95 protein-coding genes and 2 pseudogenes (1 of these 97 running past the window's edge) are annotated in these 115,343 nt (G+C 66.4%); 35 read left to right on the top strand and 62 right to left on the bottom strand.

From position 1 onward, the window contains the following. Window positions 1-673: the 3' portion of an acyltransferase gene (locus DFS13_RS30745; RefSeq protein ID WP_053525374.1), read on the top strand. It extends 503 nt beyond the left edge of the window; the window shows 673 of its 1,176 coding nt (coding positions 504-1,176); the start codon falls outside the window, past its left edge; it ends in the stop codon at window positions 671-673. Window positions 674-1,053: 380 nt separating this feature from the next. Here DFS13_RS30745 and DFS13_RS30740 read toward each other — a convergent pair whose 3' ends face one another. The 3 genes from DFS13_RS30740 to DFS13_RS30730 are packed head-to-tail and all read right to left on the bottom strand — an operon-like array spanning window position 1,054 to window position 7,218. Continuing rightward, the gene (locus DFS13_RS30740) at window positions 1,054-3,522 is read right to left on the bottom strand and encodes a glycosyltransferase family 4 protein (protein WP_069352832.1); all 2,469 of its coding nucleotides are present in this window, start codon (window positions 3,520-3,522) and stop codon (window positions 1,054-1,056) included. Beyond that, complete coding sequence (locus DFS13_RS30735) at window positions 3,519-4,985, bottom strand: flippase (protein ID WP_006491256.1); 1,467 nt, start codon at window positions 4,983-4,985, stop codon at window positions 3,519-3,521. Before DFS13_RS30735 ends, DFS13_RS30740 begins: the two co-directional genes overlap by 4 nt. A 40-nt stretch (window positions 4,986-5,025) precedes the next feature. Continuing rightward, complete coding sequence (locus DFS13_RS30730) at window positions 5,026-7,218, bottom strand: hypothetical protein (RefSeq protein WP_069352833.1); 2,193 nt, start codon at window positions 7,216-7,218, stop codon at window positions 5,026-5,028. A gap of 468 nt (window positions 7,219-7,686) precedes the next feature. On the opposite strand from DFS13_RS30730, the gene DFS13_RS30725 reads away from it, so the two are divergent. The 3 genes from DFS13_RS30725 to DFS13_RS30715 are packed head-to-tail and all read left to right on the top strand — an operon-like array spanning window position 7,687 to window position 10,785. Further along, window positions 7,687-8,751 carry an acyltransferase gene (locus tag DFS13_RS30725; RefSeq protein ID WP_069352834.1) on the top strand — a complete coding sequence of 355 codons (1,065 nt, stop codon included), beginning with the start codon at window positions 7,687-7,689 and terminating at the stop codon, window positions 8,749-8,751. Window positions 8,752-8,786: 35 nt separating this feature from the next. Further along, entirely contained in the window at window positions 8,787-9,833 is a 1,047-nt protein-coding gene (gmd, locus tag DFS13_RS30720; protein WP_006491261.1) for a GDP-mannose 4,6-dehydratase, read from the top strand. Continuing rightward, complete coding sequence (locus tag DFS13_RS30715; protein WP_006491265.1) at window positions 9,820-10,785, top strand: NAD-dependent epimerase/dehydratase family protein; 966 nt, start codon at window positions 9,820-9,822, stop codon at window positions 10,783-10,785. The genes gmd and DFS13_RS30715 overlap by 14 nt, the downstream gene beginning before the upstream one ends. 101 nt (window positions 10,786-10,886) lie before the next feature. Here DFS13_RS30715 and DFS13_RS30710 read toward each other — a convergent pair whose 3' ends face one another. From DFS13_RS30710 to DFS13_RS30650, 12 genes are all read right to left on the bottom strand, one after another. After that, a complete protein-coding gene (locus DFS13_RS30710; RefSeq protein WP_006491257.1) occupies window positions 10,887-12,077 on the bottom strand; it encodes an O-succinylhomoserine sulfhydrylase in 1,191 nt (396 codons plus the stop codon). Between the two features lie 259 nt (window positions 12,078-12,336). Continuing rightward, complete coding sequence (purF, locus tag DFS13_RS30700; RefSeq protein WP_006495945.1) at window positions 12,337-13,869, bottom strand: amidophosphoribosyltransferase; 1,533 nt, start codon at window positions 13,867-13,869, stop codon at window positions 12,337-12,339. Window positions 13,870-13,920: 51 nt separating this feature from the next. Further along, window positions 13,921-14,415: a CvpA family protein gene (locus DFS13_RS30695; protein ID WP_006491262.1), complete on the bottom strand. Its 495-nt coding sequence runs from the start codon at window positions 14,413-14,415 to the stop codon at window positions 13,921-13,923. A gap of 7 nt (window positions 14,416-14,422) precedes the next feature. Continuing rightward, window positions 14,423-15,259: an SPOR domain-containing protein gene (locus DFS13_RS30690; RefSeq protein WP_034178306.1), complete on the bottom strand. Its 837-nt coding sequence runs from the start codon at window positions 15,257-15,259 to the stop codon at window positions 14,423-14,425. A gap of 29 nt (window positions 15,260-15,288) precedes the next feature. Next, window positions 15,289-16,599: a bifunctional tetrahydrofolate synthase/dihydrofolate synthase gene (folC, locus tag DFS13_RS30685; RefSeq protein ID WP_034202596.1), complete on the bottom strand. Its 1,311-nt coding sequence runs from the start codon at window positions 16,597-16,599 to the stop codon at window positions 15,289-15,291. A gap of 99 nt (window positions 16,600-16,698) precedes the next feature. Continuing rightward, a complete protein-coding gene (accD, locus tag DFS13_RS30680; protein ID WP_006484412.1) occupies window positions 16,699-17,571 on the bottom strand; it encodes an acetyl-CoA carboxylase, carboxyltransferase subunit beta in 873 nt (290 codons plus the stop codon). 62 nt (window positions 17,572-17,633) lie between these two features. Next, entirely contained in the window at window positions 17,634-18,449 is an 816-nt protein-coding gene (gene trpA, locus DFS13_RS30675) for a tryptophan synthase subunit alpha (RefSeq protein WP_006484407.1), read from the bottom strand. 95 nt (window positions 18,450-18,544) lie between these two features. Beyond that, the gene (locus DFS13_RS30670; RefSeq protein WP_006484405.1) at window positions 18,545-19,396 is read right to left on the bottom strand and encodes a site-specific DNA-methyltransferase; all 852 of its coding nucleotides are present in this window, start codon (window positions 19,394-19,396) and stop codon (window positions 18,545-18,547) included. 9 nt (window positions 19,397-19,405) lie between these two features. Next, window positions 19,406-20,599, bottom strand: a complete 1,194-nt coding sequence (gene trpB, locus DFS13_RS30665) for a tryptophan synthase subunit beta (RefSeq protein WP_006484413.1) — start codon at window positions 20,597-20,599, stop codon at window positions 19,406-19,408. A gap of 54 nt (window positions 20,600-20,653) precedes the next feature. Continuing rightward, a complete protein-coding gene (locus DFS13_RS30660; RefSeq protein WP_034202598.1) occupies window positions 20,654-21,355 on the bottom strand; it encodes a phosphoribosylanthranilate isomerase in 702 nt (233 codons plus the stop codon). Then, entirely contained in the window at window positions 21,352-22,164 is an 813-nt protein-coding gene (truA, locus tag DFS13_RS30655; RefSeq protein ID WP_006495949.1) for a tRNA pseudouridine(38-40) synthase TruA, read from the bottom strand. The genes DFS13_RS30660 and truA overlap by 4 nt, the downstream gene beginning before the upstream one ends. Beyond that, on the bottom strand, window positions 22,164-24,278 hold the full coding sequence (locus DFS13_RS30650) for a FimV/HubP family polar landmark protein (RefSeq protein ID WP_111442496.1): 2,115 nt from the start codon (window positions 24,276-24,278) through the stop codon (window positions 22,164-22,166). The genes truA and DFS13_RS30650 overlap by 1 nt, the downstream gene beginning before the upstream one ends. 814 nt (window positions 24,279-25,092) lie before the next feature. Here DFS13_RS30650 and flgE point away from each other — a divergent pair. Continuing rightward, window positions 25,093-26,337 carry a flagellar hook protein FlgE gene (gene flgE / locus DFS13_RS30645; protein ID WP_006495951.1) on the top strand — a complete coding sequence of 415 codons (1,245 nt, stop codon included), beginning with the start codon at window positions 25,093-25,095 and terminating at the stop codon, window positions 26,335-26,337. 96 nt (window positions 26,338-26,433) lie between these two features. Here the strand turns inward: flgE and asd are convergent, their stop codons facing one another. The 8 genes from asd to DFS13_RS30605 form a co-directional block, all read right to left on the bottom strand. Continuing rightward, window positions 26,434-27,555 (bottom strand): aspartate-semialdehyde dehydrogenase, encoded by a 1,122-nt coding sequence (gene asd, locus DFS13_RS30640; RefSeq protein ID WP_012493211.1) that lies wholly within the window; start codon window positions 27,553-27,555, stop codon window positions 26,434-26,436. Between the two features lie 84 nt (window positions 27,556-27,639). Continuing rightward, a complete protein-coding gene (locus DFS13_RS30635; protein ID WP_006756675.1) occupies window positions 27,640-27,759 on the bottom strand; it encodes a hypothetical protein in 120 nt (39 codons plus the stop codon). A gap of 118 nt (window positions 27,760-27,877) precedes the next feature. Then, entirely contained in the window at window positions 27,878-28,945 is a 1,068-nt protein-coding gene (gene leuB, locus DFS13_RS30630) for a 3-isopropylmalate dehydrogenase (protein WP_111442495.1), read from the bottom strand. Window positions 28,946-29,020: 75 nt separating this feature from the next. Beyond that, window positions 29,021-29,671, bottom strand: coding sequence for a 3-isopropylmalate dehydratase small subunit (leuD, locus tag DFS13_RS30625; protein ID WP_012493210.1), 651 nt, complete (start codon window positions 29,669-29,671; stop codon window positions 29,021-29,023). 67 nt (window positions 29,672-29,738) lie between these two features. Further along, window positions 29,739-29,885, bottom strand: coding sequence for an entericidin A/B family lipoprotein (locus DFS13_RS30620; RefSeq protein ID WP_006487745.1), 147 nt, complete (start codon window positions 29,883-29,885; stop codon window positions 29,739-29,741). Window positions 29,886-29,888: 3 nt separating this feature from the next. Then, entirely contained in the window at window positions 29,889-31,298 is a 1,410-nt protein-coding gene (leuC, locus tag DFS13_RS30615; RefSeq protein WP_006487761.1) for a 3-isopropylmalate dehydratase large subunit, read from the bottom strand. 207 nt (window positions 31,299-31,505) lie between these two features. Further along, window positions 31,506-32,264, bottom strand: a complete 759-nt coding sequence (locus tag DFS13_RS30610; protein ID WP_111442531.1) for a Tat pathway signal protein — start codon at window positions 32,262-32,264, stop codon at window positions 31,506-31,508. 35 nt (window positions 32,265-32,299) lie between these two features. Further along, a complete protein-coding gene (locus tag DFS13_RS30605; RefSeq protein ID WP_111442494.1) occupies window positions 32,300-33,121 on the bottom strand; it encodes a hypothetical protein in 822 nt (273 codons plus the stop codon). A 347-nt stretch (window positions 33,122-33,468) separates the two neighbouring features. Here DFS13_RS30605 and DFS13_RS30600 point away from each other — a divergent pair, with 347 nt between their 5' ends. The 3 genes and pseudogenes from DFS13_RS30600 to DFS13_RS40955 form a co-directional block, all read left to right on the top strand. Further along, complete coding sequence (locus tag DFS13_RS30600) at window positions 33,469-33,792, top strand: cupin domain-containing protein (protein WP_006487734.1); 324 nt, start codon at window positions 33,469-33,471, stop codon at window positions 33,790-33,792. Window positions 33,793-33,913: 121 nt separating this feature from the next. After that, window positions 33,914-34,639: a glutathione S-transferase gene (locus DFS13_RS30595; RefSeq protein WP_006487776.1), complete on the top strand. Its 726-nt coding sequence runs from the start codon at window positions 33,914-33,916 to the stop codon at window positions 34,637-34,639. Between the two features lie 87 nt (window positions 34,640-34,726). Next, window positions 34,727-34,885 (top strand): annotated as a pseudogene (locus tag DFS13_RS40955) (LysR family transcriptional regulator); the annotation flags it as partial. A gap of 87 nt (window positions 34,886-34,972) precedes the next feature. Here the strand turns inward: DFS13_RS40955 and DFS13_RS30580 are convergent. From DFS13_RS30580 to DFS13_RS30560, 5 genes are all read right to left on the bottom strand, one after another. Further along, window positions 34,973-36,505, bottom strand: a complete 1,533-nt coding sequence (locus DFS13_RS30580) for an amino acid permease (protein ID WP_059722614.1) — start codon at window positions 36,503-36,505, stop codon at window positions 34,973-34,975. Between the two features lie 103 nt (window positions 36,506-36,608). Further along, entirely contained in the window at window positions 36,609-37,073 is a 465-nt protein-coding gene (locus DFS13_RS30575) for an Lrp/AsnC family transcriptional regulator (protein WP_006487769.1), read from the bottom strand. 98 nt (window positions 37,074-37,171) lie between these two features. Continuing rightward, window positions 37,172-37,930 (bottom strand): dimethylarginine dimethylaminohydrolase family protein, encoded by a 759-nt coding sequence (locus tag DFS13_RS30570; RefSeq protein WP_043205168.1) that lies wholly within the window; start codon window positions 37,928-37,930, stop codon window positions 37,172-37,174. 210 nt (window positions 37,931-38,140) lie between these two features. Then, entirely contained in the window at window positions 38,141-39,391 is a 1,251-nt protein-coding gene (locus DFS13_RS30565; protein WP_111442493.1) for a DUF1479 domain-containing protein, read from the bottom strand. Window positions 39,392-39,501: 110 nt separating this feature from the next. Continuing rightward, on the bottom strand, window positions 39,502-39,891 hold the full coding sequence (locus tag DFS13_RS30560; RefSeq protein ID WP_006493458.1) for a VOC family protein: 390 nt from the start codon (window positions 39,889-39,891) through the stop codon (window positions 39,502-39,504). A gap of 72 nt (window positions 39,892-39,963) precedes the next feature. On the opposite strand from DFS13_RS30560, the gene DFS13_RS30555 reads away from it, so the two are divergent. Continuing rightward, entirely contained in the window at window positions 39,964-40,941 is a 978-nt protein-coding gene (locus DFS13_RS30555) for an AraC family transcriptional regulator (RefSeq protein ID WP_006487740.1), read from the top strand. A 90-nt stretch (window positions 40,942-41,031) separates the two neighbouring features. Here the strand turns inward: DFS13_RS30555 and gltA are convergent, their stop codons facing one another. The 7 genes from gltA to DFS13_RS30520 form a co-directional block, all read right to left on the bottom strand. Beyond that, window positions 41,032-42,333, bottom strand: a complete 1,302-nt coding sequence (gene gltA / locus DFS13_RS30550; RefSeq protein ID WP_006487713.1) for a citrate synthase — start codon at window positions 42,331-42,333, stop codon at window positions 41,032-41,034. A gap of 66 nt (window positions 42,334-42,399) precedes the next feature. Further along, window positions 42,400-42,669: a succinate dehydrogenase assembly factor 2 gene (locus DFS13_RS30545; RefSeq protein ID WP_006495963.1), complete on the bottom strand. Its 270-nt coding sequence runs from the start codon at window positions 42,667-42,669 to the stop codon at window positions 42,400-42,402. 7 nt (window positions 42,670-42,676) lie between these two features. Further along, the gene (locus tag DFS13_RS30540; protein ID WP_006479352.1) at window positions 42,677-43,378 is read right to left on the bottom strand and encodes a succinate dehydrogenase iron-sulfur subunit; all 702 of its coding nucleotides are present in this window, start codon (window positions 43,376-43,378) and stop codon (window positions 42,677-42,679) included. A gap of 21 nt (window positions 43,379-43,399) precedes the next feature. Continuing rightward, the gene (gene sdhA, locus DFS13_RS30535) at window positions 43,400-45,175 is read right to left on the bottom strand and encodes a succinate dehydrogenase flavoprotein subunit (RefSeq protein ID WP_006487772.1); all 1,776 of its coding nucleotides are present in this window, start codon (window positions 45,173-45,175) and stop codon (window positions 43,400-43,402) included. A gap of 3 nt (window positions 45,176-45,178) precedes the next feature. Further along, window positions 45,179-45,547: a succinate dehydrogenase, hydrophobic membrane anchor protein gene (sdhD, locus tag DFS13_RS30530; RefSeq protein ID WP_006487767.1), complete on the bottom strand. Its 369-nt coding sequence runs from the start codon at window positions 45,545-45,547 to the stop codon at window positions 45,179-45,181. 4 nt (window positions 45,548-45,551) lie between these two features. Beyond that, entirely contained in the window at window positions 45,552-45,968 is a 417-nt protein-coding gene (gene sdhC, locus DFS13_RS30525) for a succinate dehydrogenase, cytochrome b556 subunit (protein WP_012493208.1), read from the bottom strand. A gap of 169 nt (window positions 45,969-46,137) precedes the next feature. After that, window positions 46,138-46,962 (bottom strand): GntR family transcriptional regulator, encoded by an 825-nt coding sequence (locus DFS13_RS30520; protein ID WP_012493207.1) that lies wholly within the window; start codon window positions 46,960-46,962, stop codon window positions 46,138-46,140. 288 nt (window positions 46,963-47,250) lie between these two features. Between DFS13_RS30520 and DFS13_RS30515 the strand changes: the two genes are divergently transcribed. From DFS13_RS30515 to acnA, 5 genes are all read left to right on the top strand, one after another. Further along, the gene (locus DFS13_RS30515; RefSeq protein ID WP_006487742.1) at window positions 47,251-48,237 is read left to right on the top strand and encodes a malate dehydrogenase; all 987 of its coding nucleotides are present in this window, start codon (window positions 47,251-47,253) and stop codon (window positions 48,235-48,237) included. 185 nt (window positions 48,238-48,422) lie between these two features. Then, window positions 48,423-49,430, top strand: coding sequence for a CoA ester lyase (locus DFS13_RS30510; RefSeq protein ID WP_006495965.1), 1,008 nt, complete (start codon window positions 48,423-48,425; stop codon window positions 49,428-49,430). Between the two features lie 230 nt (window positions 49,431-49,660). Then, window positions 49,661-50,173, top strand: coding sequence for a hypothetical protein (locus DFS13_RS30505; RefSeq protein WP_006487782.1), 513 nt, complete (start codon window positions 49,661-49,663; stop codon window positions 50,171-50,173). Window positions 50,174-50,200: 27 nt separating this feature from the next. After that, entirely contained in the window at window positions 50,201-51,652 is a 1,452-nt protein-coding gene (locus tag DFS13_RS30500; protein WP_111442492.1) for a bifunctional 2-methylcitrate dehydratase/aconitate hydratase, read from the top strand. 52 nt (window positions 51,653-51,704) lie between these two features. Beyond that, window positions 51,705-54,422, top strand: a complete 2,718-nt coding sequence (gene acnA, locus DFS13_RS30495) for an aconitate hydratase AcnA (protein ID WP_006495966.1) — start codon at window positions 51,705-51,707, stop codon at window positions 54,420-54,422. Between the two features lie 176 nt (window positions 54,423-54,598). Here acnA and DFS13_RS30490 read toward each other — a convergent pair whose 3' ends face one another. The 3 genes from DFS13_RS30490 to DFS13_RS30480 are packed head-to-tail and all read right to left on the bottom strand — an operon-like array spanning window position 54,599 to window position 55,796. Continuing rightward, the gene (locus DFS13_RS30490) at window positions 54,599-55,039 is read right to left on the bottom strand and encodes a DUF1801 domain-containing protein (RefSeq protein ID WP_048985262.1); all 441 of its coding nucleotides are present in this window, start codon (window positions 55,037-55,039) and stop codon (window positions 54,599-54,601) included. Then, window positions 55,036-55,473, bottom strand: a complete 438-nt coding sequence (locus tag DFS13_RS30485) for an SRPBCC domain-containing protein (protein ID WP_034202609.1) — start codon at window positions 55,471-55,473, stop codon at window positions 55,036-55,038. Before DFS13_RS30485 ends, DFS13_RS30490 begins: the two co-directional genes overlap by 4 nt. Continuing rightward, the gene (locus DFS13_RS30480) at window positions 55,473-55,796 is read right to left on the bottom strand and encodes a helix-turn-helix transcriptional regulator (RefSeq protein WP_058902898.1); all 324 of its coding nucleotides are present in this window, start codon (window positions 55,794-55,796) and stop codon (window positions 55,473-55,475) included. The genes DFS13_RS30485 and DFS13_RS30480 overlap by 1 nt, the downstream gene beginning before the upstream one ends. A gap of 647 nt (window positions 55,797-56,443) precedes the next feature. Here DFS13_RS30480 and DFS13_RS30470 point away from each other — a divergent pair. Beyond that, window positions 56,444-58,177, top strand: a complete 1,734-nt coding sequence (locus DFS13_RS30470; protein WP_060212541.1) for a protease pro-enzyme activation domain-containing protein — start codon at window positions 56,444-56,446, stop codon at window positions 58,175-58,177. A 63-nt stretch (window positions 58,178-58,240) separates the two neighbouring features. Here DFS13_RS30470 and DFS13_RS30465 read toward each other — a convergent pair whose 3' ends face one another. From DFS13_RS30465 to DFS13_RS30445, 5 genes are all read right to left on the bottom strand, one after another. Beyond that, window positions 58,241-59,659, bottom strand: a complete 1,419-nt coding sequence (locus DFS13_RS30465; protein WP_006487759.1) for an MFS transporter — start codon at window positions 59,657-59,659, stop codon at window positions 58,241-58,243. A gap of 256 nt (window positions 59,660-59,915) precedes the next feature. After that, window positions 59,916-60,752, bottom strand: a complete 837-nt coding sequence (locus tag DFS13_RS30460) for an ABC transporter permease (protein WP_111442530.1) — start codon at window positions 60,750-60,752, stop codon at window positions 59,916-59,918. 37 nt (window positions 60,753-60,789) lie between these two features. Beyond that, window positions 60,790-62,046 carry an ABC transporter permease gene (locus DFS13_RS30455; protein ID WP_060212545.1) on the bottom strand — a complete coding sequence of 419 codons (1,257 nt, stop codon included), beginning with the start codon at window positions 62,044-62,046 and terminating at the stop codon, window positions 60,790-60,792. A gap of 111 nt (window positions 62,047-62,157) precedes the next feature. Next, the gene (locus tag DFS13_RS30450; RefSeq protein WP_058902895.1) at window positions 62,158-63,204 is read right to left on the bottom strand and encodes an ABC transporter substrate-binding protein; all 1,047 of its coding nucleotides are present in this window, start codon (window positions 63,202-63,204) and stop codon (window positions 62,158-62,160) included. Window positions 63,205-63,280: 76 nt separating this feature from the next. Continuing rightward, window positions 63,281-64,384 carry an ABC transporter ATP-binding protein gene (locus DFS13_RS30445; protein ID WP_012493203.1) on the bottom strand — a complete coding sequence of 368 codons (1,104 nt, stop codon included), beginning with the start codon at window positions 64,382-64,384 and terminating at the stop codon, window positions 63,281-63,283. A 107-nt stretch (window positions 64,385-64,491) separates the two neighbouring features. Here DFS13_RS30445 and DFS13_RS30440 point away from each other — a divergent pair, with 107 nt between their 5' ends. After that, the gene (locus DFS13_RS30440; RefSeq protein WP_034202613.1) at window positions 64,492-66,015 is read left to right on the top strand and encodes a PLP-dependent aminotransferase family protein; all 1,524 of its coding nucleotides are present in this window, start codon (window positions 64,492-64,494) and stop codon (window positions 66,013-66,015) included. 27 nt (window positions 66,016-66,042) lie between these two features. Here the strand turns inward: DFS13_RS30440 and DFS13_RS30435 are convergent, their stop codons facing one another. The 5 genes from DFS13_RS30435 to DFS13_RS30410 form a co-directional block, all read right to left on the bottom strand. After that, window positions 66,043-67,077: a lipase secretion chaperone gene (locus DFS13_RS30435; RefSeq protein ID WP_006493459.1), complete on the bottom strand. Its 1,035-nt coding sequence runs from the start codon at window positions 67,075-67,077 to the stop codon at window positions 66,043-66,045. A gap of 3 nt (window positions 67,078-67,080) precedes the next feature. Next, window positions 67,081-68,175: a triacylglycerol lipase gene (locus DFS13_RS30430; RefSeq protein ID WP_006495972.1), complete on the bottom strand. Its 1,095-nt coding sequence runs from the start codon at window positions 68,173-68,175 to the stop codon at window positions 67,081-67,083. 220 nt (window positions 68,176-68,395) lie between these two features. Beyond that, on the bottom strand, window positions 68,396-70,528 hold the full coding sequence (locus DFS13_RS30425) for a TonB-dependent copper receptor (RefSeq protein ID WP_111442490.1): 2,133 nt from the start codon (window positions 70,526-70,528) through the stop codon (window positions 68,396-68,398). Window positions 70,529-70,611: 83 nt separating this feature from the next. Then, a complete protein-coding gene (locus DFS13_RS30415) occupies window positions 70,612-70,980 on the bottom strand; it encodes a DUF2946 domain-containing protein (protein ID WP_006483774.1) in 369 nt (122 codons plus the stop codon). A gap of 155 nt (window positions 70,981-71,135) precedes the next feature. After that, a complete protein-coding gene (locus tag DFS13_RS30410) occupies window positions 71,136-71,672 on the bottom strand; it encodes a cytochrome b (RefSeq protein WP_006483770.1) in 537 nt (178 codons plus the stop codon). 226 nt (window positions 71,673-71,898) lie between these two features. On the opposite strand from DFS13_RS30410, the gene DFS13_RS30405 reads away from it, so the two are divergent. Next, on the top strand, window positions 71,899-72,537 hold the full coding sequence (locus tag DFS13_RS30405) for a Pr6Pr family membrane protein (RefSeq protein WP_012493201.1): 639 nt from the start codon (window positions 71,899-71,901) through the stop codon (window positions 72,535-72,537). Window positions 72,538-72,594: 57 nt separating this feature from the next. Here the strand turns inward: DFS13_RS30405 and DFS13_RS30400 are convergent, their stop codons facing one another. Next, a complete protein-coding gene (locus tag DFS13_RS30400) occupies window positions 72,595-73,329 on the bottom strand; it encodes a peptidoglycan DD-metalloendopeptidase family protein (protein ID WP_111442489.1) in 735 nt (244 codons plus the stop codon). A gap of 424 nt (window positions 73,330-73,753) precedes the next feature. On the opposite strand from DFS13_RS30400, the gene DFS13_RS30395 reads away from it, so the two are divergent. Beyond that, window positions 73,754-74,074 (top strand): hypothetical protein, encoded by a 321-nt coding sequence (locus tag DFS13_RS30395; RefSeq protein ID WP_006485139.1) that lies wholly within the window; start codon window positions 73,754-73,756, stop codon window positions 74,072-74,074. A 115-nt stretch (window positions 74,075-74,189) separates the two neighbouring features. Here the strand turns inward: DFS13_RS30395 and DFS13_RS30390 are convergent, their stop codons facing one another. The 4 genes from DFS13_RS30390 to DFS13_RS30375 form a co-directional block, all read right to left on the bottom strand. After that, the gene (locus DFS13_RS30390) at window positions 74,190-74,534 is read right to left on the bottom strand and encodes a DUF4148 domain-containing protein (protein WP_006485136.1); all 345 of its coding nucleotides are present in this window, start codon (window positions 74,532-74,534) and stop codon (window positions 74,190-74,192) included. Window positions 74,535-74,734: 200 nt separating this feature from the next. Then, window positions 74,735-76,147, bottom strand: coding sequence for an NADP-dependent phosphogluconate dehydrogenase (gndA, locus tag DFS13_RS30385; RefSeq protein ID WP_006479382.1), 1,413 nt, complete (start codon window positions 76,145-76,147; stop codon window positions 74,735-74,737). A gap of 97 nt (window positions 76,148-76,244) precedes the next feature. Then, on the bottom strand, window positions 76,245-76,886 hold the full coding sequence (locus tag DFS13_RS30380) for a DUF938 domain-containing protein (RefSeq protein WP_111442488.1): 642 nt from the start codon (window positions 76,884-76,886) through the stop codon (window positions 76,245-76,247). Beyond that, window positions 76,883-77,806, bottom strand: a complete 924-nt coding sequence (locus DFS13_RS30375) for an NAD-dependent protein deacetylase (RefSeq protein WP_034178459.1) — start codon at window positions 77,804-77,806, stop codon at window positions 76,883-76,885. Before DFS13_RS30375 ends, DFS13_RS30380 begins: the two co-directional genes overlap by 4 nt. A gap of 990 nt (window positions 77,807-78,796) precedes the next feature. Between DFS13_RS30375 and DFS13_RS30365 the strand changes: the two genes are divergently transcribed. The 3 genes from DFS13_RS30365 (at window position 78,797) to DFS13_RS30355 (ending at window position 83,389) form a co-directional block, all read left to right on the top strand. Continuing rightward, entirely contained in the window at window positions 78,797-79,528 is a 732-nt protein-coding gene (locus DFS13_RS30365) for a GNAT family N-acetyltransferase (RefSeq protein WP_111442487.1), read from the top strand. A 106-nt stretch (window positions 79,529-79,634) separates the two neighbouring features. Next, complete coding sequence (locus DFS13_RS30360; protein ID WP_111442486.1) at window positions 79,635-80,594, top strand: LLM class oxidoreductase; 960 nt, start codon at window positions 79,635-79,637, stop codon at window positions 80,592-80,594. 335 nt (window positions 80,595-80,929) lie between these two features. Then, entirely contained in the window at window positions 80,930-83,389 is a 2,460-nt protein-coding gene (locus tag DFS13_RS30355; protein ID WP_034202620.1) for a mechanosensitive ion channel family protein, read from the top strand. 33 nt (window positions 83,390-83,422) lie between these two features. Here DFS13_RS30355 and DFS13_RS30350 read toward each other — a convergent pair whose 3' ends face one another. Next, the gene (locus DFS13_RS30350) at window positions 83,423-84,256 is read right to left on the bottom strand and encodes a CerR family C-terminal domain-containing protein (protein ID WP_060212563.1); all 834 of its coding nucleotides are present in this window, start codon (window positions 84,254-84,256) and stop codon (window positions 83,423-83,425) included. A gap of 91 nt (window positions 84,257-84,347) precedes the next feature. Between DFS13_RS30350 and DFS13_RS30345 the strand changes: the two genes are divergently transcribed. The 6 genes from DFS13_RS30345 (at window position 84,348) to DFS13_RS30320 (ending at window position 91,565) form a co-directional block, all read left to right on the top strand. Next, window positions 84,348-85,472, top strand: a complete 1,125-nt coding sequence (locus tag DFS13_RS30345) for an HlyD family secretion protein (RefSeq protein WP_034202622.1) — start codon at window positions 84,348-84,350, stop codon at window positions 85,470-85,472. Beyond that, the gene (locus DFS13_RS30340; RefSeq protein ID WP_034202623.1) at window positions 85,465-87,051 is read left to right on the top strand and encodes an MDR family MFS transporter; all 1,587 of its coding nucleotides are present in this window, start codon (window positions 85,465-85,467) and stop codon (window positions 87,049-87,051) included. The genes DFS13_RS30345 and DFS13_RS30340 overlap by 8 nt, the downstream gene beginning before the upstream one ends. A 13-nt stretch (window positions 87,052-87,064) precedes the next feature. Further along, the gene (locus DFS13_RS30335; RefSeq protein ID WP_111442485.1) at window positions 87,065-88,552 is read left to right on the top strand and encodes an efflux transporter outer membrane subunit; all 1,488 of its coding nucleotides are present in this window, start codon (window positions 87,065-87,067) and stop codon (window positions 88,550-88,552) included. A 235-nt stretch (window positions 88,553-88,787) separates the two neighbouring features. Next, complete coding sequence (locus tag DFS13_RS30330) at window positions 88,788-90,323, top strand: catalase (RefSeq protein WP_111442484.1); 1,536 nt, start codon at window positions 88,788-88,790, stop codon at window positions 90,321-90,323. 78 nt (window positions 90,324-90,401) lie between these two features. After that, window positions 90,402-91,013 (top strand): ankyrin repeat domain-containing protein, encoded by a 612-nt coding sequence (locus DFS13_RS30325; RefSeq protein ID WP_060268315.1) that lies wholly within the window; start codon window positions 90,402-90,404, stop codon window positions 91,011-91,013. Window positions 91,014-91,094: 81 nt separating this feature from the next. Beyond that, on the top strand, window positions 91,095-91,565 hold the full coding sequence (locus DFS13_RS30320) for a VirK family protein (protein WP_048985241.1): 471 nt from the start codon (window positions 91,095-91,097) through the stop codon (window positions 91,563-91,565). Between the two features lie 118 nt (window positions 91,566-91,683). On the opposite strand, the gene DFS13_RS30315 is transcribed toward DFS13_RS30320, so the two are convergent. Continuing rightward, window positions 91,684-92,478, bottom strand: coding sequence for an APH(3')-II family aminoglycoside O-phosphotransferase (locus tag DFS13_RS30315; RefSeq protein WP_181159040.1), 795 nt, complete (start codon window positions 92,476-92,478; stop codon window positions 91,684-91,686). A gap of 236 nt (window positions 92,479-92,714) precedes the next feature. Between DFS13_RS30315 and DFS13_RS30310 the strand changes: the two genes are divergently transcribed. The 6 genes from DFS13_RS30310 (at window position 92,715) to DFS13_RS30280 (ending at window position 102,349) form a co-directional block, all read left to right on the top strand. After that, on the top strand, window positions 92,715-93,875 hold the full coding sequence (locus tag DFS13_RS30310) for an efflux RND transporter periplasmic adaptor subunit (RefSeq protein WP_111442482.1): 1,161 nt from the start codon (window positions 92,715-92,717) through the stop codon (window positions 93,873-93,875). 20 nt (window positions 93,876-93,895) lie between these two features. Continuing rightward, window positions 93,896-97,039 (top strand): multidrug efflux RND transporter permease subunit, encoded by a 3,144-nt coding sequence (locus DFS13_RS30305; protein ID WP_111442481.1) that lies wholly within the window; start codon window positions 93,896-93,898, stop codon window positions 97,037-97,039. A gap of 4 nt (window positions 97,040-97,043) precedes the next feature. Beyond that, the gene (locus DFS13_RS30300; RefSeq protein ID WP_006489053.1) at window positions 97,044-98,474 is read left to right on the top strand and encodes an efflux transporter outer membrane subunit; all 1,431 of its coding nucleotides are present in this window, start codon (window positions 97,044-97,046) and stop codon (window positions 98,472-98,474) included. Between the two features lie 101 nt (window positions 98,475-98,575). Continuing rightward, window positions 98,576-99,268, top strand: coding sequence for a response regulator (locus DFS13_RS30295; RefSeq protein ID WP_006489056.1), 693 nt, complete (start codon window positions 98,576-98,578; stop codon window positions 99,266-99,268). After that, entirely contained in the window at window positions 99,265-99,888 is a 624-nt protein-coding gene (locus DFS13_RS30290; protein ID WP_111442480.1) for a histidine kinase, read from the top strand. The genes DFS13_RS30295 and DFS13_RS30290 overlap by 4 nt, the downstream gene beginning before the upstream one ends. A gap of 628 nt (window positions 99,889-100,516) precedes the next feature. Then, on the top strand, window positions 100,517-102,349 hold the full coding sequence (locus DFS13_RS30280; protein WP_006495995.1) for a protease pro-enzyme activation domain-containing protein: 1,833 nt from the start codon (window positions 100,517-100,519) through the stop codon (window positions 102,347-102,349). A gap of 153 nt (window positions 102,350-102,502) precedes the next feature. Here the strand turns inward: DFS13_RS30280 and DFS13_RS30275 are convergent, their stop codons facing one another. Then, complete coding sequence (locus tag DFS13_RS30275; protein ID WP_034202631.1) at window positions 102,503-103,153, bottom strand: pyridoxamine 5'-phosphate oxidase family protein; 651 nt, start codon at window positions 103,151-103,153, stop codon at window positions 102,503-102,505. A 233-nt stretch (window positions 103,154-103,386) separates the two neighbouring features. Here DFS13_RS30275 and DFS13_RS30265 point away from each other — a divergent pair, with 233 nt between their 5' ends. Continuing rightward, the gene (locus DFS13_RS30265) at window positions 103,387-104,853 is read left to right on the top strand and encodes a PLP-dependent aminotransferase family protein (RefSeq protein ID WP_111442479.1); all 1,467 of its coding nucleotides are present in this window, start codon (window positions 103,387-103,389) and stop codon (window positions 104,851-104,853) included. Window positions 104,854-104,860: 7 nt separating this feature from the next. On the opposite strand, the gene DFS13_RS30260 is transcribed toward DFS13_RS30265, so the two are convergent. The 6 genes and pseudogenes from DFS13_RS30260 to DFS13_RS30225 all read right to left on the bottom strand — a co-directional run bounded on the left by DFS13_RS30260 (window position 104,861) and on the right by DFS13_RS30225 (window position 113,058). Further along, window positions 104,861-106,408, bottom strand: a complete 1,548-nt coding sequence (locus DFS13_RS30260) for a phospholipase D family protein (RefSeq protein ID WP_006489062.1) — start codon at window positions 106,406-106,408, stop codon at window positions 104,861-104,863. Between the two features lie 590 nt (window positions 106,409-106,998). Further along, window positions 106,999-110,013 carry a DEAD/DEAH box helicase gene (locus DFS13_RS30250; RefSeq protein WP_012217364.1) on the bottom strand — a complete coding sequence of 1,005 codons (3,015 nt, stop codon included), beginning with the start codon at window positions 110,011-110,013 and terminating at the stop codon, window positions 106,999-107,001. Window positions 110,014-110,262: 249 nt separating this feature from the next. Beyond that, on the bottom strand, window positions 110,263-110,931 hold the full coding sequence (locus DFS13_RS30245) for a hypothetical protein (protein WP_011881677.1): 669 nt from the start codon (window positions 110,929-110,931) through the stop codon (window positions 110,263-110,265). A gap of 461 nt (window positions 110,932-111,392) precedes the next feature. Then, a pseudogene (locus DFS13_RS40950) lies at window positions 111,393-111,841 on the bottom strand (isocitrate lyase); the annotation flags it as partial. 41 nt (window positions 111,842-111,882) lie between these two features. After that, entirely contained in the window at window positions 111,883-112,365 is a 483-nt protein-coding gene (locus tag DFS13_RS30230; RefSeq protein ID WP_011881675.1) for a hypothetical protein, read from the bottom strand. A gap of 213 nt (window positions 112,366-112,578) precedes the next feature. After that, complete coding sequence (locus tag DFS13_RS30225) at window positions 112,579-113,058, bottom strand: hypothetical protein (RefSeq protein ID WP_011881674.1); 480 nt, start codon at window positions 113,056-113,058, stop codon at window positions 112,579-112,581. 1,447 nt (window positions 113,059-114,505) lie between these two features. Here DFS13_RS30225 and DFS13_RS30220 point away from each other — a divergent pair. After that, window positions 114,506-115,264 carry an HAD domain-containing protein gene (locus DFS13_RS30220; protein WP_258399110.1) on the top strand — a complete coding sequence of 253 codons (759 nt, stop codon included), beginning with the start codon at window positions 114,506-114,508 and terminating at the stop codon, window positions 115,262-115,264. Window positions 115,265-115,343 lie beyond the last annotated feature (79 nt).

Genomic DNA, 115,343 nt, shown 5'->3' with positions numbered 1-115,343 from the left:
CGGGTCGAACGGCGCGCTGTGGACGCTGTCGCTCGAAGTGCAGTTCTACGCGGTCTACCCGCTGCTGTTCGCGCTGCGCCGGCGCATCGGGATGCCGGCCGTCGTGGCCGCGGTCGCGCTCGTCAACGTCGCGTCGGCGTGGCTGCTCGAACGGCACGACCTGCAGTTCTTCACGTCGTACTGGCTGTCCTGGACGATCGGCGCATGGATCGCCGACGTGCGCGCGCAGCAATCGCGCGGCACGGCCGTCGTGCCGTCGCGCGCGTGGTACGTCGCGGCCGCCGTGCTGCTGGCCGCCGGCTGCGGCGCGTTCCATGTCGGCCAGTACGGTGCGTTCCAGCTGTGGTCGGCCGGCTTCGCGTGCTTCCTGTACCGCGCGCTTGCCCGCCCGCCGCGCCCGACGCCGCCGCTGCGCGTGCTGAGCTGGTTCGGCGACTTCAGCTACTCGCTGTACCTGGTCCACCTGCCGCTGTTCGTCTGCCTCGGCTCGGTGCTGTTCCATTCCGAACTGCAACTGTCGATCTGGCCGTCGTTCGCGTTCATGGCCGTCGCGATCCCGGTGGCGTACCTGTTCTACCGGATGTTCGAACGGCCGGCGATGATGTGGTCGGCCAGCTTCAAGCCGACCCGCGCCGCCCGCGTCGTTGCGTCGACGCCCGAACAGGCCGTCTGACCCAAGCCGGCCGGCCCGTCCGGTTTCGCAGCCCTCGCACGGCGTCTCGCTGCGCGGGGGCTTTTTCATGGCAGGCACGCGGTCGCGGGCCACTTCGACAAAGGAAGGGCAGCCTACCGCTCTCCGACCGCGCCACGACCCGCGTAAGCCGTCTCTGCGGGGTGCCGCGGCACGACTGCACGGTGTCGCCTGCCCGCTTCACGTTGCCGATGGCCCGCTCCCGGTTTCAGATGACGATCGGCCATGCTCGCGCCTCATGTGGAGTCGGCGTGCATGCCCGCCCGTCCGCCACCACCAGACATCTCGCCCGCTGAAAAGCAAAGCCCCCGCGCAGCGCAACGCCGCATGGGGGCCCGTTTGCCGCCGGCTCGCGCCGGCTGCTACTTCTTCGCGTTCGCGGCCTTGGCGGCCTTCGCCGTATCCGCGAGGATCTTCTCGACCCGCTCCACGTAGGTTTCGGTCCCGAACCGGCGCACCGCGGTCGCGCGCCCGCTCGCGACGAGCCGCTCGCGCAGCGCGCGGTCGCGCTTGAGCATCGCCAGCGCATCGGCCAGCGCGGCCGCGTTGCCCGGCTCGCAGAGCAGCCCGTTGTCGCCATCCTCGATGATCTCGACGACGCCGCCCGCCCGCGCCGCGACGACCGGCCGGCGCGCGAGCATCCCCTCGACGATCACGCGCCCGAACGGCTCCGGCGTGATCGACGTGTGCGCGACGACGTCGACCGCCGTCATGCACGCGGCCACGTCGCGCTGGAAGCCGAGGAAATGCACGCGCGCGTCCATCCCGTGCTGCGCGACGTATTCGTGCAGTTGCGCCGCATAGTCGTCCTCGCCGAACAGCGGCGCGCCGACCAGCACCACGTGCATGTCCGGATGCCGCGCGGCGGCCTCCAGCAGCACGTGCTGCCCCTTCCAGCGCGCGAGACGGCTGAACGAGCCGACCAGCCAGGCGTCCGCGGGCAGCCCCAGGCGCGCGCGCAGCGCGGCCTGGCTCACGCCTTCCAGCGCGTCGAACGGTTCGGCCGAAATGCCGTTGAACACGACGTCGACGTGCTGCGGCGTGAAGCCCGTCAGCGCGCGGAACGCTTGCGCGGATGCATCGGAGTTCGCGATCACGCGCGTGACGCCGAGCCGCGCGCAATACTTGATCGCCTTCAACTGCTTGCCGCCGAAATGGTCGGTGCTGACGATGTCGCGCAGGTGCCAGACCACCGGCTTGCGCGCGAGCCGCCCGGCGAGCGCGGCGACCACCATCGCGCGTTGGGTGTTCGCGTAGATCACCTCGGCGCGGCGCGCGCGCCGCGCGACGTCGCGCACCAGCCGCACGAGCTGCTTCACCGCGCCGAACGACACGCCGCCCTGCTTGCGCACGCCCGCGAGCGCACCCTGCTCGACCACGTCGACGCGCGCGCCGATCTCGTCGAGCGCCGCGCGGAACGGACCGTCGGCGAACAGCAGCACGTCGGCGTTCGCGCGCATGTGCTTCATGATCTCGAGCAGCGACAGCTCGGCGCCGCCGAGCACGCCGCTCTGGTCGAGCACGAGCGTCGCCGGGCCGCGCGCGGCCGGCAGAGGCGCGGCCGTGCCGCGCTGCGCGGTCGAGCCGGGCAGCGCCTGCTCCACGTAATCGAGGAAGCGCCGCCGGAACGTGTCGGCGGAAAACCGCTCCGCGTTCGCTCGGCACGCGTCCGGCGTGAAGCGCTGCGGCGCGCGCTCGAAATCGTCGACGGCCGCGACGATCGCCTGCGGCGTCTGTTCGTCGAAGAAGAGACCGGTCGGGTGCAGGTTCGATTGCGGGTCGAGCACGGTTTCGAGCGCACCGCCCTTGCCGTACGCGATGACCGGCGTGCCGCACGCCTGCGCCTCGACGACCGAGATGCCGAAATCCTCCTCGGCCGCGAACACGAACGCCTTCGCGCGCCGCATCCGGTCGTGCAGCACCGCGAACGGCTGGTAGCCCATGATCTCGACGTTCGGGCCGGCCTTGGCGCGGATCTTCTGCATCTCGGGGCCGTCGCCGATCACGACCAGCTTGCGCTCGGGCGTGCGCGAAAAGGCTTCGACGATCAGGTCGATCTTCTTGTACGGCACCATCCGCGACGCGGTCAGGTAGAACTCCTCTTTCACCGCATTCAGCGAGAACGCGTCGACGTCGACCGGCGGAAAGATCACCGCCGCGTCGCGGTGATAGACCTTCCTGATGCGCCGTGCGATGAACGCGGAATTCGCGACGAAGCCGTCCACCGCGTTCGCGGTGCGCGTGTCCCAGTTGCGGATGTAGTGCAGGATCATCCGCGCGAGCAGCGATTTCGGCCCATGCGTGAGGTTCGACTGCTCCAGATACTGATGCTGCAGGTCCCACGCATAGCGGATCGGCGAATGCACGTAGCTGATGTGTACCTGGTCCGGCCCGGTCAGCACGCCCTTCGCGACCGCGTGGCTGCTCGAGATCACGAGGTCGTACTCGGACACGTCGAGCTGCTCGATCGCGAGCGGCATCAGCGGCAGGTAGCTACGGTACTTGGTGCGGGCGAACGGCAGCTTCTGGATGAAGGACGTCGTCACCGGCTTGCCGCGCACGAACGCGCGGTCGTCGAGAAAATCGACGAGGCTGAACAGATCCGCGTCGGGAAAGCACGCGACGATCTGTTCGAGCACGCGCTCGGCGCCCGCATAGGTGACGAGCCAGTCGTGGACGATCGCCACGCGCAGCGCACGCGCCGGCTGCCGCGCGCCGGCGCGCTCGGCCGACACCGCGCGGTGCAGCGCGGCGGCGTCGCCCGGGTGGGCCACGGCGGCATCGGCCGTGGCGAGATTCAGGACGGCGTGTTCCGCCAGATCGCGATTCATATGGTTTTCCTCGCATTGAGACGGACAAACAGGTCGCGCACGAGCGCGCGCAACCCCGGCGTCATCGTGAGCGACCACGCGACGTTCAGCACCAGCACGACCGCGCACATGCCGATCGACTCGCCGAGCCCCGGCCACGCCTGCGCCAGGAACAGGCTCGCCAGCAGGAACGCGAGATGCGCGAGCATGTCGAGCACGATTGCGCGCATCCGGATCGCCGACAGGTACAGCAGCACGCCGTAGTCGACGAGCGCGCGCGCCGCGACGACCACCGCCGCGCCGATCAGCCCGAAGTGATGAATGCCGAACCACAGGCCGCCGACGAAGAACGGCATCTCGACGAGCCCGGCGAATGCCGCGCGGGCCGGGTTGACCTGCGACTGGATCAGGATGCGCGTGACGCTCGCCTGGCCGACGAGCCACACGCTGATCACCAGCACGCGGCCGACCGGCGCCGAATGCGCGGCGAGATCGGCGCCGACCCACAGCGTGAGGAACGGCGCGAGCGCGAAGATCGCGACGATGCCGACCGGCGTGAACACGCCGTTCAGGAACTCGAGCGACTGGCGCGCGAGCGTATCCGCATGATCGCGGCCGACCGCCGACAGCCGCGGGAACAGCGTGCGCACCAGCGCGTTCGGCAGCATGTTCAACCGGGTGACGAGGTTCTGCGGCACCGTGTAGTAAGTGACGAATTTCGCGCCCATGCCGGCGCCGAGCATCACGCGGTCGAGCGTGTCGGCGATCATGCTGGTCGTGCTCGCGATCAGCATCCAGCCGCCGAAGTTGAACAGCCCTTTCGCGGTGCCCCACTGCGGCGGATCGATGCGGCGGATGCCGAGCACCTTGATGCTGGCCTGCCCGAGCATTACCGCCGCGATCAGCCGCGCGACGACGGCCGCGGCGAGCACCGTCTGCAGGTTCGGCGCGATCCACCACGCGGCGGCGAGCGGCAGCAGCTGGAACAGGAACGTGCCGATCGTCTGGTTCGTGTTGAACACGCCGAACCGTTCGGCGCCGTTGATCGCGCCGGCGAACACCCACGACACGTTCGCGAGCGGAATCGCGAGCGCGAGCCACGGCAGCGCGAGATACACCTCGTGCTGCATCGCGGCCGACACCTTCGTGAAATACGCGGTGTAGACGAACGCGCCGAAATAGATCAGCAGCCCGCCCGCGATGCCGGTGCCAAGGTTCAGCCAGAACGCGCTCCAGAACACGCGCGCGCTTTCGTCCGCGTCGCCGCTCGCGAGCGCCTTCGAGATGTGGTTCTGCGCGGCCATGCTCATCCCGAGATCGAGGATCCCGAAATAGCCGATCAGCGTCCATACGAGGCTGACGACGCCGTAGCGTTCGACGCCGAGCGCGTGGATGTACGCGGGCACCGTCACCAGCGACACGAAGGTCGGCAGGATCAGCCCGATGAAATTGATCGAAACGTTCTTGAGTATGCCTTTGTCCATGCTTGAGCCTTGAGTGACGTCGACGACGGCGCGCCGCCCGTCACGGTTTCCAGCGATACATCAGCACCTTGCCGCGCGCGTCTTCCTCGACGAACACCAGGTACTCGCCGTTCTCGCGCCGGAACGCGCTGATGCCGAACGGCACGTCGACCCAGCCGGACGCCTTGCCGACCTCGGCGCCCGGGCTCATCACGCCGACTTCCTTGCCGGTTTCCTTGTCGTACACGTGGATCTTGCCGACCGGCTCCACCGTGAAGAGGTAGCGCCCCTCGACCGTGATCCCGATCAGGTCGAAGATCGGCTTCGCGTCGAGCTTCCACGGCAGCGCCACCTGGTAGCGCGCGAGTGGCGAGCCCGTCGACCACTTGTCGAAGCGGATCAGCACGCGCCCGACTTCCTTGTTGATGCCCGGCTGCGGCGGCGCGTCGGCGGTGTAGCCGGTCACGTACAGCGTGTCGGTCTGCGGCTCGTAGATCGCGCGGCGCAGCTGCGTGAACGGCTGCGGCATCGGGTAGGTCGTCACCTTGTCGTACGAATAGATCGGGTTGCCGGCCTTGTCGACGCCGCCGTACTGGAAACGGTGGATGCCGCGCACGTCGCTCGTGCGCCAGATGTCGCCCTTCGTGTCGACCCACCAGCCCCAGCCGCCGGCCTTCGCCTTGCCCGTCGTGTTGAGCTCGGACTCGTCGGCCTCGATTCGGCCGTTGCCGTTCGCGTCGCGCCACAGCCAGTCGCCGCCCGGCGGCTTGTTCGGCACCTTGTCGACCGGTCGCGCACGGCCCGCGATCAGGCCGGACGGAATCGCGACTTCGCCGTCGCGCTTCGCGTCGAAGCGGTAGATCTTCAGGTGATCCGCGTACATGTCGGTCAGGTACAGGAACGTGCGACCGTCCACGCGCCGCGCGATCGGCATGCCCGGATACTGGTCCGTGTGGAACACCGGGTCGTCCGGATACTTGAAGCGGTTCGACAGGAAGCCGACGTATTTCCAGTCCTGGCCCGGCGGCTTCGACAGGTCGAGCTCGAAACGCTTGTTGCCCGTGTATACGCTGTTCGGCCGTGCGGGGTCGAGCCACGCGCCGTCGACGAACAGCAGCCCCTGCACCTGCCAGCGCAGCTTGCCGTCCGGCGCGTAGCTTTCCAGCACCGCGCCGAGCCCCGCGCCGATCGTGTCGTGGCGCGGCCCGATCCCGTTCATCGACACGTAGATGTTGCCGGCGCGGTCGACACCGACGCCCGTCAGCCCGTTGAAACGCTGCGGCCCCGGCCGGCCCGGCACCGGGCCCGCGAAGATGCCGCCGCGTTCGCCGAGCGTGCCGGACGGCGCATAGCCGTTGCCGCCTTTCGAGAAGATCAGGATCTGCTGGCGCGGCCCGTTGTCCGCGATCAGCACGCGCCCTTTCGCGTCGACCGCCACGTCCACCGCGTCGGTGCCTTCCGGCAGCGCCGGCGCGTCGTCGAGCTTGCGGCCGTCGGCCCGCACGTGCACGAGATGCGCGGGCCCGCCCAGCGTATCGGTCAGCAGCCACAGCGTGCCGTCGCCCGCGAGCGCGATGCGGCCCGGCTCGTGCGCGCTCCACGTGCCCTTTTGCTGCATCGTCTCCGCGTCATAGACAACCACCACGTCGCGCGACGGGTTGGTCGCGAACAGCGTCTTGTCGTCGGCCGCGAGGCCGCCCACTTCGGCCTTCGCCTCGCCGACTTCCGAGCGCGCGGGCGCCGGCACCTCGTTCATCATCATGAAGCTGGCGGCCATCCGTGCACGGCCGGCGTCGGCCCGGCCGCCCGGCGCGACCTGCGGCGCCGCGCGAAACGGCGCGGGCTGCTTCATGTCGCCGATCGTGCGTCGCGAGATGCCGAACCATTGCTTGCCCTTGTCCGGCCAGATGCCGGGCGCCTGCAAGTGGCCGCGCTCGTTGCCGACGCCGATCGCGACATACGCGTACTTGCTGTTCACCGCGATCGCGTTGCCGCCGAGATTGCCCCAGCCGTGCGTGCCGCCGGCGAAGCCGAGCATCTTCCCGTCCTGGTAGACGCTCGCCTCGGCGCCGCTCTCGTCCCACGGCGCATTCGTATACACCTTGCCCTCGGGCGTCACCGCGATCGCGCGGATGTCGATCTGCGTCCATGAGCCGTCGCCATAGCCGAACGTGTTGCCGATCCACGACGTCGTCGCGGGCAACACCGTTTCGGCCGGCACGGCGCTCGTCAGCAGCGCCGCGCATACCGTCATGCCAACCAGAATCAGACGTCGCAATGCGCTTCTCCAGACTTGATGCAACAGCGACCGGCGCCGCCACGGAGTGCCGCGAATGCGCGCTGTCGCTAAATGGGTTTCAAACGTCGCGATGCAGGTTACAAGCAAAAATAATCACAAGAAATTTGGAAATATTTGGGGATGTTTCCGCGTGAAATATCGAACCGGAACAGCGAGTAAATGGCGCGCGGAAACGGCAATAACGACCGCCTTTCCCGCGCCACCACGTAGAAAATTCCGCCTCGCACCGCCCATCGGGCCCGCCCGGGCGCCAATCTTTCATCTCGCGATCGCAATAATCGGCATTTGAATATTTGTCGCCAGATAAATGACGCGCGTTTTTTTACCGATTTCTTTTCCCTAGAATCGATTTCGATTCCATATTCCATTAAAAGGCATGCAATACGTACACGCATTGGATGCGGGTCGTGAAGGAGCCCCGCGATGACGGCCCTGGCACGCCCCGCCGACCTCGCCCCGCCGCAACACAGCCGCATCGTGCAGCTCGACGGGCTGCGCGCGATCGCGGTGGGCGCCGTGTTCCTGCAGCACGCGCTGAAGGCGCCGCTGTGGATGGGTGTCGATCTGTTCTTCGTGCTGAGCGGCCTGCTGATCACCGGCATCCTGCTCGATCGCAAGGCGCGCGGGCAGTCGTACTTCAGCCACTTCTATGCGCGCCGCGTGCGTCGCATCCTGCCGCCGTACGTGCTGCTGCTGGTGGTGTCGACGCTGCTGTTCGGCGCGAGCTGGCTGCCGCACTGGCCGTGGTTCGCGTTTTTCTCGACCAATATCGGGCTGTCGCTCGGCAGCATCGGCCATGACAGCCTGAACGTGCTGTGGTCGCTCGCGGTCGAGGAGCAGTTCTACATCTTCTGGCCGTTCGTCGTGCTGTGGTGCTCGGAGCGCGCGCTGCTGTGGGTCGCCGCCGCGCTGATCGTCGCGGCGCCGGTGCTGCGCGCGATCGCGACGCCGTGGTTCGATTCGTTCTGGCCGATCTACTACCTGACGCCGTTCCGGATGGACCTGCTCGCGGCCGGCGCATTGATCGCGATCGTGCTGCGCCGCGACCGGCGCGCGCTCGAGCCGTTCTACCCGCTCGCGATCGTCGGCGCGCTCGTGTCGCTCGCGATCCTCGGCTGGCTGCACCTGTCGTTCCCGCGCTTTCGCGCCGCGAACACGCCGATGTCGAATGCGGCGCTCTACAGCATCTCGCTGCTGCTGTGCACGTCGATCGTCGTGATCGCGCTGCGCGGCCGCGGCCTCGTGCAGCGTGTGCTGACGAACCCGATGCTCGTCTACGTCGGCACCGTCAGCTACACCGTCTACCTGATCCACCTGAGCGTGCTGTATGCGCTGTGGCCGCTGCATCTGAACCGCTTCGTCACGGCCGCGCTCGCGCTGGCGATCACGCTCGCGTACGCGACCCTGAGCTGGTACGGCTTCGAACGGCGCCTGACGCGCGGGCCCGCGCGCCGCGCGGTGCCGGCCGCCGCCGGCACGACCGCCTGAATTTCATCATCCATTGCTTCTACCAGGACAACGCCATGAGCCAAACTCGTAAAAAGGCCATCATCACCGGAATTTCGGGGCAAGACGGTGCGTACCTGACCAAACTGCTGCTCGACAAGGGCTACGAGGTCACCGGCACCTATCGCCGCACCAGCTCGGTGAACTTCTGGCGTATCGCCGAACTGGGCGTCGACACGCATCCGAACCTGACGCTCGTCGAGCACGACCTCACCGACGCGGGCTCGAGCCTGCGCCTGCTCGAACGCACGCAGCCGGACGAACTCTACAACCTGGCCGCGCAGAGCTTCGTCGGCGTGTCGTTCGACCAGCCGGCGACGACCGCCGAAGTGACCGGCATCGGTCCGCTGAACCTGCTCGAGGCGATTCGCGTCGTGAGCCCGAAGACGCGCTTCTACCAGGCGTCGACGTCCGAGATGTTCGGCAAGGTGCAGGCCATTCCGCAAACGGAAACCACCGCGTTCTACCCGCGCAGCCCGTACGGGGTCGCGAAGCTGTACGCGCACTGGATGACCGTGAACTACCGTGAATCGTATGGCCTGTTCGGCAGCAGCGGGATCCTGTTCAACCACGAATCGCCGCTACGCGGCCGCGAATTCGTCACGCGCAAGATCACGGACACCGTTGCGAAGATCCGGCTCGGCAAGGCGACCAAGCTCGAGCTCGGCAATCTCGACGCGAAACGCGACTGGGGCTTCGCGCTCGAATACGTCGAAGGCATGTGGCGCATGCTGCAGGCCGACGAGCCCGACACCTACGTACTCGCGACCAATCGCACCGAAACCGTGCGCGACTTCGTGCGGATGGCGTTCGCGGCGGCCGGCTACCAGATCGAATGGACCGGCAAGGGCGAGCAGGAGCGCGGCCTCGACGCATCGACCGGCAACGTGCTCGTCGAAGTGAACCCGAAGTTCTACCGCCCGGCCGAAGTCGACCTGCTGATCGGCTGCGCGGACAAGGCGAAAAGCAAACTGGGCTGGGCACCCAAGACGACGCTCGAACAACTTTGCCAGATGATGGTCGAAGCGGATTTGACGCGGAACCAACACCATGACACGTTCTGAAACCGGGCGTCCGTCGCGCCGTGCATTCGTCACGGGCCTGACGGGCTTCACCGGTCGCTACATGGCCGAACGCCTGCAGGCGGCCGGCTATGACGTCTGGGGCACGGTCGCGCCCGGCACGCCCCGCCCCGCCGATCCGGCGTTCGCGCAGTGCACGCTGCTGCCCGTCGACCTGCTCGACGCCGAGGCCATGCGCGCGGCTGCGGCCGATGCACGGCCCGACGCAGTCGTGCATCTCGCCGCGCGTGCGCATGTCGCACAGGACGAGCCGTCGCAGACCTACGCGGTCAACATCGTCGGCACGCGCAACCTGCTGGCTGCCCTCTCCGGCCTCGACCGCCGTCCGTCGGCCGTGTTGCTGGCCAGCAGCGCGAACATCTACGGCAACTCGACGGCCGGCGTGCTCGACGAAACCGTCGCGCCTGCGCCGGCGAACGACTACGCGGTCAGCAAACTCGCGATGGAATATGCGGCGAAGCTATGGGCCGACCGGCTGCCGATCGTGATCGCCCGGCCGTTCAACTACACGGGCGTCGGCCAGAGCGATGCCTATCTGCTGCCGAAGCTCGTCGCGCACTATGCGCGCAACGCACCGCGGATCTCGCTCGGCAATCTCGACGTGAGCCGCGATTTCTCCGACGTGCGCGACGTGACGGCCGCCTATCTGAAGCTCATCGAAGCCGCACCGGCAGGCGAGACGTTCAACGTCTGCTCGGAGCGCGCGTATTCACTGAAGGAAGTGCTGGCGATGCTGTCGCGCATCGCCGGTTACGTGATCGACGTGACGATCGATCCACGCTTCGTGCGACACAACGAAGTGAAAAGCCTGAGCGGGTCGCGCGACAAGCTGCGGCGTGCGGTCGGCGAATTGCCGGTCACGCCGCTCGACGAAACACTGCGATGGATGGTGGACGCGATGCGTGCTGCACCGCCCGGTCACGCCGCTGGCTGAACGGGACGACACGCACGCCACGGCATGCGCCGAAACGACGACGGGCCGCTCTCACGAGCGGCCCGTTTTCATTGATGCCGGTCCGAAAACCGCTGCGTCACTCAGCCGTCCAGGCCGCGCGCCAAATCGTTGCGAATGTCGCCCGCATGCTCGAGGCCGACCGCCAGGCGGATCAGCCCCTCGGTGATCCCCGCCGCGGCGCGCGCTTCCGGCGTGATGCGGCCGTGCGTCGTGGTCGCCGGATGCGTGATCGTCGTGCGCGTATCGCCGAGGTTGCCGGTGATCGACACCAGCTTCGTGCCGTCGATCACGCGCCACGCGTTCGCGCGCTGCTGCTCGGGCGTGTCGCCCTTCAGTTCGAACGACACGATCGCGCCGCCCGCCTTCTGCTGGCGCTTCGCGAGTTCATGCTGCGGATGCGATTCGAGCCCCGGATAGAACACGCGCGCGACGGCCGGATGCGCGTCGAGCCAGCGCGCGATCTCCAGCGCGTTCGCCGATTGCTTCTCGACGCGCAGCGACAGCGTCTCCATTCCCTTCAGCAGCACCCACGCGTTGAATGCCGACAGCGTCGGGCCCGCGCTGCGCACGAACGGGAACACCTTGCCCATGATGAATTCCTTCGAGCCGACCAGCGCGCCGCCGAGCACGCGGCCCTGACCGTCGAGGAATTTCGTCGCCGAATGCATCACGACATCCGCGCCGAGCTTCAGCGGCTGCTGCAGCACCGGGCTGCAGAAACAGTTGTCGACGACGAACAGCGCGTTCGCGGCCTTCGCGATCTTGCCGATCGCCTCGATGTCGGCGAGTTCGGTCAACGGGTTCGACGGCGTCTCGAGGAAGAACATCTTCGTTTCCGGCCGCACGGCTTCCTGCCATGCGTTCAAGTCCGTCGGGTCGACGAAGGTCGTCGTGATCCCGAACTTGCTGAAGATCTGCGAGAACATCCCGAGCGTCGAGCCGAACAGGCTGCGCGAGCTGACGAGATGGTCGCCCGCCTGCAGCGCGGACATCACGACCGACATGATCGCGGCCATGCCCGACGCCGTCGCGATGCACGCCTCGCCGCCCTCGAGCGCCGCGAGACGCTCCTGGAACATGGTGACGGTCGGATTCGTGAAGCGCGAGTAGGTGAAATAGTCTTCCGAATTCGCGAAGCGCTCGGCCGCGTCGGCCGCGCTCGAGAAGCAGAAGCTCGACGTGAGGAACAGCGCTTCCGAATGCTCGTTGAAGTCGCTGCGCTGCGTGCCCGCGCGCACGGCAAGCGTGTCGAAGTTGAGGGAGTCGTCCATGTTCCGTTTTCCGTATTCGATGGCCGCGCCGACGGTCGTTCATGAGGCGCGGACCCGGTCAAAACCCAGGCCAAAAACAAAAAGCCCGCTATGCGTCGGCATCAGCGGGCTTCGGTGCGGTACGACAGCGATCGACTCGGGCCGGCTGCCGCCGGCCTTCGCTTTAGCTGTTTTGGGAAGTTGCCCCGCGTCCGCAAGCTGATATCAAATCGACGCAAGGCCACATCCTATCACGCCTCGATCGAAGCGTGCGCCGGCATTACTCGACCGACAGCTGCAGGTTCATCTGCGAACGCTCGGTATCGCCGGCCGTATCGCGATCGGCCTGCGACGCCGGCGTGAGGCGCGCGCGCTCGATCGCATCGAGATACTCGGGCGTCACGTCGCCGGTGATGTAGTTGCCGTCGAAACACGACGCCTCGAAGCGCTCGAGCTTCGGGTTGATGTCGCGCACCGCGCGGCGCAGATCGTCGACGTCCTGATAGATCAGGTGGTCGGCGCCGATGATCTTCGCGACTTCCTCGTCGGTGCGGCCGTGCGCGACGAGCTCGCCACGCGTCGGCATGTCGATGCCGTACACGTTCGGGAACTTCACGGGCGGCGCCGCCGACGCGAAGATCACCGACTTCGCGCCCGCATCGCGCGCCATCTGCACGATTTCATGCGAGGTCGTGCCGCGCACGATCGAATCGTCGACGATCAGCACGTGCTTGTCCTTGAACTCGATGCTCATCGCGTTGAGCTTCTGGCGCACCGACTTCTTGCGCACGGCCTGCCCCGGCATGATGAAGGTCCGGCCGACGTAGCGGTTCTTGAAGAAGCCTTCGCGATACTCGACGCCGAGCTTCGCGGCGACCTGCATCGCGGCCGGGCGCGACGAATCGGGAATCGGCATCACGACGTCGATCGGCACGTTCGGCAGCTCGCGCTTGATCTTCTCGGCGAGATAGTCGCCCATGCGCAGGCGCACGTTGTAGACCGGCACGCCGTCGAGACACGAATCCGGACGGGCCAGATACACGTATTCGAACATGCACGGATTCAGCGTCGGGTTCTCCGCGCACTGCTGGCTGTGGAAGTTGCCGGCCTTGTCGATGAAGATCGCTTCGCCCGGCTCCAGGTCGCGCACGAATTCGAAACCGATGCCTTCGACCGCCACCGACTCCGACGCGACCATCCATTCGGTGCCGTGCTCGGTTTCGAGCTTGCCGATGCAGAGCGGACGGATGCCGAACGGGTCGCGGAACGCGAGCAGGCCGTAGCCGGCGATCAGCGACACGATCGCGTACGAACCCTGCAGGCGGCGATGCACGCCCGACACCGCCTTGAACACCGACGCCGGATCGAGCTCGAGGCCCGTGGTCGACAGTTGCAGCTCGTGCGCGAACACGTTGAGCAGCACTTCGCTGTCGGAATTGGTGTTGATGTGCCGGCGGTCGATCCGGAACATCTCGTCCTTCAGTTGCTGCCAGTTCGTCAGGTTGCCGTTGTGCGCGAGGATGATCCCGAACGGCGCGTTCACGTAGAACGGCTGCGCCTCGGCCTCGCTCGACGCCGAGCCGGCCGTCGGGTAGCGCACCTGGCCGATGCCGTAGGTGCCGGGCAGGCTGCGCATGTTGCGCGTGCGGAACACGTCGCGCACCATGCCGTTCGCCTTGTACATGTGGAAATTGCTGCCGTCCGCCGTCGCAATGCCCGCCGCGTCCTGACCGCGATGCTGCAGCAGCAGCAGGCTGTCATAGATCAGCTGATTGACCGGGGATTGGGAGATAACACCTACGATGCCGCACATGGCATGTCCTTCAGAATGACAAAATCGGTTCCGTCCTGCCCGGCCGCGTCGTCACACGCGTACGTACTGGGCCATGCCGTCGGGCAGGAGCTGCTTCAGCTCGTGCACGCCCTGTTCGGCAAAAGGACGCAATAGCGCATTGCGCCAGAAATCCTGTTTGGGCAGTTCGGTCAGCCCGGCCGCCGCGACCAGCAGCACCACCAGCACGCAGCCGCGGACGAGCCCGAACATCATGCCCAGCGAGCGGTCGACGCCGCCCAGGCCACTCGCCTGCGCGATCCGCGACAGCAGCGCGTTCGCCACTCCGGCGACCAGCACGACGCCGATCACGACTAACGCGAAGGCGATCACCCACTGCGTCAGCGCGCCGCCCGGCCAGTTCGCCGGGATGTACGGCACGACCAGCCCGACGTAGCGGCCCGCGATCACGATCGCCGCGATCCAGCCGATCAGCCCGAAAATCTCGGACACGAAGCCGCGCCACGCGCCGCGCAGCGCCGACAACACGATCACCGCCAATACAGCGTAGTCGAAAGCCGTCAGCATCGTGGCATTACTGCGTCAGACCGGCTTCACGCACCTTCGCGATCGCGGCGGAAGCCGCCGATCGATCCGCGAACGGGCCGGCACGCAACAGTGTAGCCGTGCTGCCGTCCGCCTGCTTGCGATGCTCGACATATGCGGGCACACCCGCCGATTTCAATTTGGTCGCCCACGAACGGGCCGTCGCGTCGTCCTTGAACGAGCCGAGCTGCACCGCGAAGCGCGCACCGGCCGGCGATGCCGGCGACGATGCGTCGCCGCTGTCCGGGCTCGCGGCGCCGGCATTCGCGACGGTTGCGGGCGCAGGCTTCGGCGCGGCCGGTTTCGCCGCGGGGGCGGCCGGCTTCGGCGCGGGCTTCGGCGGCGTCACGCTCGCCGTGGTGGTCGTATCGGGTTTCGCGGCCGGCTTGGCGGCATCCTTCGGCGCAGGGGCCGGTGCGGCCGCAACGGTCGTGTCGGATGCCGGCGGTTCGTCGTGGGCGACGCCCGCCTGCACGTCGGACACATCGTCGTCGCGCGGCGCGACCGCCTGGTGCGCGGGCCGGTTCGGGATGTCGATCGCGATGTCGTCCGTGACCGGCTTCGGGTGCGAGTCGAGCACCATCGGCAGCACGATCACCGCGGCCACGACGAGCGCGATCGCGCCGACGAGGCGCCGGCGTGCGCGTTGCTTTTCTGGAAGGGTCGGATCGAGGAGCAGTGCGTCCGATTCCGGACGCTCGGTGCGGCGCGGGCGCCGCTCGACGCGTTCAGTGCGCTCCGTGCGCACGTTCCGGGAAGCCCCGGTGCGACCGCCGCGCCGCGGGGGCGCGTCGTCGTCTTTTTTGCCGAACGAGAAAATTCCCATGAATGGCTGAGTCCGAAACTGCCCGTCAGTCAGTGTTGCTGCGATTTACGGTAGGCCAGCACGCCGGCAACCGTATGGAAACTGCCGAAAACCACGATTCTATCATTCTCGGATGCTCTTTTTAGTGCATCGCGAAACGCTTCCGCAGGCGACGCGTAGCGCGTCACGCTCGAATCGGGCCCCTCCTCCACGCCAGCCTTGCGCAGCGCGGCTTCGAGCTGCTCCGCGGAGGCCGCGCGCGGCAGCGGCAGGTCGGTCACGCACCAGTGGTCGATCTCGCCCTTCAGGTGCTGCAGCACGCCGTCGATGTCCTTGTCGTGCATCGCGCCGAACACCGCGTACGTGTACGGGAAGAAGCCCATGTTGCCGAGGTTCTGCTCGAGCACGGCCGACGCATGCGGGTTGTGCGCGACGTCGAGCACGATCGCCGGCTTGCCGGGCAGCACCTGGAAGCGCCCCGGCAGCTCGACGTTCGCCAGCCCGAGCCGGATGTCCTGCGCGGACACCGGCAGCACCGGACGCAGCGCCTCGAGCGCGGCGAGCGCGGCCGACGCATTGATCAGCTGATTCGCGCCACGCAGCGCCGGATACGCGAGCGCCGGATAGCGCTTCTCGCGGCCGAGGTAGCTCCATTGCTGGCGCTCGGCGCCCGCTTGCGCCTCGTAGCGGAAATCGCGACCGACGAGCCACAGATCGGCGCCGATCGCTTCGGCGTGGTCGATCAGCGTCTGCGGCGCGGCCGGATCGCCGCAGATCGCCGGCTTGCCGGCGCGGAAGATCCCGGCCTTCTCGAACGCGATCTTCTCGCGCGTGTCGCCAAGGTATTCGGTATGGTCGATGTCGATGCTCGTGACGATCGCACAATCGGTATCGATGATGTTGACCGCGTCGAGCCGGCCGCCGAGGCCGACTTCGAGGATCACCGCGTCGAGCCCGCGCGCCGCGAACAGATGCAGGATCGCGAGCGTCGTGAATTCGAAATACGTGAGCGATACGGGCTCGGCCAGCGACGTGCGCGCGGCTTCGACGGCCTCGAAGTGCGGCAGCAGTTCGTCATCGGTCACGTTCCGTCCGTTCACGCGCGCGCGCTCGTTGAATTCGAGCAGGTGCGGCGACGTGTGGCAGCCGATCTTGTAGCCCGCGCGCACGAGGATCGTCTCGAGGAATGCGCAGGTCGAGCCCTTGCCGTTCGTGCCGCCGACGGTGATCACCGGGCACGCGAATTCGAGCTGCAGCGCCGCCTTGACCTGCCCGATGCGGGTCAGGCCCATGTCGATGCCGACCGGGTGCGCGCGTTCGAGATGCGAAAGCCACGCGTCGAGAGTGGGAAAAGTGCTCATCGGATCAAATCTGGATCGGTACCGCCACTACGCCAAAAAACGAAGCGCGCCGCCTGACGCTGGAGCCAGGCGACGCGCGGAGTCACAACCTTGCGCCGGTCAGGCCAGCGCGTCGGCCGGCTGTCGCTGCAGCAGCGCGAGCAACTGCGCGATCTCGTCGCGCATCTTGCGACGATCGACGATCATGTCGATCGCGCCGGTCTTCAGCAGGAATTCGGCGCGCTGGAAACCTTCCGGCAGTTTCTCGCGGACCGTCTGCTCGATCACGCGCGGGCCGGCGAAGCCGATCAGCGCCTTCGGCTCGGCGATCACGACGTCGCCGAGGAATGCGAAGCTCGCCGACACGCCACCCATCGTCGGGTCGGTCAGCACCGAGATGAACGGCAGCTTCGCCTCGGCGAGCTTGGTCAGCATCGCGGTGGTCTTGGCCATCTGCATCAGCGACAGCAGGCTTTCCTGCATCCGCGCGCCGCCCGATGCGGTGAAGCAGATGAACGGCACGTGCTGCTCCAGCGCGTTCTGCGCGCCGCGCGCGAAGCGTTCGCCGACGACCGAGCCCATCGAGCCGCCCATGAACGAGAACTCGAAACAGGCCGCGACGACGGGCAGCGTGTGGATCGCCCCGCCCATCACGACCATCGCGTCGGTCTCGCCGGTTTCGTCCATCGCTTCCTTCAGACGATCGGGGTACTTGCGGCTGTCCTTGAACTTCAGCGTGTCGACCGGCACGATTTCCTGGCCGATTTCGTAGCGGCCTTCCGGATCGAGCAGCCCGTCGAGGCGCTCGCGTGCACCGATGCGCATGTGGTGATCGCACTTCGGGCACACGTGCAGGTTCGCGTCCACGTCGTTGCGATAGAGAACGGCCTCGCAGGACGGGCACTTGACCCACAGGCCTTCCGGAATGCCCTTGCGGCTTTTCGGGTCGGTCTGCTTGATCTTCGGCGGCAACAGTTTGTCGAGCCAGCTCATCGTATGGTTTCCTGTTCCGTGGCGGGGCGGGCCGACCGGCCCGTTCCCGCTTCCTGTTGTGTTTATCGCGCCGTCTTGCCCGCGCCGTCCAGCGCGGCACGCAGCTCGGCAATGAAAGTCTTCAGCGCGGCGGCGGCGCCTTCCGGCGCGGCGCTCTCGAGCAGCTGCACCAGGCGGCTGCCGATCACGACGGCATCCGACACTTCGGCCACCGCGCGCGCCGTTTCGGCGTCGCGGATACCGAAGCCGACGCCCACCGGAACCGGCACGCGCGACTTGATGGCCGGGATTTTACCTGCAATGCTCGAAACATCCAGATTTCCCGCGCCGGTCACGCCCTTGAGCGACACGTAATACACGTAGCCGCTCGCGATCTTGCCGACGTCGGCAATGCGCTCGTCGGTCGACGTGGGCGCCAGCAGGAAGATCGGATCGATCTGCGCGGCGCGCATTTTCTCGGCGAAAACACCGGCCTCTTCCGGCGGATAGTCGACCACCAGCACGCCGTCGACGCCGGCCGCGTGCGCTTCGGCCGCGAACGCGTCGACACCCATCCGTTCGATCGGGTTCGCATAGCCCATCAGCACGACGGGGGTTTTGGGGTCGGTTTCGCGGAAACGCTTCACGTCGGCGAGCACGCTCTTCAACGTGACGCCGCGCGCGAGCGCGCGTTCCGACGAGCGCTGAATCACCGGGCCGTCGGCCATCGGGTCCGAGAACGGCACGCCGAGCTCGATCACGTCCGCGCCGCCTGCGGCGAGCGCGTGCATGAATTCGACGGTTTTCGCGGGATCGGGATCGCCGGCCGTGATGAACGGGATCAGGCCCTTACGGCCTTGTTCGGCGAGCGCGGCGAAGGTCTGCTGAATACGGGACATGGCAATTTTCCTGTGTCGATCCGGAGCTGGCGCTTCAGCGCTTGCTCCGGTCTCATACGATGTATGCGTTGCATTCGGCGACGCGGCGGCGCGACTCACGCGCACGCCGGCGCGGCGAGCGCGCTCACGCGCTCGTGCGCGATCGCACAATAGCTTTCGTTGATCTCGTAGCCGACGAAGTCGCGCCCCTGCCGTGCGCAGGCCACCGCGGTCGTGCCGCTGCCCATGAACGGATCGAGCACGCGGCCGCCCGGCGGGCAGCTTGCGAGCACCATCCGCTCGATGATTTCCAGCGGCTTCTGGGTCGGATGATCGACGCGCTCCGCGTGCTGCCGGTGCAGGCGCGAGACCGACCAGACGTCCTTCGGGTTGTAGCCCATCTCCAGCCACTTGCTGCCTTCGAACAGCTTGCGCGAGCGGGCCTTCTTCGTGTCGGCGTCGTACGGGATGCGGACCGGATCGAGATCGAAGTAATACGCTTTGGAAACCGCGAAAAAGCCGATGTTGTCGTGCACCGACGTGAAACGGCGCGTCGTGCCGCCCATGCTCGGCACGCGCCGGTCCCAGATGATCTCGTTGACCATCGTGAGTTTCGTCTTCAGGAAACTGAAGATTTCCGGCGCGTACTGCCACGTGCAGAAGATGTACATCGACCCGCTCGGCTTCAGCTTCGGAATCGCGAGGTCAAGCCACTCGCGCGTCCACGCGAGGAAGTCGTCGCCCGAACGCTTGTCCGAATCGTTGCCGTAGTCCTTGCCGAGCCCGTACGGCGGATCGGCGACGATCAGGTCGATCGACGCATCCGGCAGGTGCGCGGCGTGGGTCAGGAAATCGCGGTTGTGCAGCTCGATACCGGACGGCAGCGCGCGCGGCACGGCAGCGGCGGGCTGAACCGCCTCCGCCTCGCTCGCGGCGCCGCCGCCCGGCTCTTCGATCAGGTCACGCATCGGTCGGGGTCAGAGCTCGATGCCCGATCGCTCGGCGACCGTGTGCATGTCCTTGTCGCCGCGGCCCGACAGGTTGACGAGCAGGATCTTGTCCTTCGGCAACGTCGGCGCGAGCTTCACGCCATACGCGATCGCGTGGCTCGACTCGAGCGCGGGAATGATCCCCTCGATCCGGCAGCAGTCGTGGAACGCCTTCAACGCCTCGTCGTCGCTGATCGGCACGTACTGCGCGCGGCCGCTGTCCTTCAGCCATGCGTGCTCGGGGCCGACGCCCGGATAGTCGAGGCCCGCCGACACCGAATGCGTCTCGATGATCTGGCCGTTGTCGTCCTGCAGCAGGTACGTGCGGTTGCCGTGCAGCACGCCCGGGCTGCCGGCGATCAGCGATGCCGCGTGATGGCCCGTATCGAGGCCGTCGCCGGCCGCTTCGACGCCGATCAGCTGCACCGAGGTATCGTCGATGTACGGATAGAAGATGCCCATCGCGTTCGACCCGCCGCCCACGCACGCAATCACCGCGTCCGGCTGCCGGCCAGCGAGCTCGGGCATCTGCACCTTGCACTCGTCGCCGATCACGCGCTGGAAGTCGCGCACCATCATCGGATACGGGTGCGGGCCCGCGACCGTGCCGATGATGTAGAACGTGCTTTCGATGTTCGTGACCCAGTCGCGCATCGCTTCGTTCAGCGCGTCCTTCAGCGTGCGCGAACCCGATTCGACCGGCACGACGGTCGCGCCGAGCAGCTTCATCCGGTAGACGTTGGCGGCCTGCCGGCGCACGTCCTCCGAGCCCATGTAGACGACGCATTCCATCCCGAAGCGCGCGCAGATCGTCGCGGTCGCGACGCCGTGCTGGCCGGCGCCGGTTTCCGCGATCACGCGCTTCTTGCCCATGCGCTTCGCGAGCAGCGCCTGGCCGATCACGTTGTTGATCTTGTGCGCGCCCGTGTGGTTCAGGTCTTCGCGCTTCAGGTAGATCTGCGCGCCGCCGAGCATCTCGCTCCAGCGCTGCGCGTGATAGATCGGCGACGGGCGGCCGACGAAATACTTCAGCTCGCGCTCGAATTCGGCGACGAAGTCGGGATCGTTCTGGAACTTTTCATACGCCGCGCGCAGTTCGTCCAGCGCGTGAATCAGCGTCTCGGCGACGAACACGCCGCCATACGGGCCGAAATGGCCGCGATCATCAGGAAGGTTGTACATGGTGTCTCTCTCGATCGGTCGGTGCGCCCGCTTTGGGGGTCGCACCGGCTTGCATCACCCGGCGTCCGCTGCGCGCACCGCGCGTACGAACGCCGCCATCCGGGCGTGATCCTTCACGCCCTTCGCGCCCTCCACTTCGATGCCACTCGAGACATCGACAGCAAACGGACGCAGCTGGCGGATCGCATCACCGACGTTTTGCGCGTTCAAGCCACCACTCAAAACGGCCCGACGCGCGAGCTCTGCGGGAATAAGAGACCAATCGAAGACCTTGCCGCTACCGCCGTAATCCGGCACCAGGGTGTCGAACAGGAGGCCGCGCGCTTTCGAATAATGAAGAGCCGATTCTACCAAATCGGCACGCTGCGTCGAGGGGCCGACGCGTACCGCGCGCAACCACGGCAGGCGTGCCGCGCGGCCAAGTGCGTCGCACTGCTCCGGCGTCTCGTCGCCGTGGAACTGCAGCACCGTGAGCGGCACGTCGCGCACGACGGCTTCGATCTCGGCTTCGGTCGCATTCACGAACAGCCCGACCACCGAGACGAACGGCGGCGCGAGGCTCGCCAGCTCGGCCGCCTGCGCGATCGACACCGCGCGCGGGCTCTTCGGGTAGAACACGAGGCCGATCGCATCGGCGCCGAGCGCCGCCGCGTGCAGCACGTCCTCGGGGCGCGACAGCCCGCACAGCTTGATGCGCGTGCGCGGCGCCAGGCCAGCCGCGGCGGAAGTCGAAGAAGACACGGCGTGCTCCGTCATGTTTGTGGGTCCAGATCCGCCCAGACGCTGCTCCACGGCACGCTGCCGAGCTGCGCGGGCGGGACGGCGAATTCCGCCGGGTAGCCGACGTGGGCGAGGTACAGCCCGTCGGCCATGAACGTGGGCGCCGCGAGATTGCGGTCGCGCCCGGCCAGCACGTCGGCGAGCCAGTCGGCCGGATAGCGGCCGCGCCCCACCGCGACGAGGCAGCCCATCAGGTTGCGCACCATGTGGTGCAGGAACGCGTTGGCGCGGAAGCGGAAATGGATGAAATGCCCCGCGCGCCGCACGTCGATCTGATACAGGTGTTTGACCGGCGTCTTCGACTGGCATTCCGACGACCGGAACGACGAAAAGTCGTGCTCGCCGATCAGGTACGCGGCGGCGGCGCGCATCGCGTCGTCGTCGAGCGGCGTGTGGATCCAGCCCGCGCGCCCGGCCAGCATCGGCGAACGCACCGGATGCACGTACAGCGCGTAGTAATAGGTGCGCTCGAACGCCGAAAAGCGCGCATGGAACGTGTCCGGCATCGGCTTCGCCCACTGCACCGACACGGTCGGCGGGAGGAACGCGTTGGTGCCGCGCACCCACGAGAACACCTCGCGCTCGAGCTCCGTGTCGAAATGCACGACCTGCCCGAGCCCGTGCACGCCGGTGTCGGTCCGCCCCGCCACCGTCGTGTGCAGCGGCACCCGCGCGAACTCGGCCAGCGCATGTTCGAGCCGGTCCTGCACGGTCTTGCCGTGCGGCTGCGCCTGCCAGCCGCAGAACGCCGCGCCGTCGTACTGGATGCCCAGCGCGATCCGCATCACGCCTCGTCCGCCAGTTTCGCGAGCAGCGCGCGCGCATCGTCGCGCGTCGCGGCGTCGTTCGCGTCGACCACTTCCTGCAGCAGCGTGCGCGCGCCGGACAGGTCGCCCAGTTCGACGTACTCCGCCGCGAGATCGAGCTTGTTGCGGGCGATGCGCGCGAGCTCGTCCGCGGTGAGCGCAGGCAGCGCGGCGCCCGGCGTGGACGGCAGGTCGAGATCGAAATCGAGCTTCAGCGCGCCGAACTGCGCGCCGCCGAGCGCCGGCAGCGACGACGTCGCGGGCGGCTGGCCCGCGTGGCCGGCAGGCGTCGCGGCGTCCGGGTCCCAGTCGAACTCGTCGTCCTGGTCGGCCGGATGTTCCGGCGTCGTCTCACCCGAGCCAATCGGCGGGTGCTGGGCGGATTGACCGTTAGTTGCGATTTTATCGGCGTCGGGCTGCGCTGCCCGCGCCGCGCGTTCCTCCGGCGTCAACGACGGCTCGTCTGTCGCCCGCGGCGGCAACGGCATGTCGAGACTGTTGAGCGCGCTGATCGCGTTCTGCATCAGCGTCGCGTGCTGCGCTTCGGTGCTCGAAGGCGCGATGGACGCCGCGGGCGGCTCGGCCGGCTGATCGGCGGCGGTGTTTTTTTCCGCTGGCGCCGCGTCGTGCGGCGCCTCGGCCGAAACCGGAGTCGCGTCGTTCGCGGGCGACTCCGCCGCATGAGCAGACGGCAATTCGGGCGACTCGTCGCGCGGCGGCGCCGTCACTTCGGGTGCGGGCGAGGTGTCCGCTGCGGGCGGCTCGATGGTCTCCGCCGCCGCCGCAGTCGCCGCAGCGAGGTTCATGTCGGACGCCGCATCGCGCGCAACCGGCATCTCGGGCGTGATCGGCAGTTCGCGCTCGACGGACGGCGCGGCTTCCGCTTCCGCGGCACCGCCTGCCGCGGCCGTAGCCGTACCCGCATCGTCCGCGCGGCGCCCCTTGCGGCGCTTGCGCCACGCGAAGCCGGCCGCGAGCACGATCACGGCAGCGCCGGCCACGGCGGCCGGACGCCAATCCATCTGTTCGGGACGACGTGCAGGTGTCGCGACGGGCGCGACCGGCTGCACGGACGCCGATGCCGGTTGCGGCGCGCTGGCTGCCACGCCCGACGCGGCTTCGCTTGCCGTCGATGCGGCGGCCGACGCACCCGCGTCGTTCGCGGCCGGACGCGGCGCGGCGGGCACCGGAGCCGGCGCCGGCGCGACGCCGGTCGTCGTGGCCGGCTTGCCGATGCCGTGCTTCTGCAACTCCATCAGCACGCGATTCTTCAGCGCCAGCAATTGCTGCAGGCTCGACGGCCGCGGCTGCGACGCACTCACGGCGGGCGCTGCGCCGGCCGGTTCGTGCACGCCGGAAACCGGGCCGCCCGGCACCGCCTGCCCCGCGGCGTCGCTCGTGGCCGACGGCGCCGACTGGATCGCGCCGCTCCATACGTGCGGGCCGCTTGCCCCGGCCGTAGGCGCCGCCGGCTGCATGCCGTCGACAGCCGACGCGCCATGTACGGCCGACGCCCCGTTCGAAGAGGCACCGCTCGAAGCCGATGCCCCCGCCGCCGCAGCAGCACTCGCGCCGCTCACCGGCGTTGCATGCTGGGCAGGCGCCACCGGCGCGGACTGCGCGGCCGAGCCGGCATGCGGCGCCGATGCGCCATGCTGCGCGATCGCCGCCGCGCCCGATGCGGCGGCGGGCGCGGAAGCGGCCGTCGTCCCGGAGGCAGCGGATGCGCCGGCCGGCGCGAGCGCCGCGCCGGTGGCGTCGAGCGCGGGCACCGTCAGCGTCGCGCCGACTTTCAGGCGGCTCGCGTCGCGCTTCATGAACGCCTGCGGATTGGCGTCGAACAGCGCACGGCCAGCGCGCGCGAGCACGCCCGGATCGTGCGATTGCGTGGCCGCTTTCGCGATGTCGTTCAGCGACTGGCCCGGCTGGACCGTCACGGTAAGCGGAGCAGCGGCGCCGGCAGCGGACGCCGGCAGTTCGCCGGCGCCGACTGCCCATGCCGATGCGGCTGCGCCGAGTGCCAGGATCGCCAGCGCGCCACGCACGGCGCGCGACAGACGGGACTGACGCGGAAACAAGGAAATTCGGGACATCGTTGGCTCTATCGCCGCGCGCAGGCGCGGCTCGGATTCACGGTTGGAAGCGTCAATAAAGTGGCTGCAGAAATGCAAAAGCGTCGCGCGGAACGCGACGCTTTCGGCGGGTCTGTGCGTCGTAACCGCGTAGTTTACTTCACACGATCGGGTTCCGGCCGAATTCGTCGCCGGCAGGTGCAACCGGGCGCGGGGTAGGCGCTCGTGTCGCGCGGCCGCGCCTGTCGTAGTCGATGCATCCGATCGATCAGGACGAACCTGCGTGCCGCGGGCGAAAGCCGTCTCGCAGCAGCGTCGCGCCCCTGTCGGAGGAAGCGGCTTTCCGGCGCCGACCCGGCGTCCGCCGCAGGATCACGACGACAGAATCGCAGGGATTTTCTCAACAATCCACCCTGCCCGCCGTTAATGAACTAGCCGCCGAAAATCAAAACAAATCCTGATCGGCGCTTAATCCCGCTCCCGACAAATTTCAATTCGTCGATAAGAAGGCAATTCCCCTCTCTTATCGGAGAAATGAAAATTTACACGACCAAAGCCCCACCCCATAAGGCTTTCACCGCCTTACACCCACGCCATTGCTCATACGAAAGCGATCGTTTCTGCATCAATTCAATTACATTACACAAAATTACACAGACCAAATAATCGCCGTCGATACGATCGTCCTCAAACAGGAATCGGCATCTTTCGACTTCGCGCCTGCACATGCCGGAAAGGCGGGCGCGCGCGGCCGGGCTGATGCCGTGAAGTACCGGAGGGTCATCGCGCAGTCGCACGACTGCATTCACTCACCAGCTCGTTACGGGGACCGAACATGGGCTATCAGCAGGGCTTGAGCGGGTTGGCCGGTGCGTCGAGCAATCTCGACGTCATCGGCAACAACATCGCGAACGCAAACACGGTCGGCTTCAAGCAGGGACGCGCGAACTTCGCCGACATGTACGCGAATTCGGTCGCGACGTCGGTCAACACGCAGATCGGCATCGGCACGCGGCTCGCGTCGGTGCAGCAGAATTTCGGCCAGGGGACGATCAATTCGACGAAGTCGTCGCTCGACGTCGCGATCAACGGCAACGGCTTCTTCCAGATGTCCAGCAACGGCGTGACCACGTACTCGCGCGACGGCACGTTCCATCGCGACAAGAACGGCGCGATCGTCGACGCGCAAGGCCGCAACCTGATGGGCTATGCGGCGGGCGCCGGCGGCGTGATCAACACCGCGCAGACCGTGCCGCTCCAGGCGCCGACCAACAACATCGCGCCGCGCGCGACGAGCAAGATCACCGGCCAGTTCAACCTGAACGCGCAGGACAAGGTGCCGGCCAAGACGCCGTTCAACGCGACCGACAACACGACGTACAACTACAACTCGTCGATCCAGGTCTACGACACGCTCGGCGGCTCGCAGCAGGTCACGATGTACTTCGCGAAGAGCGCGGCCGGCACGTGGCAGGCCTACGCGGGCGTGCAGGGCCAGACGCCGACGAATCTCGGCACCGTCACGTTCGATGCGTCGGGCCGGATCAGCTCGACGACGTCGGCCGCGACCGGCCAGCCGACGCCGAGCCTCGGCCAGTTCGCGTTCTCGATCCCGAACACGACGGGCGGCGCCAATCCGCAGAACCTGACGCTCGACCTGGGCGGCACGACGCAGTACGGCGGCAAGGACGGCGTGACCAATCTCGCGCAGGACGGCTTCGCGAGCGGCACGCTGACGACGTTCTCGATCGGCACCGACGGCAAGCTGACCGGCAACTACTCGAACGGCCAGAGCGCGGTGCTCGGCCTGATCGCGCTCGCGAACTTCAACAACCCGAACGGGCTCGTGAACATCGGCGGCAACCAGTATGCGGAAACGGCCGCGTCCGGCGTGCCGCAGATCGCCGCGCCGGGCAGCACGAACCACGGCACGCTGCAGGGGAGCGCGCTGGAAAATTCGAACGTGAACCTGACGACCGAGCTCGTGAACCTGATCACCGCACAGCGCAATTACCAGGCGAACGCGCAGACGATCAAGACCCAGCAGGCGGTCGACCAGACGCTGCTGAACCTGCGTTGACCCGCGCATGAAAAACGCGCCGCGCCGGCCCCGGATCTCGAGGCCGACGCGGCGCGTCGTGTCGTGCAGCCCGGCCCGCTGGCCGGACAGCCGTGCTTACTTGTCGAGCAGGATGCGCAGCATGCGGCGCAGCGGCTCGGCCGCGCCCCACAGCAGCTGATCGCCGACCGTGAACGCCGACAGGTATTCGCCGCCCATCGCGAGCTTGCGCAGGCGGCCGACCGGCACCGTCAGCGTGCCGGTGATCTTCGCCGGCGACAGGTCGCGCATCGACGCTTCACGCTCGTTCGGCACGACCTTCACCCAGTCGTTCGCGGACGCGAGGATGCCGTTGATTTCGTCGAGCGGCACGTCCTTCTTCAGCTTGATCGTCAGCGCCTGCGAATGGCAGCGCATCGCACCGATCCGAACGCACAGCCCGTCGACCGGGATCGCACCCGGCTCGCCCATCGCCGGCTTGCCGAGGATCTTGTTGGTTTCCGCGCCGCCCTTCCACTCTTCCTTCGACATCCCGTTGCCGAGATCCTTGTCGATCCACGGGATCAGCGAACCGGCGAGCGGCACGCCGAACTGGCTCGTCGGCATCGCGTCGCTGTTCATCGTCGCGAGCACGCGGCGGTCGATGTCGAGGATCGCGGAAGCCGGATCGGCGAGCTGCTCCTGCACCGAACCATGCAGCGCGCCCATCTGCGACAGCAGCTCGCGCATGTTCTGCGCGCCCGCGCCGGATGCGGCCTGGTAGGTCATCGCCGTCATCCAGTCGACGAGGTTCTCGCGGAACAGGCCGCCGAGCGCCATCAGCATCAGGCTGACCGTGCAGTTGCCGCCGATGAAGTTCTTCGTGCCCTTGACGAGCGCGTCCTTGATCACGTCGAGGTTGACCGGATCGAGGATGATGACCGCGTCGTCCTTCATCCGCAGCGACGACGCCGCGTCGATCCAGTAGCCGTTCCAGCCGGCCGCGCGCAGCTTCGGAAACACGTCGTTCGTGTAGTCGCCGCCCTGGCACGTGATGATCACGTCGCACTTCTTCAGCTCGTCGACGTTGGTCGCGTCCTTGAGCGTAGTCTCGTTTTTCGCGAACGACGGCGCCTTGCCGCCCGTGTTGCTGGTGCTGAAGAACACCGGTTCGATCAGGTCGAAATCGCCCTCTTCCTGCATGCGCTGCATCAGGACGCTGCCGACCATGCCGCGCCAACCTACGAGACCTACGTTCATGACTAACCCTTTGCTTGAATGGAGCTTCCCCGCCATTTCCGTCCCCGCGTGACCGCGCGGGGAAACAGGCGGGCACGACGGCGATCAGCGTTTAATGATCGTTTTCGTGGTAATGGTTTTCGTGATGACGATGGCGCGCGCACCCGCACGGGCAGTGTTGCCGTGGAGTTTCAGGACCGGGGAGATCAGGGAAATCAGCGCCATCGTTCGAGTCTACACAAAGCCGCTGGCCCGCACAACGGCCAACGGTGCGCGAACCGGCCGATTTTTACGGCCCGTTCGCGCCCTTTTCATCTTGGTTACCGGACTTCGATCCGTCCGCTTACAGCGCCGCGACCACCGCGTCGCCCATCGCCGCCGTGCCGACCTGCTTGCAGCCCGGCGTCGCGATGTCGCCCGTGCGATAACCCTGTTCGAGCACCCTTTTCACCGCACGCTCGATGCGATCGGCCTGCTCGGCGCGATTCAGCGAGTAGCGCAGCAGCATCGCGGCCGACAGGATCGTCGCGAGCGGGTTCGCGATGCCCTTGCCGGCGATGTCCGGCGCCGAACCGTGCGACGGTTCGTACAGGCCCTTGTTGTTCTTGTCGAGCGACGCCGACGGCAGCATGCCGATCGAACCCGTCAGCATCGACGCTTCATCCGACAGGATGTCGCCGAACATGTTGCCCGTGACGATCACGTCGAACTGCTTCGGCGCCTTCGCGAGCTGCATCGCCGCGTTGTCGACGTACATGTGCGACAGCTCGACATCCGCGTATTCCTTCGACACGTCGATCATGATGTCGCGCCAGAACTGCGACGTCTCCAGCACGTTCGACTTGTCGACCGACAGCAGCTTCTTCGCGCGCTTTTGCGCGGCCTGGAACGCGACGTGCGCGATGCGGCGCACTTCCGGCTCCGAATAGCGCATCGTGTCGAAGCCTTCGCGCGCGCCGGCGAACGGGCCGTCCGGCGCCGCGCGCACGCCGCGCGGCTGGCCGAAGTAGATGTCGCCGTTCAGTTCGCGCACGATCAGGATGTCGAGGCCCGCGACGAGCTCCGGCTTCAACGGCGACGCATCGACGAGCTGCGGATAGCAGATCGCCGGGCGGAAGTTCGCGAACAGCTCGAGGTGCTTGCGCAGCCCGAGGATCGCCTGCTCGGGGCGCAGCGCGCGCTCCAGCGAGTCGTACTTCCAGTCGCCGACCGCACCGAACAGGATCGCGTCGGCCTGCTTCGCGAGCGCCAGCGTCGCGTCGGGCAGCGGATGGCCGCTCGCCTCGTAGCCCGCGCCGCCGACCGGCGCCTGTTCGAGTTCGAACGTCTCGTCGAGTGCGTTCAGCACCTTCACGGCTTCATTGACGATTTCCGGACCGATGCCGTCGCCGGGCAGCACTGCAATCTTCATGCGAAATTCCTGACTGGGTAGGTTGTTGGGGAGACAGGCCGGCGAGCGCGCGCACGGCGCACTCGCCACGCGCGATCAGCCGACCAGCTTCGTGTTGAGCCACGGCTGCTTCACGAGCCGCTCCGCTTCGAACTGGCGGATCTTGTCCGCGTGGCGCAGCGTGAGGCCGATGTCGTCGAAGCCGTTCAGCAGGCAGTACTTGCGGAACGCGGTGATCTCGAACGGATACTCGCGGCCGTCGCCCGCGCGCACGACCTGCGCGTCGAGGTCGATCGTCAGCTGGTAGCCGTTGAACGCATACGTGTCGTTGAACAGGTGATCGACCTGCTGCTCGGTCAGCACGATCGGCAGCAGGCCGTTCTTGAAGCAGTTGTTGAAGAAGATGTCCGCGAAGCTCGGCGCGATGATCGCGCGGAAGCCGTACTGCTGCAGCGCCCACGGCGCGTGCTCGCGCGAGCTGCCGCAGCCGAAATTCTTGCGGGCGAGCAGCACCGATGCGCCCTGGTAGCGCGGCTGGTTCAGCACGAAGTCCGGGTTCAGCGGACGCTTCGAGTTGTCCTGCCCCGGCTCGCCGTGATCGAGGTAGCGCCATTCGTCGAACGCGTTCGGACCGAAGCCCGTGCGCTTGATCGACTTCAGGAACTGCTTCGGGATGATCGCGTCCGTGTCGACGTTCTCGCGATCGAGCGGCGCCACGACGCCGGTATGTACAGTGAATTTTTCCATGATCCGTCTATCCGGTTGAAGGGCCGGCACGCGGCCGGCGCCCATCGACAAATTCTCGGTGGCGGTGTCAGTCCGCGGCGCGCTTCAGCGCGTTGCCGGCGGCGTTGACGTCCTCGCCGAAGCCTCGGACGGTATTGCAGCCCGCGAGGCCGAAGCCCAGCCCCGCCAGCGCCAGCGCGGCAACCAGCCGCGCGATGACCTTCGATGCCGTCACGCGTTACCCCAGCTGGCGAATGTCGACGAAGTGGCCTTCGATGGCGGCGGCCGCCGCCATCGCGGGGCTCACGAGGTGCGTGCGACCGCCCGCGCCCTGCCGGCCTTCGAAGTTGCGGTTCGACGTCGACGCGCAGCGCTCGCCCGGATCGAGCCGGTCGGCGTTCATCGCGAGGCACATCGAGCAGCCCGGCTCGCGCCATTCGAAGCCCGCGTCGGTGAACACCTTGTCGAGCCCTTCGCGCTCGGCCTGCGCCTTCACGAGGCCCGAGCCCGGCACGACCATCGCGAGCCGCACGTTCGACGCGATGCGACGGTTCAGTTTCTTCACGACATACGCGGCCGCGCGGATATCCTCGATCCGTGCATTCGTGCACGAGCCGATAAAGATCTTGTCGACCTTGATCGATTCGATCGGCGTGTTCGGCTCGAGCGCCATGTACGCCAGCGCGCGCTCCATCGCGTCGCGCTTGACCGGATCCTTCTCGCGCTCGGGATCGGGCACGCGACCGTCGATCGACGTGACCATTTCCGGCGACGTGCCCCACGTGACCTGCGGGACGATCTCCGCCGCGTTCAGCTCGACCACGCGGTCGAAGTGCGCGCCGTCGTCCGACTTGAACTGGCGCCAGTATTCGACGGCCTGATCCCATTCCGCGCCGGTCGGCACGAACGGACGGCCCTTCAGGTAGTCGATCGTCGTGTCGTCCACCGCGACCATGCCCGCGCGCGCGCCGGCTTCGATCGCCATGTTGCAGACGGTCATGCGGCCTTCCATCGTCAGCGCGCGAATGGTCGAGCCGCCGAATTCGATCGCGTAGCCGGTGCCGCCCGCGGTGCCGATCTTGCCGATGATCGCGAGCACGATGTCCTTCGCGGTGCAGCCGCGCGGCAGTGCGCCGTCGACCTTCACGAGCATGTTCTTGCTCTTCTTCTGCAGCAAGGTCTGCGTCGCGAGCACGTGCTCGACTTCCGACGTGCCGATGCCGTGCGCGAGCGCGCCGAACGCGCCGTGCGTCGACGTATGCGAATCGCCGCACACGATCGTCATGCCCGGCAGCGTCGCGCCCTGTTCCGGCCCGATGATGTGGACGATGCCCTGGCGCACGTCGTTCATCTTGAACTGGGTGATGCCGAATGCGTCGCAGTTCGCGTCGAGCGTGTCGACCTGCAGCTTCGAGACGGGATCGGCGATGCCGTGGCTGCGGTCCGTGGTCGGCACGTTGTGGTCCGACACGGCCAGGTTCGCGCTGATGCGCCACACCGGACGCTGCGCCATCTTCAGCCCTTCGAATGCCTGCGGGCTCGTGACTTCATGCAGCAGCTGACGGTCGATATAGAGCAGGGTCGTGCCGTCTTCCTCGGTGTGGACCACGTGGGTGTTCCACAGTTTGTCGTAGAGAGTCTGTGCCATGGGTATGCGGGGTCGTTGTGACTACAAGCCTTGCGGATGCGGTCGATTATGCCACGCAGAACGCGTCGCGGCGCAGGCCGGACGCGAAAAAACCCATTAAAAACAGTGGTTTGGCTGGTAGTGCCAATACCTGTATCGGCATTACCCGCCAACATGTGGCACGCACGATCCGGCGCGCGGCGATCGCGCGCGGGGTGCGCTGCGCGTCTAGCCGCCCGGATATTCGCGATTGATCAGGTCGAGCCGCAGCATCGCGAGCTGCATGCCGGCATTGCTCATCAGGTAAAGATCGCGCCGCCGCATCGCCGGCTGCTGGGCCGATGCATCGTAGGCGCCAGGCAGCGCCAGTCCGGCCGGCACCGCCGCCTGCATCCCCGCCGCATTCGACACGCGCACGGCGATCGACGCCTGATCGCGATGCGTGACCACGCCGACCTTGCCGAGCGCCGCGGCCGAACCGGCCTGCCTGACGATCGCGGCGGCGACGCCGTCTGGCGTCGGTATCGGGCTGCCGGCGACCGCGGCGGGCGTCGCGATCGACGTCACGCCGGCCGTCAGTCCGTACTTCGACGCGAGCACACTCGCGACTTCCTGCTGCGCGAAAACCGGCACCACGGCTTTCTGCCGAAGCTGGAACACGGCGTCGGCGATGGCCTCGTTCACGGGGCCCGGCAGCGGCGCGGCGGCCGATGACCCGGCGCGGCTGCCGAAGCCGAACGCGACGATCGTGTTGACGCCGGCTGCGTCGACGGTCGGCGGCGTCCACGCGAAAAACGTGTCGAGCAGGTAACCGGTTTCGTCGGCGGCAGTCGCGCGATCGTTCAGTTCGTTCGTCAGCTTGCCGAGCATCTGGCGCTGCAGTTCCGCATCGGAAACGGGGGCGTCGCTTGCGAACGCGGGCGCGGCGGCGGCGCACGAGGCGGCGAGCAATGAAGTGGAGGCGAGAAAATGGCGGCGGTTCGTCATGGTCACGGAATTCGAATGGGAAACGACGGAAGGCATCAGCCTTTCGGGAACGCCTGCATCGTCGCGGTCATCGCGTGCGTCAGCATCTGCGCATACATGTCGTGCACGAGATAGAGGCTGCGGTTGCGCGTCCACGGCTGGCCCGACTGCGGGTCGTACGTGGTCGGCAGCGGCACCTCGGCGACCGCGGCCGCCTGCATGCCCGCCTGCCGCGAGGTCTGGATGCAGCGCTTCGCATGATCGCGATGGCCAACCACCGCGACGGTGCCCATCGCGGCCGCGCCGCCCGCACGCGATACGGCCACGGCCGCGACGCCCGCGGTGCTCAGGTAGACGATCGAGCCGTCGCTCGCGATCACCGGTTCGATCGACGACAGCACGTCGGCGCCCAGCCCGTATTTCGATACGAGAAAGCGCGCGATTTCCCACTGCGCGTAGACCTTGACCGGTTTCAGCTGGCGGATGCGGTACACGGCGTCCGCGAGCGCTTCGTTGACGGGCCCCGGATCGGGCAGCGCGGACTGGTTGCCGCCGGTGCTCGACGTATTGCCGCTCGCCGCGTTCGGACGATTGCCGAAGCTGTACGCGACGATCGCGCCGATTTGCGCGGCCGGTACCGTCGGCAGCGCCCACGTGAAGCCGACATCGGTCATCGCCGGCACGATCGCGTCGACCGTCGCCGCATCGTCGAGCTGGGCGTTCAGTTTCGCGGACATCTGCGCGGCGAGCGCGGCGTCGCCGATCGGCGCCGACGTGACGTCGTCGCCGCCGCATGCGCCGAGGAATGACGCCGCCGCGACGGCCGGCGCGGCGGACAGGAATGTTCTGCGGGACGAGGCCAGGGGATGCTGACTCATGAGTGCGAGACGAAAGGAGGCGAATGACGAGCGCGCCTGACGACAGGCAGGACCGCCGGATTTCGCGGAATCAAGGGGAAAGGCGACGGCAGCCACGCATGAAACGGCATCGCGACGCATCACCGATCGGCGAAGCGCGATCGTAGGCGGCGTTGGTTAAATTGGAGTGAAAATGCCGATCGAATCCGCTCGGCTACCGCTCCGTTTCGCCGATGGTCGAAGCCGTTTCATCCGTGGCGAGCGCATCGCCCCTTGTTTCGCCGGTGGCCGGCGCGGGGTTTCGACGTATCGACGCGCGCGCTACGATGACGCAACGCACGTTCCCGTGATCCGGACCCGGGGCCCTCATGAAGCTCGGCCTGAAAGAATCGCTTGCGCGCCTCGACGACGCAGGCACGCTGTTCACGACGCTGTTTCACCACGGTACGCTCGACGTCGAGCTGTACCGGCCGCGCATCGAGGATCGGCAGACGCCGCACGTGCGCGACGAGGTCTACGTGATCGCCGCCGGCACGTCGCGCTTCGTCGTCGACGGGCGTGAATGCGACGTCGCGGCCGGCGACGCGCTGTTCGTCCCCGCGCACGCCGAGCATCGCTTCGTCGGCTTCTCCGACGATTTCTCGACATGGGTGTTCTTCTACGGCCCCGAAGGCGGCGAACGCGGCGCGTGACGCGCGACGCCCGCGGCACTTTCCCCGCGATCTCCTAGACTGTCTATTCGCAGCGGGAGCCGCATGGCCGCCCCGCCTTCATGCAGCCGGCAGCATTCGGTTCAACGAACAGGAGAACAGCATGCGATATGAACTCTATTACTGGCCCGAGATCCAGGGCCGCGGCGAGTACGTACGGCTCGCGCTCGAGGCCGCCGAAGCCGACTACGTCGACGTCGCGCGCGAATCGGGGCGCGGAATGGGCGTGACGGCCATGATGCGCATGATGGACAGCACGCAGGCCGAATGCGTGCCGTTCGCACCGCCGTTCCTGAAGGCGGGCGACGTGGTCGTCGGGCAGACCGCGAACATCCTGCTGTTTCTCGGCGCGCGGCTCGGGCTCGCGCCCGACGACGAAGCCGGCCGGCTGTGGGTGCATCAGATCCAGCTGACCGCCGCCGATTTCATCACCGAGATCCACGACACGCACCATCCGATCGGCAGCGGCCTGTACTACGAGGACCAGAAAGCGGAAGCGGCCGAGCGCGCGGCCGATTTCCTCGAGAACCGGCTGCCAAAGTTCCTTGGCTACTTCGATCGCGTGCTCGAACAGAATCCGCACAAGAACGGTTATATCGCGGGCAACGCGCTCAGCTATGCGGACCTGACGATGTTCCAGTTGATCGAGGGGCTGCGCTATGCGTTCCCGAAGGCGATGAAGCGCGCGGAGCGCAAGGTCGCGGCGCTCGTCGCGCTGCACGATCGCGTCGCGGAGCATCCGCCCGTCGCGCGCTACCTGGCATCGGAGCGCCGCATCCCGTTCAACGACATGGGGATCTTCCGGCACTATCCGGAGCTGGACAAGTAACGGCGGCGGCACGCGTCGTTCACGCGGCGACCGCCGTCTCGTGCAGGTGGCGCCACACGATCAGGCCGTCCGCTTCGCGCCGGAACACAGGACGATCTCGCAAACGGCACGCTGGTCGACGCGCTGCCCGCGTACCGGTTTCCGCAGCAGAACGTCTACGCGCCGTACGTCGCGACGCGGCACGTGCCGCAGAAGGTACGCGCATGGGTGGATTTCATGAAGGCGCAGTTGAAGCAGGCACGCTGACCGAAACGCGCGTGGCGGCACGGCTCGCTCGACGGAGGCCATGCGATTCGCACCGGCTCCCGTCGCCTCGCCGTCGCCCGCCGGCGATCAGCGCGGCTGCCCGTGCTGCGAGGCCGCCGCGTCGACGGCCTCGACCGAGCGCGTGAGCCACGGCCCGATGTCCATCTCTTCGTAGCGCACGAGCCGGCTCTTGCGCGCGCGGCGATACGCCCACCAGATCGCGACGAACAGCGGAATCCACACATAGATCGACAGCACTTCCATCCAGTCGATGTGCGCCGCGAAGAATGCCTGGTAATCCTGGCCCAGCGAAATCACGATGCAGATCGCGATCGCGAACAACGGCCCGAACGGAAACCATTTCGCGCGATACGGCAGCTGGTCGAGCCGATAGCCCTGCTTCAGGAATCCCTTGCGGAACCGGTAATGGCAGACCGCGATGCCGAGCCACGCGATGAAGCCGGTGATGCCGACCGTATTCAGCAGCCACAGATAGATGCGCTGGTTGCTGGTCAGCGACGTGAGGAAGCACAACCCTCCGACGGCCATCGTCGCGTACAGCGCGTTGCGCGGCACGCCGCCCGGCGACAGCGTCGCGAACATGGCCGGCGCGCGCCCCTCCGATGCGAGGTTGTACAGCATCCGCGTCGCCGCGTAGGTGCCGGAATTGCCGGCCGACAGCACGGCCGTCAGGATCACCAGGTTCATCGCGCCGGCCGCGAGCGGGAACCCCGCATGGCTGAACACCAGCGTGAACGGGCTCACGCCGATGTCGGTCACGTCGCTCTTCAGCAGGTTCGGATCGGTGTACGGCACCAGCAGGCCGATCACGAAGATCGCGAGCACGTAGAACAGCATGATCCGCCAGAAAATCTGCTTCACCGCGCGCGGGATCGTCTTGCGCGGGTTTTCCGATTCGCCGGCCGTGATGCCGACCAGCTCGGTGCCGAGGAACGAGAAGCCCGCGATCAGCGCGACGCTCATCATCGCGTGCACGCCGCCGACGAACGGCGCGTCGCCGGTCGTGAAGTTGCGCCAGCCGACCGGATGCCCGGTCCCGAGCACGCCGGCCGCGATCAGCAGCCCGGCCGCGATGAATGCGATCACGGTGACGACCTTGATCAGCGAGAACCAGTATTCCGATTCGCCGAAGCCGCGCACCGACAGCGTATTGAGCAGGAAGATCAGCACGAGGAAGCTCGCGCCCCACCACACGCCGGGCACCGACGGAAACCAGTAGCGCATCACGATCTGCGCGGCGACCAGCTCGATCGCGATCGTCACCGCCCAGCTGTACCAGTAGGTCCAGCCGAGCGCGACGCCGAAACCTTCGTCGACGTACTTCTCGCCGTAGATCGCGAACGAGCCCGATACCGGCATCAACGCGGCCATCTCGCCGAGCCCGGTGACGACGAAATAGACCATGATTCCGATCGCGAGATACGCGGCGATCGCCCCGCCCGGCCCCGCCTGCGCGACCGACGCGCCCGACGCGACGAACAGCCCCGTGCCGATCGAACCGCCGATCGCGATCATCGCGATGTGGCGGCCCTGCAGACGACGCTTCAGCGTCGCCCCGGACGACGCGGCCGTCTCCGCTGCCGCTTGCATAGCATCCATAGTGTTCACCCTGATTGTGATCCGGTCAGCCAAATTTGATTTGGAATGCAAATCGATCGACCTGGTCATTCGCCTCGAAACCGGCCCTGCCGGGCCGGTCGCATCACACGACGCTGCGCTTGATCGCCTGCAGTTCGGCCGTCGTCACGATCTTCTCGATCCGGAATCGCGGGCTTTCCAGCCATACGTTCGCGATCCGCCGGTACTCGTCGAGATCCTCGCATGCGAGCCGCACGAGAAAATCGAACGTGCCGCTGACGAGCCAGCAATCGAGCACGGCCGGATTCGCGCGCATTTCCTCCTCGAACGGCGCCTGCGAACGCCCGTGGTCGGCCAGCACGATCTGCGCGATCACGACGATCGGCTTGGTCGCGCGCGGCGCCTTGATCACCGCGCGATACCCTTCAATCACGCCGAGCGCCTCGAGCCGCTCCACGCGCGCCTGGCACGGCCGCGGCGTGAGGTTCACGAGCTCCGACAGCTTCCGGTACGAGATTCGCCCGTCGGTACGCAGGATGTCGAGGATCCGGAGATCGATCTTGTCGAGCTGCATCTTCTTGTCGGTCATCCGCGTTCGCTCCGGTCGGGTCGTGGCTGGTGCGCGGAACGTGTGCCGTTCCGCGCGGGGGCCACATTATCCGGCCGAAGCGGCCGCGCGCCAATCGGCTAGAACCGCAGCGACAGGCAGGTCAGGCCGCCGTCCATCTTGCGGAACTCGCTCGTGTCGATCACGTGCAGCGGCATGCCGAGCGACGCGATCGCGTCATGCACGCGCGGATAGCCGGCCGGCGTGATCAGCGTACCGTTCACGCGCAGCGTGTTGCCCGCGTATTCGTCGGCGGCCGAGATCGCGATCCGGCGATAGTCGGCGAATGCCGGATGCGCGGCCAGCGCGTCGGTCACGAGCAGCGTGTCGTCGCCGAGCGCGTTGACGACCGATTTCAGGTGCAGGCCGGCGCCGACCGGCACCGCGACGACCGAATAGCCATGGCGCGACACCAGCGCGTCGAACGCGGCGATGCCTTCCGCGTCGGTGCGGCTCGTCAGGCCGATGAAGAAGCGCTTGCCGACCTGCATCACGTCGCCGCCGTCGAGACGGCCGGACTGCATCGGCAGCAGTTCGCGATGCGCGGCGAGCGCCGCTTCGATATGAACCGTCTCGCCGCGCCGGGCAGGCGCGCCGGGACGCGTGATCACCGCGAATTCCGGCGTGACGACGGCGACGTCCTCGACGAAGTGCGAATCGGGAAACGCCTCCAGCGGCGGCAGTTCGGTCAACTCGACGCCGAGCGTGCGCAGCGCGTCGCAGTACGCGTGGAACTGCGTGAGCGTCTTGTCGTAATCGGGTGCGCCGAGTTCGGCGGTGGTCAGGCCCGCGCCGCAGGACGGCGCGGGACGGCGAACGATCGCTTGCGTGAATTGCATCGACTCCTCCATGGTCTGCGCCGCTTCCGTGCGGCGCACGGGCCGGCGGCGTTGTGTCCGGACCATTATCGGAAGCCAAATTGCGCCATTCGCGTCGATTTCGGCGGCGCCGACAGCCGATTGCGTCGAATTGCGTGCACCACGCAGCGGATTCGGCAGACGGCCTGCCCGCGGTCTTGCGAACGGCCGTTCGGGGCCGCCGCACATGCTTTATACGCCGGGCGCGAACCCCATCTGCGCACGGCCGAGCGGCGTGAGATCGCCCTCCCCCGCGCGGCCGTCGAAATCGACTTCGAAATGATCGGCCGGGAAATCGGGCGGGCTGTCGCCGCGCAGGAACGCGGAACGCTGGCGTTGCAGGTACGCGTCGTTCTTCGCGCAGCCGGGCGCGGCCGCAATGTACATCACGTTGCTGTCGCCGCTGCCGCGATGCGCATCCTCGACCGCATGCACGACGTCGCCGTGCCAGAACACCGCGTCGCCCGGCGCCATGTGCGGGATCGGCACCAGCGCATCGAGCAGCAGCGCGTGCCATTCCGGGCGAATCGACAGCGCGCGGCCGGGACGCGCGCCGCACAGGTCGTCGTCGGCGACGTCGTCCTGCAGCGCGCGCAGCACGACATAGGCCATCGCGTTCGCGACCGGAATCAGCTGCAGCGTGCCGTCGCCAGGCCCTTGCGGCGTCAGCGCGGTCCAGCCCTGGAACGTGCGGAACATCGAACACACGGCCGGCGACGGAATCTCCTCGACGTCGGGTCGGAACGCCGCATCGAACGGATCGTAATCGCGCCAGCGGCCGGCCAGCACGTGACGATAGACCTGCCGAAAATTCGCGCCGAGCCAGCGCTCGACGGAACCGCCGTCGACATGCGGCGACAGCCCGAGCGACGTCGAACCGGGCGGCCGGCGGCGAATCCGGTCCGCATACGCGGGCACCTGGTCGGGATCGAAATGCGTGCGCGCGCCGTCCGCATGCCGCCACAAGCGGTTCAGAAACACGCGCGCCTGCGTGAGCGCCGGCGACTGGCGCGCAGCCACCTGCGGCTTCGACCAGTAGACGCCGTAAATCTGCGGCTTGCCCGACGCGAGATTGCCGAAGTAACGGTCCTCCGCGCGTGCATGCAGCCGCTCGGCGAAACGGTTCGCATCCAGATACGCGCCGATCTCGTCGTTCCAGTCGCTTGCCTGCCGCGCATCGAACACGCCGCGGATCACGACCGCGCCATGCGTGCGGATCGCGGCAAGCGCGTGCGGATCGACGCTCCCGGCCACGATATCCGCGAACGGCACGACCGGAATCACGTCATGGCCATGCGCGTGCGCGCGGCGGATCGCGTCGACCTGCCGTGCGATGTCGCCTTCCAGTTCGCGGAACGTGGCCGCGTAACCGGGCAAGTCGGCGCGCAGCGCCCGTTTCGCCGCGCGAATCGCGGCGGGCAGATCGTCAATCGTCAGTTGCATCGTCGTCTCCTCGCTGAAGCGTGTCGTGATGTGCTGTCAGCGTACGGCCGGCGCATGGCCGCGATCACCACTATCCGGCCAATGATCGATACAATCCTGACAATCGCGTGTCACTCGGGACGATGGCAGACCACGCAGAGCTTGTTGCCGTCCGGGTCGCGGAAATAGGCGCCGTAATAGTCGCGGTGATAGTACGGCCTCAGGCCCGGCGGCCCTTCGCAGGTGCCGCCCTGCCGCAGCGCGAGCGCATGGCAGCGATCGACGTGCGCGCGGGTCGGTACATCGAACGCGATCGTATGGCCGTTGCCCGGCGCCGGCGCGTGGCCGTCGAGCGGCTTGCCGAAGAAGAACAGCGGCCGCTCGGCGTCGGCCGGCATCCAGCCCGACCAGCCGTCGGGCTCGCGGAATTTCAGGCGCAGCCCGAGTGCCGCGAACAACGGCGCGTAGAAATCGTAGGCGCGCGCCGTATCGCTGACGCCCACGCAAACATGTGAAAGCATGGCATCGCTCCGAGGTGACGATCGCTCACGATCATGCCACGACGCGCTGCCCGCCCCCAAACGGAGGCCGTGATGAAACCGCAATACGAGCACGTGACGTTCGCATCCGGCTGTTCGATCCGCGTCTATCACCGTCAGCTCGCGCGCATCCCGTTCGAATGGCATCGCCATCCCGAGTACGAACTGACGCTGACGCTCAACAGCCGCGGCCAGCGCTTCATCGGCGATCACGTCGCACACTACGCGGACGACGATCTCGTGCTCGTGCCGCCCAACCTGCCGCATACGTGGTCGTCGAACGCGCGCATCGATCGCGACGCGCCCGAGGTCGCGCTCGTCGTCTGGTTCGACGGGGACTGGGCGCGGCGGCTGGCCGACTGCTGCCCCGAATACGCGCCGCTGCGTTCGCTGCTGCGACGCGCGGCGCCCGGCCTGCGCTTCGACGGGGAGACGGCCCGCGCGATGCGCGCGCGGCTGCCGCTGTTGCTCGATCCGTCGCCGCGCGTGCGGCTCGCGGCCACGCTGGACACGCTTGCCGATCTCGCGGAAGCCGGCGGCGAACCGCTCGCCACCGCGCACGCGTACGACCGGCCCGACGGCGCCGCGTCGCCCGCCGACCCGGCCGCCCCCGAAGCCGAGCGCCTCGACCGCGTGCTCGACGCGATCGACCGGCATTTCCACGAACCGCTGCGCATCGATGCACTCGCCGCTGCCGCGCACATGTCCGAACGCACGCTGCAACGGCTGTTCGTCCGGCATCTCGGCGAAAGCGTCGGCCGCTACGTGCAGCGGCTGCGGCTCGCGCACGCATGCCGCCACCTCGTCGGCACCGACTGGCCGATCGCGACGGTGGCCGCGCGCTGCGGCATTCCGAATGCCGCGAACTTCAATCGCCAGTTCCTCGCCGCGCGCGGCACGACGCCCGGCGCGTACCGGCAGTTCTTCAAGCAGCACGGCCACGCGCCCGACGGCGATGCACCCGCGCTCGACACACGGCCGCCGTCGCTGGAGCGCCGCACTGGATCGGGCCAACATCGACCGCCCAAATGAAAACACCCCGACGGGCTGACCCGTCGGGGTGTCGTGGCGTGGCGATTGCCCGACGCGAGCGGCCTGCCGGCCGTTCGCGCCACACACGGCTTAACGTGCGTTGAGCGGCTTCGCTTCGCGCGGCGTATCGCCGATGAACAGCTGACGCGGACGGCCGATCTTCTGTTCCGGATCCGCAATCATTTCGTTCCACTGTGCGATCCAGCCGACCGTACGTGCCATCGCGAAGATACACGTGAACATCGACGTCGGGATGCCCAGCGCGCGCTGGACGATGCCCGAGTAGAAGTCGACGTTCGGGTACAGCTTGCGCGACACGAAGTATTCGTCTTCCAGCGCGATCTTCTCGAGCTGCATCGCGAGCTTGAACAGCGGGTCGTCGTGCAGGCCCAGTTCGTTCAGCACTTCGTAGCACGTTTCGCGCATCAGCTTCGCACGCGGGTCGTAGTTCTTGTACACGCGGTGGCCGAAGCCCATCAGCTTCACGCCCGAATTCTTGTCCTTCACCTGCTTGATGAATTCGGGGATGTTGTCCGGCGAACCGATCTGCTCGAGCATGTTCAGCGCGGCTTCGTTCGCACCACCGTGCGCCGGGCCCCACAGACACGCGATACCGGCTGCGATACACGCGAACGGGTTCGCGCCCGACGAGCCGGCCAGGCGGACCGTCGACGTCGATGCGTTCTGCTCGTGATCGGCGTGCAGGATCAGGATACGGTCGAGCGCACGGACGAGCACGTCGTTGACCTTGTACTCTTCGCACGGGTTCGAGAACATCATGTGCATGAAGTTCGCGCTGTACGACAGCGAGTTCTTCGGATACACGAACGGCTGGCCGATGCTGTACTTGTACGCCATCGCGACAAGCGTCGGCAGCTTCGCGATCATGCGGATCGCCGACACTTCGCGGTGACGCGGGTCGTTGATGTCGAGCGAGTCGTGGTAGAACGCGGACAGTGCGCCGACCGCGGCGACCAGGATCGCCATCGGGTGCGCGTCGCGACGGAAGCCACGGAAGAAGAAGTGCATCTGCTCGTGCACCATCGTGTGCTTCGTGACGGTGTCGACGAATTCCTTCTTCTGCGCGGCGTTCGGCAGTTCGCCCTTCAGCAGCAGGTAGCAGCTTTCGAGGAAGTCCGCGTTTTGCGCGAGGTTGTCGATCGGGTAGCCGCGATACAGCAGTTCGCCCTTGTCGCCGTCGATGTACGTGATCGCCGAATTACACGAAGCCGTCGACATGAAGCCCGGGTCGTACGTGAACTTGCCGGTCTGGCCGTACAGCTTGCGGATGTCGATCACGTCCGGGCCCATCGTGCCCTTGTAGATCGGCAGTTCGACGCTCGGCGAGTTGTCGCTGAACGATAGCGTGGCTTTAACATCAGACGGAGTCATGGCACATCCTCAATCGAAATAAAGAAACGGGATTCGATAACGGGCACAGCGCGTTACACCTTGGCGTTACACGTTGCGCAGCATCTCCAACAGCCGGTGAATGTCCGGGCTGTCTAGGTCGCCCTCTGGTTCCTTGCGCGCGAGGAGCAAGTCCATCAGGTCGTTGTCGCTCAGATCGAGCAGGCGCGACAACGCGCCTACGTCTGCATCGGTGAGGTCATGCTCGTATCTGCTGAAGAACCGTTCGAAAACGATGTCGTTTTCCAGCAGACCCCGCCGCGCACGCCAGCGAAGGCGCGCGCGACGGTGCGGGTCGGATTGATGCGAATCGCTCATCTCGACCTTAAACAGCGCGGCGGACCATCAGTTCCTTGATCTTGCCGATCGCCTTCGTCGGGTTCAGGCCCTTCGGGCAAACGTCGACGCAGTTCATGATCGTGTGGCAACGGAACAGACGGTACGGGTCTTCCAGGTTGTCGAGACGCTCGCCGGTCGCCGTGTCGCGGCTATCCGCGATGAAGCGGTAAGCCTGCAGCAGGCCGGCCGGGCCGACGAACTTGTCCGGGTTCCACCAGAAGCTCGGGCACGACGTCGAGCAGCTCGCACACAGAATGCACTCGTACACGCCGTCGAGTTCGTCGCGCTCTTCCGGCGACTGGAGGCGTTCCTTCTCCGGCGGCGGCGCGTCGTTGATCAGGTACGGCTTGATCGAGTGGTACTGGTTGAAGAAGTGCGTCATGTCGACGATCAGGTCGCGCACGACAGGCAGGCCCGGCAGCGGACGCAGCACGATCTTCTGCGGCAGGTCGTTCAGGTTCGTCAGGCACGCGAGACCGTTCTTGCCGTTGATGTTCATCGCGTCCGAACCGCACACGCCTTCACGGCACGAACGACGGAACGACAGCGTCTCGTCCAGGGCCTTCAGCTTGACCAGTGCGTCGAGCAGCATGCGCTCATGCTGGATCTCGAGCTCGTACGTCTGCATGCGCGGCGCTGCGTCCTTGTCCGGATCGTAGCGGTAGACTTCAAAAATGCGTTTTGCCATTTCGGATTCCTTTGACTCGGCTTAGAACGTGCGCGGCTTCGGCGGCACGGATTCGACCGTCAGCGGCTTCATTTGAACCGGCTTGTAGTCGAGGCGATCGCCTTCGCTGTACCACAGCGTGTGGCGCAGCCAGTTCTCGTCGTCACGGTGTTCGTAGTCGCTGTGCGCGTGCGCGCCGCGGCTTTCCTTGCGCGCTTCCGCCGACACCATCGTCGCGCGGGCCACTTCGATCAGGTTCTCCAGCTCGAGCGCTTCGACGCGCGCGGTGTTGAACACCTTCGACTTGTCCTTCAGGTGGATGTTTTCCACGCGCGCCTTCAGGCCGGCCATCTGGTCGACGCCTTCCTTCAGCAGTTCCGACGTGCGGAACACGCCTGCGTGCTTCTGCATCGTCGAGCGGATGTCGTTCGCGACGTCCTGCGTGTATTCGCCCGACGTCGACTTGTCGAGCTTCGCGAGGCGCGCCAGCGAGAATTCACCTGCATCGGCCGGCAGCGGCTTGTGTTCCTTCTGGTTCTTCACGTGCTCGACGATGTGGTTGCCGGCCGCACGGCCGAACACCACGAGGTCCAGCAGCGAATTCGTGCCGAGGCGGTTCGCGCCGTGCACGGACACGCACGAGCACTCGCCCACTGCGTAGAAACCGTTGACCGGATCCTTGTGGCCGCGCGACGTGCCGACGACCTGACCGTGGATGTTGGTCGGGATGCCGCCCATCTGGTAGTGGATCGTCGGGACGACCGGGATCGGTTCCTTGATCGCGTCGACGTTCGCGAACTTCAGCGCGATTTCGCGGATCGACGGCAGACGCTTCATGATCGTCTCGGCGCCGATGTGCGACAGGTCGAGCAGCACGTGATCCTTGTTCGGACCGACGCCGCGACCTTCCTTGATTTCCTGGTCCATCGAACGCGACACGAAGTCACGCGGCGCCAGATCCTTCAGCGTCGGCGCGTAGCGCTCCATGAAACGCTCGCCGTTCGCGTTGCGCAGGATCCCGCCTTCGCCGCGCACGCCTTCGGTGATCAGCACGCCCGCGCCGGCCACGCCGGTCGGGTGGAACTGCCAGAACTCCATGTCCTGCAGCGCGATGCCCGAACGCGCGGCCATGCCGAGGCCGTCGCCGGTGTTGATGAACGCGTTGGTCGATGCCGCGAAGATCCGGCCTGCGCCGCCCGTCGCGAACAGCGTCGTCTTGCCTTCCATGATGTAGACGTCGCCCGTCTCCATCTCGAGGGCCGTCACGCCGAGCACGTCGCCGTCCGCGTCGCGGATCAGGTCGAGCGCCATCCATTCGACGAAGAACTGCGTCTTCGCTTCGACGTTCTGCTGGTACAGCGTGTGCAGCAGCGCGTGGCCGGTACGGTCGGCGGCCGCGCAAGCGCGCTGGACCGGCTTCTCGCCGTAGTTCGCGGTGTGGCCGCCGAACGGACGCTGGTAGATCGTGCCGTCCGCGTTGCGGTCGAACGGCATGCCGAAGTGCTCGAGCTCGTACACGACGTTCGGCGCTTCGCGGCACATGAATTCGATCGCGTCCTGGTCGCCGAGCCAGTCGGAGCCCTTGATCGTGTCGTAGAAATGGAAGTGCCAGTTGTCTTCGCTCATGTTGCCGAGCGACGCGCCGATACCGCCTTGCGCGGCCACCGTGTGCGAACGCGTCGGGAACACCTTCGACAGCACGCCGACCGACAGGCCCGCGCGCGACAGTTGCAGCGCCGCGCGCAAGCCGGAGCCGCCCGCGCCGACGATCACGACGTCAAACTTGCGGCGCGGGAGGGAAGTTTTGATTGCAGCCATTCTTTACACTCTCCAGAGAATCTGCGCGGCGTAGCCCGCACATGCGAGCAGCCAGACGATGGTCAGCGATTGCAGCAGCAGGCGCACACCGACGGGCTTCACGTAGTCCATCCAGATGTCGCGCACGCCGACCCATGCGTGGTAGAAGAGGGAAAGCAGCATCACGAAGGTCGCGAGCTTCATCCATTGCGCGGCGAAGATCGATGCCCAGCCTTCGTACGAAAAATCGTGCGCGCCGAAGAACAGGACGAGCAGAATGACCGTGTAGACCGCCATGATCGTGGCGGTGACGCGCTGCGCGAGCCAGTCGCGCAGGCCGTAGTGTGCGCCGACGACGAGGCGCTTCGAGCCGATTCGGTTGTTGGCTGCCATTTTCTTAGAATGCTCCGAACAGTTTGAGTGCCATGGCGATCGTCAGCGCGATCGAGACGACAAAGACGACGACGGCCGTCCGCTTGCCGCCTTCCTTCGTGACGGCGTCGTGGTTGACGTCCATCAGCAGGTGGCGAATGCCGGCGCAGAAATGGTGGAAGAAGGCCCACGACAACGCGAGGACGATCAGCTTGACGACGATGTTGGAGAGGAAGGCCTTGAAGACTTCGAAGCTGAGCTCGGACGTCAGGCTCTGGTCGAAGAGGAACAGCAGGAACGGCAGGAACAAGAACAGCAGCGCGCCGCTGACTCGATGGAGAATCGACAATATCGCCGCCAGCGGCATGCGATATTTCATCGTGATATCGCCGAATCCGATGTTCCGGTATTCCGGCCTCGGCTTTCTTACTGCGTCAGTCATGCTAGACCCCTACTATGTTGTCACACTAATCCGCAATTTTAGCGCCTTTTTATATCGCGCTGCAGCGAAAGTCTGCTCTGGATAGTTGCGCGAACAAGAACAAAGGCGGCCCGAAACGTGCTTCGCGAGCGTGGGGTACGCGAATGCACGCGGCCTGAGCCAAACGTCGTCAACTCAAGTCATTCTGATAGTAGTACCCGGTTGTGACATACCAGCCGCGTCGCACTTCCACCGGCCGGTCCCCGTACGTATAGGACACGCGCTCCACCGACAGCAGCGGGAAACCCGCCGGCACGTGCAGCAGGTCGGCCACCGCCGGATCCGCCGCGACCGCGCGGATCTTCTCCGTCGCGCGGATCATCCGCGTACCGAACTCCGTCTCGAACATCGCGTAGAGCGGCCCCTTGTATTCGCTCAGCCGCTCGAACGTGAGCCCGCGGAACATCGCGCCCGGCAGCCAGATCTCGTCGAGCACCGTCGCTTCGCTCTCGAACTCCAGCAGGCGGCGCACCTGCACGACGGGATCGGCCGGCTTCAGGTCGAGCTGCCGCGCGATCTCGGCCGGCGCGCGCAGGCGCCGGCATTCGAGCAGGCGGCTCACGTGCGGGTGCTCGGCACCGTCGTCGGCCAGCAGCCGCAGGAAGCGGAACTGCGCGCGATCTTCGTTGTGCGTTGCAACAAAAGTGCCCTTGCCCTGCCGCCGGACCACGAGGTTTTCGGCGGCCAGCTCGTCGATCGCCTTGCGAACGGTGCCCTGGCTGACCTTGTAACGGGCCGCGAGCTCCACTTCGCTGGGGATGATCTCGCCCGGCTTCCACTCGCCGGATTCGAGACTTTGCGTGATCAATGACTTAATCTGCTGGTATAACGGGCTGAACGTCGGCGACGCGGAGGCCGCGGGCGAGGCTGCGGGATCGCCCGCGCCCGGCTGCCCTGGGCCGCCTGCGCCGGTCTGATTCGCGGTGTTCGCCTGGTTCGATGTCATGGCGCGCATTTCATCACAAACCGCACTTTTTCGTCCACTCAATTTCCGCAAAACATCTGTCTTATATAAGACATATGATACCGTTTGACTTTGCGCGTGACGGCTCCTACACTCCCGGTCGAGCAAGGGTTCGCGGGTGCAACAGCGCGTCCCCGGCTACGTGCCACGGCCGTCTCCAGGTTCACCGCGTCTGCCATCGCGAGTCCTCCGCCCTGCTTCAATGCAACGCTACGCACAACGCGCATAGAATGGCGTTTTCGCTCGCGTCCAACGCTTCACCCGTCCTGGAGATTTTCAATGGCTAAGCCCGCAAAGCGCGTTGCCGTCACCGGCGCCGCAGGTCAAATCGCTTACTCCCTGCTGTTCCGCATCGCGAACGGCGACCTGCTCGGCAAGGATCAGCCGGTCATCCTGCAGCTGCTCGACCTCCCGCAAGCCCAAGCCGCCGTCAAAGGCGTCGTGATGGAACTCGACGATTGCGCGTTCCCGCTGCTCGCGGGCGTCGTGATCACCGACGATCCGAAGGTTGCATTCAAGGATGCAGACGTCGCGCTGCTGGTCGGTGCACGTCCGCGCTCGAAGGGCATGGAGCGCAAGGACCTGCTGTCGGCAAACGCCGAAATCTTCACGGTTCAGGGCGCTGCGCTGAACGAAGTCGCGAGCCGCGACGTGAAGGTGCTGGTCGTCGGCAACCCGGCGAACACGAACGCGTACATCGCGATGAAGTCGGCGCCGGATCTGCCGAAGAAGAACTTCACGGCCATGCTGCGCCTCGACCACAACCGCGCGCTGTCGCAACTCGCCGCCAAGTCGGGCAAGCCGGTCGCGTCGATCGAGAAGCTCGCCGTGTGGGGCAACCACTCGCCGACGATGTACCCGGACTTCCGCTTCGCGACCGCCGAAGGCGAATCGCTGCTGAAGCTGATCAACGACGACGTGTGGAACCGCGACACGTTCATCCCGACCGTCGGCAAGCGCGGCGCGGCGATCATCGAAGCGCGCGGCCTGTCGTCGGCAGCGTCGGCAGCCAACGCGGCGATCGACCACGTCCGTGACTGGGTGCTCGGCACGAACGGCAAGTGGGTCACGATGGGCATCCCGTCGGACGGCTCGTACGGCATCCCCGAAGACATCATCTACGGCGTGCCGGTCACCTGCGAAAACGGCGAATACAAGCGCGTCGAAGGCCTGGAAATCGACGCGTTCTCGCGCGAGAAGATGGACGGCACGCTGGCCGAGCTGCTCGAAGAGCGCGATGGCGTCGCCCACCTGCTGAAGAACTAAGCATCATGCGCCTTTGCCGGGCGGCCCTCGGGCCACCCGGTTCCGGTCCGGGCCGGCCAGCCGCCGGCCCTGCCGAACGATCCGATCCGCGCACGTTTTGCCGCCCGGCGCCCGCCGCGCACCGGCCCAGAACCTGCCCGAATCCGATTTTCTCCACGTTGACCCGCTTCCCTGACGTAGAAGAGATGGCCGTGCTCACTCCTGCACAAGTGCTGTACGACGGGGCGCCCCCGCCCGCGATCCTGCCCTGCTGCGATCATTACGCGGGCAGCGAGAAGCTGATGCGCAAGTCACTCGCGCTGCAGGCCGAGCTGGGTCCCGTGTTCGACCTCACACTCGACTGCGAGGACGGCGCGGCCGTCGGCCAGGAGGCCGCGCACGCGGCGCTCGTCGCCGACCTGCTCGGCAGCGCCGAGAACCGCTTCGGCCGCGTCGGCGTCCGCATCCACGACTTTTCCCATCCGCACTGGCGCGACGACGTGCGCATCGTGCTGCGCGCATCGCGCGTACCCGCCTACATCACGCTGCCGAAGGTCGCGAACGCCGCCGACGCGGCCGAAATGACCGCGTTCATCGAAGGCACCCGCCGCGAGCTCGGCATCGCGCAGCCGATCCCGGTCGACGTGCTGATCGAGACGCACGGCGCGCTCGCGCAGGCGGCCGCCCTCGCCGCGCTGCCGACGGTCGGCACGCTGAGCTTCGGGCTGATGGATTTCGTGTCCGCGCACCACGGTGCGATTCCCGATTCCGCGATGCGCTCGCCCGGCCAGTTCGATCATCCGCTCGTGCGCCGCGCGAAGCTGGAAATCGCCGCCGCCTGTCACGCGCACGGCAAGACGCCGTCGCACAACGTGACGACCGAGGTGCGCGACATGAGCGTCGTGGCCGGCGATGCGCGCCGCGCGCGCGACGAATTCGCGTTCACGCGGATGTGGAGCATCCACCCCGCACAGATCCGCCCGATCGTCGACGCGTTCGCGCCGCGCACCGACGAAGTCACGCTGGCCGCCGAGATCCTGCTGGCCGCGCAGGCCGCCGACTGGGGCCCGACGCGCCACGGTGATACGCTGCACGATCGCGCGAGTTATCGTTATTACTGGTCGGTGCTGCGCCGCGCGCAGGCCACCGGCCAACCCGTACCATCCGAGGCCGCACCGCTGTTCGGCCCTGCCGCAGCGGGCGTCGCGCCGTGAGCGCGCGCCGCCTGTCGATACACGCGTTTCATGCATTCGTCGATGCGCGAACCGGACAGAGGTTTGCGAAACGACAAAAAACGTAACGGAGCCCGAAAACCTGATATATGCGCGGCCAAATAGGTGAAAATAGCGGCCGCTGCGCGCTTTCGGGGCGCGTGCAGTTTCAAACCGGCCGGCAGTTTCGATTGCCGGCCCTTGTCAACTGATTATCGAAAGGTTCTGACTCCATGAAGAAACTCCTGATCGCTACCGCCATCGGCGCCTTGTCCGCCACGATGCTGGTGTCGGCTCCGAGCGCGTTTGCCCAGGGTACGGCCACCACCGCGAAGAAGGCCACGGCCAAGCGCCCGGCGCCGGCCAAGCGCATCATCCCGCGCAGCAAGAAGGCGCAGGCACGCGCGGCGGCCAAGGTCGATCCGGTACCGGACGGCGCGGTCAAGTGGTCCTGTAAGGAAGGTCTGTCGTTCGACCTCGCCGGCGACATGAAGCGCGACCAGGTCGTCACGGTTCACTGGGCGAAGAAGAACTACAAGCTGCCGCGTCAGACCACGACGACGGGCGCCGACACGTTCTACGATCCGGCAGCGGGCTTCAAGCTGGTCGTGATCCCGACCAAGGCGATGCTGTTCTCCGACGCGAACGGCGGCGAGCGCCTCGCGGACGAATGCGTGACGCCGGAAATGGCGCAAGGCACGGCAGCACCGACGCAGTCGAACGAGCTGAAGCCGGCCACGAACTAAGCGCGTTTTTCCGCTCCCGGCCCCTCGATGTCCGCCCCGGTCTCCAACGTCCGCCCTGCTCCGGATACGGTACTCGTCGATATCGTCGACTACGTGCTGAACACCGGTATCGACAGCGCGCTCGCGCTGGAGACGGCGCGTCATTGCCTGATCGACACGCTCGGATGCGGACTCGAGGCGCTGTCCTACCCTGCCTGCACCAAGCTGCTCGGCCCCGTCGTGCCCGGCACGATCGTGCCGAACGGTGCGAAGGTGCCCGGCACGTCCTTCCAGCTCGATCCCGTCCAGGCCGCGTTCGGCATCGGCGCGATGATCCGCTGGCTGGACTTCAACGACACCTGGCTCGCCGCCGAATGGGGTCATCCGTCCGACAACCTCGGCGGGATCCTGGCGACGGCCGACTGGCTCTCCCGCACGGCCCGCGCGGCCGGCCGGAAGCCGCTCTCGATGCGCGACGTGCTGGTCGCGATGATTCAGGCCCACGAGATCCAGGGCTGCCTCGCCCTCGAGAATTCGTTCAACGCGGTCGGGCTCGACCACGTGCTGCTCGTGAAGGTCGCGTCGACGGCCGTCGTCGGGCGGCTCCTCGGGCTCACGCGCGACGAGTTGATCAACGCGGTCTCCAACGCATTCGTCGACGGCCACGCGCTGCGTACCTACCGCCATGCGCCGAACACCGGTTCGCGCAAATCCTGGGCGGCCGGCGACGCGACGTCCCGCGCGGTGCGCCTCGCGCTGATCGCGAAAACGGGTGAAATGGGCTATCCGTCGGCGCTCACCGCCAAGACCTGGGGCTTCTACGACGTGCTGTTCGACGGCAAGCCGTTCCGCTTCCAGCGCCCGTACGGCACGTACGTGATGGAAAACGTGCTGTTCAAGATCGCGTTCCCCGCCGAATTCCATGCGCAGACGGCCGCCGAGGCCGCGCTGCAGCTGCACGCGCAGCTCGCCGCGGCGGGCCGCACGACCGACGACATCAGCCGGATCACGATCCGCACGCACGCGGCCGCGATCCGCATCATCGACAAGCACGGCCCGCTCGCCAATCCGGCCGACCGCGACCACTGCATCCAGTACATGGTCGCCGTGCCGCTGCTGTTCGGCCGGCTGACCGCGGCCGACTATGAAGACTCGGCCGCGGCGGACCCGCGCATCGACGCGCTGCGTGCGAAAACCGTGTGCGTCGAGGATCCGCAGTTCACGAAGGATTATCACGATCCGGACAAGCGATCGATCGCGAATGCGCTGACGATCGCGTTCACGGACGGATCGAAGCTTGCCGAAGTGGCGGTCGAGTACCCGCTCGGCCATCGGCGGCGCCGCGCCGAAGGCGTTCCGCTGCTGGTCGAGAAGTTCAGGACCAACCTCGCCCGCCGCTTCCCGGCCAAGCAGCAACAAGCGATTCTCGACGTGTCGCTGGACCAGGCAAAGCTCGAAGCGATGCCGGTCGATGAGTACGTCGACTTGTATGTGATATAGCCGTCAGATACAGGACTCTTTGTTTCCTAGCCTTAAACCCAGGAAAATCACCATGGCCCACAATCTCCACAAGACCCTCAAGGAATTCGACAGCGGTTCCGGCAAAGGCAAGTTCTACTCGCTGCCGCAACTCGGCAAGGAGCTGAAGACGAAGATCGAACGCCTGCCGGTGTCGATCCGCATCGTGCTCGAGTCCGTGCTGCGCAACTACGACGGCAAGAAAATCACCGAAGAGCACATCGAGCAGCTCGCGAACTGGAAGCCGACCGCGAAGCGCGTCGACGAGATTCCGTTCGTCGTGTCGCGCGTCGTGCTGCAGGATTTCACGGGCGTGCCGCTGCTCGCCGACATCGCGGCCATGCGCGGCGTCGCCGAGCGTACGGGCAAGAACCCGAAGAAGATCGAGCCGCTGGTCCCGGTCGATCTCGTCGTCGACCACTCGGTCCAGATCGACTACTTCCGCCAGAAGGACGCGCTCGACCTGAACATGAAGCTGGAATTCCAGCGCAACAACGAGCGCTACCAGTTCATGAAGTGGGGTATGCAGGCGTTCGACACGTTCAAGGTCGTGCCGCCGGGCGTGGGCATCGTCCACCAGGTGAACCTCGAATACCTCGCGCGCGGCGTGCACAAGAAGGCCGACGGCGCCGACACCGTGTACTACCCGGACACCCTCGTCGGCACGGACAGCCACACGACGATGATCAACGGCATCGGCGTGGTCGGCTGGGGCGTGGGCGGCATCGAGGCGGAAGCCGGCATGCTCGGCCAGCCGGTGTACTTCCTGACGCCGGACGTCGTCGGCGTCGAGCTGAAGGGCAAGCTGCGCGAAGGCGTGACGGCCACCGACCTGGTGCTGACGATCACCGAGATGCTGCGCAAGGAGAAGGTCGTCGGCAAGTTCGTCGAATTCTTCGGCGAAGGCACGAAGTCGCTCTCGCTGCCGGACCGCGCGACGATCGGCAACATGGCGCCGGAATACGGCGCGACGATGGGCTTCTTCCCGGTCGACGAAAAGACGATCGACTATTTCGAAGGCACCGGCCGCACGAAGGCCGAGATCGCCGCGTTCGAAAACTACTTCAAGGCGCAGAAGCTGTTCGGCATTCCGAAGGCCGGCGACATCGACTACACGAAGACGGTGACGCTCGACCTCGCGACGGTCGCCCCGTCGCTGGCCGGCCCGAAGCGCCCGCAGGACCGCATCGAGATCGGCCACGTCAAGTCGACGTTCACCGACCTGTTCTCGAAGCCGGTCGCGGAGAACGGCTTCGCGAAGAAGGCGGAAGACCTGAACACGCAGTACACGACGAGCAACGGCGTCGACGTGAAGAACGGCGACGTGCTGATCGCCGCGATCACGTCGTGCACGAACACGTCGAACCCGAGCGTGCTGCTGGCCGCCGGCCTGCTCGCGAAGAAGGCGGTCGAGGCCGGCCTCACGGTCGACCCGAAGATCAAGACCTCGCTCGCGCCGGGATCGCGCATCGTCACCGAATACCTGACGAAGACGGGCCTGCTGCCCTATCTGTCGAAGCTCGGCTTCGAAGTCGCGGCCTACGGCTGCACGACCTGTATCGGCAACGCGGGCGACCTGACGCCGGAACTGAACGAAGCGATCACGAAGAACGACATCGTCGCGGCGGCCGTGCTGTCGGGCAACCGTAACTTCGAAGCGCGTATCCACCCGAACATCCGCGCGAACTTCCTCGCGTCGCCGCCGCTCGTCGTCGCGTACGCGATCGCCGGCAACATCACGCGCGACCTGATGACCGAGCCGGTCGGCAAGGGCAAGGGCGGCCGCGACATCTACCTCGGCGACATCTGGCCGACGAGCGACGAAATCCACGCGCTGCTCAAGTTCGCGCTCGACCCGAAGAAGTTCGAGGACAACTACTCGAAGCTGACCAAGAAGGGCGACCTCTGGAGCAAGATCGAGGGTGAGACGGGAGAGGTCTACGACTGGCCGAAGTCGACGTATATCGCCGAGCCGCCGTTCTTCGGCAACGACTTCTCGATGGAGCCGGCTGCATCGATCCCGACGGTCAAGGGCGCGCGCGCCCTGGGCATCTTCGGCGACTCGGTCACGACCGACCACATCAGCCCGGCAGGCTCGATCAAGGAAGACTCGCCGGCCGGCAAGTGGCTGAAGGAAAACGGCGTGCAGAAGGCCGACTTCAACAGCTACGGCTCGCGCCGCGGCAACCACGACGTGATGATGCGCGGCACGTTCGCGAACGTCCGGATCAAGAACCTGATGATCCCGGCGAAGGCAGACGGTACGCGCGTCGAAGGCGGCCTGACGATCCACCAGCCGAGCGGCGAACAGCAGTCGATCTACGACGCGGCCATGCAATACGTGGCCGCCGGCACGCCGACCGTCGTGTTCGCGGGCGAAGAGTACGGCACGGGCTCGTCGCGCGACTGGGCCGCGAAGGGCACGCAACTGCTCGGCGTGAAGGCCGTGATCGCACGCAGCTTCGAGCGGATCCACCGCTCGAACCTGGTCGGCATGGGCGTGCTGCCGCTGCAGTTCAAGGGCTCGGACAGCGTCCAGTCGCTCGGCATCACCGGTGAAGAGACGTACGACATCGAAGGCCTCGGCGACGACTTCAAGCCGCAGCAGGACGTCACGCTCGTGATCCATCGCAAGAACGGCGAAACGCAGCGCGTGCCGGTGCTGCTGCGCATCGATACGCCGATCGAAGTCGACTACTACAAGCACGGCGGGATTCTGCCGTTCGTGCTGCGCTCGCTGCTCGCGGCGTAAGCGCGCGGCCGTTGCAGGTGCCGCAGCCGCCTCGCGGCGGTTGCGGCCGATTTGGATGCCCGACCTCGTGTCGGGCTTTTTTTCGTGCACCGGTCGGTGTACGGCCGGCGCAGCGCCGATCGCACGGCGGCGGCCCGCTTTCGCGCGACGTCACCCGCCGGTATCCGGCTCGCGCGTCACGCCGCCTTGCTGCTTCGCACCTTCGCGCCCGCGGAGGAACCCGATCGCGCGTTCTTCTTCAGATGCGTGCGGTTGTATTCGATCGCCGCGCGCACGAGGTTCTTCAATGCCCGCTTGTCGATCCTGTCGCCTTCGAAGAAATCGATTGCCCGCCGCGCATTGCCGTCGAGACCGTCGTTGAACAGCTGGTCGGGATCGGGCAGTTTCGCGCCGTGCATGAACGTCAGCTTCACCTTGCCCTTGTGCGCGTTCGCCACTGCGATCATCCCGTCGCACGACCATACGGGGCTGCCCATCCATTTCCATTCCTCGACGATGCCCGCTTGCGCGTCGAGGATCGTCTGGCGCAGGTCCGCGAAAGTCTTGCCGCGCCAGTCGGCGATGCCGGCGATCAGCGCGTCGATGCGCGCCGACGGCGTGAGATCGGTTGTACTCATGCGCGGGCCTCCGTGCCTTCATCGGGATCGGGACGCGCCAGCACCTGTTCGAGCGACGCGAAGAACTGCGCCCACCCGTGCTGCGCACCGCGGTACGCCTGCTCCTGGTCCGTGCGGAAGCCGGCCTGCTCCATCCGCAACAGCGTGCCGCGCGGCGTCGGCGTGAGCGTCCACGTCACGACGCTTTCGAGGCCATAGGCGGCCCATGTATAGGACAGCACGCGCTGCGGCTCGATCGTCAGGACCGTGCAGTCGACCGAGCCCCAGTCCGCGCGAAAGGTGAATGCACGGCCCGCGACGGGCTCGAAGTCGCTCTGCATCAGCCACGCCGCGATCAGGTGCGGTTGCGTGAGCGCGCGCCAGATCTTCTCCGGCGGATGCGGCAGCTCCCGGTCGACGACGACGGAGCGCGTTTCGGTAGAAGCTTGGTTCATTACTGATCCATCCTTTTGAGCAGATCTTCGAGGGCATCGAACCGGCTCTGCCAGAAGCCCGCCATCTGGCTCGTCCAGTCGATCAACGGGGCCAGCGCCTGCGGCTGCGCGCTGTAGTGCGTCTGCCGGCCTTCGTGACGGTCGTTCACGAGCCCGGCCTGCTTCAGTACGCCAAGGTGCTTCGACACGGCCGGCTGCGACACGCCCGCGCGGGCGGTCAGCGCGGCGACCGTCAGCTCGCCCTCCGCGCACAGCCGCTCGAACAGCGCGCGGCGCGTGGGATCGGCGAGTGTCCGGAACAGCGTGTCGTGGGTGTTCTGCATGTCTGGCACAATTCATAACTCGATGGTTATGGATTGAAGGATATCTGCTGATCGCCGTACGTCAAGGCGGGATTTCGCGAACGACATCGTTCGATCCCGCGCCACGGGTGCGTGCGTCGCACTGGCTCGAGTCGACACCCGATTCGAGCATTTCCTCTAATCCGCGATTGCGACGCGCGATCCGAAAGCAGCCTGCAAGACTGGCCGCTGGGCTGTTCCACAGTTCGGGAAACGTTTGGCTTCGGCCTGCCCCGTTCTTGTGCCTGCACGAAGCCGTTCCTGACGAGTCGCTTCCAATGACCACATAGTGCGATACGGCGTGCGGCCATTGACACGCACACGCCACGCAACCGCGCGGCGCGCCCTTCCATGCCCGCGCACATTCCGATGCTGCAACGAACGACGCGTGCGTGTGAGCGACGCGCGTGGCCGCGCCGTCGTGCCGCGAACCGGTTCCGCCCACGGCGCCCGCCATTGCCAGCGTGAACGACGCCGCGCGCGCACTCATGCGCCCCGTTGTCAGAACTGACAGCTATGGAAACTGGCAGCTACCCGAACGGCACCGAGGCCCTACGCTCGTCACCGCTCGCGGCCCCACAAGGGCCGGGGGTTCCAGTAACGTCGCCTCTCCTAAAAAAGGACTCCCGATGAAAAGGAACGCCTGGTTTGCCCTTCCCCTTCCGTCGCCCCGCCGCCTGGCGTGCGTGGCACCGCTCGTGTTCGCCGCCGCTGCGGCGCATGCGACGACGGATTGGGTCGATACCCATACGAAGGCCTTTCTGACCGGCCCGCAGTTGATGGCGCGCAGTGCGGCGCCGTCGCTCGAACTGGCAGCCGGTGAAACGACCAACGTCGTCGTCAGCCTGAAGCTGCGCAACGCCGCGCAGCTCAAGCAACTGGCGCGCGACGTGAACCGGCCCGGCAGCGCGCATTACCGCCAGTACCTGACGCACGAGCAATTCCTCGCGAACTACGCGCCGACCGACGCGCAGGTGAAGTCGGTCGTCGACTATCTGCACAAGAGCGGCTTCACGAATGTCGAGGTCGCGCCGAACCGGCTGCTGGTCTCCGCCAGCGGCACGGCCGGCACGGTGAAGGCTGCGTTCAACACGTCGCTCGTGCACTTCGAGTACGCGGGCCGCTCGGGCTTCGCCAACACGTCGACCGCGCAGGTGCCGCGCGCACTCGGCGACGTCGTCGGCTCGGTGCTCGGGCTGCAAAGTGTCGCGCGTGCGCGGCCGATGCTGCGCATCGGCAACGTCGCGAAGCCGCAGGCACTCGCCGCCGGCACGGCCACTGGCCACTATCCGAAGGAATTCCCGGGCCTCTACAACGCGACCGGCGTGCCGACCGCGGCCGGCGTGACGGTCGGCATCATCACGATCGGCGGCGTGTCGCAGACGCTGCAGGACCTGAAGCAGTTCACGTCGAGCAACGGCTACGGCACGGTCTCCACGCAGACCGTCAAGACCAACGGCACGGGCGGCAGCTATACCGACGACCAGGACGGCCAGGGCGAATGGGATCTCGACAGCCAGTCGATCGTCGGCTCGGCCGGCGGCCAGGTCGGCAAGCTGGTGTTCTACATGGCGGACCTCAACGCCGCCGGCAACACGGGCCTCACGCAGGCATTCAACCGCGCGGTGTCGGACAACACCGCGAAGGTGATCAATGTGTCGCTCGGCTGGTGCGAGACCGATGCGAACGCGGACGGCACGCTCGACGCCGAGGAACAGATCTTCACGACGGCCGCCGCGCAGGGGCAGACCTTCTCGGTATCGTCGGGCGACGAAGGCGTGTACGAGTGCAACAACCGCGGCTATCCGGACGGCGCGAACTACACGGTGTCGTGGCCGGCTTCGTCGCCGCACGTGCTCGCAATCGGCGGCACGACGCTCTACACGACGTCGGCCGGTGCGTTCTCGAACGAGACGGTGTGGAACGAAGGGCTCGATTCGAACGGCAAGCTGTGGGCGACGGGTGGCGGCGTCAGCACGATCCTGCCCGCGCCGTCGTGGCAGTCGGGCAGCAATCGCCAGTTGCCGGACGTCTCGTTCGACGCCGCGCAGAGCACGGGCGCGTACATCTACAACTACGGCCAGTTGCAGCAGATCGGCGGCACGAGCCTCGCCGCCCCGATCTTCACGGGCTTCTGGGCCCGCCTGCTCGCGGCGAACGGGACCGGCCTCGGCTTCCCGGCCGGCAACTTCTATGCGGACATTCCGTCGCATCCGTCGCTCGTGCGCTATGACGTCACGTCGGGCAACAACGGCTATCAGGGGTATGGCTACAAGGCCGGCACCGGCTGGGATCTGACCACCGGCTTCGGCAGCCTGAACATCGCGAACCTCAACCAGCTGATCAAGTCGGGCGGGTTCTGAGCGAAGCGTGAAGGCCGGCGCGCGGCGAGGGTTGCCGTGCGCCGGTTGTGACCGCCCCGCCCCCTACTCCGTCGCCGGCTCCTTCACGCGCTCCGACACGACCGGTGCGCCGGCCCGATGCGACGGCGCGAACAGCCGCAGCCCGCTCGCGACGCTCGCCGCGCCCGCGAAACCCGCGCCGAGCATCAACGCAAGCGTCGGCCCGTGGCGCCCCGCAATGCCGAACGACAGCGCCACCAGCGCCGCGCCCGTCGCCTGCCCGATCAGCCGCGCGGTCGCGATGATCCCGCTCGCGCCGCCGCTGCGCTCGGGCGGCGCGCTCGACATCAGCGCCTTCAGGTTCGGCGACTGGAAGAAACCGAAGCCCGCGCCGCACAGCATCATCCGCCAGCCGATGTCGACGACGCCCGGCGATACCGGCAGCGCGGCGAGCGACACCATGCCCGCGCTCAGCAACGCCAGGCCGATCGCGCCGAGCAGCCCGGGCGGATAACGATCCGACAGCCGCCCCGCGATCGGCGCGGCGAGCGCGACGATCGCCGACCACGGCGTCATCAGGAACCCCGTTTCGACCGCGCTGCGATGCAGGACGGTTTCGAAATAGAACGGCAGCGACACGAACGCGAGGCCCTGCGCGGCGAACGCGCAGACGGCCGTCAGCGCGGACAGCGTGAACACGGGCCGGCGGAACAGGTCGACCGGCAGCATCGGCGCCGGATGCCCGGCCTGACGGCGGATCAGCAGCCAGCCGAACGCGAGTGCAACCGCGGCCGACGCGAACACGACGGAAAGCGGCCCGCGCTGCGCGAATTCGCCGAGCGCGAAGATCAGCGACGCAAACGTGATCACGTTGAACAGCGCGGCGACCGGATCGAACACGTGCTTGCCGCGCGCCGTCTGCGGCAGCGACGGAATCGCCACCGCGAGTGCGAACACGCCGAGCGGTACGTTCACCGCGAACAGCCACGGCCATGCGGCTACCGACAGGATCAGCGACGCAATCGTCGGCCCCACCGCGAACGACACGCCGACGACGAGCGCGTTGAAGCCGACGCCGCGCCCGAGTCGATGCGCGGGAAACAGGCCGCGGATCAGCGCGACGTTGACGCTCATGATCGCGCTCGCGCCGAAGCCCTGCACGATGCGCGCGGCCGTCAGCATCGGCAGCGTCGACGCGAGCGAACAACCGAGCGACGCCAGCGTGAACACCGCCAGCCCCGCGACATACACGCGCTTGTGACCGACGATGTCGCCGAGCGACGCGAACGGCAGCAGCGTCGCGACCATCGCGAGCTGGTACGCGTTGATGATCCACACGGACGCGGCCGGCGACGCATGCAGGTCGGTCGCGATGGCGGGCAGCGCGGTGTTCGCGATCGCGGTGTCGAGCGTCGCGAGCGCGACGGCCAGCAGCACGGCGGACATCGCGCGCCAGTTGACGGCCGGCTCGTGGGCGCCGGCGGGGGAAGCGAATTCGGACAAGATGGGCTCGGCTGACGAGCGACGCGCGGCGTCGCGGATTGAGCGGCGCGGCGACGCGCGCTCCGTGCGGCAAGAACGGAACGCGCGGCACCGCGAGCCGTATTGTTGCAGAGCCGCACCGAACGTGCAGGCGGCCGCGCCGTCGGTCAGCGAAACGAAAGATTCGGCATGCCGCGTCGAACGAGCGGCACCGATGAAGACGCAACGAACGGCGGTCTCGCCGCCTGCCGGACGGCGCGCGGCCGACCGCCGCTATTTACGACACTGCCCGTCGCGCATTGCGGCCGCGCAGCCATTCGAGCGCGAGCAGCAGGCTCGTCGAGAAAATGATCAGGATCGTGGCGAGCGCGGCGATCGTCGGGCTGATGTTCTCGCGGATGCCCGTGAACATCTGGCGCGGCAGTGTCGTCTGGTCCGCGCCCGCGAGGAACAGCGTGACGACCACTTCGTCGAACGACGTGGCGAACGCGAACAGCGCGCCCGACATCACGCCCGGCACGATCACCGGCAGCGTCACGCGGAAAAAGGTCGACACCGGGCTCGCGCCGAGCGACAGGCTCGCGCGCACGAGGTTCTGGTTGAAGCCCTGCAGCGTCGCGGCCACCGTCGTCACGACGAACGGCACGCCGAGCGCCGCGTGCGCGGCGATCAGCCCCGTGTAGGTATTCGCGAGCCCGAGCGGCGCGAAGAACAGGTACATGCCGACGCCGACCACGACGACGGGCACGATCATCGGCGACAGCAGCACGGCCATCAGCAGCCCCTTGCCGCGGAAATCGGCCTTCGTCAGGCCGATCGCGGCGAGCGTGCCGAGCACGGTCGCGACGACGGTCGCCGACGGCGCGACGATGAAGCTGTTCTTCGCGGCCATCCGCCACTCGTCCGACGCGATCAGGTTCTCGTACCAGCGCATCGAGAAACCCGGAATCGGATAGACGAGGAACGTGCTCGACGAGAACGACAGCGGCACGATCGCGAGCACCGGCAGGATCAGGTACAGCAGCGTCAGCACGACGAGCACGCGCAACGCGACGTACCACGCGCGCTCGACGAACGACATGTGCGGCGCGAACAGCGGCCTGGCGAGTTTCATGGTCGGCATCCCCTTCCCGTTTCCCTGTGCCCGGCGCTCAGCCGAGGCTCACGTTGGTGCGCGTGAAGCGCCCGTACACCGCGTACAACACGAGCGTCGCCGCAAGCAGCAGCCCGCCGAGCGCACACGCCATGCCCCAGTTGATCGTCACGTTCGTGAAGTACGCGACGTAGTAGCTGACCATCTGGTCGTTCGGCCCGCCGAGCAGCGCGGGCGTGATGTAGTAGCCGATCGCGAGGATGAACACCAGCAGCGCGCCCGCGCCGACGCCCGGATAGGTTTGCGGCACGTACACGCGCCAGAACGCGGCGAACGGATGGCTGCCGAGCGACACGGCCGCGCGCTGGTAGGTCGGCGGGATCGACTTCATCACGCTGTAGAGCGGCAGGATCATGAACGGCAGCAGGATGTGCGTCATCGAGATGTACACGCCGACGCGGTTGAACAGCAGCGTCAGCGGATGCGAGATCAGCCCGCTGCCGATCAGCGCCGTGTTGATGAGCCCTTCGCTCTGCAGCAGCACGATCCACGCGGCGACGCGCACGAGCACCGACGTCCAGAACGGAATCAGCACGAGGATCATCACGAGGTTCGCGCGTCGTTCCGACAGCGTCGAGATCCAGTACGCGAGCGGATAGCCGAGCAGCAGCGCGAACAGCGTGACGGCCACGCCGATCACGAACGTGCGGCCGAAGATCGCGAGGTAGATCGACTGATCGGGATCGGCTTGCACGATGTGGCCGAAGCCGTCCTGCTTGTGATCGAGCGCGGCGAGCAGGTAGAACGGCGACACCTGGCTGCCGTTCTTCGCGATCGCCTGCCAGTACGCGACGTCGCCCCAGCGCGCATCGAGGTCGATGAATTTGGCACGCGTCTGCGCGGGCGTCAGCGCCGCGTCATTGTCGCCCTTCAGCGGCATCGCGCGCGCCGTCTTCGCGACGAGCGAGCGATAGCCGGGAATCTCGGTGTTCAGGCGCCGCGCGAGCGCGCCCATCGCCTCGCTGTCGGCCACCTTCGTCATGTCGGCCGCGAGCGCGACATACGCGGCGTCCGCCGGCGGCGTCTTGCGGTCCCAGCCCGACAACGCGGCGACCGTGTTCGGCAACGCGGTCGCGATCTCCGGGTTCTGCACCGCGCGCGTGAGCAGCGTGCCGATCGGCACGACGAAAATCAGCAGCAGGAAAATCGCGAGCGGCGCGACCAGCAGCAGCGCCATCGTGCGCTTGCGGGCCTCGGCGGCCTTCAACTCGCGCTTGAGCGCGGCGGTCGACGGCGAGGAAGGCGCGATCGTCATCGTATTCAACTGGTCTCTCCGGCCGGACACGTTCCGGCGGCATGCCGCGCGACGCGATCGACGCGTCGCGCGGCCGGTTGCATCACGACACCCGTGAGGATGCCTGACCGGTTACTTCGTTGCCCACGCGGCGAAGCGCTGTTCGAGCTCGTCGCTGTGGTCGGTCCAGAAGCCGATGTCCTCGAGCACCGCGTTCTTGCCGTTGGCCGGCGAGTTCGGCAGATTCGCGAGCGTCTTCGCGTCGAGCGCCTTGATTGCGGCGACGTTCGTCGGGCCGTACGCGATGTGCTGCGCATACGCCTGCTGCGGCTTCGGCGTCAGCGAGTACGCGATGTACTGCTCGGCCAGCGCCTTGTTCGGCGAGCCCTTCGGAATCGCCCAGTAGTCGAGGTCGTAGATGCTGCCGTTCCACACGACCTTCAGGTTCTTGCCTTCCTTCTGCGCGGCGTCGATGCGGCCGTTGTACGCGGTCGACATCACGACGTCGCCGGCGACGAGGAACTGCGGCGGCTGCGCGCCCGCTTCCCACCACTGGATGTACGGCTTCAGCTCGTCGAGCTTCTTGAACGCGCGATCCTGGCCGGCCTTCGTGCCGAGCACCTTGTAGACGTCCTTCGTCGCGACGCCGTCGGCCATCAGCGCGAATTCGAGGTTGTAGCGCGCGCCCTTGCGCATCCCGCGCTTGCCGGGGAATTTCTTCACGTTCCAGAAATCGGCCCAGCCGGTGGGCGCCGACTTCAGCTTGTCCGCGTTGTACGACAGCGCGGTCGACCACACGAAGAAGCCGACGCCGCACACCTGCGGCGCTTCCGGAATCAGGTCGGATTTCTTCGCGATCTTCGACCAGTCGAGCTTCTCGTACAGCCCTTCGTCGCAGCCGCGGTTCAGGTCGCCCGATTCGACTTCGACCACGTCCCAGTTGACGTGCTTCGCCTCGACCATCGCCTTCACCTTCGCCTGCTCGCCGTTGTATTCGACGGCCGTGACCTTGTTGCCGGTCGCCTTCTCGAACGGCTGGTTGAACGCGACCTTCTGCGCGTCGCCGTTCGCGCCGCCGAAGTTGACGACCGTGAGCTCGGCAGCCGTGGCCGATGCGCCGAACGCGACCAGTGCCAGCGCGAGTGCCGTACGGCGCGCGGTAAAGCTTGCTCGTTTCATGATGGTTCCTCTCCTCTCGTGGTGGAAGTGGGCTTTGTTGTTGACGACGTGCTGCGGAAAACCGGGTAAACCATGCTCACGCGAACACGCGCAGGTGTTCGGGCGAGAACGCAAGCGAGACCGGGGCGCCGGGCGAGAACGCGTCGAGCGCGCCGGTGCCGAGCGGCACCTTCACGAAGCACTCGTCCTGGCCCGGCAGTGCGCAGCGCATGCGCACGTGATCGCCGAAATAGATGAGGCTGCGCGCCTCGCCGCTCACGCAATTGGCGGCGCCGCCATTCATCCCGTTCGCGCCGTGCGCGGCGAGGCTCATGCGCTCGGGGCGGATGCACGCGACAGCGGATGCGCCCTCGGCGGCTTCGCCGATATGGCGGCCGACGAGCTTCGTGCCGTCGTCGAGCCGGAATTCGCAGAATTCGCCGTCGACGCGCGCGATGGTGCCGCGCAGCCGGTTGCTGTCGCCGATGAAGTTCGCGACGAATTCGTTGCACGGCGATTCGTACAGGCGGTCGACGGTGTCGAGCTGCTGCACGATGCCCTTGTCGAACACGGCGACGCGATCGGACATCGTCAGCGCCTCGCCCTGGTCGTGCGTCACGTACACGAAGGTCACGCCGAGCTTTTCGTGCAGCGCCTTCAGTTCGTATTGCATGTGTTCACGCAACTGCTTGTCGAGCGCGCCGAGCGGCTCGTCCATCAGCACCAGCTTCGGCTCGAACACGAGCGCGCGCGCCAGCGCGATACGCTGCTGCTGGCCGCCCGACAGTTGCGCCGGATAGCGTTTCGCGAAGCGCTCCATCTGCACCATCTTCAGCGCGTGCGCGACACGCTCCGCGCGCTCGCCGGCGGGCAGCTTGCGCACCGTCAGCGGATACCCGACGTTCTGCTCGACCGTCAGGTGCGGAAACAGCGCGTAGTTCTGAAACACCATGCCGATGTTGCGCTTGTGCGGCGGCACGTTGTTCAGCAGCTCGCCGTCGAGGCGGATCTCGCCGCCGGTCGGGAATTCGAAGCCGGCGAGCATCATCAGGCAGGTGGTCTTGCCCGAGCCGGACGGCCCGAGCAGCGTCAGGAATTCCCCGCGGTGGATGTCGAGGTCGAGCGATTTGACGACGAGCGTTTCGCCGTCGTAGGTCTTCCGCACGCCGCGAAAGCTGACGATCACATCATCGGACTTCATCGTGCTGTCCCCTGGTTCCGCGCCAATTGATTTTGAGATGCGAGCCACTATACGGCGCGCACGGTTCTATACTAGGGAACCATTTCAATATTCCTAGTAGGACCACTTTGGATACCGTGATCGTCGCCGACTGGCTGTCCGCCCGCATCGACCGCAGCTCGCCCGAACCGATGTACCGGCAGCTGCTGCAACTGATGCAGCAGGCCATCCTGACCGGGGAATTGGGGCCAGGGACAAAGCTGCCGAGTTCGCGCACGCTCGCGGGCGACCTGTCGATCGCGCGCAATACGGTGCTGCACGTGTACGACCAGCTGACGGCCGAAGGCTACGTGCTGACGACGACCGGCAGCGGCACCTACGTGGCCGACACGCGGCCGGACGCCGCCGCGATCCGCGTGCCGGGCGCCACGCCGCCGCCGTCAGCCGCCGACGAACTGCCGGCGCCCGACGCACAGGGCAGCCTGTCGATGCGCGGGCGGCAGTTGATCGAGCATGCGGGCGTCTCGCGGCGCCAGTGGGGTGCGTTCATGCCGGGCGTGCCGGACGTGTCGGAATTCCCGAGCCGCACGTGGAGCCGCCTGCAGGCGCGGCTGTGGAAGGAGGCCAATCCGGAGCTGCTGACCTATGCGCCGGGCGGCGGCTACCGGCCGCTGCGGCGTGCGCTCGCCGATTACCTGCGCGTCGCGCGCTCGGTCAAATGCTCGCCGGACCAGGTGATCATCACGACGGGCATCCATCAGTCGATCGATCTCGCGGTGCGGCTGCTGTCCGACATCGGCGATCGTGCGTGGGTCGAGGAACCGTGCTACTGGGGCGTGCGCAGCGTATTGCAGGCGGCCGGCCTGACGCTCGCGCCGGTGCCGGTCGACCAGGAAGGGCTCGACCCGCGCGCGAGCGACATGCAGCACCCGCCTCGGCTCGTGCTGGTCACGCCGTCGCACCAGTACCCGCTCGGGATGGTGATGAGCCTCGCGCGGCGCCGCATGCTGCTCGAATATGCACGCCAGCACCGCTGCTGGATCATCGAGGACGACTACGACAGCGAATTCCGTTACGGCAGCCGCCCGCTCGCGTCGCTGCAGGGTCTCGACGACGGCGGCCGCGTGATCTACGTCGGCAGTCTCGGCAAGATGCTGTTCCCGGGGCTGCGGATGGGTTACATGGTCGTACCCGAGCACCTGGTCGACACCTTCCGCACCGGGTTGTCGGAGCTGTACCGCGAAGGCCAGCTGATGCAGCAGGCCGTGCTCGCCGAATTCATCATGGACGGCCACCTCACTTCGCACGTCCGACGAATGCGCACGCTGTACGGCGAGCGCCGGCAACTGATGATCGACGCGATCCGGGCGCGCTTCGGCGAGGCGCTGCCCGTGATGGGCGACGAGGCCGGCCTGCATCTGGTGCTCGGCCTGCCCGATGCGTGCGACGATCGCGCGGTCACGCAGAGCGCGTTCGACGCGGGCGTGATCGTGCGCCCGCTGACCAGCTACTACAGCAACCTCGACACCGCGCGGCAGGGCCTGCTGCTCGGCTATGCATGCGTCGCGCACGAAGGCATCCGGCCCGCGTTCGATACGCTCGCCGATACCATCGAGCAACATCTGCCGCGACACATCACGCGCGCGGCATGAAGCCCGCCACACGTGGCGACACCCGGGTCAATGCGCGCTGCCCGCGCCGCGATCGAGCGACGCCGCGCGTACGGCTTCGCCGGGCTTCGTGAACACGCGCTGCCGCAGCGCGGCAATCTGTGCGTCGCGGTCCTGCGGCGACAGGCCGGCCGATTCGATCTGCGTACGCTGCGCCGCATAATCCGCGTAACGGCTCTGCCACGACGCATCATCCTGCTGCATCTGCGCGACGCGCGCCGCCGCCTCGGGCCCAAGCGTCTGCGTCAGTTGCGCGCGCATCGCATCGGGCGTCGCGCCGCTCTTCCGCAATTGTGCGATCTGGTCGATCGCCGCGCGCTGCCGGTCCACCCGCTGCTGCGCCTCGCGTTCGTCGGCCGGCATCTGCTGCTCGAGCGCCGCGAGCCGTTCGGCCTTCTGCGCATCGGTCAATGAGCGGTCCTGAGTGATCTTCAAGCGTGCGAGGTCGTAGCGCTGCCGCCACTGCTCCGCGCCGAAGAACGGCTGGCTCCAGTCGCCGAGCGTGCGGTACGCGATCGACGCCCGCTGATCGAGCGCGAGCTGCAACGCGCCGGGATCGGACTTGTCGACCGCACCGGCGTCGCGCAATGTCGCGAGCGCATCGAGATACGCGCGATACCGATGCCACACGTCGAGCGCCTCCGCCTGTGCGACCGTGCCGTCGAGCTGCGCGGCGATTTCGCGAACGACGAACGCATCGAGCGCGGCCGCGCTCAGGTCGCTCCGCGCGGTCAGGCAATAGTCGAAGAAATCGCGCACCGTGCGCGACTTCGCGAGATGGCCGCCTGCATCGAGCGGCAACCGCGGCGCACTGGAACCGGCGAGCGACGGCGGCACGCCCGCACTCGCCGGCACCGCGGCCTGCGATGCGGCGACCGCCACGCCGCCCACCGCGGCCGCCTCCGGCGCATCACCCGCTGCGCCCGTGCCGCGATGCGATCCCGCACCGCTCCACATCGCGACGCCGGCGACTGCCGCGAGCCCCACGCCCCCGTAGATCGCAGCGCGCCGCACGAGCGGCGCGCGCCCTTCACGTGCCGCCATCGATCACACGCCCGCGAGCTTCAGCCGGTTCGCATGCGTGCGGATCACCGCGACCGGGTCTTCCGCATACGCGCCGCGCACGCCGAGCAGCTGGTTGATCTCGTCGATATGGTTCCACTTGTAGCGCGTGCTCAGCACCTTGCCGTACAGCGCGCTGCACTTCGACACGAGCCCGTCGTTCTCGCCCGAACCGCGGTTGATCATCACCGTGCCCGTGCCGAACAGCGCGAGCGTCGACAGGTCGAGCACGTTCGCCGGATCGACGACCGGAACGGTGCTCGTATCCGTCGCCCCCGTCACGCCGAACAGCGACAGCGTCGGCTGGATCGCCGTGCCGGCCCACGAATACAGCAGATGCGTGTTGCCGCCGACGGTTTCCGTCGGCGCGCCGGTCTGGCAACTGCCGGGAGCGCCGAGGCCCGCGCTCGGATAGTTCTGGTTGTAGGTGGCGGCCTGCGCGGTCGTCAGCGTCTTCAGCGACGCGAGTGCGTCCTGGTTCGTGTTGTGGCTGCTGCTCGTCAGGATTCCGAATACATTGACGAACGCGGCGATCACCGTCGACGACAGTCCGGTCGGATCGTATGCGAGCACGTCCTGCACGAAGTCGGCGAACTCGGAGCCGCGATGCGGCGTGCCGATCGTCGTCACCGACGCGACGAGATCGGGCGCGACGGCCGCGACATAGCGCGACGTCAGCCCGCCCTGGCTGTGACCGACGAGATTGACCTTGGTCGCGCCGGTCGCGGCGAGCACCGTCTTCACGTAAGCCAGCAGCTGTTCGCCGCGCCCGTTCGGGCCGTCGTCGCTCTGGAAGCCCGACAGGTTCGCGACGTACACGGTCGCGCCATGCTGTTGCAGGTCTTCCTGGATGCCGTACCAGTAATCGAGTACGCCCGCGTACTTGTCGGTGCCGGTCAACCCGTGCACGAGAATGATCGGATAGCGCGTCGTCGCATAGTCGTCGGCGGGCGCGGTTGCCGCCATCGCCGCGTGCGTCGTCGCGAGCGTCGTCAACGCGGTCGTCCCCGCGAACGGCGCGACGCTCATCGCGCATGCCACTGCCCCTGCCATTACCCTGGAACGCATCGATTTGGCCATGCATGTTCTCCTGATTATTGTGCTGCCGGTGCGAATGACACCGGATCGACACGCACGCCGCCTCGCACGGACCTCGTGTGTCGAATGCGGAGTGAAGCACGACTCGCGAACGTTTGCGCCCCGACTAGATACGGTTCTCTAATCGGTTGACGCGCCCCGCCCGTTCGGGCGGGGCGGCGTGCAGGCACGCGCATGCTGCGGCGCACACGCGCGTGGCGCGCTACAGCTTCGCGCTCACGCGTACCCACGCGGTACGCCCCGGCTCCATCACCGGCGCATTCGCCGGATAGCCGAAACCCGCGTTGCCGGCAAGGTTCAAATGCTCGGTGTAGGCCTTGTTCAGCACGTTGTCGACCCCCACCGAAATCTGCACGGTCTTGCTGACGTTGTACTGCGTATGCAGCGACAGCACGCCGAATCCGGCGCTCGGGCCGAAGTCCTTGCCGACCACGTTGCCCTCGTTCAGCGCATAGCGATGCTGCGACGCAACGATGCGCCACAGGCCGCCCGCCGACCAGGCGCCGCGCGTGTATTCGAGCCCGATGCGCGCCTCCAGCGGCGGCATCTGCGGCAGCGGATCGCCGCTCGCCACGTTGCGCCCCCACGCATACGCGAGCGACGTCTCGACGCGCAGCGGCGCGACCGGCCGCCACGACACGCCGGCCTCGCCACCCATGATCTGCGCGTTGACGTTGGTCGCCTGCGTGGTCGGGCCCATCATGCCGGTCGCATAGTCGAACAGGATGAAGTCCTGGACGTAGCCCGCGTACGCCGACACCCATGCATCGAACCGGTCGCTCTTGTATTGCGCGCCGATATCGAGCTGCGTGGTCTTCTCCGGCTGTACCGCCGAGAACGCGTTGACCGACCCGGTCGGCCCGCGCGTCGCGGAGAACAGTTCCCAGTAGTCCGGATAACGCTCCGCGTGGCCGATGCCCGCGTACCACGTGACGGGCAGCGACGCGAGATCGCGCTCGTAGCGCACGAAGCCGCTCGGCAGCACCTTCGTCCGATCGTCGTCGAACGTCGGATTCGGCTTGCTCATCATCATGCCGCGCTTCATCGCGCGCTTGTCGCGTGCGCTCGCATAGTCGACGCGCGCGCCGCCGATCACGCGCGATACGTCGCTCGCATACCACGTCAGCTCGCTGAACACGCCCGCATTCCACATGGTCGCCTGCGCATCCCACGGCTGGTCGCGGTAGTTCTGCTGCCCCATCGACGAGCGCGAATCGAGCCGGTTCGATTGCGCATCGACGCCCGTGACGAGCTTGAAGTCGTCGCCGAAGCGGAACGTCGCGGCCGCACGCGCGCCCACCGTGCGGCGCCGCACGTCCGCGGCCATCCGCATCGGCATGCTGCTCGCGGGGTCGGGCTGCCGCAACGTGTAGTTGTCCATCACGTGATCGGCTTCGTTGTAGTACACGCGCGCCTCGATCCGGTCGAGCACGTCGCCGAGATGCCGCTTGTCGAACGACAGGCCGAACGTCTCGCGGCGGAAATGCGCGCCGTCCATCCCGCGGCCCGCATAGCGTGCGTAGCCGTCGCCGGTGCCGGCCGTCAGCTCGACGCGCGTATGGTCGTCGGGCGTCCAGCCGAGCGCCGCATCGGCGTTCCACTTGTCCCACTGCGACGGCACGGTGTTGCCGTTGCCGTCCTGGTAGTCCTGCGAATGCGCGTGGTTCGCGGTCACGCGGCCATAGACGTCCGGCGTGCCGGCAGTGAGGTCGATGTTCTGGTCGTTGCGGCCGAACGATCCGCCGACCAGGCTGCCCTCGAAGCGCATGCCGGGGCGCTCGAAACGCGGCGTCACACGCTCGAACAGCACGGTGCCGGCCGATGCGCCGGGACCGTACAGCACGGTCTGCGGCCCCTTCACGACCGTCACCTTGTCATAGCTTTCCGGTGCGATGTACGACGTCGGCGCGTCCATCCGGTTCGGGCACGCGCCGAGCGTCGGCATCCCGTTCGCCAGGATGTTCAACCGCGAACCGAACATCCCGCGCAGCACGGGATCGCCGTTCGTGCCACCGCTGCGGATCGACGTGAAGCCGGGGATCGTCTTCAGGTAGTCGGCGCCGTCGCTGGCGGGCAGCGGCTGGCGCGGCGCCTTCGGATCGGTGACGACGACGAGCGGCGTCGACAGCGGCGCCGCGACGACTTCGACGGGCGGCAACAGCATCGCGGCGTCGTTCGCCGTCGCGCCGGCCGCCGGCGCCGTTTCGGCCGCGGCGGCGCTCGCGGCCAGCGCGCCGACAGCCAGCGCGGGAACGGTGAGTTTCAGCATGCGCGGCAAGGGCCGCGCACGGGCATTGCGTGACGCCCGTGGCGCACGCAACTGGAAATTGGTCATGATCGAAAGCCCGAGTGACGCCCTCCACGCGGCCTCGACGGGCCGCACGGATATCGGCGGAATGAGAAACGGCGGGAAACGCGTCAGGCGCGCTCGGGCGGTGCGCGCGGATAGGCGCGCGGATAGCGGTCGCTGCGCGCCGCGACGGCAGGCGGCGCGGCGACGGAAACGGAAACGACGGGAACGGCGCCGACCGACGCGGCGGCAGGCGCGCCGATGGCCGGGCTATGAGCGAAGAAGCCGCAGTAGCCGCACGCGTCGAGATGCAGCGCATGATCGTGCATGCCGCCGGCAGCGGGCGCACGATGCGCGCCATGCTCGGTACTGCAGACGATCGCGTCGGGCGTGGCCGCCTGCGCGATACGCCACTGCGACACCAGCGGCGCGGCGATCGCGATCCAGATCGCGAGCAGGCCAAGCCAGGCAGTCAGGTGACGATGTCGGTGCAGCATGTGCGGCGACGAGTAAGCGGAATGTAAAAACAGCCGAGATGTTACAGAATGTTCAACGCGATGACCAGTGCCGACGACGGTAAACGAACCGGGGGCGCATGGTTGTCAACACAACCATGCGCCCCCGCCTGCGATGCGCTTCGGACGCGCGATGATCAGGGCGCCATGCGCCGCAGCACGTCGTCGCGCCGGATGAAGTGATGGTAGAGCGCGGCCAGCGCATGCAGGCCGATCACGAAGTAGAACGCGTTGCCGATCAGCTCGTGCGCTTCCTTGATCGTCGGCCGCAGCGCCTTGTCGGGGCCGAACAGCGTGAACGACACGCCGAGCCAGTCGAGCGACACCGGCTTGCCGCCCATGTTGATCATCATGATGCCGAGCAGCGGCTGCGCGATGATGAACACGTAGAGCGCGAGATGCGCGAGCTTCGACAGCCAGCGCAGCAACGTCGCCTGCGGAATCGCTTCCGGCGCGCGGCTGACCAGTCGCCACAGCACGCGCAGCACCGACAGCACGAGGACGAACGTACCGGCCGTCAGGTGCACGTTCATCCAGAACGCCCGGCTGTCGCTGCCTTTCGGTCCGCGGATCTCGATGGCCAGGTAGGCCAGCGCGACCAGCAGGAAGATGGCCCAGTGGAAGAAGATCGCGGGCGAGCTGTAGCGCGTCTGTTTCGCGAGGATGTTTTTCATGCTTCGTCTCGTGTCGTATTCGGGGAGGGGCGCCAGCTGCAGCCGGCCTGCGCCCGGCAAGGCTGTGACGATTGTAGCCGCGCGGGCGGCCGGTTTTGCACGGCGCGGTCAAATATCCGCCGAATCGTCAACGCGCGCCGCGCGCGGCCGGCCTATGGAAAATCCGCATCGCGCGCCCGGGCGGCTGTGGCACGATGAAGCTTTGGTGCGACGGCGCGCGGGCATCATGAGCAAAGCGTTCTTCGTTGCAGCCTACCGGCTGATCGCCGCATTGCTCGCGGTGTCCACCACGCTGCACAGCGTCGCCGACTACTGGCGCCTGCCGAGCTTCCATCTCGGCAACTACCTCAGCTACTTCACGCAACTGAGCAGCCTCTACGCGGCTGCGATGCTGGCCGCGGGGCTGTGGCGCATCGCGCGCCCCGGCTCGGCCCGCTACGAATCGATGCGCGGCGCGGCAGTGCTGTACGTGCTGATCACCGCGATCGTCTACGAGCTGCTGCTCGCGCGGCTCGATGCGCTGCGCCACGTCACGCCAGCGTTCAACAACTGGGTACTGCACCGGATCGTGCCGCTCGTGATGCTGTGCGACTGGCTGTATGTCGAACCGCGCTCGCCGATTCCGCGCCGCAGTGCGTTCGCGTGGCTCGGCTTTCCGGTCGTCTATCTCGGCTATACGCTCGTGCGCGGCGCGGTGGAGGACTGGTATCCCTACCCGTTCGTCGATCCGCGGCCGCACGGCTACCTGCCCGTCGCGATCCAGTGTTCGCTGATCGCGCTCGGCGCGGCGGCGCTCGCACTGGGCATTCGCTGGCTCGGCAATCATGCGAGACAGTCTGGCAGCGCGACGCTCAAGGAAGGATGAAGATGGAAGCGGTTCGAACGTGTGCGCCGCCCGGCGCACACGTGGCGATACCGACGATCAGCCGCCGTTGCGCGGCAGGAAGTTCATCGGATCGACGACCTTGCCGTTCTGGCGGACTTCGAACTCGAACGTCGAACGACCGCTCGCGTCGGTGCCCATTTCGGCGACCGGCTGGCCCTGGCGCACCGCGTCGCCTTCGTTGACGAGCAGCTTGCCGTTGTGCCCGTAGGCCGTGATGAGCCCGTTGTCGTGCTTCAGGATCACGAGCGGGCCATACGCCTTGACGCCGGAGCCGGCGTACACCACGCGCCCGTTTGCCGCGGCCCGCACCGAGTGGTCGGGCCCGGATGCGGCGATCACGACGCCGCGCGTCTTGCCGGCCGCAAACGGCGTCGCGACGACACCCGTGGCCGGCCACGCGAGCGAGCCCGGCTGGGCGGCGGCCGCGGGCGGCTGCCCGTACGCATTCGCCGCCGGCGGCGGCGCGACCCGCAGCACCTGGCCCGGCGACACGGCGTCCGTCGGCGCCATGTGGTTCCAGCTGGCCACGTCCTGCACGCGCTGTCCGTAGGCGCTCGCGATGCCCGCCAGCGTATCGCCCGGGTTCACGCGGTAATAGCCGGCAATCACGCCCGGCGTCGCAGCCGACGTGGGCGCCGGCTGGCGCGTGGGTTGCCAGTTGTCGGTCCACGGCGTCATCGTGCAGCCCGTCAGCGCGATGGCCGCGGCAACGAGCGCCGCCTGCGGCAGCCAGCGCGTGAGCGTGTCGTGGATGGGAATAGTTTCTCTCAAGGGTCCTCCCGGATTTGCGTCGTCGCGCCGCCCACCGCCCCCCGGCGCGCGACGCACGATGTCCGGCCGAACGGCCGGATCAACCAGTATCCGACCGCTTTCGCGGCCGTCAGTTTCCACAGCGGAACGTCGGCGCGGATGAGCTCACCGGCCCCTTTTTCGCGTCGTCCCGACCGGCAAAGATACCATTTGTCGCGGTCAACACCCCGACAGTTGCCCGATCCGGAAACAATCTTGCGGCATCGCACGGGCATCCCGGCGGGCCGCGCGCCGCGCCGGGCGGGCCATCCGGCCGGCGCTTGCGGGTTTCTCGCGGGCGCGGCCGCCCTCGCCCGCCGAATCGGCCCCGTCATATTCTCCGCTTCGATCGCCGCCTATACTCGGTGGTGCGCAGCGCGATCCAACGACAACGAGGAGCAAGACAATGAATAACGCGACGTTTCTCTCCGTGCAGCTCGACGCCGACGATTTCGCCGGTTCCAGCGGTCTGGTCGAATTGCTCAACCGGCACCTGTTGTTCGCGACCGACGTCGCCGAAGCGGCCGACGCGCTGGTTCAGCTGGCGAGCGTCACGCACCTGACCGGCGCCACGCGCCACAGCGTCGAGTTGCCGGTCCTGGCGATCGAACGTCTGCGCGACGCGCTCGATACGCTGAGCGGTTACGACGAAACGTGGCTGCAGGTGCTGGAACCGGCCGAGGCGCTGTTCCGCGAGATCGGGCGCGGCAGGCGCCCGCTGCACTGAACGCCGCCGCATTCATTGCGCGTTCCAATGAAAACACCCCGTCGTTCCGCATAGCGGTACGACGGGGTGTTCGTACTACAGGGGGTCAGATGCGGTCGCCAGCGCGGCCGTGCCATTAACGACCCTTGTAAACCGGTGCGCCATCCGAGATGCGCTTGACTTGCCAGCCGGTCTTGGCCGCGGCCGGCGCGCCCGATTCCTGACCAGCAGCCGGTTGCGCACCGTAGCCGGTCGTGTCGGCAGCGGCGACGTTCTGTTGCGGGTTCAGACGGGCTTCGGCAGCCTGGATGCTTTCCGGATAGTTGGTCCGGTCGCTGCCCAGCTTGTAGCCGGCCTGTTGGAGCTGGACCAGCTCGGCCTTCACCTGGGCACGGGTGACGGGCGCGTTCTGTTGGGCGAACGAGACGGCGGGGACGGCGAGGACAGCAGCAGCAGCGAACGTTGCGATCAGCGATTTCATGATTACCTCCGGGATTTTTTTGCTCCGCCGCACACACCATGTCTGCAGCGATGGAACAGAGTTTAGTCCCGGCAGCACCTAGGGAAAACCATGAAAGAACGAAAACACTGTTTCCCCGGAGCCAACAATGCCGGCATCCGGGATAGAAAAACCCTATTCAAAGAATAGATTTTCGCAACAATGCCGCCGCCGCTAGCCGGTTACGACCAGTTCGCGTGGAAGCTGCCCGGCTTGTCCGTGCGCTCGAACGTGTGCGCGCCGAAGAAGTCGCGCTGCGCCTGCACGAGGTTCGCGGGCAGCCGCTCGGACCGGTAGCTGTCGAAGTACGCGACCGCCGACGCGAACGCCGGGACCGGCACGCCGGCCTTCACCGCGGCCACCACGACGTCGCGCAGCGCGGTCTGGTAGTTCGCGGCGATGTCCTTGAAGTACGGGTCGAGCAGCAGGTTCGCGAGCGCCGGATCCTTCGCATACGCGTCGGTGATCTTCTGCAGGAAGCGCGCGCGGATGATGCAGCCCGCGCGGAAGATCTTCGCGATCGTCCCGAGATCGAGGTTCCAGCCGTATTCTTCCGACGCCGTGCGCAGCTGCGCGAAGCCCTGCGCGTACGAGATCACCTTGCTCAGATACAGCGCGCGGCGCACCGCTTCGACGAATGCAGCGCGATCGCCGTCGAACGGCGCGGCGGCCGGGCCCGACAGGATCTTGCTGGCCGCGACGCGCTCGGTCTTCAGCGACGACAGCACGCGCGCGAACACCGACTCGGTGATGAGCGGCAGCGGCACGCCCAGATCCAGCGCGTTCTGGCTCGTCCACTTGCCGGTGCCCTTCTGCGCGGCGCGATCGAGGATCACGTCGACGAGATGCTTGCCGGTTTCTTCATCCTTCTTGCCGAAGATCTTCGACGTGATCTCGATCAGGTAGCTGTCGAGCTCGCCCTGGTTCCATTCGGTGTACACCGCGCCGAGTTCGTCGTTGGTCAGGCCCGCGACGTCCTTCAGCACCGAGTAGCTTTCGGCGATCAGCTGCATGTCGCCGTATTCGATGCCGTTGTGGACCATCTTCACGTAGTGGCCCGCACCGTCCGGGCCCATGTACGCGACGCACGGCTCGCCGTCCGACGGCGCCTTCGCGGCGATCTGCTTGAGGATCGGCTCGACGAGGTCGTACGCGTCGCGCTGGCCGCCGGGCATGATCGACGGGCCGCGCAGCGCGCCCTCTTCGCCGCCCGACACGCCGGTGCCGATGAAATGCAGGCCCGACTGCGCGAGTTCCTGGTTGCGGCGGATCGTGTCGGTGAAATGCGTGTTGCCACCGTCGATCAGCACGTCGCCCTTCTCGAGCAGCGGCTTGAGCGAGGCGATCGTCGCATCGGTCGCTTCCCCGGCCTTCACCATCATCAGGATCCGGCGCGGCGTTTCGAGCGACGCGACGAATTCTTCGAGCGTATAGGTCGGCACCAGATTGCGGCCGGGGAATTCGGCGATCAGTTCGTCGGTTTTCTCGCGACTGCGGTTGAACACCGACACCGCGTAACCGCGGCTCTCGATATTGAGTGCGAGATTGCGGCCCATCACCGCGAGCCCGATCACACCGATTGCTTGTTTGCCCATTAGTCAATTCTCCGGAAAAAACGGGGCGCGACCCGAGCCGGGCCGCGCGCACAGGCGAAAGGATAGTGGAAACCCGGCGGCGCTGCGCGCTTGCGTGTCATTGCTCCGCGTGCGGCAGGCGCCGGAACACGACGCCCAGGTTGTTCGCCGGCATCTCGACGACCTCGATGCAGTCGAGCCCGAGATCGAGGCCGAGCGCGACCACGGTCTCCAGATCGCGCACGCCCCACGACGGATCGCGGCTGCGCAACTGCTGGTCGAACGCCTCGTTCGACGGGGTCGTATGCCGGCCTTCGCGACGATACGGGCCGTACAGGAACAGCACGCCGCCCGGCCGCAGCACGCGCGACGCACCGGCGAACAGCGCGTCGGTGCAGGCCCACGGCGAGATATGGATCATGTTGATGCAGACGATCGCGTCGAGCGCCGCGACCGGCCACGGCGTGTCGCGCACGTCGAACGCCAGTGGCCCGGCGACGTTCGCGAGGCCCGCATGCGCAACCCACGCGGCGATCGAACGCCGCGCCTGCGCATCGGGATCGCTCGGCTGCCAGTGCAGGCCCGGCAACGCCTGCGCGAAATGAACGACGTGCTGCCCGGTGCCGCTCGCGATTTCGAGCACGCTGCCGCTCGCCGGCAGCACGCGCCGCAGCACGTCGAGGATCGGCCCGCGATTGCGTTCGGCCGCCGGCGCCGACAGCCGCGCGGACGGATCGGGGGAAGAAGCGGCGCCGGTCACGATGCATGCTCCTGCGTGTCGCCCGCGCTGCTGCGCCCGAGCCCGAGCCGCGCCACGAGTGCGTCGAGCGCGGGTGCGCAATGCGCCTCGACCTTCAGCGTCAGTATCGGGTCGGCGCGCGTATGGCCAAGATTGAGGGCGGCAAGCGGCTTGTGCTGCGCCTGCGCCCACACGCAGAAGCGGTAGCCGGAATACACCATCAGCGACGAACCGACGACGAGCAGCGCGTCGGCCGCATCGAGCGCCTGCGACGCCAGCGCCACGCGTTCGCGCGGCACGTTCTCGCCGAAGAACACCACCGCCGGCTTCAGCAGGCCGCCACACGCGGGGCAAGCCGGGATGCGGAACGTATCGAGCGCGGCCCATTCGAGATGCGCGTCGCCGTCCGCCGCCGGCTCGGCCTGCGCGCCCAGCAACTCGGGATTGTCGGCTTCGAGCACGGTCTGGATCGTCGCCCGCGCGTGATGCGCGCCGCAGTCGAGGCAGGTCACGCCGTTGATCCCGCCGTGCAGTTCGATCACGTCGTCGCTGCCCGCCCGCTGATGCAGGCCGTCGACGTTCTGCGTGACGAGGCGTTCGATCCGGCCCGCGCCGCCGAGCCGCGCCAGCGCGACGTGCGACCCGTTCGGCCGCGCGCGGCCCACGACCGGCCAGCCGATCATGCTGCGCGCCCAGTAGCGGCGCCGCGCGGCATCGGAGCCGAGGAATTCGTGAAGCTGGATCGGCGGCGAGCGCATCCATTGACCGTTGCGGTCGCGGTAACCGGGAATGCCGGAATCGGTGCTGATGCCCGCGCCGGTCAGCACGAGCAGGCGCGGATGACGCTCGACGAACGTGTGCAGCGCATCGAGCGCGGCCGGATCGACGTCGGCGATGGAGGGATCGGGCAAGGCTTGATCGGGCAAGGCTTTATCGTTCATGTTGGCAACGTGATCGGTCGCGCCGGCAGGCCGTGCGCCCGCACGGGCGGCCACGCACGCCAGCACATGATACAGAACGCCGTGCGATCGGGCGGACCGCCGCCACGGCACGCCCGCGCACGCAAAAAGACGCCCGTCGCCGCTCGGCGACGGGCGCTTCAACAATTGATCCATCGGGGTAGTGGATCAACTGACAGCACAATGTTGCGACGCCCGTCATACCGCGATCGACGGCCGTTCCCCTGGACCCTGCGTGTTCCGCCTGCCGCGCGCATCGGCGCGTCATCGGCCTTCCCGACCCGATCCCGTTCCACCGGCTCGTCACGCCGATGCGATGCCCATCGCGCAAACGCGTTCGCCGCGCGACGACGGGCGTGGTGTCATGGCATGACGATTCCGGGATCCGGGCCGACGCCATCCGCCTGCGTTCGCGGCTCATCCGCGACGGCCGACCGGCACCGGTCGGCTTCGTGCGCCACGCATGCACGTCGTCGTTCAGAACGAACCCGATTGCTCGGATGGAACGGAAAGCCGCTCGCTCACGTCGCCGCAATCAGCGACGAAGCGACTACCCTGGCAGGTCGGCGATTCATGTTTGCAACACGATTCGTTGCGTTTCGGTCTTTTTTCATTCTCTTGTCCCCGTCTCCGATACATCCGACCCACTGAAGCGATTGCCGGGTCGACTGCGCCCGCGATCGCGCTCACGGCCCATACCACCATGCAAGGAGCGCACCATGTTTCATGGCGCAAGGCCTTGCGGGGCCCGGCAAGGCCGCGGGCAGGCATCGCGCCCCGTCAGAAAGCCCGAATGTTTCGAAACTGAAACGCACCGCCGGTGCCGCCGGCATCGTCGCGTCGGCGCTGCGCGCGGCGGCCAATCGCCTTACAATCGGCCACGATTGGCGCCGCCCCGTCACCGGATGCGAGCGCCCGGCATTGCCCCTTCCCGCAGATCTGCACCGCCCGACCGGAACCCGCACTCGCCGCATGCCCGACACGAAGAACTGGCTGGAGATCGACTACCGCACGCTGTTCAGGCTGCACCCCGATCGCCGGATCGAACGCGAGAACGATCCCGACGAATCGCCGGCGCCACGCTTCTGGCTCGGCCGCTGCGCGGGCGGCACGCTGTCCGGCGTACGTGCGGACGTACCCGCCGGCATCGCGGACGAACTGACGCGCGTGGCCGACAGTGAACCGCCGTGGTCGGACGACGCGCCGCCCACGCACCTCGAACGCTATCTCGGATTGCTCGCACCCGTTTCGCACTGGAACATCGGCCTCGTGTATGCGTTGCCGCATGCGCTCGAATTCGATACCGACGCGCACGCCACGCTGGTCGACGGCGACAGCGACACGGGTCGACGATTGCTGCGATCGCTGGCCGTGCACGGCATGCCGGAAGGGCTGCTGTCGATGGGGTTTCGAAGCGCCGCCGATCTGTGGGCGCCGTGGTGCGCGGCTGTGGTCGACGGCGAAATCGCGTCGCTCGCGTTTGCCGCGCGACTGTCCGACGTCGGCGCCGAACTCGGTGTCGCGACCGCGCCGGCGTTCCGTGGGCGCGGCCTCGCGGCCGCCGTCACCGCCGCGTGGTCGCGCTTGCCGTCGCTGCGCACGCGCACGCTGTTCTACAGCACCGACCTCGACAACCGCGCGTCGCAACGCGTGGCGTCACGCCTGGGGCTCGCGTTGCGTGGCGCGACGCTGCGGGTCGGGTAGCGCGGGGCGGAACCGTCCCGCTCGCGCATCGCGCATCGCGCAAACACGCTAGCATTCGGACACGGAACGCCGCGCGTTCCCGTCGCCTCGCCTCCAAGGACTCGCCATGACCCCTTCCGCTTCCACCCGCGCCGACGTCGCGCATCGCGTCTTCTCGGCCGGGCGGCTGTCGATCGGCCTCACGCTTCCGCTGCTTCGCAGCGGCCACATCGTCGCGGACTTCAACGAACAGCTCGAACTCGCGGCGCTGGCCGATTCGCTCGGCTTTCGCGCGCTGTGGATTCGCGACGTGCCGCTGAACAGCGCCGACTATCCGGACCCGGTCGGCCACCTCGATCCGTGGGTGCTGCTCGGCGCGCTGGCGTCGCGCACCCGCCGGATCGCGCTCGCCAGCGGCGCGATCGTGCTGCCGCTACGCCATCCGCTGCATATCGCGAAAGGTGCGCTGTCGGTCGCGACGCTGTCGGGCGGGCGCTTCATCCTCGGGCTCGGCTCCGGCGACCGGCCGCCCGAATACGCGGCGTTCGGCGTCGACGCGCAAACGCGGCGCGACCGCTATCGCGCGCACTGGGACGTCGTCGCGGCCGCGCTCGGCGTGCCGTCGCGCGTGCTGCCCGACGAAGCGCCGCCCGATGCGCCCGAATTCACGCTGCTGCCGCGCGACGGCGACGCGGTGCCGATGCTTGCGGTCGGCTCGGGTGGACAGAGCGTCGACTGGATCGCCCGGCATTCGATCGGCTGGATGACGTATCACCGCGATCCGGATACGCAGCGCGCCCGCTATTCGATGTGGCGCGCGGCGGTCGACCGGCTCGCGTCGCCGCCGTTTCGCGCGTTCGGCGTCTCGATGCGCCTCGATCTCGCCACGCACCCCGATACGCCGGCCACCGCGCTGTCGCTCGGTTACGCTACCGGGCGCCGCGCGTTGGTCGACATCCTGCGGGACATGCGCGCGGCGGGTACGCATCATGTCACGCTGAACCTGGGCTCGGACCGACCCGTGCGCGAGGTCATCGAAGAAATCGCCGAACACGTCTTGCCGGTATTTCATGACGAGCAGGCGTAATTCATCAGGAATCCGAATTCCGTGATGGAATGCAGGCGTGGATCGTGATCGAACGAGTGCTCGCTGGGTGACGCATCCCGCGCCGGCGTCGATAAACCCGCGTGACAGGCTCCTTACGATCGGGGAAGCGGGATCTTGCGTCCGATATCGGACAGCCGACGGTCTGCGTCCGGCACACGACTTGCGCGCCTGCATGGCCGGCGTCGCGCATGCCCGATCCGAATCGTCGGCGACGGAACGACGGAACTATTCGGTCCCGATCGCGATCATGTTAACTTCCGTCCATCGTTCAGCCTGGCGGGCCGCGTGACGACACGCACCCGCATGCCCACTCCATGCGACATATCCTTCTCGGCTGGCTGCTCGCCGCCGTCGTCTCGGCCGCCCACGCGGCCGCTCCCGCTCCGGCCGCCGCGTCGGCCGCCTCCGACGCCGCGCCCGCACTGACGCCGCAACAGGCGCGGCAGGCACTGAATGTGCTCGAAAACCCGCGCGAGCGCGCGCAAGTCGAAACGACGCTACGCGCCATCGCGGCGGTCGGCGCGTTGAGCGCACCGGCGGTGCCGGCCAGCGCAGCGTCTGCGGCCAGCGGCGCATCGGCGGCCGCCGCGCCGGCCGCGCTCACGTCGAACGGGCTCGCATCGATGCTCGTCCGCCAGGGGTCGCGCTGGGCCGCTCAGATCGGCAACGCACTGCAGGAATCGCTGCGCTCGCTGCTCGACATCGGGTCGGTGGGCAGCTGGTGGCACGACAAGCTGATGCGCGCCGACCAGCGGGCGGATTTCACTCGCACGCTCGGGATCCTCCTCGCGGTGCTCCTGCCGGCGCTCGTCGTCGAATGGCTCGCGAAGCGGGTGTTGCGGCGCGCGCTGGCCGCGGTGGCCGCACGCCGCGCCGATACGTCGCGCCGCACCGCGTCCGATTCCGCCGCATCGGACGAGGATCACGCACCGCCGCCCGATACATCCGCCCCGCCCGATCACGCCGACACGGTCGACGCTCCCTCGTCCACGCAAAGCCGCGGCCATGCACGCCGACACACCACGCTGCTGCACCGGCTGCCGCGCGCGCTCGTCAGTCTCGCGCTGCGCGTCGTGCCGCTGCTCGTATTCGTCGGCGTCGCGAGCCTGACGATGTCGTTGCTCGACGAAGCCGGCACGCCGATCGACGCCGCGCTCGAAGCATTGATCGACATCTACGTGATCTGCCGGCTCGTCACGATCGTCAGCCGGCTGTTCTTCCAGCCCGATGCGCGGCAATTGCGGCTGCTGCATATCAGCGACGCATGGGCCGAATTCGCACAACGCTCGATCGCACGGATCGTGATCGTGGTCGGCACATGCACGGCGGCCGTCGAGATCGCCGCGAACTTCGGTCTGAACGAAGCCGGCCATGTCGCGCTGCTGAAGGCCGTCGCGCTCGTCGGCCACGTGATGATCTCGGTGCTGATCCTGCAGTGCCGGCGGCCGGTCGCGGCACGCATCCGTGCCGCCGGCGCGGATCGCCCGACCTTCTCGGTCATCGGCAACGCGCTCGCGGACGCGTGGGCGCCCGTCTCGGTCTTCATCGTGATGGCGCTGTGGTTCGTGTGGGCGCTCGACGTCCACAACGGTTACCGCGTGCTGATCACGCTGGGCGGCCGCTCGATCGCGGTGATGATCGCGATGCGGATGGTGTCGATCGTCGTGTTCGGCGCGCTCGCGCGGCTGTTCCAGCGCCGCGAGGACGACCGCACGCTCGTTCATCTGCACGCGTACCGCTACTACCCGCTGCTGCGCCAGATCGTGTCCGGGGCGATCGGCGTCGTGACCCTCGTGCTGCTGCTGCAGATCTGGGGCGTGCCGATCTTCCGCGCGTTCGAAACCGGCACGATCGGCCACCGGCTCGCGTCCGCGCTGGTGACGATCGCGATCGCGGCGATCGTCGCACTCGTCGTGTGGGAAGCGGCCAACATCGCGATCGAGCGCCGCCTGCAGCGCTGGACGCGCGAAGGCAACCTGGTGCGCGCGGCGCGGCTGCGCACGCTGCTGCCGATGCTGCGCTCGCTGCTGTTCGTGATGATCGCGCTCGTCGTCGTGCTGACGGGCCTCAGCGAACTCGGCGTGAACGTCGGGCCGCTGCTGGCCGGCGCCAGCATCTTCGGCGTCGCGCTCGGCTTCGGCTCGCAGAAGCTGGTGCAGGATTTCATCACCGGGATCTTCCTGCTGATGGAAAACGCGATGCAGGTCGGCGACTGGGTCACGCTCGCCGGCGTGTCGGGCACGGTCGAATACCTGTCGATCCGCACCGTGCGGCTGCGCGCCGGCGACGGGTCGCTGTACACGATCCCGTTCAGCTCGGTGACGACCGTCAACAACACGAATCGCGGGCTCGGCAACGCGGCCGTCAAGGTCAGCATCGCGTACGGCGAGGACATCGACCGCGCGATCGCGACGCTGAAGGAAATCGGCACCGCATTGCGCGACGATCCGAAGTATCACGACGGCATCCTGTCGGACTTCAGCTACTGGGGTATCGACCAGGTCGACGGCGCGGCGCTCGCGCTGGCCGGACAGATGCAGTGCACGGACTCGGCGCGCTGGAGCGTGCAGCGCGAATTCAACCGGCGGATCGCCGAGACGTTCCGCGAACGCGGAATCCGGATCGCCAATCCGCAGCGCAGCGTCGTGGCCTATGCGGACGGCTCGCGGCCTGTCGCCGCCGACGAAAACGATCCGCGCGCCGACACGCGGAATCCCACCGATACGGCAGCCCCGCCGCCGTCGCCCGACGAAGCGGCGCGCAAGCCGGGTTGATCGCGATCGCCCGGGACAGGTAACCTGCCGCGCTCAACGCGCGGCAGGCTTCTTTACGCGCGCCGTGCGTTTCGCCGCGGGCGGTGCCGCTCCCGGCTTCGCCGCGCGCTTCGCGACGGCACCCTGCCCGCGCTTCGCAACGGCTTCCGAACCGGCGGCGCCCGTATCGCGCTGCGCATGCCACTGCTCGAGCAGCACGCGGGTCTGGTCGGCAATCGTTTCGGTCACCAGCGCCGCGCGTTCGCCCTCGAACGCGTCCCATTCGAGCAACTGCAGCGCCGAACGCTGCGCGATGTGGAACACCGTGATCTGCCCGAACAGGCTCAGCGCGCGCAACCGCGTGACGGAATCGTCGGCCGGCCGGCCGGTGATGCGGCCGATCAGCTCGGCGCTCACGTCGTTGAGCGGCTTGCGCATGCGCGTCATCAGGATCTCGCTTGCGCTCGCCGGTTCCTGGCCGCCCTGCTCGCGCGCGAAGAACATCCGCTGGTTCATCGTCTTCGGCGCGGTGAACATCCGGTCCGACAGCGCGCGCAGCAGCCCGATGAACGCATCGATCAGTTCGTCGACGCTCGCATGGGCCTCGAGCATCGCCCGCGCATGGCCGACCGCCGGCGCGAACACCGCCCAGCCGTGCTCCGCGATCGTCTCGACGCACGCGCGGTACACGCCTTCCTTGTTCTCGAAGTAGTACTGGAGCGCCGGCGCGTTCACGCCCGCCATCGCGGCGATCTCGCGCGTCGACGCGCCCGCGAACCCACGTTCGCCGAACAGTTCGATCGCCGCCTCGATGATCCGCTGGCGCGTCTCGTCGCCGCGCGCGTAGCCGCCCGCCGACGTGCGGCGCAGCTTCTTCGCTTCGTTCATGCCTTCCTCGTCATTCGATCGATCGACATTCTACTTGACACAATTTTACCAACTGGAATAATTCTTCCACTCGGAATAAATTGGATCCCGCATGTCGACGCCACAAGACCCGCCACAGAAAGCAGATCGTCAGGAAAACGGAACAATGCCGCGCAACCGGAACGGCGGAACGAAACGGCGCGTCCTGCTCGCAGTCGCCGTGCTCGCGGCCATCGGCGGCGCGGTGTGGCTCGGCCGCTGGTGGACGGTCGGCCGTTTCATCGAAAGCACCAACGACGCGTATCTGCAGGCGGACAGCATGACCGCCGCACCGAAGGTGGCCGGCTACGTGACCGACGTCTACGTGCGCGACAACCAGCCCGTGAAGGCCGGCGACCCGCTCGTGCGGCTCGACGTCCGCCAGTACCAGGTGGCGCTCGCGCAGGCGCTGGCGACCGTCGACGCCCGTCGCGCCGATATCGCGCGCGCCGAAGCCGACATCAGCCAGCAGCACGCGAACCTCGAGCAGGCCGACGCGCAGGCGAAGGTGTCGCGCATCAACGCGCAGCACGCGAGCGACGAGTACACGCGCTACGCACCGCTCGCGGCGACGGGCGCCGAAACGCACGAACGCGTGGCCGACCTGAAGAGCACGCGCGATCAGGCGGCGGCGACGCTCGCCGCGAACAACGCGTCGATCGCCGCCGCCCGCACGCAGATCGCGTCGTTCACCGCGCAGCTCCAGCAGGCACGCGCGCAGCTCGAGGCTGCGCAGGCCAGCGCCGCACAGGCGCAACTCGACCTCGACAACACGATCGTGCGCAGCACGCTCGCGGGCCGCGTCGGCGATCGCACGGTGCGCGTCGGGCAATACGTGCAGCCCGGCACGCGCCTGCTGACCGTCGTGCCGGTGGACTCGATCTATCTCGTCGCGAACTTCAAGGAAACGCAGATCGGCAACATGCGCATCGGCCAACCCGTCGAGCTGCATGTCGATGCGCTGCCGGACGGCCCGCTGTCCGGCGTCGTCGACAGCTTCGCGCCCGGCACCGGTGCGCAGTTCGCGCTGCTGCCGCCCGAGAACGCGACCGGCAACTTCACGAAGATCGTCCAGCGCGTGCCGGTGCGCATCCGTCTCGCCGCGAACGCCCGCGCGCAGCGCATGCTGTTGCCCGGGCTGTCGGTGACGGTCGACGTCGATACGCGCTCCGCCCGCGACGAGCAGCATCATGGCTGATACGCCCGCCACGATGCCCGCGCCGCCGCACGAAGGCCGCGCGAGTGTGACCGACTGGATCGCGGTCGCGGCCGGCGCGCTCGGCGCGCTGATGGCGACGCTCGACATCTCGATCACGAACTCCGCGCTGCCGCAGATCCAGGGCGAAATCGGCGCGACCGGCACCGAAGGCACGTGGATCTCGACCGGCTACCTGATGTCGGAAATCGTGATGATCCCGCTCGCCGCCTGGCTCACGCGCGTGTTCGGGTTGCGCAATTTCCTGCTGACGAATTCCGCGCTGTTCATCGCGTTCTCGATGATGTGCGGCTGGTCGCACTCGCTGCCGATGATGATCGCCGGCCGGATCGGCCAGGGCTTCACCGGCGGCGCGCTGATCCCGACCGCGCAGACCATCATCCGCACGCGCCTGCCGCTGTCGCAGTTGCCGGTCGGGATGACGCTGTTCGGCCTGATCGTGCTGCTCGGGCCGCTGTTCGGCCCGGTGCTGGGCGGCTGGCTCGCGGAAAACGTGAACTGGAGCTGGTGCTTCTTCCTGAACCTGCCCGTGTGCCTGCTGCTGATGGCGCTGCTGGTGTTCGGGCTGCCGTCGGACCGGCCGCACTGGAGTGCGTTCTTCAACGCGGACTGGCTCGGCATCTTCGGTCTCGCGATCGGCCTCAGCTCGCTGACCGTCGTGCTCGAGGAAGGCCAGCGCGAACGCTGGTTCGAATCGCAGATGATCGTCACGCTGAGCATCGTGTCGTTCGTCGGGATGGTCCTGATCGCGCTGTCGCAACGCTTCGCGAAGCGGCCGATCATGCGGCTGTCGTTGATGCGCAACCCGCGCTACGCGAGCGTGATCGTGATCGTATCCGCGGTCGGCGCCGGGCTGTACGGCGTGTCCTACCTGCTGCCGCAGTTCCTCGCGATCGTCGCCGGCTACAACGCGGAACAGGCCGGCGCGATCATGCTGCTGTCGGGGCTGCCGGCCTTTCTCGTGATGCCGATCCTGCCGCGCCTGCTCGGCAAGGTGGATTTCCGCATCCTCGTGATCACGGGGCTGCTGCTGTTCTGCCTGAGCTGCATGCTCGACATCAGCCTGACCGCGCAGAGCGTGGGCCATGATTTCGTGTGGTCGCAGCTGATTCGCGGTCTCGCGCAGATGCTCGCGATGATGCCGCTCAACCAGGCGTCGATGGCGGCCGTCGCGCGCGAAGACTCGGGCGATGCGGCCGGGCTCTACAACATGGCGCGCAACCTCGGCGGCTCGATCGGGCTCGCGATCATCGGCACCGTGATCGACCGGCGCACGACCTTCCATACGGCCGCGCTGCGCGAATCGGTGAGCGCGAACTCGCTGATCGGGCAGGATCGACTGTCGGCCTATACGGCCAACTGGTTCGCGCACACCGGCGATCTCGCGTATTCGAACCTGCGCGCGCTCGGCCAGTTGGCGCAGCAGATCCAGATCCAGGCCATCGTGATGACCTACTCCGAAACCTTCTACCTGCTGGGCCTCGCGCTGCTCGCCTGCGTGCCGCTCGCGCTGCTGCTGAGAACGCCGCGCGGGCCGCAACCGATGTCGTCCGGCCATTGACCCGTCATACGCGATGAAACCCTTCTCCCTGCCCCGCCGCCCCGCGCTCACCCTGTGCGCAGCCGCATGCCTGCTCGCCGGCTGCACGGTCGGCCCCGACTACCGCGGCGCGCCCGCCGCGCCGGATGCGCCGACCTTCGTGCGTGCGCCGGCCACCGGCGTCGACACCGCCGCGCCCGCACCGAGCGCGTGGTGGCACGCGCTGAACGATCGCCAGCTCGACGAGCTGATCATCGCCGCACTCGTGTACAACCCCGATCTGCACGCGGCGCAGGCCCGCTTGCGCGCGGCCCGCGCGCAGCTCTCGCAACAGCGCGCCGCGCAGATGCCGAAATCGTCGGCCACCGTCGCGGCCATCCGCATGCGGGAACCGGACGTCGGCGCGGCCGGCTCGCTGCTGCCATCGAACGGCTCGGGCCAGTCGGGTGGCGCGTCGCCGTCGCTCGGCGGCTCGGGGCCGCTGCAACTCTATTCGGCAGGCTTCGACGCGACCTGGGAAATCGACCTGTTCGGCGGCACGCGCCGCGCGGTCGAAGCCGCGTCCGCGCAGGCCGAAGCGGTCGATGCCGATCTCGCCGACACGCAGGTGTCGATCGCGGCCGAAGTCGCGAGTGCGTATGTCGATCTGCGCGACCAGCAGCAACGGCTGGCGTTGTCGCGACGCACCGCGCAATTGCAGCAGCAGATGCTCGACCTCACGCAGCAGCGCCGCGCACGCGGCGTCGCGGCCGATACGGACATCGAGCGCCTGACGACGCAGGTCGAGAACACGCGCGCGTCGCTGATCCCGCTCGATGCGCAGGTCACCGAGTCGCTCGACCGGCTCGCGATCCTGACGGGCCGCGCGCCGGGCGCGCTCGACGCCGCGCTGTCGACCCCGGACGCGGCCTTGCCGACGCTGCCCGCCAGCGTTGCGATCGGCGATCCGGCCACGCTGCTGAAACAGCGCCCCGATATTCGCGCGGCCGAGCGCCGGCTCGCGTCGAGCAATGCGCGGATCGGCGAGCATGTCGCCGACTATTTCCCGAAGGTGACGTTGCTCGGCGATCTCGGTTTCAGCGCGACCGACCCCGGCCACCTGTTCCGCAAGCAGAATTTCACGTGGGTCGGCGCGCCGTACCTGCAATGGAACATTCTCGACTTCGGACGCACGCGCGGCGCGGTGCGCGCGGCCGAAGCGTCGCGCGACGAAGCGGAAGCGAATTATCAGAAGGCCGTGCTCGGTGCATTGCAGGATGCCAACACCGCGTTGCAGCGTTACGGGCATCAGCGCGAGCACGTCGTCGCGTTGACGAAGGTGCAGACGTCGGCCGTGCATTCGCGCACGCTGATGGACCAGCGCTATCGCGCGGGCGTCGCGTCGATGATCGACCTGCTCGACACCCAACGGGAAGCGTTGTCCGCGCAGCAGAACGTGATCGCCGGGCAAGCCGAACTGATCAAGAATTACGTGTCGGTGCAGAAGAGCCTCGGGCTCGGATGGCAGGCAAGCGCCGGTTGACGGCGCCGACGCAAATCATGCACGACCGATGCATCATGCTCGTCGAAACAATTCCGCAACAACTCATTGCGCGCGCAACAATACTGCTTCGTTTCCCGCGCAACGAACGGTTCGCGCCGCATCGACGCCGCGACTATCGAAAACATATCGAATATCAATTAGCCAATCGTCTGACGATCTCTTCTAATTCAGTCGGCTTCCCCACCACCGATCGGATTCAAGGAGTTCCATCGTCATGTCCTCATCTTCCCCTCGCGTGCTGCGGCACGCAGTCGCCGCAATCTGCGTGGCACTCTCCGCTTCGCCGTACGCCGCCGAACTCACGCGCGACACCGGCGCGCCCGTCGGCGACAACCAGAATTCGCAGACGGCCGGCCCCGCCGGCCCGGTGCTGCTGCAAGACTCCGCGCTCATCGAGAAGCTGCAGCGCTTCGATCGCGAGCGCATTCCGGAGCGCGTCGTGCATGCGCGCGGCACCGGTGCATTCGGCGAGTTCGTGCCGAGCGCCGACATCTCCGACCTGACGAAAGCGAAAGTCTTCACGCCGGGCACCCGCACGCCGGTGTTCGTGCGCTTCTCCACCGTGATGGGCTATCGCGGCTCGCCCGAACAGGCGCGCGACCCGCGCGGCTTCGCGGTGAAGTTCTATACGCAGCAGGGCAACTGGGACATGGTCGGCATCAACTGGCCGGTGTTCTTCATTCGCGACGGCATCAAGTTCCCCGACTTCGTGCACGCGAACAAACCGAGCGCCGTGACCGGCGTGCAGGACCCGAACCTCGCGTTCGACTTCTTCGCGCACACGCCCGAAGCGACCCACATGCTGACGAGGCTGTACACGGACGAGGGCATGCCCGATTCGTATCGCCACATGGACGGCTTCGCGGTGCATGCGTTCAAGTTCGTCAATGCGCAAGGCGACGTGCATTACGTGAAGTTCCACTGGAAGAGCCGGCAAGGCGTGCACGGCCTGCGCCCGCAAGAGATCGCCGCATCGATCGGCCGCGACTGGAACATGATGACGAACGACCTGTACGGCGCGCTGAAACAGGGCGATTTCCCGAAGTGGGACCTGTACGTGCAGGTGCTCACGCCGAAGGACCTGAACCGCTTCGACTTCGACGCGCTCGACGATACGAAGGTCTGGACCGGCGTGCCTGAACGCAAGATCGGCACGATGACGCTCGATCGCGTGCCCGACAACTACTTCCAGTCGACCGAGGAATCGGCGTTCGCGCCGTCGCGGCTCGTGCCGGGGATCGAGCCGTCCGAGGACCGGATGCTGCAGGACCGCCTGTTCGCGTACGCCGACACGCAGATGTACCGGCTCGGCGCGAACTACATGGATCTGCCGATCAATCGCCCCGTCGTGCCGGTGGTCAACAACAACCAGGACGGCAAGATGAATGCGGGCGACCGCAAGGGCGAGGTGAACTACGAACCGTCGACGCTGAACGAACTCGCGCAGGACCCGCAGTACAAATCGGTCCGCATGGCGCTCGACGGCACGACGCAGCAGGAAGCGATCCGCAAGAAGCTGCCGTTCCGTCAGGCGGGCGAGTACTACCGCAGCCTGTCGCAGCAGGACAAGGACGACCTCGTCACCGCGCTGTCCGGCGACCTCGGCCAGGTGAAGAACGCGCAGAACCAGTACGCGATGCTGTCGTACTTCTACAAGGCCGACGCCGATTACGGTACGCGTCTCGCGCAGGCCGTTCACGCGAACGTCCAGCAAGTGCAGTCGCTCGCGGCGAAGCTGAGCGACAACTGATCCTCGCGGCTCGGGCCGTTGCCGACGTGCGCGCTCACGCCGCGCACGTCGGCCCGGCCACTTCATCAGGACACCCTCATGCGATTCGAACGCTTCCCCCACGCGATCCGCGCGGCCACGGCGGCGCTCGCGCTGGCCGCGCTCGCCGGCTGCGCGCACCTGCCCGACCGGCCAACCTACGGCAAGGCCGACCCTGCCGCGCTACGCCGCTATGACGACGACTGGTTCGACGCCGCGCGCGTCGGCCGCGTCGACATCCTGCGCGCGTTGCACGACGCCGGCTATCCGGTCGACGCCACCGACGGCCACGGCTATACGGCCGTGATCCTCGCGGCATACGACGGCCAGTCCGCGGCGCTCGACTACCTTTTATCGGCCGGCGCCAATGCGTGCACGGGCGATCGTCACGGCAATACGGCGCTGATGGGCGCCCTCTTCAAGAATGAACCCGACATCGCGCGGCGCCTGATCGACACGCACTGCCCGATCGACCAGACGAACGGCGCCGGCGAAACCGCGCTGGGGTTCGCGACGCTGTTCAACCGCTTCGAGCTGATTCCGCTGCTCGTCGCGCATGGCGCGAATCCGAACCATGTCGACCGGCGCGGCCAGTCGTTGCTTCAACTCGCGCTGACGCACGACAACGCGTATGCCGTGGACGCACTGCGGGAGGCGGGCGCCAAACGGTAGCGCGACTACGAATCAACCGTCTGAACAATGAGGATGCACCGTGCTATCGTGCCGTGGGTTTCATCGCACGGAGACAGGAAAATGCTGAATCGCTTCGCCATTGTTCTGGTTGCCGCCGGCGTGGCAACCAGTCTCGCGGCAACCGCCGCGAGCCCCCAACCGGACAGCGCCAATTCGTATCGCCAGTTGCGCACGCGGCTCTTTGCCGGCGTGACAGTCACCGCGATCTTTTCGCCGAACCAGTGCCAGAACGCGCAGCAGGCAGGCACCCAGGCAGCGGCGCCCACCGTGTCGGGCGGCTTCGCGATACGCGACTTCATGGAAGTCGGCGGCAATACGCTCGCGTTCGCCAACCAGCACCTCACCGTCCAGCCAAGCGGCGCGACCGTCCTCGAACTGATCCAGTACCGCGTGATGCAGGATGAAAGCGCGACGGTGACGGTCCGCTCGCTGTCGCCGACCACGTACCAGCCGGTCGCGCCCGCGCAGGTTTTCCAGTGCACGCTCGGCGACGGCCTTCGTTTCGCCTACGCGTGGCGAGATCGCGACTGACGCAAGGACTTCGTAGTGGACGCCGGCATCTGCGCCGAAACATCAGGACGACTACGAAATTCGGTTGACGTACGGAACAGGCAAACCGTCCCGTGCGTCGCTCGTGCAGGGCTCGGATTCAGAAAAACTCGTCGAGCAGACGATAGAAAGCGATCCGCTCCGGATCGGGACGTTCGATCCCGTACCGCACGAAGAAAGGCGCGACCCATTCGCTGCCCAGGTCCGCTTCGATATCGCGCGATGCCAGCGCCAGATCCTGATAGCGATCGGCCACGCCCAGGCGCCCGCAATCGATGAAGCCGGAGAAGCGGCCGTCGTCGACCATGAAGTTCGGCAGACACGCGTCGCCGTGCGTGACGACCCCGTCCTCGATCGCCGGCCGTTGCGCCAGTAACCTCGCGAACATCGTGTCGAGCGGCATGCCCGTATTCGCATCATCGAGGTTGTCCTCGTCGACGAGCCCTGCGTCGATCCGTGCCCGGGCGCGCGCGATTCGACGCGCCGCGCCGTGATCGAACGGGCATGTGGCCGGATCGAGCCGATGCAGCGCACGCAGCGCGTCGGCGACGATCGTCACTTTCGTCTCCGGCGCAAGTGACGCGACGGCGAGGTTGTCGCCGCGCACCGCGCTCAGCAGCAGCCACTCGCGCCCCGCCGCCGACGCGACGTCGAGCACCCGAGCGCCCGGCACGCCCGTCGTCGCCAGCCAGCGCAGCCGCACCGCCTCGTCCGGCAATTCGCCGAGCGGCCCCGCCGGCTCGGTTTTGACGAACCGGCGCGAGCCGTCGCGCGCATCGAGCCGGAACACCGCGGCATCCGACTGGCCGTCCGTCTGTCGCGTCCATCGGCAGCCGGCCAGCGTGGCCTGCCACGTCGTAGGCATGTCGTTGATGAGCGGGTCGTTATCGGTCACGGCGAACTCGATCCTCGTTGACGGGGCCGGCACGCAAAGTGTCGGCAACACCGCGCGCATGATACCGCGCCGCCCGATTCATCAGACCATTTCCACCCTCGCCGACGCCCTCGTTTCGTCTCCTTTCGCCGGCTCCATCGAATCTCCATCTTTCCGCATCAAAGACGCCAACTAATCCACGCACACTCCGCCCCGTCAAAGCAGGCAGTGGGCTGCCTGCGCTTCCTGGAGTCGCTATGAAGAACCAAAAACGATGCTGCTACGGCGCCGTATGCGCGCTGGTGGCGGCAATGCTGGCGGGTTGCGGGCCGTCCGAACAGCCGGCCGCCGCGCCGGCCACCCCGGTGGCGGCCATGACCGTGGCCGCCGCGCGCGTCGACGTGACGGAGGACCTGCCGGGCCGCGTCGCGGCCGTGCGGGTCGCCGAGATCCGGCCGCAGGTGAGCGGCATCGTGCAACGCCGGCTGTTCGAACAAGGCACCGAAGTGCGCGTGGGCCAGCCGCTGTTCCAGATCAATCCGGCGCCGTTCAAGGCCGAGATGGACACGGCCGCCGCGTCGCTGCAGCGCGCGCAGGCGGCGCTCGAACGCGCGAAGGTGCAGACCGCGCGCTTCAAGCCGCTCGTCGAGGCCGATGCGATCAGCCGCCAGGTGTACGACGACGCCGTCTCGCAACGCGACCAGGCCGCGGCCGACGTCGCGCAGGCCCGCGCGACGCTCGCGCGCCGCCAGCTCGACCTGAAGTTCGCGACGGTGGAAGCGCCGATCGCCGGCCGCATCGACCAGGCGCTCGTGACCGAAGGCGCGCTGGTATCGAGCAGCGACAGCCAGCCGATGGCGCGCATCCAGCAGATCGACCAGGTCTACGTGGACGTGCGTCAACCGGCCGCGTCGCTCGACGCGCTGCGCGGCGCGCTTGCCGCTCAACCGCAAGCGTCGGACAGCAACGGCCTGCCGGTCGACGTGCTGCGCGACGACGACACGCGCTACGACGTCAAGGGCCGCATGCTGTTCTCCGGCGTCAACGTCGATCCGGGCACCGGGGACGTGCTGCTGCGCGTGCTGGTCGACAACCCGAAACGCCAGTTGCTGCCGGGCATGTACGTGCGTGCCCGCATTCCGCGCGCGCACTACGCCAACGCCGTGATGGTGCCGCAACAGGCGATCGTGCGCGCCGGCGGCAAGCCGCAGGTGTGGGTGCTCGACGCAAAGGGTACGGCTCACCTGAAGGCGGTCGAGGTCGGCGAACTGACGAACCGCAGCTATCGCATCAAGTCGGGCCTGCAGGCCGGCCAGAGGATCGTCGTCGAAGGCATGGAACGCCTGACCGACGGCGCGCCGGCCGCCGCAACCGACTGGAAGTCGCCTGACGCGGCCGCCATCGCGTCCGCGCACTGAGTCACGAGGAGCCTCCAGCCATGGCTGAATTCTTTATCCGCCGCCCGGTGTTTGCGTGGGTGATCGCGCTCTTCATCATCCTGACCGGGCTGATCGCGATCCCGCAACTGCCGGTCGCGCGCTACCCGTCGGTCGCGCCGCCGTCCGTCACGATCACCGCGAACTACCCGGGCGCCACGCCGCAGACGATGAACGACGGCGTGCTGAGCCTCATCGAGCGCGAATTGTCCGGCGTCAAGAACCTGCTGTACTTCGAATCGTCGGCCGACACGTCCGGCAGCGCGCAGATCACCGTCACGTTCAAGCCGGGCACCAATCCGGAGATGGCGCAGGTCGACGTGCAGAACAAGATCAAGTCGGTCGAGCCGCGCCTGCCCGCCGCCGTGCGCCAGAACGGGCTGATCGTCGAATCCGCGTCGTCCGGCTTCCTGATGATCGTCAGCCTGCGCTCCGACAACGGTCGCTTCGACGAAGGCGCGCTCGCCGACTACATGGCGCGCAGCGTGTCCGAGGAACTGCGGCGCATCGACGGCGTCGGCCGTGTGCTGCAGTTCGGCTCCGAACGCGCGATGCGCATCTGGGTCGATCCGCAGAAGCTGATCAATTTCGGCCTGTCGATGAGCGATCTGACGACCGCGATCGGCCAGCAGAACGTGCAGATCGCACCGGGCAGCCTCGGTGCGCTGCCCGCGCTGCCGGGCCAGCGCGTGACCGTGCCGCTCACCGCGCAAGGTCAGCTCGCGACGCCGGAAGAATTCGCGAAGGTCGTGCTGCGCGCGAACGCGGACGGCTCGAAGGTCGTGCTCGGCGACGTCGCCCGCGTCGAACTCGGCTCGCAGAACTACACGTTCGTGAGCCGCGAGAACAACAAGCCGGCCACTCTCGCGGGCGTGCAGCTCGCGCCGGGCGCCAACGCGGTGAAGACGGCGGACGCGATCCGCGCGCGCATGGCCGAACTGAGCAAGTCGATGCCGTCGGGCATGAGCTACTCGATCCCGCTCGACACGTCGCCGTTCGTGAAGATCTCGATCGAGAAAGTGCTGCACACGCTGCTCGAAGCGATGGTGCTCGTGTTCCTCGTGATGTACCTGTTCCTGCAGAACGTGCGCTATACGCTGATCCCGGCCATCGTCGCGCCGGTCGCGATGCTCGGCACGTTCACGGTGATGCTGCTGACCGGCTTCTCGATCAACGTGCTGACGATGTTCGGCATGGTGCTCGCGATCGGCATCATCGTCGACGATGCGATCGTCGTCGTCGAGAACGTCGAACGCCTGATGGCCGAGGAAGGACTGTCGCCGAAGGACGCGACGTCGAAGGCGATGAAGGAGATCACCGGCGCGATCGTCGGCGTCACGCTGGTGCTGACCGCGGTGTTCCTGCCGATGGCGATGGCGAGCGGCTCGGTCGGCGTGATCTACAAGCAGTTCACGCTGTCGATGGCCGTGTCGATCCTGTTCTCCGCGCTGCTGGCGCTGACGCTCACGCCGGCCCTGTGCGCGACGATGCTCAAGCCGCTCGCACCGGGCCATCACGAGAAGCGCGGCTTCTTCGGCTGGTTCAACCGCCGCTTCGACCGCCTGACGAAATGGTACGAGACGCGCGTCGGCCGCCTGGTCGGCCGCACGGGCCGCGTGATGCTGGTGTTCGTCGCGATTTCGGGCGCACTGGTGCTCGGTTTCCGCAGCCTGCCGTCGTCGTTCCTGCCGGACGAAGACCAGGGCTACTTCATCACCAGCTTTCTGCTGCCCGCGGACGCTACCGCCGAGCGTACGCACGACGTGGTCAAAACGCTGGAGAAGCATCTTGCTTCACGTCCGGCAATCCAGTCGAGCATTTCCGTGATCGGCTACGGCTTCTCGGGCCAGGGTCCGAACGCGGCGATCAACTGGTCCGTGATGAAGGACTGGAAGAACCGCGGCGGCGCATCGACCCTCGAGGAAGGCATGCTCGCGCAGCAAGCGATGGGCGGCGTGACCGAAGGCACGGTGATGAGCCTGCTGCCGCCGGCCATCGACGAACTCGGCAACAGCTCGGGCTTCTCGATGCGCCTGGAAGACCGCGCCAACCAGGGCACGGCGGCGCTCAAGGCGGCCGAAGCGAAGCTGCTCGAACTCGCCGCGCAAAGCAAGGTCGTGACCGGCGTGTACCCCGACAGTCTGCCGGCCGGCACGAGCATTCGCCTCGAGATCGACCGCGCGAAGGCGCAGGCGCTCGGCGTGTCGTTCACGACGCTCAGCGACACGCTGTCGACCGCGATGGGATCGACCTACGTGAACGACTTCCCGAACGCGGGCCGCATGCAGCAGGTGATCATCCAGGCCGACGCGCCGGCACGCATGCAGGTCGACAACGTGATGAAGCTGTACGTGCGCAACGCGGCCGGCGGCATGGTGCCGCTGTCCGAGGTGGTGCGCCCCGTGTGGACCGACACGCCGCTGCAGATGGTGCGCTTCAAGGGCTATCCGTCCGCGCGCATTTCCGGCAACGCGGCGCCCGGCCAGTCGAGCGGCGCGGCGATGGCCGAGATGGAACGGCTCGCCGCGCAACTGCCGCCGGGCTTCGCGGTCGAGTGGACCGGCCAGTCGCTGCAGGAACGCCAGTCGGCGTCGCAGGCGCCGATGCTGATGGTGCTGTCGATGATCGTCGTGTTCCTGGTGCTCGCCGCGCTGTACGAAAGCTGGTCGATCCCGCTGTCGGTGATGCTGGTGGTGCCGCTCGGCCTGATCGGCGCGATCGGTGCGGTGCTGCTGCGCGGGATGCCGAACGACGTGTTCTTCAAGGTCGGGATGATCACCGTGATCGGCCTGTCCGCGAAGAACGCGATCCTGATCGTCGAGTTCGCGAAGCAGTTGCGCGAGGAAGGCAGGGGGTTGATCGAAGCGGCCGTGCAGGCGTCGAAGCTGCGCCTGCGCCCGATCCTGATGACCTCGCTCGCGTTCGGCCTCGGCGTCGTGCCGCTGATGATCGCGACCGGCGCCAGCGCCGAGACGCAGCACGCGATCGGCACCGGCGTGTTCGGCGGCATGGTGACCGCCACGGTGCTGGCCATTTTCTTCGTCCCTGTTTTCTTTGTGTTCGTGATGAGTATCCAGGAGCGCATCGGCGCATGGCGGGCGTCCCGCACGCAGCCGGCCACCCCGACTCACGGACAGGAAGGTTGATGCCATGCGATTGCTTGTTCTTCCCCTCGTCCTCGCACTGTCGGCCTGCTCGCTCGCGCCGACGCTGGTCAAACCGTCGATGCCGGTGCCGACGGCCTACACGGCCGCCGCTGCCGCCGATCTCGACGCGAACGCCGCCGACCTCGGCTGGCGCACGATGTTCGGCGACCGCCGCCTGCAACGCCTGATCGAGCTCGCGCTCGAGAACAACCGCGACCTGCGCGTGGCGGCGCTGAACGTGGAAGCCGCCGAAGCGCAGTACGGCATCCAGCGTTCCGCGCGCCTGCCGTCGATCGGCGCCGGCGCGAACTTCACGCGCCAGCGTACGTCGGACGACACGCAGTCGAATCCGCCGCTGTTCGGCGCGACGCAGAACCAGTACGGCGTCAACGTCGGCATCAGCGCGTTCGAGATCGACCTGTTCGGCCGCGTGAAATCGCAGTCGGATGCCGCGTTCGCGCGCTACGTCGCGACCGACCACGGCCGCCGCGCGGTGCAGATCTCGCTCGTCGGCGGCGTGGCGGATGCGTACTTCGCCGAGCGCCTCGCGCACGAGCAACGCCAGTTGTCCGAACGCACGCTCGCCGACTGGCGGCAGTCGCTCGATCTCGCGCGCCGCCTGAAGGAAGCGCACCAGGCGAGCGGTGTCGACATCGCGCAGGCCGAAGGCCAGGTCGCGAGCGCGACGGCCGATCTCGAAGCGCGCACGCGCGCCGTCGAGCAGGCACGCAATGCCCTGCGCCTGCTGGTCGGCACCGAGCTGCCGAAGGATCTGCCCGAGCCGCTGCCGCTTCAGCAGCAACCGGTGATGACGCAACTGCCGGCCGGCCTGCCGTCCGAGCTGCTGTTCCGTCGGCCGGATATCCGGCAGGCCGAACAGAACCTCGTCGCCGCGAATGCGGACATCGGCGCCGCGCGCGCCGCATTCTTCCCGCGCCTGTCGCTGACGTCGTCGATCGGCTTCCTCAGCCCCGCGATGGGCAGTCTGTTCGACGGCGGCCAGCGCGTGTGGAGCTTCGCGCCGCAGGTCACGGTGCCGATCTTCCAGGGCGGCCGGCTGCGCGCCGAGCTGCGCCTCGCGGAAGTGCGCAAGTCCAGCGCGGTCGCCGAATACGAACGCGCGATCCAGGCCGCGTTCCGCGAAGTGGCCGACGGCATCGCCGGGCGCGAAACCTTCGGCCGCCAGATCGACGCGCAAACGCGCGTGGTCGGCTCGGCCGAACGCCGCACCGACCTGTCGAACCTGCGCTATCGCGCGGGCGTCGAGGGACGGCTGGAGTTGCTCGACTCGCAGCGGCAGCTCTATGCGGCCCGACAGGCGCTGCTGGACCTGCGTCGCAGCGAGCTCGGCAATGCCGTCGCGCTGTACAAGGCGCTCGGCGGCGGCCTGACGGACAAGGACGTCGCACCGTCGCAGCGCGTGGTGCGGAACTGAGCGAACGGCGCCGTTCCGTCCCGCGCGGCAGCGTGACGGAACGGCGTGATCCGGCCCGGCGACGGGCCGCCCCGATGGTTCGACATCGCACGGCACACTCCATGACGAATTCCCTGATACTGATTGCAGAAGACGAGCCCGACATCTCGGACATTCTCGATGCCTACCTAAAGCACGACGGCTTTCGCACCTATCGCGTCGCCGACGGGCAAGCGGTGCTCGACATGCAACCGCACCTGAAACCCGACCTGATCCTGCTCGACGTGAAGATGCCGCGGAAGAACGGCTGGGACGTACTCGCCGAGCTGCGACGGCGCGACAACACGCCCATCGTCGTCGTCACCGCGTTCGATCGCGATCTCGACCGGCTGCAGGCGCTGCACGCCGGCGCGGACGACTACATCGTCAAGCCGTTCAACCCGGCCGAGGTCGTCGCGCGATTGCGCGCGATCCTGCGCCGGTCGGCCGCGCCGCCGACCATGCGGATGCTGCGCGTCGGCGACCTCGAGATCGACACCGACAGCTATCTGGCCCGCGTGCGCACGGCCGGCACCGAGGTGCCGATCACGCTGACGCTGACGGAGTTCCGGCTGCTCGCGCACATGGCGAGATCGCCGAGCCGCGTGTTCACGCGCGGCGAATTGCTCGATGCGTGCATGGCCGACGTCAGTGCGCTGGAGCGCACGGTCGACAGCCACATCTGCAGGCTGCGCAAGAAGCTCGAACAGGCCGGCGCGCCGGGCATGCCCGAGGTGATGCGCGGCGTCGGCTACCGACTGCGGGGCGTGCAGTGACGCTGCCGGCAAGACCCGGCCGGCACATCGGGCGGGCGATCGGCACGGGCGCGCTCGTCGTCGTGCTGCTCGCCTGCACCGTCGCGTGCTTCGTGTACGCCGTGCCTACGCTGGCCGCGTTGCCGCACGACGCGACCGCCGGCGCGATGATCCGCAGTGCGTCCCCTTACCTGGTGCCGGCGACGGTGCTGTTCGTCTGCCTGCTGGCCGCGGCATTCGACCTGGTCAGGTCGATCCGCCGGATGCTCGCGACGCTCGACGCCATGGCGGATACCGCCGGCCGGATCGTCGCCGGCGATCCGTCGGCGCGCATCATTTCCCGCGACGGCTGCCCGGCCGACCTGGCTCGCTTCATCGAGCACTTCAATGCGATGACTCATGCAATGAAACGTACGAATCCATCCGATGCGACGGTCACCGTCGCCAGCAGCAGTCGCGTCACGCGCACCCGGCTCGCCGAACTCGAAACCCGGCTCGACGCCATCAGGACGCTCGCCACCGATGCGGATGCTGCGTCGCGCGACGCGCTGCTTCAGCATGTCGACGCGCTGTTCCGGTTCGTCGACGACCTTCAGTTGGCCGAACGAGAGGCCGCGGCCATTCGAGTATTTCCTCGATAACGGCCGGCCGTTTCCAAACACATCGGAAATGATCGGCGAGTCGTTTTCGGCATTACCTGCATCGCGGGTTTTGAACATTACAAAACACCACCAATCTTTTCAAAATCATTTCGGTTTATTCGATTTAATTTAGTTTCATATAATCAAAAAAAGTTTGACATCGCGCTTTCGTTCTTGATACCGTCCGATGCAAGCAATCCGACGGATTGCCTGCCACGCAAACGATTCCGCTCCACGTTTTTTCGCTTCCGCTGCACCGAAGTACGCGCCGTCGAATGATTCGTTCGCACGCCGGCGCGTGCCGCATCCCGATGCATTTCACTGGACGGCTGCCACCGGCAGCGGGCCGAAGGATCGAATCAAATGAGCAGGACAACGAAGCTGTTGCTCTAGCAACCCCGCCCGCGCCGGATCCGGCGCGACTGCCCCGCCTCGCGGCGCAGCCTTTCCGTTACCGCGTTTTCCGTATTTCGCCCCCGGAGACAAACCGCTTTCCGGATCGGGCGAAAGGCCCTGTCGCGTCCGTGCCATCCGCCCGCATGCGGCAGAAAGCGGCGGTGCATGACCCGCACCGCTGTCGACCGTTGTTGTTGGTGCCGTTCGATGTTCAACCGGAGGGGTAATTCAAATGAATCAGGTTGCAAACAAGAAACACAAGCACATTCGCCTCGTCAAACTCGCATTCGCCGCCGCGGCAGCCGCTTCGTTCGGCATGGCGACCGCCCATGCCGCGCCCGCGGCCGGCTGGACGGAAACGCGTACCAAGGGCTTCCTGCCGCTCGTGCAGCAAAACGAAGCCGGTACGGCCGGCGCGCCCGCCGCCAGCACCGCCGCCGCTGCCGCCGCGGCCATCGACATGGCGCCGGGCGAATCGGTGGACATCGTGCTCGGGCTGAACCTGCGCAACGAAGCCCAGCTCGACCAGTACCTGCGCGACCTGCATACGCCGGGCTCGCCGCACTACCGGCAGTTCCTCACGCCCGCGCAATTCGCCGCGCAATATGCGCCGACCGACCAGCAGGTCGCCTCCGTCGTCGCCCATCTGCGCAAGGCGGGCTTCGTGAACATCGTGGTCGCGCCGAACCGGCTGCTGGTCTCCGCGTCCGGCACCGCGGCAACCGTCCAGTCCGCGTTCCGCACCACCCTCAAGCGCTTCACGCGCAACGGCCGCAGCGTCTATGCGAACACCGACGCCGCGCAAGTGCCGAACGCGATCGGCAACATCGTCGGCGCGGTGCTGGGCCTGCAGAACGTCGAGTTGATGCATACCGGCGCGGGCAGCAAGCCGCAAGGCAACACCAGCAACCTGACGATCCCCGCCGGCGCGTCGGCGGTGCCGCACAACCCGACCGAGTTCTCGTCGATCTACGGCGGCGACGGCACGCCGACGGCGTCGCAAACCACGGTCGGCATCATCTCCGAAGGCGATCTGTCGCAGACGGTGAGCGACCTCAATACGTTCGCCGCGAACAACGGCCTCGGCACGATCAGCAGCAGCATCGTGAAGACGGGCCCATCCGGCAGCTCGTACACCGACACCGACGGCACCGTCGAATGGAACCTCGACAGCCAGTCGATCGTCGGCGCGGCCGGCGGCAGCGTGAAGCAGGTCGTGTTCTACACCGCGCCGTCGATGACGCTCACCGCGATCACGGCCGCGTACAACAAGGCCGTGACCGACAACGTCGCGAAGGTGATCAACGTGTCGCTCGGCGTGTGCGAATCGTCCGCGTACAGCACCGGCTCGCAGGCGACCGACGACACCATCTTCAAGCAGGCGGTCGCGCAAGGGCAGACCTTCTCCGTTTCCGCCGGCGACCACGGCGCGTACGAATGCGCGAGCGGCACGCCGTCGCGCTCGACCTACACGGTGAGCGAGCCGGCCACGTCGCCGTACGTGATCGCGGTAGGCGGCACGACGCTGTTCACCAACACGTCGACCAACGCGTACAACAGCGAAATCGTGTGGAACGACCCGAGCTGGCAGCCGGGCACCGTGTGGTCGACTGGCGGCGGATACAGCAAGTACGAAGCCGCGCCGACGTGGCAGTCGTCGACCCTCACCGGTTCGACCAAGCGCGCGCTGCCCGACGTCGGCTTCGACGCCGACCTGCGCACCGGTGCGATTCTCGTCGTGAACGGCCAGACGTCCGACACGCTGTGGGGGTCGGGCTACCTGAACAACGAAGGCGGCACGAGCCTCGCCGCACCGATCTTCACGGGCATCTGGGCGCGGCTGCAGTCGGCCAACAACAATGCGCTCGGGTTCCCCGCGTCGAGCATCTACAAGTACTTCCCGACCAACGCGGCGCTGCTGCACGACGTCACGTCCGGCAACAACGGCAGCGGCACTTACGGCTACAAGGCGAAGGCCGGCTGGGATGCGACGACGGGCTTCGGCAGCGTGAACATCTCGAAGCTGAACGCGTTCATCCAGAGCACGTCGGATTTCGCGCGTTGACGGGTCGTTGACCGAACCGGTTGCGTGAGCAGGCGCGCGACGTCTCTCACGCAACCGCGTCCGGCTACCCGCGAAGGCTGCGAAGCCGTCGCGGGTTTTCCGCATGCCGCGCCGTCTCGCCTTAGCCGATGCGGGCCCACTCCGCTACGCCGCTCAATCGGCCCAGTTCCGGACGTAGTCCGGCACCGCCACGTTGCCGTCCGCATGGACCGGTGCGCCGCGTGTCGTCTTCAGCGGCAGGATCCCGGCCCAGACCGCCAGCCCGAGATCCTGGTCCTTGTCGGACGGCAGCGAATCGCTGATTTTCACGGCCGCTTCCGCCATCGAAATCCGCAGCACGCGGGTCGCGTCGAGTTCCTTCGAATTGCCCGGCCGCGCTTCATGCTTGCGGCCCGGCGCGATCTTGTCCATCAACGCATCCAGCGCGGCGCGCTTTTCCGCACTGCTGTCGATCACGTCGAACTGCCCGTAGATCACCGCGGATCGATAATTCATCGAATGGTTGAAGGCCGAGCGGGCCAGCACGAGGCCGTCCAGCAGCGTCATCGCGACACAAGCCTGCGCGCCGGCCGACAGTGCCTTGATCATCCGGCTGCCGTTGGAGCCGTGGATATAGAGCGCGTCGCCCCTTCTCCAGTGCGCGGTCGGGATGCAGTGCGTGTTCTGCCCGTCGCCGAACGCGATGTGACAGACGTACGCGTCGTCCACGATGTGGTGGAGCATCGTGCGATCGTGGCTCGCCAGTTCGGGCAGGCGACGAATGGTCGTACGCGAGGTGGAAGAGAGTGTGGTCTGGTCGTTCATATATCTGTACTGCGAAATTAATCGTATCGGCATCGTGCCGACTCCATGCCCGAGGCGCGATCGGGCCGCCCGTCGACAGTCGCCGGCCGAATCGAGCAAAATACGCGCGTACCGCAAGTCGCGCCGTCACTCAAAATCCGCGTGTACCGGCCTGCCCCGCGAGAACGTGAACGATACGATGCGCGCGGCGTCTTCGAAAGAACCAGCACAAGGAAAATTTCTGGAACCAGCCCATGGATCTCGCGCTGCTCATCTCGTCGCTTGCCGGACAGGACGGCGCGACCACGCATAGTCGGCAGGAAGCCCTCTACCGGAGCCTGCGCAGCATGCTGCTGGACGGACACCTGCCGCCCGGCACGCGGCTCGCGTCGACGCGCGTGCTCGCGGCCGAGCTGGGCATCGCGCGCAATTCCGCGGTCTATGCGTACGAGCGCCTGGCCGAGGAAGGCTTCGTGGCCGCCACGCGCAACGGCACGATCACGCGATGGGACGGCCGCACCGACCCGAGCGCCGGTCATGAAGACGGCTCCGCACCGGTCCGCCTGTCGGCGCGCGTGCACGGGCTGGAAAATGCCGATCCCGAGCCCGAGCGCATGCTGCCGTTCGTTCCCGGCCTGCCGTCGCTCGACGAATTTCCGGTTGCCCAGTGGCGCCGTTGCATCGAGCGCGCATGGAAGACCATCACGCCGGCCCGGCTCGCGTACGGACCGGTCGAAGGGCTGCCCGAGCTTCGACGCGCGGTGGCCGCGTACATTCGCGTCTCGCGCGGCGTGCGCTGCGACACGGGCCAGGTATTCATCACCGACGGCACGCAGAGCAGCCTCGAATTGTGCGCGCGCATGCTCGCGAATCCCGGCGAAAACGGCTGGCTCGAGAACCCGTGCTACAACGGCGCGAGGACCGCGTTCCGCTCGACCGGCCTGAATCTCGTGCCGATCGAGGTCGATCGCGACGGCATGGCGCCGACCGACGAGCAGTGGCGCACTCTCCCGCCCCGGCTGATCTATACGACGCCGTCGCACCAGTACCCGCTCGGCGCGCTGATGAGCCCCGAGCGGCGCACGGCGCTCGTCGAGCGCGCCCGCGCCTGCGGTGCGTGGATCATCGAGGACGACTACGACAGCGAATTCCGTCACGGCGGCCAGCCGCTGCCCGCGATCCAGGGCCTGCATGCCGACGCGCCGGTGTGCTATCTCGGCACGTTCAGCAAGACGATGTTTCCGGCCCTTCGGCTCGGCTTCATGGTGGTGCCGCCGGTGCTGGTCGACCGCTTCACGAGAACGCTGCGCGAACTGGTCCATCGCGGCCATTCGGCCGACCAGCTGGCGATGGCCGAATTCATCGATACCGGCCTCTTTGCGCGGCACCTGCGGAAGATGCGGGCGCGCTACGCGGACCGGCGCAGCTGCCTCGAAGCGGCACTCGCGCGCCATCTCGGCACGTCGCTGAGCGTGCGGGAAAGCCCGGGCGGCATGCATCTCTCCGCGGATCTCGCCGCGCCGCTGCACGATACCGACGTCGCGCGGGCGGCAGCCGCGGAAGGCTTGCTGCTGCAACCGCTGAGCAGCTACTGCATCGGCGACGGCCGCCGATACAACGGCTTCGTGCTCGGCTATTCAGGCCTGAGCGACGCGACGATCGAGACAGCGGCGATGCAGTTCGCGGCCGTCATCGACCGGCACCGCCGCGCGCGGCGCTGAATGTCGCTCACAGTTGCGATTCGATCGGAAACAGCCCGAGAAACCACACTTCCATCCGCCGCGCGGCGGACACCTCCGGCTCATGATCGATCTCGGTGACCTTCCCGCCATCGGTCTGAATCCACTTCAGTCGCCCTTTGCCGGCCGGATCGGTTCTCGGCTCGACACGCCAGGCGATCTGGTCGAGTCGCCCTTCCAGGTCGTTGGCGACCTGCGATGCAATCGCCGGGCTCTCGCAGTAAACGCCGATTTCCGTATTGAGGTTCAACGATCGCGGATCGAGATTCATCGACCCGATGAAGATGCTCTTGTGATCGAACACGTAGGTCTTCGCATGCAGCGACGCGCGCGACGAGCCGATGATGACCTGCTTCGAAATGCTCTTGTCGCCCGATGGCCGGCGCTCGTAAAGCCGCACGCCCGCATTCACCAGATCGCTTCGATAGCGCCGGTAGCCGGCATGCACGGCCGCCACGTCGGTCGACGCGAGCGAATTGGTCAGCACCGTCACGCGCACGCCGCGCGCCGTCAGCGCGCGCAGCCGCTCGACGACGTCCTTGCCCGGCACGAAATACGGCGACACGATCAGCAGGTCGTGCTGCGGCTGCAACGCGAGCGCACGCAACTGCGGCATCAGATGCCCGTCGCTGTCCTTTGGCGCGTGCGCGATCTTCGACGGATCGTCGTACAGCACCGTCGCATGCCCCCACGACAGCTCCGTGCCCTGCCCGTGGACGATCCGGTCGAGCCGCTGCCGGGCTTCCAGCACGTACGGATTGTCCTCCATGGCCCGCAGGTAGTCGCGCAGCCGTTCGCGCTCGCGGTCGAGCCCGCCTGGCGCCGCATCGTGGCCGACCAGCGTATCGACCGGATACGCGTACGGCGAATTCCAGAACGTGTCGAATTCGGTCGAGATGTCCTTCACGACCGGGCCGTGAACCACGACGTCGAGATCGCCGAATTCCAGCATCGACGACGCGCCGAAGTACTCGTCGCCGATATTGCGGCCGCCGACGATCGCCGCCTGGTTGTCCGCGATCATCGCCTTGTTGTGCATGCGCCGGTTGACGCGCGAAAACTCGAATACCGTGCCGAGCTTCTTGAACCGGCGCGTGGCCACCGGATTGAACAGCCGGATCTCGATGTTCGGATGCGCGCTGATCTCGAGCAGCTTGCGGTCGTCCGCGTTGGTGCCGAGATCGTCGAGCAGCGCGCGCACGCGCACGCCGCGATCGGCCGCGCGGATGACCGCATCGGCCAGTTCGTGGCCGGTCAGGTCGTCGTGCCAGATGTAGTACTGAAGGTCCAGCGAGCGGTCGGCGCGATCGGCGAGCAACACGCGGGCGTCCAGCGCATCGACCGGATCGGTCAGCAAATGAAATGCGTCCTGCCCGGGATGCGTACCGGCCTGCTGCCGGAACGCGGCGCCCAGCCGCGTATCGTCCGTATCGGTGAATGCATGGGTCGGCGCGCGATCGGCCTGCGGCGGAAGACTGGCGCACGCGACGAGCGCCAGCGACGAGAGAATCGCACCCCACGAACGCAGCATGGTCATGATGGCCGCCCCTCACGGTCGGGCAAAGTTGGTTGGTGTTTGTTCTCGCTGCCCGATCGCGCGCGGCGCGGGTCGGCGGTCGCGCGCTCGACGGGAATCCGGTCGTGCGCGGCGGTCGCGCCACAGCATACTTCGATTGATAGCGGGACGGCACGCCCTCCGTGTTTCCCCGGTGGCGGCAATACGACATGCGGCGCCGACGTGCACCCGTTCAACGCGTTCGACACATTCGGACCGCACACAAAGAAAAACCCGCGACGCATGATGCCATCGCGGGTTTTACGACGTTTGTGCCGTTAGGAGAAAGGCGACCGCGGATTAAAACATAAGCTGTCCGTTCAATGGGCGCGCGACGCCCCCTGAGATCTCGCCGAAAAGCATAAATTGACCCATCGACCGAGATTAAAGCATAAGTTGTCTAAACGAAAAACTGCCTATTCGGCAAGTTGTTTTTCTTGCGCCGGAACGAGCGCAACCGCGCTAGCATTGATCACTGCTGCAGAGATAGCCGACTCGCCGATCTGAGGCGCAATCTCAACGCACTGACCAACCTTCTTGCACGAATTGGTTATGCAGTTTCGTATCTGGTCTCAGGCGCCCCCGACTTCAGACTGTGGACGCAGGCGTTGGAACGTAGATTGACCAACGCAGGCAAGAAGTTGCGCGTCGCTCATAGCCGATACAGCCTCCGCCGTTTGCACCCCTTCCTGCAGCAGCGCAAGACACTGTCCGCGGTTCAATGGAACGCACAGCTTGCTCAACGGCAAGGCGCGCTCCGGGACTCCGAATTCCAGTCGCGTGAGCAATATGTCGACTGCATCGAGAAATTGCTGATGCTTAGGAAACAATGCCGAGAGTATGCGCTGAGCAGACCGCAAGTGAAACCGCGTGGCATCGGCGATGCTCACAATGTCGCCGTATCGAATCGCCGTGAAGGGATTTGCCGTGTAGGACCGCTCCAAACTGTCGACGGGAACGCCTTCGACCCAATCGAAGAGAATTGCAGCACGCTTGCAGCGGCGCCAGAAGGTGTGTTCGTCGGCACCGTAACGCTGGAGCAGCCTGGACATTGCTGGACCGAAGCGGACGATAACATCATTGACGCGAGCCGATTCGGCCCGACCACGCGTCATCAGCGGCGTATAAACGTCGGACATCTCCTGCAAAACCTGCACGTGCGCCAAGATATGAAGCGGAGGCGTTGTTGCAATGTCGACACTACGCAACAGTTCCACCAAACGCAGCCCAGACTCAAAAGAAAGAGACGAACTGCCCACTGCCTGCCCGAGCATAGTCAGGTGGACAATGTCGTCACCCTCTTTTTCGGCGAGTCCCGCCTGCAGCAGACGATCCACGAAGGCGGCTACACGCGGCTGAACCACTGCTACCCAGTTAGGGTTGGCACGGGCGGCAGCGTAACCGCCAAAGGTGTTCACAAGCAGACCCGGTATCTCGACTAGTTTAACGCCACGAACCTGGCTCAGAAGACGAAGTACCCAGGTCGGCATTGCCGATTCGGCAAACGAAGAAACGACGTCTTCGGGTGTTCCTTCGACGTATCGCTGGAACAGCCTGGCCCTTTCCACAGGGGTTTCCGCAAGTATGATGGCCTTCCCGATTTCGTTGAAACCCAGACGGCCGGCCCGACCGGCCATGTTCTTGTACTCCGCAATCGAGAAAGGACGTCCATCTTCGCCACGGAATTCCTGCTCGGCAAGAATTACGGTAGACGCTGGCGTGTTAATCCCGGCCGCCAGCGTCGTCGTTGATCCAAGAACCCAGATGCCGCCTTCCGTGTCCCGAAAACCGCGCTCAATCGCTTCACGCTCGGCTCGCAGCAAGTTAGTGCTGTGGAACGCAGTACCACCGCGCAGGCATTCACGCAAATCATGTGAGGCAGAGGTCAGATCCTGCGAAGGAAGGGCATGGAGCGTTGCGGTCGCCGCCCCCTTACCGAGCTCGCCGGAGAGATAACGAGCGCATCCTTGGGCTTTGCCACGCTGATTGCGGAAAACAATCAGTTTCTCGCCAGCCCCGACGAGCTTCTGTGCCAGTGGAACGATGACATCCTGAGAACTAGGCTTGGTCTTTCGTACGCGAATGCTGTGCGGCGACAATAGCGCATCGGTCTTGGTCATACCGTCAACGTCGCGATACTGAAAGACTCCGTTCCGGTCGAGCACCCCTTCAATCAGTGGCACCGGGCGGTCGCGCGAGAGGAGGACTGGGATGTCGAGCCATTGGTCAAACCCGTTCAGGCTGCCGATTACGGCAGACAGCACAATCAATTGCGGGTGGATGCCTCGTGTTCGAGCCCGAAGCAGCAACGCAAGAATCAGCTCGACGGTAATACCTCTGCGCGGATCGATGATGAATTGCGCTTCGTCAACAGTTACAAGGCCAATCCGGTTGAGGATATGTGGCGCTCCAAGCGCGAGGTTGAGAAACATCTCGTACGTGAAGAACCCGAGATCATAGCGACCAGCAAGCACGTCTCCAATGGTGTCTGTGGCATCCCCCATGCAGCGAACTATGCGCAGCCCCGACGGACCATAACGCTCCGAGAACTCCTCGAACTTCTCGCTGACGATGGCGCGGTATGGCAGCAGGAAAATCGCCTTCTTTCCAGTGATGACCGACTGGATAGCCGCAAGCTCTCCGATCATCGTCTTGCCCGAGCTCGTTGGTGCGACGGTCATAAGTGAACGACCCGTAAGCACGCCGAACTCGTTGACCGCACGTAGTTGCAAGGAGTTGAGACCGCCCGGGAAGCGCTCGACCCAATGATCGACGATTGATTGCGGGAAACCATTGTCCAGCAGCTGCTCGAACGGACCGGCCATCTGCTCGACGGTGGTTGACGGGAACGCAGCGTGGTAGTTAGCGCCCAGGACGAGCCGCGGGAAAACCAGTCCTCCTTGGACGTTTCCCAGGAATACAGGCGTTTGCGTTGCGCCTATGCGCTCCGCTTCGACGCGGGCAATCTGAACGATTTCATCTCCGACACCTGGAAAGCTGATCTGCTCCGCCGAAGTTGCCGTCATTGCCTGTATGACAGCGTATGTGAGCAGGCCGTGTCCAGTACCGGGTTGCTCCCACGCTACTTGCCGCGCAGTACACGCCGCCAGCAGGATCCGCCCTTCGCCGGCGACACCTTCAAGTGCGAATACGCTTCTCGGCTGCGCGGGAACGTCCAGGACTCGAGCCGGAGCGTGGCCGCTAAAGCAGCAGTCCAGGATGCACAGAACGGCACGGGCTCGGGTCGCCTTGAATGCGTCTCCAATCGCTGCCATGGACAATGTGGTCCCGGCGAGGTCTGTGCAAAGGGTATCGTAGACAGCGATGCCCCCATCCGGTGAACCGTGACCAGCAAAGCTGATGACAACGACATCATCGTCAGCAGCATTAGCCAGTGTGCCGAAGATCGCCTCAGAGACGTTATCCTTGGTCGCGGCCTCGTCTACGAGTAGTCTGGCGCTAAAGCCCGGAATCGAATCGAGAAACAGCGCATTAAGAGCAGTTGCATCGCGGACCGCTCCTGTGAGCTCATCTATGTTCGGATCGAGCTGCTTGTTGATGCCGACGAAAATTCCCTTCAAGGCCATGACAGCTTCCCTCTCGCCTTTCGCACATCACTTACGACCATTCCCCGCTCGGATCCGATGCATAGGCAAATTCACGGAGGCAAAAGTTGAAGCCTTGTCCCGCTTCAATACCCCGGGTTGCCGGTATCGCCCTTGTTCACAAAGAGTCTTTGTCAGGCAAACCGTAATCGCGCCCGCTCCGCCGCCTACGACTTGAAGCAATGCCGTCTAGCGCGCCAGCCGTCAAAAGGCACATCGGTGAATCGTTGGTTAGCTTCCGCTCTTGCCCGTATTGCCTGTCGACGGTGCGGCCGGTGCAGGATTGCTCGGTGCAGCTGGTTTGACGGCTTGCATTGGCAAGCCGGTCAAACCACGTTGAACGGTCCCTGCCGGACCTTGCACTTTCTGCATCGCAATGCCGGTTACGCCATCATGGGTCAGCGAAGTTGTAACGGTGTTTTTCCCAGTCACGTTTGCACCTCGAAGATTTACTGATACAAAAAAAGTCGTGAAAATCAGCGCAATCGCGAAGGCAACGGCGGACATCCAATGGTTCACGTGATTCGCGCAGAAATCCCACCGCGTCTCTTCGCCAAGCGCTTTTTCTTCCGACTTCAGGTAGTACCGCTCAGCTCTGTCAAGCTGCAAGCTCACAACTTTCAGGCTGAGTACATACGACAGGATCACCAGCACCATCGCAAGCGTAAAGAAGATCCATGAGCCATATAGAGTCCATGCAAACTCAGCCTGACGGATCGGTATGAAATCTTTCAGGAAACCAAGCGAAAGAGCGAGCCCGGCACCGGAATACGTCAATATCGACTTGTCGAGGTTCTCAGCATTGGAAATCTGGCGTTTCGAAAGATCGTCGCGATGGCGCTCGTACAGGCGTTGCCGTTCCGCGGCGTCCTCAGCGAGCTCGCTAACGTCCTCGCACATATGCGCTACTTCGAGTTCCCGTTGCCAGACTTGCCGTCAGCAGGCTTTCCGGCCCCTCGCGTGACCGGCTGCATCTTCTGCCCCGTCACCCCGCCATGGATGGTCTTGGTTGGAGCCTGAAGAGTCCGCCCCGTGCCCACGGGTAATGCAACCGTTGGTCGTTTCATTTTCGTCTGCCCCACTAGAAATGGTCGGCGCCTGCCCTGCATAAACACCGACCCATCAAAATCCGCCCAGATACCGTATAAGCAGACACCGCCCAAATTGTCCACAATATTTTGCGTTTGGTTCACTTATAAGCACAAGATATAGTGGCGCCACGCTGCATGCAACATCTAGGGTGCCCCGGGTTTTCCCGCGGCAAACGTGCACGCGCTGGTCGGTTTTCTGACAAAGCAGTCGCGAAAGCGCTTTCAAGCCAGAAAACTCTGTCACGAGCCGCGAGTGGCGAGTTGGAGTGGCAGCTTCGCCAGTGTGGTCTGATCGTATCTACGCTCATCAGTCGGCCGCGTTCATAGGCCAATACGTCCTTACCCTCGACTTTCATCGCCTCATACGCCTGCCGGCAGAAGTTCGGCGTCCAGCCGAACGACGGGCTGTTGTTGTACACTAGCGTCGCGTCCGGGATCTTTGCGAATCTCGCTGACCATGCTGCCAACCTGCGCAATGCAGCGCGGTGACACAATCGAACACGCTACGTCCTTCGCCGGCGAGGAACTGTAACGGGTTGCTCGGCAGGCGCTTGGGATCCAGCCGTCGCGCTTGATGACGACGTAGCCATTGCCCAGATCGTCAGCCGACAGCTCTTTGCAATCGAGGAACGAGTTTTACTGGGCGCTCAAGTCGCCAGACGTGCGGGTCACGGCGATCTGCTCGGGCGGGCGGGCTCCAGCGAGTCGGTGCGTGCCAGCTGCCGGCTCTTCGTGGAGGCTTCGAAAACAAAAGGTCGCATCAATCGTATTGATGCCACACGCCACCGTCGTTCATCGCGTACTCAAACATTTTCCGCATCGAAGTAAACCAAGCGTAGAAGCCGCGTTTTTCAATCTCCTGCGCATATTCGTCCCAAGCAGAAAAATCAGCAGCCAGCTTTGCCGAGGTGACCGGCCCGATAGTCCCGAATTGACCCGGATGGCGAAACAACTCACGGAACGGGCCTGTGCCGTCCGCACCGGCCATTCGCCAGTGATACCCGACCATCTCCGCCAACTGTTCCATGAACTTATAAAAATCGCCCTCTTTCCTGCAGACGGTGAACGTTTTCTCTTCTTCAAACTCGTACGCAGCACCAATTTCCAGCCCATCATCGATGCGTGGGCAGTCCGGGTTGCCAATCACGTCGGCGACGTTGTTCGGGCGTTTGGCCCAGAAATCTGCGTCGAACATTCCGTCCAACTTTATCAACCCCTTGCGAGCAACAAAATCTACAGCCATAGCACCTGCATTATTTTAAAAATGATTAAGAGCACGCCGCCCGCGCCGAAACGACTCACGATGCGCAGACGATCGTTCCGAACTAAATACCGCCCTTTGTATAGCGCTGCTGACGCGGGGCGATGAGAGGATATGCACGCCACGCGACACGGGTGTGCCGCGCCACGTGGCGGTATCGACTCGATCGATTTGTCGAGTAACTTATAGTTCAGGTCAGGAGCATCGAAGGAAGACACAACCATTCTTCATTGCAAACTCAAACATTGAGCGGATATGGCGATAGAACTCGTAGAAGTCTTGGTCCTCGAGTGCTATAGCCCGTTGATCCCACTCATTGAAATCAGCGACCAGCTTTGCAGATACGACGGGTCCAATTGTCCCCTTGCCTCCCCACCGAAACAGTTCGCGAAATGGACCAGGGTCGTCAGCGCCGGGCATCTGCCAGTCGTAGCCCACGAAACCCGCGAGTTTATTCAAGTTTTCGTTAAGCACACCCTCCGTCCCGAAACCAAACCAGGCATCCTCTTCGTACATGTACGTGGAGCCGACCTCCAAACCGTCAGCAAAGTTTGGCTGTTTTGCATTTCCATCCACTTCAACAGCATCGTTATCAAAGTGCGCACTCCGGAAATCCGCATCAACCACCCCCTCGAACTTCTTAAGCCCTTTACACGCCACAAAATATACAGACATCGATTCACCAATTTACAAAAATTGATATAACACACCGATCAGAAAAAATTAATCGGCGCACGAAGATCAATGAAAAATCAAAATTGATTCCACTTTCGCACAATATCGACGCGCACGAAAGACTTCAAAATTCTCGTCACCACGATAACGTATTTAACGAAAAACCCTCATCTCCACAAATTTCTGAAAAATAAGATCTGCTCGTTCGAGAACTTCGCAAATCAGGAATTGCTGGCATTGTAAGTCCGAAGATTTCGGTTTGGAAAGCGCCCGAAGGATGCTTAAGATCGGTTTTTAATGTCTAAGCTCAAAACGTAATCGAGGTTAGTAGGAGTTTTTAAAATTAGAGCAATCCCTCTAAAACAGCAACATTGTCGGGCGAATGTACGTCCGCAGCCGCCCTTTGGGAGAGGCTCATCGGAACCGCAACCGTGGCTCCCCGTGCCCGCCGTAGACCCTCAACGAACAATCGACAAACACAGGGGGGTGGAAGGATAAGCAATCCAGGTTGATGAGGGGAATCTGACGCAAAATCTCCGTACTCGGCACCCTCTTTTCTCACTCTATATAGGCGGCGTCGCGAATATCGCGAGCGAAGAACTTGAACGACGGGCGACAATCGTCCCTCTTCCTGCCGGGTCACGTCTAGTCAGCCCTTCTATTTGACGAAAGCGAACCAAGATGCAGGACATCAAGGCACCCGTCGACGCTCGCTAATTGTTCCGGCCGGTTGATATAGCGTGAAATCGTGCATTTGGCCTACTCGCAACGGATTGTCCTCGTCAGCATAGCCAGCATGCCGCCATTGCTCTAGGATCGTCTCGCAGCAGGAAGAAGAGAGGAACCCTCTATGAAGAGCAGCCGATGACAACCGCACGTAAGCACACGAATGCCCCCGCCGCTACGGATACACCGCACGACTCCCCGCGCTGGGTCAACTTGCACTGCCTGCAGCCGCGAGCCGCAGCTATCCAGCGTCAGCTCGCGTTGCCCGGCAAGCTCAGTCCGGTCGATTGGGCGTACTTCGGCTAGGTCAATGCTGGTCGGGAATTCGTGTCAACGTTTGTCATCGATTACGACCATGGATGTCATATATTTTCGCGCCCGGCCACGCGACAGCACCCGCATCTGCTTTCGTCGCGCTGATCTCGGGCAACCTTTGCGGAAATTCAACGCCGCGGCTCGAGCTGGCGCAGTTCAGTTGGCGTACGCGATCTGTACGCTCGCGCCTGAGGCTGCTCAAGCTGCCGCCACGACGAGTCAGACGCATCGTAAAAGCCGCGCTGCGATGCGCACAAATACGCGCTCGCAGGCGCCCTACTCCAGACGCCGTCCAACAGCCCGCGTGATTCGCGCTTAGGCTCGCCGCCCCCAACGGATCTTCCTCGTCACTACGACCAGCATGCCGCGCTTCCCCGATGACACTGACTCCAGGCCATGTCCGCTTGTGACAGATCTCAAGACGCTGGGCCAAGCGGTGCAACGTACCCGGCTGGCGAGCGAACTGACGCTTCTCGACGCCGCCGACTACATCGGCGTAACGGTAAACGTACTTGCCCGCATTGAAGCCGGACGATCTGTCGGTACCGTGCACCTTTTCAAGGTGCTGAAGGAGTTCGGGCTTGCGACGCTCATCATGTCGAAGGCGGACGCCGACGATGCCTTGCAGGCGGTTGGCCATACCGTGAACTGGGTTGAAATCGCAGCGAAGCAATCGGCTACCAGGGCGACCGGCACGAAGCCGGCTCTCATCCCGGAGCGAACCACGCCGACACTTTTCTTGGACTACGACGGTACGCTGCATGCTGGCCATGCCTATATAGACGACGGCGGCCAGATCACCTTGGACTCCGGTAGGCCCGTTCTTGAATTTGCTCCGATTCTGACCGAGATTCTTCGACCCTATCCGGCTGTGAAGATCGTCCTCACGACATCCTGGTTGCAGAGGCTGTCAACCGAGCGTGTCATCGCATATCTTCCGCCCGACCTCGCGCGACGCGTAGTTGGCACGACTCGGGACATGAAACCACGCTTCAGTTATCTGCGAAGCGGTTCGGGCAAAACGGATGTAATCGCATCGTATGCGCAGGGAAAAGGCCTACGAAACTGGTTGGCACTGGACGACTCGGTTTTCGACGCACATCTCTTCGGTCGCGAACTGGTCAGCAATTTCGTGCTGCTCGACTCCGCGCTAGGGAAACGCTGATTTATTCGGCTCGGCGGTCATCGCAGACGTAGCCGAGGACGTTTAGAAGACAGCTCACGGAACGGACCCACGACGATGA

The organism is Burkholderia sp. 28_3, from assembly GCF_003253915.1.
GTDB classification, from domain to species: domain Bacteria; phylum Pseudomonadota; class Gammaproteobacteria; order Burkholderiales; family Burkholderiaceae; genus Burkholderia; species Burkholderia cenocepacia.
The sequence above is the reverse complement of the archived record's forward strand: the minus strand, read 5'-3'. Positions and strand labels throughout refer to the sequence as shown.

Excerpts from the sequence above, each read along its gene's own strand:
- sdhD (WP_006487767.1), bottom strand. The coding sequence starts at position 45,547 with ATGGCAGCCAACAACCGAATCGGCTCGAAGCGCCTCGTCGTCGGCGCA.
- DFS13_RS30325 (WP_060268315.1), top strand. The coding sequence starts at position 90,402 with ATGCGATTCGAACGCTTCCCCCACGCGATCCGCGCGGCCACGGCGGCG.
- gmd (WP_006491261.1), top strand. The coding sequence starts at position 8,787 with ATGAGCCAAACTCGTAAAAAGGCCATCATCACCGGAATTTCGGGGCAA.
- DFS13_RS30545 (WP_006495963.1), bottom strand. The coding sequence starts at position 42,669 with ATGAGCGATTCGCATCAATCCGACCCGCACCGTCGCGCGCGCCTTCGC.
- DFS13_RS30690 (WP_034178306.1), bottom strand. The coding sequence starts at position 15,259 with ATGGGAATTTTCTCGTTCGGCAAAAAAGACGACGACGCGCCCCCGCGG.
- DFS13_RS30575 (WP_006487769.1), bottom strand. The coding sequence starts at position 37,073 with ATGACCGACAAGAAGATGCAGCTCGACAAGATCGATCTCCGGATCCTC.
- DFS13_RS30390 (WP_006485136.1), bottom strand. The coding sequence starts at position 74,534 with ATGAAATCGCTGATCGCAACGTTCGCTGCTGCTGCTGTCCTCGCCGTC.
- folC (WP_034202596.1), bottom strand. The coding sequence starts at position 16,599 with ATGAGCACTTTTCCCACTCTCGACGCGTGGCTTTCGCATCTCGAACGC.
- DFS13_RS30595 (WP_006487776.1), top strand. The coding sequence starts at position 33,914 with ATGCGATATGAACTCTATTACTGGCCCGAGATCCAGGGCCGCGGCGAG.
- DFS13_RS30510 (WP_006495965.1), top strand. The coding sequence starts at position 48,423 with ATGGCCGTGCTCACTCCTGCACAAGTGCTGTACGACGGGGCGCCCCCG.
- DFS13_RS30355 (WP_034202620.1), top strand. The coding sequence starts at position 80,930 with ATGCGACATATCCTTCTCGGCTGGCTGCTCGCCGCCGTCGTCTCGGCC.
- DFS13_RS30600 (WP_006487734.1), top strand. The coding sequence starts at position 33,469 with ATGAAGCTCGGCCTGAAAGAATCGCTTGCGCGCCTCGACGACGCAGGC.
- gndA (WP_006479382.1), bottom strand. The coding sequence starts at position 76,147 with ATGGGCAAACAAGCAATCGGTGTGATCGGGCTCGCGGTGATGGGCCGC.
- DFS13_RS30330 (WP_111442484.1), top strand. The coding sequence starts at position 88,788 with ATGTCCTCATCTTCCCCTCGCGTGCTGCGGCACGCAGTCGCCGCAATC.
- DFS13_RS30375 (WP_034178459.1), bottom strand. The coding sequence starts at position 77,806 with ATGAACGATAAAGCCTTGCCCGATCAAGCCTTGCCCGATCCCTCCATC.
- DFS13_RS30505 (WP_006487782.1), top strand. The coding sequence starts at position 49,661 with ATGAAGAAACTCCTGATCGCTACCGCCATCGGCGCCTTGTCCGCCACG.
- DFS13_RS30310 (WP_111442482.1), top strand. The coding sequence starts at position 92,715 with ATGAAGAACCAAAAACGATGCTGCTACGGCGCCGTATGCGCGCTGGTG.
- DFS13_RS30455 (WP_060212545.1), bottom strand. The coding sequence starts at position 62,046 with ATGACGATCGCGCCTTCCTCGCCGTCGACCGCCGCGCTCAAGCGCGAG.
- DFS13_RS30570 (WP_043205168.1), bottom strand. The coding sequence starts at position 37,930 with ATGCAATTCACGCAAGCGATCGTTCGCCGTCCCGCGCCGTCCTGCGGC.
- DFS13_RS30305 (WP_111442481.1), top strand. The coding sequence starts at position 93,896 with ATGGCTGAATTCTTTATCCGCCGCCCGGTGTTTGCGTGGGTGATCGCG.
- DFS13_RS30425 (WP_111442490.1), bottom strand. The coding sequence starts at position 70,528 with ATGACCAATTTCCAGTTGCGTGCGCCACGGGCGTCACGCAATGCCCGT.
- trpA (WP_006484407.1), bottom strand. The coding sequence starts at position 18,449 with ATGTCCCGTATTCAGCAGACCTTCGCCGCGCTCGCCGAACAAGGCCGT.
- DFS13_RS30245 (WP_011881677.1), bottom strand. The coding sequence starts at position 110,931 with ATGTGCGAGGACGTTAGCGAGCTCGCTGAGGACGCCGCGGAACGGCAA.
- trpB (WP_006484413.1), bottom strand. The coding sequence starts at position 20,599 with ATGTACAACCTTCCTGATGATCGCGGCCATTTCGGCCCGTATGGCGGC.
- DFS13_RS30225 (WP_011881674.1), bottom strand. The coding sequence starts at position 113,058 with ATGTCTGTATATTTTGTGGCGTGTAAAGGGCTTAAGAAGTTCGAGGGG.
- DFS13_RS30580 (WP_059722614.1), bottom strand. The coding sequence starts at position 36,505 with ATGGATGCTATGCAAGCGGCAGCGGAGACGGCCGCGTCGTCCGGGGCG.
- asd (WP_012493211.1), bottom strand. The coding sequence starts at position 27,555 with ATGAACGTAGGTCTCGTAGGTTGGCGCGGCATGGTCGGCAGCGTCCTG.
- DFS13_RS30635 (WP_006756675.1), bottom strand. The coding sequence starts at position 27,759 with ATGGCGCTGATTTCCCTGATCTCCCCGGTCCTGAAACTCCACGGCAAC.
- DFS13_RS30280 (WP_006495995.1), top strand. The coding sequence starts at position 100,517 with ATGAATCAGGTTGCAAACAAGAAACACAAGCACATTCGCCTCGTCAAA.
- DFS13_RS30715 (WP_006491265.1), top strand. The coding sequence starts at position 9,820 with ATGACACGTTCTGAAACCGGGCGTCCGTCGCGCCGTGCATTCGTCACG.
- sdhC (WP_012493208.1), bottom strand. The coding sequence starts at position 45,968 with ATGACTGACGCAGTAAGAAAGCCGAGGCCGGAATACCGGAACATCGGA.
- DFS13_RS30670 (WP_006484405.1), bottom strand. The coding sequence starts at position 19,396 with ATGCGTGACCTGATCGAAGAGCCGGGCGGCGGCGCCGCGAGCGAGGCG.
- DFS13_RS30470 (WP_060212541.1), top strand. The coding sequence starts at position 56,444 with ATGAAAAGGAACGCCTGGTTTGCCCTTCCCCTTCCGTCGCCCCGCCGC.
- truA (WP_006495949.1), bottom strand. The coding sequence starts at position 22,164 with ATGCGGATCGCGCTGGGCATCCAGTACGACGGCGCGGCGTTCTGCGGC.
- DFS13_RS30345 (WP_034202622.1), top strand. The coding sequence starts at position 84,348 with ATGTCGACGCCACAAGACCCGCCACAGAAAGCAGATCGTCAGGAAAAC.
- DFS13_RS30490 (WP_048985262.1), bottom strand. The coding sequence starts at position 55,039 with ATGAGTACAACCGATCTCACGCCGTCGGCGCGCATCGACGCGCTGATC.
- DFS13_RS30340 (WP_034202623.1), top strand. The coding sequence starts at position 85,465 with ATGGCTGATACGCCCGCCACGATGCCCGCGCCGCCGCACGAAGGCCGC.
- DFS13_RS30445 (WP_012493203.1), bottom strand. The coding sequence starts at position 64,384 with ATGAAGTCCGATGATGTGATCGTCAGCTTTCGCGGCGTGCGGAAGACC.
- DFS13_RS30435 (WP_006493459.1), bottom strand. The coding sequence starts at position 67,077 with ATGGCGGCACGTGAAGGGCGCGCGCCGCTCGTGCGGCGCGCTGCGATC.
- DFS13_RS30365 (WP_111442487.1), top strand. The coding sequence starts at position 78,797 with ATGCCCGACACGAAGAACTGGCTGGAGATCGACTACCGCACGCTGTTC.
- sdhA (WP_006487772.1), bottom strand. The coding sequence starts at position 45,175 with ATGGCTGCAATCAAAACTTCCCTCCCGCGCCGCAAGTTTGACGTCGTG.
- DFS13_RS30710 (WP_006491257.1), bottom strand. The coding sequence starts at position 12,077 with ATGGACGACTCCCTCAACTTCGACACGCTTGCCGTGCGCGCGGGCACG.
- DFS13_RS30410 (WP_006483770.1), bottom strand. The coding sequence starts at position 71,672 with ATGAAAAACATCCTCGCGAAACAGACGCGCTACAGCTCGCCCGCGATC.
- DFS13_RS30500 (WP_111442492.1), top strand. The coding sequence starts at position 50,201 with ATGTCCGCCCCGGTCTCCAACGTCCGCCCTGCTCCGGATACGGTACTC.
- DFS13_RS30430 (WP_006495972.1), bottom strand. The coding sequence starts at position 68,175 with ATGGCCAAATCGATGCGTTCCAGGGTAATGGCAGGGGCAGTGGCATGC.
- DFS13_RS30405 (WP_012493201.1), top strand. The coding sequence starts at position 71,899 with ATGAGCAAAGCGTTCTTCGTTGCAGCCTACCGGCTGATCGCCGCATTG.
- DFS13_RS30320 (WP_048985241.1), top strand. The coding sequence starts at position 91,095 with ATGCTGAATCGCTTCGCCATTGTTCTGGTTGCCGCCGGCGTGGCAACC.
- leuB (WP_111442495.1), bottom strand. The coding sequence starts at position 28,945 with ATGAAGATTGCAGTGCTGCCCGGCGACGGCATCGGTCCGGAAATCGTC.
- acnA (WP_006495966.1), top strand. The coding sequence starts at position 51,705 with ATGGCCCACAATCTCCACAAGACCCTCAAGGAATTCGACAGCGGTTCC.
- purF (WP_006495945.1), bottom strand. The coding sequence starts at position 13,869 with ATGTGCGGCATCGTAGGTGTTATCTCCCAATCCCCGGTCAATCAGCTG.
- DFS13_RS30360 (WP_111442486.1), top strand. The coding sequence starts at position 79,635 with ATGACCCCTTCCGCTTCCACCCGCGCCGACGTCGCGCATCGCGTCTTC.
- DFS13_RS30460 (WP_111442530.1), bottom strand. The coding sequence starts at position 60,752 with ATGAAACTCGCCAGGCCGCTGTTCGCGCCGCACATGTCGTTCGTCGAG.
- DFS13_RS30740 (WP_069352832.1), bottom strand. The coding sequence starts at position 3,522 with ATGAATCGCGATCTGGCGGAACACGCCGTCCTGAATCTCGCCACGGCC.
- DFS13_RS30660 (WP_034202598.1), bottom strand. The coding sequence starts at position 21,355 with ATGACGGAGCACGCCGTGTCTTCTTCGACTTCCGCCGCGGCTGGCCTG.
- DFS13_RS30560 (WP_006493458.1), bottom strand. The coding sequence starts at position 39,891 with ATGCTTTCACATGTTTGCGTGGGCGTCAGCGATACGGCGCGCGCCTAC.
- DFS13_RS30565 (WP_111442493.1), bottom strand. The coding sequence starts at position 39,391 with ATGCAACTGACGATTGACGATCTGCCCGCCGCGATTCGCGCGGCGAAA.
- DFS13_RS30730 (WP_069352833.1), bottom strand. The coding sequence starts at position 7,218 with ATGACGGTATGCGCGGCGCTGCTGACGAGCGCCGTGCCGGCCGAAACG.
- DFS13_RS30725 (WP_069352834.1), top strand. The coding sequence starts at position 7,687 with ATGACGGCCCTGGCACGCCCCGCCGACCTCGCCCCGCCGCAACACAGC.
- DFS13_RS30265 (WP_111442479.1), top strand. The coding sequence starts at position 103,387 with ATGGATCTCGCGCTGCTCATCTCGTCGCTTGCCGGACAGGACGGCGCG.
- DFS13_RS30350 (WP_060212563.1), bottom strand. The coding sequence starts at position 84,256 with ATGAACGAAGCGAAGAAGCTGCGCCGCACGTCGGCGGGCGGCTACGCG.
- DFS13_RS30695 (WP_006491262.1), bottom strand. The coding sequence starts at position 14,415 with ATGCTGACGGCTTTCGACTACGCTGTATTGGCGGTGATCGTGTTGTCG.
- leuC (WP_006487761.1), bottom strand. The coding sequence starts at position 31,298 with ATGGCACAGACTCTCTACGACAAACTGTGGAACACCCACGTGGTCCAC.
- DFS13_RS30515 (WP_006487742.1), top strand. The coding sequence starts at position 47,251 with ATGGCTAAGCCCGCAAAGCGCGTTGCCGTCACCGGCGCCGCAGGTCAA.
- DFS13_RS30555 (WP_006487740.1), top strand. The coding sequence starts at position 39,964 with ATGAAACCGCAATACGAGCACGTGACGTTCGCATCCGGCTGTTCGATC.
- DFS13_RS30520 (WP_012493207.1), bottom strand. The coding sequence starts at position 46,962 with ATGCGCGCCATGACATCGAACCAGGCGAACACCGCGAATCAGACCGGC.
- DFS13_RS30610 (WP_111442531.1), bottom strand. The coding sequence starts at position 32,264 with ATGACGAACCGCCGCCATTTTCTCGCCTCCACTTCATTGCTCGCCGCC.
- flgE (WP_006495951.1), top strand. The coding sequence starts at position 25,093 with ATGGGCTATCAGCAGGGCTTGAGCGGGTTGGCCGGTGCGTCGAGCAAT.
- DFS13_RS30300 (WP_006489053.1), top strand. The coding sequence starts at position 97,044 with ATGCGATTGCTTGTTCTTCCCCTCGTCCTCGCACTGTCGGCCTGCTCG.
- DFS13_RS30250 (WP_012217364.1), bottom strand. The coding sequence starts at position 110,013 with ATGGCCTTGAAGGGAATTTTCGTCGGCATCAACAAGCAGCTCGATCCG.
- DFS13_RS30650 (WP_111442496.1), bottom strand. The coding sequence starts at position 24,278 with ATGTCCCGAATTTCCTTGTTTCCGCGTCAGTCCCGTCTGTCGCGCGCC.
- DFS13_RS30485 (WP_034202609.1), bottom strand. The coding sequence starts at position 55,473 with ATGAACCAAGCTTCTACCGAAACGCGCTCCGTCGTCGTCGACCGGGAG.
- DFS13_RS30480 (WP_058902898.1), bottom strand. The coding sequence starts at position 55,796 with ATGCAGAACACCCACGACACGCTGTTCCGGACACTCGCCGATCCCACG.
- DFS13_RS30605 (WP_111442494.1), bottom strand. The coding sequence starts at position 33,121 with ATGAGTCAGCATCCCCTGGCCTCGTCCCGCAGAACATTCCTGTCCGCC.
- DFS13_RS30735 (WP_006491256.1), bottom strand. The coding sequence starts at position 4,985 with ATGGACAAAGGCATACTCAAGAACGTTTCGATCAATTTCATCGGGCTG.
- DFS13_RS30395 (WP_006485139.1), top strand. The coding sequence starts at position 73,754 with ATGAATAACGCGACGTTTCTCTCCGTGCAGCTCGACGCCGACGATTTC.
- DFS13_RS30415 (WP_006483774.1), bottom strand. The coding sequence starts at position 70,980 with ATGCTGCACCGACATCGTCACCTGACTGCCTGGCTTGGCCTGCTCGCG.
- accD (WP_006484412.1), bottom strand. The coding sequence starts at position 17,571 with ATGAGCTGGCTCGACAAACTGTTGCCGCCGAAGATCAAGCAGACCGAC.
- gltA (WP_006487713.1), bottom strand. The coding sequence starts at position 42,333 with ATGACTCCGTCTGATGTTAAAGCCACGCTATCGTTCAGCGACAACTCG.
- DFS13_RS30295 (WP_006489056.1), top strand. The coding sequence starts at position 98,576 with ATGACGAATTCCCTGATACTGATTGCAGAAGACGAGCCCGACATCTCG.
- DFS13_RS30260 (WP_006489062.1), bottom strand. The coding sequence starts at position 106,408 with ATGACCATGCTGCGTTCGTGGGGTGCGATTCTCTCGTCGCTGGCGCTC.
- leuD (WP_012493210.1), bottom strand. The coding sequence starts at position 29,671 with ATGGAAAAATTCACTGTACATACCGGCGTCGTGGCGCCGCTCGATCGC.
- DFS13_RS30335 (WP_111442485.1), top strand. The coding sequence starts at position 87,065 with ATGAAACCCTTCTCCCTGCCCCGCCGCCCCGCGCTCACCCTGTGCGCA.
- DFS13_RS30275 (WP_034202631.1), bottom strand. The coding sequence starts at position 103,153 with ATGAACGACCAGACCACACTCTCTTCCACCTCGCGTACGACCATTCGT.
- DFS13_RS30540 (WP_006479352.1), bottom strand. The coding sequence starts at position 43,378 with ATGGCAAAACGCATTTTTGAAGTCTACCGCTACGATCCGGACAAGGAC.
- DFS13_RS30230 (WP_011881675.1), bottom strand. The coding sequence starts at position 112,365 with ATGGCTGTAGATTTTGTTGCTCGCAAGGGGTTGATAAAGTTGGACGGA.
- DFS13_RS30450 (WP_058902895.1), bottom strand. The coding sequence starts at position 63,204 with ATGAAACGAGCAAGCTTTACCGCGCGCCGTACGGCACTCGCGCTGGCA.